The 111,436-nt window shown below is 66.8% G+C and carries 111 protein-coding genes; 58 read left to right on the top strand and 53 right to left on the bottom strand.

What is annotated here, in order from left to right; translation table 11 throughout:
- Positions 1 to 5: 5 nt before the first annotated feature.
- Positions 6 to 521, bottom strand: a complete 516-nt coding sequence (locus CVO77_RS10190; RefSeq protein ID WP_192878815.1) for a flagella basal body P-ring formation protein FlgA — start codon at positions 519 to 521, stop codon at positions 6 to 8.
- A 277-nt stretch (positions 522 to 798) separates the two neighbouring features.
- On the opposite strand from CVO77_RS10190, the gene flgB reads away from it, so the two are divergent.
- The 15 genes from flgB to CVO77_RS10115 all read left to right on the top strand — a co-directional run bounded on the left by flgB (position 799) and on the right by CVO77_RS10115 (position 11,872).
- Positions 799 to 1,149, top strand: a complete 351-nt coding sequence (gene flgB / locus CVO77_RS10185; protein WP_420822510.1) for a flagellar basal body rod protein FlgB — start codon at positions 799 to 801, stop codon at positions 1,147 to 1,149.
- Positions 1,146 to 1,556 (top strand): flagellar basal body rod protein FlgC, encoded by a 411-nt coding sequence (gene flgC, locus CVO77_RS10180; protein ID WP_192878814.1) that lies wholly within the window; start codon positions 1,146 to 1,148, stop codon positions 1,554 to 1,556. The genes flgB and flgC overlap by 4 nt, the downstream gene beginning before the upstream one ends.
- Before the next feature lie 2 nt (positions 1,557 to 1,558).
- A complete protein-coding gene (locus CVO77_RS10175; RefSeq protein ID WP_105998948.1) occupies positions 1,559 to 1,867 on the top strand; it encodes a flagellar hook assembly protein FlgD in 309 nt (102 codons plus the stop codon).
- A gap of 4 nt (positions 1,868 to 1,871) precedes the next feature.
- Positions 1,872 to 2,702 (top strand): flagellar hook-basal body complex protein, encoded by an 831-nt coding sequence (locus tag CVO77_RS10170; RefSeq protein ID WP_105998947.1) that lies wholly within the window; start codon positions 1,872 to 1,874, stop codon positions 2,700 to 2,702.
- Positions 2,703 to 2,736: 34 nt separating this feature from the next.
- The gene (locus tag CVO77_RS10165; RefSeq protein ID WP_105998946.1) at positions 2,737 to 3,480 is read left to right on the top strand and encodes a flagellar basal body rod protein FlgF; all 744 of its coding nucleotides are present in this window, start codon (positions 2,737 to 2,739) and stop codon (positions 3,478 to 3,480) included.
- An 11-nt stretch (positions 3,481 to 3,491) separates the two neighbouring features.
- On the top strand, positions 3,492 to 3,764 hold the full coding sequence (locus CVO77_RS21840; protein WP_105998945.1) for a hypothetical protein: 273 nt from the start codon (positions 3,492 to 3,494) through the stop codon (positions 3,762 to 3,764).
- Positions 3,761 to 4,546 carry a flagellar basal-body rod protein FlgG gene (gene flgG / locus CVO77_RS10155; protein WP_105998944.1) on the top strand — a complete coding sequence of 262 codons (786 nt, stop codon included), beginning with the start codon at positions 3,761 to 3,763 and terminating at the stop codon, positions 4,544 to 4,546. Before CVO77_RS21840 ends, flgG begins: the two co-directional genes overlap by 4 nt.
- Positions 4,527 to 5,192: a flagellar basal body L-ring protein FlgH gene (locus CVO77_RS10150; RefSeq protein WP_105998943.1), complete on the top strand. Its 666-nt coding sequence runs from the start codon at positions 4,527 to 4,529 to the stop codon at positions 5,190 to 5,192. Before flgG ends, CVO77_RS10150 begins: the two co-directional genes overlap by 20 nt.
- Before the next feature lie 15 nt (positions 5,193 to 5,207).
- Entirely contained in the window at positions 5,208 to 6,317 is a 1,110-nt protein-coding gene (locus CVO77_RS10145) for a flagellar basal body P-ring protein FlgI (RefSeq protein WP_105998942.1), read from the top strand.
- A complete protein-coding gene (locus CVO77_RS10140) occupies positions 6,314 to 6,637 on the top strand; it encodes a rod-binding protein (RefSeq protein WP_105998941.1) in 324 nt (107 codons plus the stop codon). The genes CVO77_RS10145 and CVO77_RS10140 overlap by 4 nt, the downstream gene beginning before the upstream one ends.
- Complete coding sequence (flgK, locus tag CVO77_RS10135; protein ID WP_105998940.1) at positions 6,634 to 7,959, top strand: flagellar hook-associated protein FlgK; 1,326 nt, start codon at positions 6,634 to 6,636, stop codon at positions 7,957 to 7,959. The genes CVO77_RS10140 and flgK overlap by 4 nt, the downstream gene beginning before the upstream one ends.
- Before the next feature lie 13 nt (positions 7,960 to 7,972).
- The gene (locus CVO77_RS10130; RefSeq protein WP_105998939.1) at positions 7,973 to 8,803 is read left to right on the top strand and encodes a flagellin; all 831 of its coding nucleotides are present in this window, start codon (positions 7,973 to 7,975) and stop codon (positions 8,801 to 8,803) included.
- Between the two features lie 101 nt (positions 8,804 to 8,904).
- On the top strand, positions 8,905 to 9,768 hold the full coding sequence (gene motA / locus CVO77_RS10125; protein ID WP_105998938.1) for a flagellar motor stator protein MotA: 864 nt from the start codon (positions 8,905 to 8,907) through the stop codon (positions 9,766 to 9,768).
- A complete protein-coding gene (locus CVO77_RS10120) occupies positions 9,768 to 10,625 on the top strand; it encodes a flagellar motor protein MotB (RefSeq protein WP_105998937.1) in 858 nt (285 codons plus the stop codon). The genes motA and CVO77_RS10120 overlap by 1 nt, the downstream gene beginning before the upstream one ends.
- Before the next feature lie 179 nt (positions 10,626 to 10,804).
- Positions 10,805 to 11,872, top strand: a complete 1,068-nt coding sequence (locus CVO77_RS10115; RefSeq protein ID WP_106000769.1) for a sigma-54 interaction domain-containing protein — start codon at positions 10,805 to 10,807, stop codon at positions 11,870 to 11,872.
- A 125-nt stretch (positions 11,873 to 11,997) separates the two neighbouring features.
- On the opposite strand, the gene CVO77_RS10110 is transcribed toward CVO77_RS10115, so the two are convergent.
- The 17 genes from CVO77_RS10110 to fliE all read right to left on the bottom strand — a co-directional run bounded on the left by CVO77_RS10110 (position 11,998) and on the right by fliE (position 25,947).
- The gene (locus CVO77_RS10110) at positions 11,998 to 12,387 is read right to left on the bottom strand and encodes a flagellar export chaperone FliS (protein WP_106000768.1); all 390 of its coding nucleotides are present in this window, start codon (positions 12,385 to 12,387) and stop codon (positions 11,998 to 12,000) included.
- An 8-nt stretch (positions 12,388 to 12,395) separates the two neighbouring features.
- Complete coding sequence (gene fliD, locus CVO77_RS10105; protein WP_105998936.1) at positions 12,396 to 13,772, bottom strand: flagellar filament capping protein FliD; 1,377 nt, start codon at positions 13,770 to 13,772, stop codon at positions 12,396 to 12,398.
- 88 nt (positions 13,773 to 13,860) lie between these two features.
- Positions 13,861 to 15,000: a flagellar type III secretion system protein FlhB gene (gene flhB / locus CVO77_RS10100; protein WP_105998935.1), complete on the bottom strand. Its 1,140-nt coding sequence runs from the start codon at positions 14,998 to 15,000 to the stop codon at positions 13,861 to 13,863.
- 3 nt (positions 15,001 to 15,003) lie between these two features.
- Entirely contained in the window at positions 15,004 to 15,786 is a 783-nt protein-coding gene (gene fliR / locus CVO77_RS10095) for a flagellar biosynthetic protein FliR (protein WP_105998934.1), read from the bottom strand.
- Between the two features lie 7 nt (positions 15,787 to 15,793).
- Complete coding sequence (locus CVO77_RS10090; protein WP_105998933.1) at positions 15,794 to 16,063, bottom strand: flagellar biosynthetic protein FliQ; 270 nt, start codon at positions 16,061 to 16,063, stop codon at positions 15,794 to 15,796.
- 4 nt (positions 16,064 to 16,067) lie between these two features.
- Positions 16,068 to 16,856, bottom strand: coding sequence for a flagellar type III secretion system pore protein FliP (gene fliP, locus CVO77_RS10085; protein ID WP_105998932.1), 789 nt, complete (start codon positions 16,854 to 16,856; stop codon positions 16,068 to 16,070).
- The gene (locus CVO77_RS10080; protein WP_105998931.1) at positions 16,846 to 17,124 is read right to left on the bottom strand and encodes a flagellar biosynthetic protein FliO; all 279 of its coding nucleotides are present in this window, start codon (positions 17,122 to 17,124) and stop codon (positions 16,846 to 16,848) included. Before CVO77_RS10080 ends, fliP begins: the two co-directional genes overlap by 11 nt.
- Complete coding sequence (gene fliN, locus CVO77_RS10075) at positions 17,124 to 17,453, bottom strand: flagellar motor switch protein FliN (protein WP_105998930.1); 330 nt, start codon at positions 17,451 to 17,453, stop codon at positions 17,124 to 17,126. Before fliN ends, CVO77_RS10080 begins: the two co-directional genes overlap by 1 nt.
- Positions 17,446 to 18,360: a FliM/FliN family flagellar motor switch protein gene (locus tag CVO77_RS10070; protein WP_105998929.1), complete on the bottom strand. Its 915-nt coding sequence runs from the start codon at positions 18,358 to 18,360 to the stop codon at positions 17,446 to 17,448. The genes fliN and CVO77_RS10070 overlap by 8 nt, the downstream gene beginning before the upstream one ends.
- On the bottom strand, positions 18,357 to 18,971 hold the full coding sequence (locus tag CVO77_RS10065) for a flagellar basal body-associated FliL family protein (protein ID WP_105998928.1): 615 nt from the start codon (positions 18,969 to 18,971) through the stop codon (positions 18,357 to 18,359). The genes CVO77_RS10070 and CVO77_RS10065 overlap by 4 nt, the downstream gene beginning before the upstream one ends.
- A 17-nt stretch (positions 18,972 to 18,988) precedes the next feature.
- Complete coding sequence (locus CVO77_RS10060) at positions 18,989 to 20,518, bottom strand: flagellar hook-length control protein FliK (protein WP_105998927.1); 1,530 nt, start codon at positions 20,516 to 20,518, stop codon at positions 18,989 to 18,991.
- Positions 20,515 to 20,958 carry a hypothetical protein gene (locus CVO77_RS10055; protein WP_105998926.1) on the bottom strand — a complete coding sequence of 148 codons (444 nt, stop codon included), beginning with the start codon at positions 20,956 to 20,958 and terminating at the stop codon, positions 20,515 to 20,517. The genes CVO77_RS10060 and CVO77_RS10055 overlap by 4 nt, the downstream gene beginning before the upstream one ends.
- Complete coding sequence (locus CVO77_RS10050) at positions 20,955 to 22,286, bottom strand: FliI/YscN family ATPase (RefSeq protein WP_105998925.1); 1,332 nt, start codon at positions 22,284 to 22,286, stop codon at positions 20,955 to 20,957. The genes CVO77_RS10055 and CVO77_RS10050 overlap by 4 nt, the downstream gene beginning before the upstream one ends.
- Positions 22,283 to 22,885 (bottom strand): FliH/SctL family protein, encoded by a 603-nt coding sequence (locus tag CVO77_RS10045; RefSeq protein WP_105998924.1) that lies wholly within the window; start codon positions 22,883 to 22,885, stop codon positions 22,283 to 22,285. The genes CVO77_RS10050 and CVO77_RS10045 overlap by 4 nt, the downstream gene beginning before the upstream one ends.
- Positions 22,878 to 23,927, bottom strand: coding sequence for a flagellar motor switch protein FliG (fliG, locus tag CVO77_RS10040; protein ID WP_242445885.1), 1,050 nt, complete (start codon positions 23,925 to 23,927; stop codon positions 22,878 to 22,880). The genes CVO77_RS10045 and fliG overlap by 8 nt, the downstream gene beginning before the upstream one ends.
- Positions 23,920 to 25,578: a flagellar basal-body MS-ring/collar protein FliF gene (gene fliF, locus CVO77_RS10035; protein ID WP_105998923.1), complete on the bottom strand. Its 1,659-nt coding sequence runs from the start codon at positions 25,576 to 25,578 to the stop codon at positions 23,920 to 23,922. Before fliF ends, fliG begins: the two co-directional genes overlap by 8 nt.
- A 3-nt stretch (positions 25,579 to 25,581) precedes the next feature.
- Complete coding sequence (fliE, locus tag CVO77_RS10030) at positions 25,582 to 25,947, bottom strand: flagellar hook-basal body complex protein FliE (protein WP_106000766.1); 366 nt, start codon at positions 25,945 to 25,947, stop codon at positions 25,582 to 25,584.
- A 255-nt stretch (positions 25,948 to 26,202) separates the two neighbouring features.
- On the opposite strand from fliE, the gene CVO77_RS10025 reads away from it, so the two are divergent.
- The gene (locus CVO77_RS10025; protein WP_105998922.1) at positions 26,203 to 27,024 is read left to right on the top strand and encodes a flagellin N-terminal helical domain-containing protein; all 822 of its coding nucleotides are present in this window, start codon (positions 26,203 to 26,205) and stop codon (positions 27,022 to 27,024) included.
- 273 nt (positions 27,025 to 27,297) lie between these two features.
- On the opposite strand, the gene CVO77_RS10020 is transcribed toward CVO77_RS10025, so the two are convergent.
- The 8 genes from CVO77_RS10020 to CVO77_RS09985 all read right to left on the bottom strand — a co-directional run bounded on the left by CVO77_RS10020 (position 27,298) and on the right by CVO77_RS09985 (position 41,092).
- Complete coding sequence (locus CVO77_RS10020; RefSeq protein ID WP_105998921.1) at positions 27,298 to 30,528, bottom strand: error-prone DNA polymerase; 3,231 nt, start codon at positions 30,526 to 30,528, stop codon at positions 27,298 to 27,300.
- Positions 30,525 to 32,075 carry a Y-family DNA polymerase gene (locus CVO77_RS10015; RefSeq protein WP_105998920.1) on the bottom strand — a complete coding sequence of 517 codons (1,551 nt, stop codon included), beginning with the start codon at positions 32,073 to 32,075 and terminating at the stop codon, positions 30,525 to 30,527. Before CVO77_RS10015 ends, CVO77_RS10020 begins: the two co-directional genes overlap by 4 nt.
- The gene (locus tag CVO77_RS10010) at positions 31,978 to 32,766 is read right to left on the bottom strand and encodes an ImuA family protein (protein ID WP_105998919.1); all 789 of its coding nucleotides are present in this window, start codon (positions 32,764 to 32,766) and stop codon (positions 31,978 to 31,980) included. The genes CVO77_RS10015 and CVO77_RS10010 overlap by 98 nt, the downstream gene beginning before the upstream one ends.
- 100 nt (positions 32,767 to 32,866) lie before the next feature.
- Positions 32,867 to 34,279 carry an efflux transporter outer membrane subunit gene (locus CVO77_RS10005; protein ID WP_105998918.1) on the bottom strand — a complete coding sequence of 471 codons (1,413 nt, stop codon included), beginning with the start codon at positions 34,277 to 34,279 and terminating at the stop codon, positions 32,867 to 32,869.
- Positions 34,276 to 37,485 (bottom strand): efflux RND transporter permease subunit, encoded by a 3,210-nt coding sequence (locus CVO77_RS10000; RefSeq protein ID WP_105998917.1) that lies wholly within the window; start codon positions 37,483 to 37,485, stop codon positions 34,276 to 34,278. The genes CVO77_RS10005 and CVO77_RS10000 overlap by 4 nt, the downstream gene beginning before the upstream one ends.
- Positions 37,486 to 37,491: 6 nt before the next feature.
- Positions 37,492 to 38,670 carry an efflux RND transporter periplasmic adaptor subunit gene (locus CVO77_RS09995; protein WP_242445884.1) on the bottom strand — a complete coding sequence of 393 codons (1,179 nt, stop codon included), beginning with the start codon at positions 38,668 to 38,670 and terminating at the stop codon, positions 37,492 to 37,494.
- Positions 38,671 to 38,840: 170 nt separating this feature from the next.
- Positions 38,841 to 40,769: a 1-deoxy-D-xylulose-5-phosphate synthase gene (gene dxs / locus CVO77_RS09990; protein WP_106000764.1), complete on the bottom strand. Its 1,929-nt coding sequence runs from the start codon at positions 40,767 to 40,769 to the stop codon at positions 38,841 to 38,843.
- A 77-nt stretch (positions 40,770 to 40,846) separates the two neighbouring features.
- Positions 40,847 to 41,092, bottom strand: coding sequence for a hypothetical protein (locus CVO77_RS09985; protein ID WP_105998916.1), 246 nt, complete (start codon positions 41,090 to 41,092; stop codon positions 40,847 to 40,849).
- Between the two features lie 161 nt (positions 41,093 to 41,253).
- On the opposite strand from CVO77_RS09985, the gene CVO77_RS09980 reads away from it, so the two are divergent.
- Positions 41,254 to 42,264, top strand: coding sequence for a MipA/OmpV family protein (locus tag CVO77_RS09980; protein ID WP_158258033.1), 1,011 nt, complete (start codon positions 41,254 to 41,256; stop codon positions 42,262 to 42,264).
- A gap of 13 nt (positions 42,265 to 42,277) precedes the next feature.
- On the opposite strand, the gene CVO77_RS09975 is transcribed toward CVO77_RS09980, so the two are convergent.
- Entirely contained in the window at positions 42,278 to 43,162 is an 885-nt protein-coding gene (locus tag CVO77_RS09975) for a LysR family transcriptional regulator (protein ID WP_105998914.1), read from the bottom strand.
- Positions 43,163 to 43,260: 98 nt separating this feature from the next.
- Between CVO77_RS09975 and CVO77_RS09970 the strand changes: the two genes are divergently transcribed.
- From CVO77_RS09970 to mmsB, 9 genes are all read left to right on the top strand, one after another.
- Positions 43,261 to 44,754: a CoA-acylating methylmalonate-semialdehyde dehydrogenase gene (locus CVO77_RS09970; RefSeq protein WP_105998913.1), complete on the top strand. Its 1,494-nt coding sequence runs from the start codon at positions 43,261 to 43,263 to the stop codon at positions 44,752 to 44,754.
- Positions 44,755 to 44,940: 186 nt separating this feature from the next.
- Entirely contained in the window at positions 44,941 to 45,453 is a 513-nt protein-coding gene (locus CVO77_RS09965; RefSeq protein ID WP_192878898.1) for a hypothetical protein, read from the top strand.
- Between the two features lie 20 nt (positions 45,454 to 45,473).
- Complete coding sequence (locus tag CVO77_RS09960; protein ID WP_105998912.1) at positions 45,474 to 45,779, top strand: I78 family peptidase inhibitor; 306 nt, start codon at positions 45,474 to 45,476, stop codon at positions 45,777 to 45,779.
- A complete protein-coding gene (locus tag CVO77_RS09955) occupies positions 45,772 to 46,188 on the top strand; it encodes a RidA family protein (RefSeq protein ID WP_242446167.1) in 417 nt (138 codons plus the stop codon). The genes CVO77_RS09960 and CVO77_RS09955 overlap by 8 nt, the downstream gene beginning before the upstream one ends.
- Positions 46,185 to 47,330, top strand: coding sequence for an acyl-CoA dehydrogenase family protein (locus tag CVO77_RS09950; protein ID WP_105998910.1), 1,146 nt, complete (start codon positions 46,185 to 46,187; stop codon positions 47,328 to 47,330). Before CVO77_RS09955 ends, CVO77_RS09950 begins: the two co-directional genes overlap by 4 nt.
- Entirely contained in the window at positions 47,327 to 48,373 is a 1,047-nt protein-coding gene (locus tag CVO77_RS09945; protein WP_105998909.1) for an enoyl-CoA hydratase/isomerase family protein, read from the top strand. Before CVO77_RS09950 ends, CVO77_RS09945 begins: the two co-directional genes overlap by 4 nt.
- 76 nt (positions 48,374 to 48,449) lie before the next feature.
- Positions 48,450 to 49,232 (top strand): enoyl-CoA hydratase-related protein, encoded by a 783-nt coding sequence (locus CVO77_RS09940; RefSeq protein WP_105998908.1) that lies wholly within the window; start codon positions 48,450 to 48,452, stop codon positions 49,230 to 49,232.
- On the top strand, positions 49,229 to 49,486 hold the full coding sequence (locus CVO77_RS09935) for a hypothetical protein (RefSeq protein ID WP_146130847.1): 258 nt from the start codon (positions 49,229 to 49,231) through the stop codon (positions 49,484 to 49,486). Before CVO77_RS09940 ends, CVO77_RS09935 begins: the two co-directional genes overlap by 4 nt.
- Positions 49,483 to 50,358: a 3-hydroxyisobutyrate dehydrogenase gene (mmsB, locus tag CVO77_RS09930; protein WP_105998906.1), complete on the top strand. Its 876-nt coding sequence runs from the start codon at positions 49,483 to 49,485 to the stop codon at positions 50,356 to 50,358. Before CVO77_RS09935 ends, mmsB begins: the two co-directional genes overlap by 4 nt.
- Before the next feature lie 106 nt (positions 50,359 to 50,464).
- On the opposite strand, the gene CVO77_RS09925 is transcribed toward mmsB, so the two are convergent.
- From CVO77_RS09925 to CVO77_RS09875, 11 genes are all read right to left on the bottom strand, one after another.
- Positions 50,465 to 50,722: a hypothetical protein gene (locus tag CVO77_RS09925; RefSeq protein WP_242446166.1), complete on the bottom strand. Its 258-nt coding sequence runs from the start codon at positions 50,720 to 50,722 to the stop codon at positions 50,465 to 50,467.
- A 221-nt stretch (positions 50,723 to 50,943) separates the two neighbouring features.
- Entirely contained in the window at positions 50,944 to 52,977 is a 2,034-nt protein-coding gene (locus CVO77_RS09920; RefSeq protein WP_105998905.1) for a 3-hydroxyacyl-CoA dehydrogenase NAD-binding domain-containing protein, read from the bottom strand.
- A gap of 24 nt (positions 52,978 to 53,001) precedes the next feature.
- Positions 53,002 to 54,204: a serine hydrolase domain-containing protein gene (locus tag CVO77_RS09915; RefSeq protein WP_105998904.1), complete on the bottom strand. Its 1,203-nt coding sequence runs from the start codon at positions 54,202 to 54,204 to the stop codon at positions 53,002 to 53,004.
- Between the two features lie 12 nt (positions 54,205 to 54,216).
- Positions 54,217 to 55,020 carry an SDR family NAD(P)-dependent oxidoreductase gene (locus CVO77_RS09910; RefSeq protein ID WP_105998903.1) on the bottom strand — a complete coding sequence of 268 codons (804 nt, stop codon included), beginning with the start codon at positions 55,018 to 55,020 and terminating at the stop codon, positions 54,217 to 54,219.
- On the bottom strand, positions 55,020 to 55,796 hold the full coding sequence (locus CVO77_RS09905) for an SDR family NAD(P)-dependent oxidoreductase (protein ID WP_105998902.1): 777 nt from the start codon (positions 55,794 to 55,796) through the stop codon (positions 55,020 to 55,022). Before CVO77_RS09905 ends, CVO77_RS09910 begins: the two co-directional genes overlap by 1 nt.
- A complete protein-coding gene (locus tag CVO77_RS09900) occupies positions 55,793 to 56,860 on the bottom strand; it encodes a phosphotransferase family protein (RefSeq protein ID WP_105998901.1) in 1,068 nt (355 codons plus the stop codon). Before CVO77_RS09900 ends, CVO77_RS09905 begins: the two co-directional genes overlap by 4 nt.
- Entirely contained in the window at positions 56,857 to 57,948 is a 1,092-nt protein-coding gene (locus tag CVO77_RS09895) for a Zn-dependent alcohol dehydrogenase (RefSeq protein ID WP_106000762.1), read from the bottom strand. The genes CVO77_RS09900 and CVO77_RS09895 overlap by 4 nt, the downstream gene beginning before the upstream one ends.
- 48 nt (positions 57,949 to 57,996) lie before the next feature.
- The gene (locus CVO77_RS09890) at positions 57,997 to 59,286 is read right to left on the bottom strand and encodes an acyl-CoA dehydrogenase family protein (protein WP_105998900.1); all 1,290 of its coding nucleotides are present in this window, start codon (positions 59,284 to 59,286) and stop codon (positions 57,997 to 57,999) included.
- A gap of 111 nt (positions 59,287 to 59,397) precedes the next feature.
- Complete coding sequence (locus CVO77_RS09885; protein ID WP_105998899.1) at positions 59,398 to 60,840, bottom strand: MFS transporter; 1,443 nt, start codon at positions 60,838 to 60,840, stop codon at positions 59,398 to 59,400.
- Positions 60,837 to 62,276, bottom strand: a complete 1,440-nt coding sequence (locus CVO77_RS09880) for an MFS transporter (protein ID WP_158258032.1) — start codon at positions 62,274 to 62,276, stop codon at positions 60,837 to 60,839. Before CVO77_RS09880 ends, CVO77_RS09885 begins: the two co-directional genes overlap by 4 nt.
- Positions 62,273 to 63,142, bottom strand: coding sequence for an SDR family NAD(P)-dependent oxidoreductase (locus tag CVO77_RS09875; RefSeq protein WP_105998897.1), 870 nt, complete (start codon positions 63,140 to 63,142; stop codon positions 62,273 to 62,275). The genes CVO77_RS09880 and CVO77_RS09875 overlap by 4 nt, the downstream gene beginning before the upstream one ends.
- A gap of 173 nt (positions 63,143 to 63,315) precedes the next feature.
- Between CVO77_RS09875 and CVO77_RS09870 the strand changes: the two genes are divergently transcribed.
- From CVO77_RS09870 to CVO77_RS09855, 4 genes are all read left to right on the top strand, one after another.
- A complete protein-coding gene (locus CVO77_RS09870; protein WP_105998896.1) occupies positions 63,316 to 64,497 on the top strand; it encodes an acyl-CoA dehydrogenase family protein in 1,182 nt (393 codons plus the stop codon).
- A gap of 4 nt (positions 64,498 to 64,501) precedes the next feature.
- Complete coding sequence (locus CVO77_RS09865; RefSeq protein WP_105998895.1) at positions 64,502 to 65,620, top strand: acyl-CoA dehydrogenase family protein; 1,119 nt, start codon at positions 64,502 to 64,504, stop codon at positions 65,618 to 65,620.
- A gap of 133 nt (positions 65,621 to 65,753) precedes the next feature.
- Positions 65,754 to 66,557 (top strand): SDR family oxidoreductase, encoded by an 804-nt coding sequence (locus CVO77_RS09860; RefSeq protein WP_105998894.1) that lies wholly within the window; start codon positions 65,754 to 65,756, stop codon positions 66,555 to 66,557.
- 192 nt (positions 66,558 to 66,749) lie between these two features.
- Entirely contained in the window at positions 66,750 to 67,265 is a 516-nt protein-coding gene (locus CVO77_RS09855) for a hypothetical protein (RefSeq protein WP_105998893.1), read from the top strand.
- A 28-nt stretch (positions 67,266 to 67,293) separates the two neighbouring features.
- Here CVO77_RS09855 and ppc read toward each other — a convergent pair whose 3' ends face one another.
- From ppc to CVO77_RS09835, 4 genes are all read right to left on the bottom strand, one after another.
- A complete protein-coding gene (ppc, locus tag CVO77_RS09850; protein WP_105998892.1) occupies positions 67,294 to 69,972 on the bottom strand; it encodes a phosphoenolpyruvate carboxylase in 2,679 nt (892 codons plus the stop codon).
- Between the two features lie 73 nt (positions 69,973 to 70,045).
- On the bottom strand, positions 70,046 to 70,492 hold the full coding sequence (locus CVO77_RS09845) for a hypothetical protein (RefSeq protein WP_105998891.1): 447 nt from the start codon (positions 70,490 to 70,492) through the stop codon (positions 70,046 to 70,048).
- A gap of 97 nt (positions 70,493 to 70,589) precedes the next feature.
- Entirely contained in the window at positions 70,590 to 71,012 is a 423-nt protein-coding gene (locus CVO77_RS09840; RefSeq protein ID WP_105998890.1) for a YbaY family lipoprotein, read from the bottom strand.
- Positions 71,013 to 71,094: 82 nt separating this feature from the next.
- Positions 71,095 to 71,661 carry an HNH endonuclease gene (locus tag CVO77_RS09835; protein WP_105998889.1) on the bottom strand — a complete coding sequence of 189 codons (567 nt, stop codon included), beginning with the start codon at positions 71,659 to 71,661 and terminating at the stop codon, positions 71,095 to 71,097.
- 173 nt (positions 71,662 to 71,834) lie between these two features.
- Between CVO77_RS09835 and gluQRS the strand changes: the two genes are divergently transcribed.
- The 8 genes from gluQRS (at position 71,835) to CVO77_RS09795 (ending at position 78,706) form a co-directional block, all read left to right on the top strand.
- Positions 71,835 to 72,698, top strand: a complete 864-nt coding sequence (gene gluQRS / locus CVO77_RS09830) for a tRNA glutamyl-Q(34) synthetase GluQRS (RefSeq protein ID WP_105998888.1) — start codon at positions 71,835 to 71,837, stop codon at positions 72,696 to 72,698.
- 10 nt (positions 72,699 to 72,708) lie between these two features.
- Entirely contained in the window at positions 72,709 to 72,933 is a 225-nt protein-coding gene (locus CVO77_RS09825) for an HIG1 domain-containing protein (RefSeq protein ID WP_105998887.1), read from the top strand.
- 4 nt (positions 72,934 to 72,937) lie between these two features.
- Positions 72,938 to 73,519 carry a cob(I)yrinic acid a,c-diamide adenosyltransferase gene (locus CVO77_RS09820; RefSeq protein ID WP_105998886.1) on the top strand — a complete coding sequence of 194 codons (582 nt, stop codon included), beginning with the start codon at positions 72,938 to 72,940 and terminating at the stop codon, positions 73,517 to 73,519.
- A gap of 236 nt (positions 73,520 to 73,755) precedes the next feature.
- Entirely contained in the window at positions 73,756 to 75,057 is a 1,302-nt protein-coding gene (egtB, locus tag CVO77_RS09815) for an ergothioneine biosynthesis protein EgtB (protein WP_105998885.1), read from the top strand.
- A gap of 1 nt (position 75,058) precedes the next feature.
- Entirely contained in the window at positions 75,059 to 76,045 is a 987-nt protein-coding gene (gene egtD / locus CVO77_RS09810) for an L-histidine N(alpha)-methyltransferase (protein WP_105998884.1), read from the top strand.
- Between the two features lie 69 nt (positions 76,046 to 76,114).
- On the top strand, positions 76,115 to 76,981 hold the full coding sequence (locus tag CVO77_RS09805; RefSeq protein WP_105998883.1) for a 3-hydroxyacyl-CoA dehydrogenase NAD-binding domain-containing protein: 867 nt from the start codon (positions 76,115 to 76,117) through the stop codon (positions 76,979 to 76,981).
- Between the two features lie 85 nt (positions 76,982 to 77,066).
- Positions 77,067 to 77,549, top strand: a complete 483-nt coding sequence (locus CVO77_RS09800) for a hypothetical protein (protein WP_242446164.1) — start codon at positions 77,067 to 77,069, stop codon at positions 77,547 to 77,549.
- A 14-nt stretch (positions 77,550 to 77,563) separates the two neighbouring features.
- Positions 77,564 to 78,706, top strand: coding sequence for an epoxide hydrolase family protein (locus CVO77_RS09795; protein ID WP_197709679.1), 1,143 nt, complete (start codon positions 77,564 to 77,566; stop codon positions 78,704 to 78,706).
- A 58-nt stretch (positions 78,707 to 78,764) separates the two neighbouring features.
- On the opposite strand, the gene CVO77_RS09790 is transcribed toward CVO77_RS09795, so the two are convergent.
- The 3 genes from CVO77_RS09790 to CVO77_RS09780 all read right to left on the bottom strand — a co-directional run bounded on the left by CVO77_RS09790 (position 78,765) and on the right by CVO77_RS09780 (position 81,149).
- Positions 78,765 to 79,085: an MliC family protein gene (locus tag CVO77_RS09790; protein WP_105998881.1), complete on the bottom strand. Its 321-nt coding sequence runs from the start codon at positions 79,083 to 79,085 to the stop codon at positions 78,765 to 78,767.
- 13 nt (positions 79,086 to 79,098) lie between these two features.
- A complete protein-coding gene (locus tag CVO77_RS09785) occupies positions 79,099 to 79,713 on the bottom strand; it encodes a beta/gamma crystallin-related protein (RefSeq protein WP_105998880.1) in 615 nt (204 codons plus the stop codon).
- A gap of 110 nt (positions 79,714 to 79,823) precedes the next feature.
- Complete coding sequence (locus tag CVO77_RS09780) at positions 79,824 to 81,149, bottom strand: NupC/NupG family nucleoside CNT transporter (protein ID WP_242446163.1); 1,326 nt, start codon at positions 81,147 to 81,149, stop codon at positions 79,824 to 79,826.
- Positions 81,150 to 81,268: 119 nt separating this feature from the next.
- On the opposite strand from CVO77_RS09780, the gene CVO77_RS09775 reads away from it, so the two are divergent.
- From CVO77_RS09775 to CVO77_RS09750, 6 genes are read left to right on the top strand one after another with little or no spacing between them, the layout of a single operon-like run.
- Positions 81,269 to 81,916 (top strand): queuosine precursor transporter, encoded by a 648-nt coding sequence (locus CVO77_RS09775; protein WP_105998879.1) that lies wholly within the window; start codon positions 81,269 to 81,271, stop codon positions 81,914 to 81,916.
- Positions 81,913 to 82,821: an acetylglutamate kinase gene (argB, locus tag CVO77_RS09770; RefSeq protein WP_105998878.1), complete on the top strand. Its 909-nt coding sequence runs from the start codon at positions 81,913 to 81,915 to the stop codon at positions 82,819 to 82,821. Before CVO77_RS09775 ends, argB begins: the two co-directional genes overlap by 4 nt.
- Positions 82,822 to 82,866: 45 nt before the next feature.
- Entirely contained in the window at positions 82,867 to 83,166 is a 300-nt protein-coding gene (locus tag CVO77_RS09765) for a YggT family protein (protein ID WP_106000760.1), read from the top strand.
- Complete coding sequence (gene folD / locus CVO77_RS09760) at positions 83,166 to 84,071, top strand: bifunctional methylenetetrahydrofolate dehydrogenase/methenyltetrahydrofolate cyclohydrolase FolD (RefSeq protein ID WP_105998877.1); 906 nt, start codon at positions 83,166 to 83,168, stop codon at positions 84,069 to 84,071. Before CVO77_RS09765 ends, folD begins: the two co-directional genes overlap by 1 nt.
- On the top strand, positions 84,071 to 84,736 hold the full coding sequence (locus CVO77_RS09755) for a hypothetical protein (RefSeq protein ID WP_105998876.1): 666 nt from the start codon (positions 84,071 to 84,073) through the stop codon (positions 84,734 to 84,736). Before folD ends, CVO77_RS09755 begins: the two co-directional genes overlap by 1 nt.
- Positions 84,733 to 85,362 (top strand): MarC family protein, encoded by a 630-nt coding sequence (locus CVO77_RS09750; protein WP_105998875.1) that lies wholly within the window; start codon positions 84,733 to 84,735, stop codon positions 85,360 to 85,362. The genes CVO77_RS09755 and CVO77_RS09750 overlap by 4 nt, the downstream gene beginning before the upstream one ends.
- Positions 85,363 to 85,489: 127 nt before the next feature.
- Here CVO77_RS09750 and CVO77_RS09745 read toward each other — a convergent pair whose 3' ends face one another.
- Complete coding sequence (locus tag CVO77_RS09745) at positions 85,490 to 86,179, bottom strand: YiaD family glycine zipper/OmpA-like lipoprotein (RefSeq protein ID WP_105998874.1); 690 nt, start codon at positions 86,177 to 86,179, stop codon at positions 85,490 to 85,492.
- A 208-nt stretch (positions 86,180 to 86,387) separates the two neighbouring features.
- Between CVO77_RS09745 and CVO77_RS09740 the strand changes: the two genes are divergently transcribed.
- Positions 86,388 to 87,710: a hemolysin family protein gene (locus CVO77_RS09740; protein ID WP_105998873.1), complete on the top strand. Its 1,323-nt coding sequence runs from the start codon at positions 86,388 to 86,390 to the stop codon at positions 87,708 to 87,710.
- A 50-nt stretch (positions 87,711 to 87,760) separates the two neighbouring features.
- Here CVO77_RS09740 and CVO77_RS09735 read toward each other — a convergent pair whose 3' ends face one another.
- The 3 genes from CVO77_RS09735 to purD all read right to left on the bottom strand — a co-directional run bounded on the left by CVO77_RS09735 (position 87,761) and on the right by purD (position 90,403).
- A complete protein-coding gene (locus CVO77_RS09735; RefSeq protein WP_105998872.1) occupies positions 87,761 to 88,195 on the bottom strand; it encodes a hypothetical protein in 435 nt (144 codons plus the stop codon).
- A 248-nt stretch (positions 88,196 to 88,443) separates the two neighbouring features.
- Positions 88,444 to 89,019, bottom strand: a complete 576-nt coding sequence (locus tag CVO77_RS09730) for a hypothetical protein (protein ID WP_106000759.1) — start codon at positions 89,017 to 89,019, stop codon at positions 88,444 to 88,446.
- Positions 89,020 to 89,125: 106 nt separating this feature from the next.
- Positions 89,126 to 90,403, bottom strand: a complete 1,278-nt coding sequence (gene purD, locus CVO77_RS09725) for a phosphoribosylamine--glycine ligase (protein ID WP_105998871.1) — start codon at positions 90,401 to 90,403, stop codon at positions 89,126 to 89,128.
- Here purD and xseA point away from each other — a divergent pair.
- The 4 genes from xseA to CVO77_RS09705 all read left to right on the top strand — a co-directional run bounded on the left by xseA (position 90,402) and on the right by CVO77_RS09705 (position 96,510).
- Entirely contained in the window at positions 90,402 to 91,844 is a 1,443-nt protein-coding gene (xseA, locus tag CVO77_RS09720) for an exodeoxyribonuclease VII large subunit (protein WP_105998870.1), read from the top strand. The two genes, purD and xseA, sit on opposite strands and share 2 nt — an antisense overlap.
- 75 nt (positions 91,845 to 91,919) lie before the next feature.
- A complete protein-coding gene (locus tag CVO77_RS09715; RefSeq protein ID WP_105998869.1) occupies positions 91,920 to 92,126 on the top strand; it encodes a DUF2093 domain-containing protein in 207 nt (68 codons plus the stop codon).
- Positions 92,123 to 93,073 (top strand): M23 family metallopeptidase, encoded by a 951-nt coding sequence (locus tag CVO77_RS09710; protein ID WP_105998868.1) that lies wholly within the window; start codon positions 92,123 to 92,125, stop codon positions 93,071 to 93,073. Before CVO77_RS09715 ends, CVO77_RS09710 begins: the two co-directional genes overlap by 4 nt.
- A 293-nt stretch (positions 93,074 to 93,366) precedes the next feature.
- A complete protein-coding gene (locus CVO77_RS09705; protein ID WP_242446184.1) occupies positions 93,367 to 96,510 on the top strand; it encodes a TonB-dependent receptor domain-containing protein in 3,144 nt (1,047 codons plus the stop codon).
- 146 nt (positions 96,511 to 96,656) lie between these two features.
- On the opposite strand, the gene CVO77_RS09700 is transcribed toward CVO77_RS09705, so the two are convergent.
- Positions 96,657 to 97,682, bottom strand: a complete 1,026-nt coding sequence (locus tag CVO77_RS09700; RefSeq protein WP_192878897.1) for a hypothetical protein — start codon at positions 97,680 to 97,682, stop codon at positions 96,657 to 96,659.
- Between the two features lie 44 nt (positions 97,683 to 97,726).
- Between CVO77_RS09700 and CVO77_RS09695 the strand changes: the two genes are divergently transcribed.
- Together CVO77_RS09695 and CVO77_RS09690 are read left to right on the top strand one after the other, a co-directional pair.
- Positions 97,727 to 98,911, top strand: a complete 1,185-nt coding sequence (locus tag CVO77_RS09695; RefSeq protein ID WP_105998866.1) for an aspartyl/asparaginyl beta-hydroxylase domain-containing protein — start codon at positions 97,727 to 97,729, stop codon at positions 98,909 to 98,911.
- Between the two features lie 108 nt (positions 98,912 to 99,019).
- Positions 99,020 to 99,355 carry a hypothetical protein gene (locus CVO77_RS09690; protein WP_105998865.1) on the top strand — a complete coding sequence of 112 codons (336 nt, stop codon included), beginning with the start codon at positions 99,020 to 99,022 and terminating at the stop codon, positions 99,353 to 99,355.
- A 57-nt stretch (positions 99,356 to 99,412) separates the two neighbouring features.
- On the opposite strand, the gene clpB is transcribed toward CVO77_RS09690, so the two are convergent.
- The gene (gene clpB, locus CVO77_RS09685) at positions 99,413 to 101,992 is read right to left on the bottom strand and encodes an ATP-dependent chaperone ClpB (RefSeq protein WP_105998864.1); all 2,580 of its coding nucleotides are present in this window, start codon (positions 101,990 to 101,992) and stop codon (positions 99,413 to 99,415) included.
- A 236-nt stretch (positions 101,993 to 102,228) separates the two neighbouring features.
- Between clpB and CVO77_RS09680 the strand changes: the two genes are divergently transcribed.
- The 3 genes from CVO77_RS09680 (at position 102,229) to CVO77_RS09670 (ending at position 107,692) form a co-directional block, all read left to right on the top strand.
- Complete coding sequence (locus tag CVO77_RS09680) at positions 102,229 to 104,385, top strand: acylase (RefSeq protein WP_105998863.1); 2,157 nt, start codon at positions 102,229 to 102,231, stop codon at positions 104,383 to 104,385.
- A 97-nt stretch (positions 104,386 to 104,482) separates the two neighbouring features.
- Entirely contained in the window at positions 104,483 to 107,365 is a 2,883-nt protein-coding gene (locus CVO77_RS09675; protein WP_105998862.1) for a M16 family metallopeptidase, read from the top strand.
- A 24-nt stretch (positions 107,366 to 107,389) separates the two neighbouring features.
- A complete protein-coding gene (locus CVO77_RS09670) occupies positions 107,390 to 107,692 on the top strand; it encodes a hypothetical protein (protein ID WP_105998861.1) in 303 nt (100 codons plus the stop codon).
- A gap of 126 nt (positions 107,693 to 107,818) precedes the next feature.
- Here the strand turns inward: CVO77_RS09670 and CVO77_RS09665 are convergent, their stop codons facing one another.
- Both CVO77_RS09665 and CVO77_RS09660 read right to left on the bottom strand, forming a co-directional pair.
- On the bottom strand, positions 107,819 to 108,196 hold the full coding sequence (locus tag CVO77_RS09665; RefSeq protein WP_105998860.1) for a histidine triad nucleotide-binding protein: 378 nt from the start codon (positions 108,194 to 108,196) through the stop codon (positions 107,819 to 107,821).
- A 23-nt stretch (positions 108,197 to 108,219) separates the two neighbouring features.
- Positions 108,220 to 108,540, bottom strand: coding sequence for a phosphoribosyl-ATP diphosphatase (locus CVO77_RS09660; protein WP_476712790.1), 321 nt, complete (start codon positions 108,538 to 108,540; stop codon positions 108,220 to 108,222).
- 89 nt (positions 108,541 to 108,629) lie between these two features.
- Here CVO77_RS09660 and ung point away from each other — a divergent pair, with 89 nt between their 5' ends.
- From ung to CVO77_RS09645, 4 genes are all read left to right on the top strand, one after another.
- On the top strand, positions 108,630 to 109,343 hold the full coding sequence (ung, locus tag CVO77_RS09655; protein ID WP_105998858.1) for a uracil-DNA glycosylase: 714 nt from the start codon (positions 108,630 to 108,632) through the stop codon (positions 109,341 to 109,343).
- A gap of 10 nt (positions 109,344 to 109,353) precedes the next feature.
- Positions 109,354 to 110,112, top strand: coding sequence for a sulfite exporter TauE/SafE family protein (locus CVO77_RS09650; RefSeq protein ID WP_105998857.1), 759 nt, complete (start codon positions 109,354 to 109,356; stop codon positions 110,110 to 110,112).
- Between the two features lie 92 nt (positions 110,113 to 110,204).
- On the top strand, positions 110,205 to 110,336 hold the full coding sequence (locus tag CVO77_RS21810) for a hypothetical protein (protein ID WP_275541967.1): 132 nt from the start codon (positions 110,205 to 110,207) through the stop codon (positions 110,334 to 110,336).
- 13 nt (positions 110,337 to 110,349) lie between these two features.
- Positions 110,350 to 110,811, top strand: a complete 462-nt coding sequence (locus CVO77_RS09645) for a YaiI/YqxD family protein (RefSeq protein ID WP_105998856.1) — start codon at positions 110,350 to 110,352, stop codon at positions 110,809 to 110,811.
- Positions 110,812 to 111,436 lie beyond the last annotated feature (625 nt).

Here is a 111,436-nt window from a genome sequence, read left to right as displayed (position 1 = left end):
CTGTCTCAGTCCATCAGCCGCGCGCGGCCGGGGCCGGTGACGATGGCGCTGATCATCGCCTTGGGACCATTGCCGCGCAGCGCGATCGTTTCGCCGACGCGCCCATCCTCGGCGGCGGTCGCCGAATAGCTGACCGAGAAAGTCGCGGTCTCGATCGAAACGCGGACGGTATCGCCGCGGCGGATCACCGGCGCCGATGCCGACGCGCTAAAGCCGGCGGCGACCGGGGCGGCGCCCGCCGGGCCGCTCATCGCGACGCGCAGGCGCCAGCCGAGCGAATCGCAGCGGACCGCGAGCGTCCGGGCATCGACCGTCGTCACCGACGCCTGTTCGGGACAGCGCGCCAGCTTGATGCGGCGGTCGATCGGGGTCGCGGTGCGGCCGATCGCTTTCGCCACTGCCTGAGTCAGCATGTCGATCGTCTGCCAGTCCTCGCTCGCCTGCTGCGCGCCCGCGGAAGGGGCGGCGGCAAGAGCGACGGCAAAGGCAGCGGCGAGAGAAGGGGCAATCTTGCGGGTCATGACGGACTCCATGGCTGGTCCAGGGATTTGCCCGATCAATCTGCACGATGCGTGCCAGTCGCGCTTTGCCGCGGCTTGTCGCGGGGTCGGACGGATCGCCGTCAATCTTTTGACGAGACGGCGGCGCTTCGCCGGGGCCGCTGCGGGACGTTGCTCATATAGACCTGAATATCAACGGAAAATTGATTTTGGCACGGCCATTGCATCATGCCTTGGTGTTTTTCCGCGCGTCCGTGCCGGCTGATCGGCCCGGGCCCCGTGAAAAAGGAAGTTGATGATGGCATCCGAGAAACTCTTTGGCCTGCACGCGACGGCGCTTCAGCTGCGCAGCCAGCGCATGATGATGCTCGCGTCGAACATCGCCAACGCCGCGACCCCCGGTTACAAGGCACGCGACCTCGACTTTTCGAAGGCGCTCGACCTTGCAAGCCAGGGCGCCTCGACGGGCAATGCGATCGAGGGCGCGATGGCCTATCGCGTCCCGGTGCAGCCTTCACTCGACGGCAACACCGTCGAAATGGCGACCGAGCAGACCGCCTTCGCCGAAAACGCGCTCGCCTATCGGTCGAGCCTTTCCTTCCTCCAGGGGCGCATCGGCACGCTGACGCGCGCGCTCAAGGGAGAATGACGATGGCCAGCAATTTTTCGGTCTTCGATATCAGCGGCCGCGCCATGTCGGCGCAGCTCGTGCGGCTCAACACCACCGCGTCGAACCTCGCCAACGCGGGAACCGTCGCGGGTAGCGAGAAGGAAGCCTTCCGCTCGCTCAAACCCGTCTTTCGTACCGTGATGGACGACCATGGCCGCGCGACGGTCCAGGTCGATCAGGTCACGACGAGCAGGATGGCGCCCTCGAAACGCCACGACCCGTCGAACCCGCTCGCCGACAAGGACGGCAATGTGTGGGAAGCCGCGGTCGATAGCGCCGCCGAGCTGGTCGAGATGGTCGAGACCGCGCGCCAGTATCAGAATAATGTTCAGGTTCTTGAGACCGCAAAGGGCCTGATCAACGAAACGCTGCGGTTGGGACAATGAACATGGCCGTCGATTCCATCTCTTCGCAATATCAGAGCTATGCGCCGACCCAGATCAAGGGGCAGCAGCTCGACCAGAAGGATTTTCTGCGCCTGATGACGGCGCAGCTGTCGTCGCAGGATCCGTTCAACCCGGTCGATAACCAGCAGATGGTTGCGCAGATGGCGCAATTCTCGAGCCTCGCCGGGGTCAGCGAGACCAACTCGACGCTTCAGAAGATTTCCGACCAGCTCACCGCGCAGACCGCGCTGCTCAAGGATATCAAGGCCGCGACGCCGGCCGCCACCCCGATCACCACCCAGGAAGGATAAGTCCATGTCGTTCTATACTTCGCTTTCGGGCCTCAAGGGCGCCCAGACCGACATGTCGGTCATCTCGAACAATATCGCCAACGCCAATTCGATCGGCTTCAAGCGCAGCAAGGCGAGCTTCGGCGACATTTTCGCCTCGTCGCCGACGCAGTCGTCGAAGACCGTCGCGGGCCAGGGCCAGCGGCTGATCGGCATCGCACAGCAGTTCACGCAAGGATCGTATGAGACGAGCGAAAAGACGCTCGATCTCGCGGTCGTCGGCGAGGGGCTGTTCGTCGTCAAGGGCGAGCCGCCGCGCAACCAGGTCACCTATACCCGCAATGGCGCCTTTTCGCCGCTGCCCGACGGCACGGTGGTCGATTCGACCGGCCAGAAGCTCCAACTGCTTCCCGTCGACGCCAACGGCAATGTCACCGACCGCACGCTCGGCGGCATGTCGGACTTCGTGCTTCCCGACGGCGCGCCGACGGACCCGACCTCGGCGCTGATCAATGTGTCGGTCGATCTCGACGGCCTCGTCACCGCGACTTACGCCAATGGCGAAGACCAGGTGCTCGGCAAGGTCGCGATGGCGACCTTCCCCGCGATGGAGGGGCTGCGTCCGATCGGCGACGCGCATTGGCAGTCGACCGGCGAAAGCGGCGACCCGACGATCGACGCCGCGACCAACGGCCCGATGGGGACGATCCGTTCGGGCACGCTCGAACGCTCGAACGTCGACATCACCGAGGAGCTGGTGATGCTGATCGGCGCCCAGCGCAATTTCCAGGCCAATGCCAAGGCGATCGAGGGCGCGTCGACGCTGACCCAGACGATCATCAACATGCGCACCTAAGACGCGCGATTAGCCGCCTGCCGGGAGTTTCCAGATGGACCGCCTCATCTACACCAGCCTCACCGCGATGCGGGGCAGCATGGCCCGGCAGACGGCGATCGCGAACAATCTCGCCAACGCGCAGACGCCCGGCTTTCGCGCCGACATGGCGGAGGCGCAGTCGCTCTGGCTTCAGGGCAGCGGCTACGACAGCCGCGCGCTGGCGTCGGAGGAAGTGCTCGGCGCCGACATGAAGGCGGGCACCGTCATCGAAACCGGCCGCGACCTCGACGTCGCGGTGCAGGGCGATGCGCTGCTCGTCGTCCAGGCGAAGGACGGCGGCGAGGCCTATACACGGCGCGGCGACCTGCAATTGTCGCCGAGCGGGCTTTTGACCACCGGCGATGGCAGTCCCGTCCAGGGCGGCCAGGGTCCGGTCACCATACCCCCCGCCGATTCGATCAGCATCGACGCCGAAGGGCGGGTGTGGGTCGTGCCGGCCGGCGGCGATCCGCAGACCCCGCAGGAGGTCGACCGGCTGCGCCTCGCGACCCCGGTGGGGTCGGAGATCGTCAAGGGCATCGACGGCCTGTTCCGCGTGAAGGGCGGCGGGATTCTTCCCGACGACCCCGAGGCGCGCCTCGCCACCCGCTCGATCGAAGGATCGAACGTCGCCGCCACAAGCGCGCTCGTCGAGATGATCGAGGCGAGCCGCAGCTGGGACACGCAATTGAAGATGATCACCGATGCGCGCGACATGGACAGCGCGACGGCCAATCTGATGCAGCTGCCCCGTTAGAGCGTGATGTGATGATATTGACCCACCGTGATTGCCCCCGGAAGTTCGCCGGCAAGAAGCGTCTCGCAGGCCGGGTCGGTGGCCCGGTCCAGAGGCGCGCCGCCGTCCGGCGGGCTTCCGGGGGCGACCCCTACGGGGCGGGCCGATTTTGGCCGATTGCCACGTTGCTCGTCGGGCACGATGTCCCGCATCGCGCCGCTCCTCGCGCCTCGCACTCGGCCAAAATCGGCTCCGTCACGGCGGGTCAATATCATCACATCACGCTCACAGGAGATTTGAAATGAGCTTCGGTGCCCTTCACGTCGCGCGGACTGGTCTGGATGCCCAGAGCTTCCGGATGCAGGTGATCGCGAACAACCTTGCCAACGTCAACACGACGGGCTTCAAGCGCGACCGTGCGAGCTTCGAGACGCTGAGCTATCAGATGATGACCCCGCCGGGGGCACCGTCGACCGCGGAAAACCGCTATGCGACCGGGCTCAACCTCGGCACCGGCGTCGCGCTGGCGGGCACCGCGCGGATCGACACCCAGGGCACCTTCGCGACGACCGGCAACGGCCTCGATGTCGCGATCGACGGTGCCGGCTATTTCCAGATCCAGATGCCCGACGGGCGCATCGGCTATACTCGCGCCGGCAATTTCGGCCGCTCGCCCGAAGGCGTGCTGGTCACCTCGGACGGCAAGCCGGTCCAGCCGCAGATCCAGATCGCCGAGGATGCGACCAACATCTCGATCGGCGCCGATGGCACGGTGGCCGCCACCGGCCCCGACGGCACGCTCACCGACCTCGGCCGCATCGAACTCGCGCGCTTCGCCAACCCGGCGGGCCTGCAGGCGATCGGCAACAACCTGCTCGTCGAAACCCCCGCCTCGGGCGCGCCGCAAGTCGGCGGCGCCGGCGAGGAAGGCCGGGGCAGCCTGCGCGGCGGGATGCTCGAGGGATCGAACGTCAATGTCGTCGAGGAACTCGTCGACATGATCGAGACGCAGCGCGCCTATGAGGTCAACAGCAAGATGATCCAGGCCACCGACGAGATGATGAAAAATGCGTCGCAGACTCTCTGAGCTGGCGCTGATCGCCCTTGGTCTCGCGCTCGCGCCGACTCCGGCCGTCGCGAAGGACAAGGTCGCGCCCGACGCCTTTTCGGTGACGATGCCGGCCCCGCCGCCACCGCCGCCGACCAATGGCGCCATCTTCCAGGGCAGCTATGTGCCGCTGACCTCGGGCGGACGCGCGGGCGCGGTCGGCGACATCATCACGATCCAGCTCGTCGAGCGCACCGCCGCGACCAAAAGCAATGCCGCGGCGACCCAGCGCGACGGCGATATCGGCCTGACGCCGCCGGTGACCGGCCCGCTGTCGCTGTTCAACCCCAGCGACGTCGCGATGGGCGGCGGCCAGGCCTTCAAGGGCAAGGGCGATGCGTCGCAGTCGAACGCGCTGTCGGGCGAGGTCAGCGTGACGATCGCCGAAGTCTATCCGAACGGCACGATGCTGGTGAAGGGCGAGAAATTGCTGACGCTCAATCGCGGCGACGAACGCGTCCAGATTTCGGGATTGGTCCGCGCGATCGATATCGGTCCCGACAACCGAATCCTGTCGACCCGCGTCGCCAACGCCAACATCCGTTACGTCGGCAAGGGCGAGATCGCGCGCGCCAGCAAGCAAGGCTGGCTGCAACGCTTCTTCTCGATCATCAGCCCGTTTTAAAAAGAGGACAGACAAGTGACCCAACGTCCGACCCTCATCACCCTGATCGCCCTGTTCCTGGCGAGCCTCGTCGTCGCCGCACCGGCGCATGCCGAACGGATCAAGGACATGGGCCAGTTCCAGGGCCTGCGCGCGAACCAGCTCACCGGCTATGGTATCGTCGTCGGCCTCGCGGGGACGGGCGACGACAGCCTCGATTATTCGACGCTGGGGATGAAGGGCGCGGTGTCGCGCTTTGGGCTCACGCTCCCGGCGGGGGTCAATCCGGCGCTCAAAAATGCCGCGGCGGTGATGATCACCGCCGAACTGCCGCCCTTTGCCAAGCCCGGCCAGCGCCTTGACGTCACTGTCTCGGCGATCGGCAAAGCGAAAAGCCTGCGCGGCGGCACGCTGGTGCTCGCGCCGCTCTATGGCGCCGACGGACAGATTTACGCGATGGTGCAGGGCAACCTCGTCATCGGCGGTCTGGGCGTCGACGCCGCCGACGGGTCGAAGTTGACGGTCAATGTCCCGTCGAGCGGCCGGATTGCCGGCGGCGCGACGGTCGAACGCGCGGTCGATACCGGCTTTGCCACCAGCGACCAGCTGACCTTCAACCTCCACCAGTTCGATGCGACCAACGCCAAGCGCGTCGCCGACGCGATCAACCAGGCGCTTCCCGGCTCGGCGACGATGATCGACGGCGCCAGCATCGCGATTCGCGCGGGCGGCGGCGGCGACGAACGGATGCGGCTGATGTCGCGGATCGAAAATCTCGCCGTCGTCCGCTCCGAACCGCCGGCGCGGGTCATCGTCAACGCGCGCACCGGCACGGTCGTCATCAACGGCGCGGTCCGCGTCGGCACCGCGGCCGTGTCGCAGGGCAAGCTGACCGTCTCGATCAAGGAATCGCCGATGGTGGTGCAGCCCGCGCCGTTCAGCCGCGGCGAAACCGCGGTCGAACAGTCGAGCGACATCGGCGTCGACCAGGAATATCGCCCGATGATGATGGTGAAACCCACCGCGTCGCTTTCCGAACTCGTCGATGCGATCAATCGCATGGGCGTTCCCCCCGGCGACCTTGTCGCCATCCTCGAAGCGCTGAGCCAGGCCGGCGCGCTGACAGCGGAATTGGTGATCATATGACGACGCCCATCTCCCTTTCTTCGATCCCTCCTGTCCGGGCTTCCACCCCGACGCCCGCAGCCGCCGGCGGCGGCGACGGCGGCCTGCGCAAGGCGGCCGAGGCTTTCGAGGCGGTGATCCTGCGCCAGTTGATGGCCTCGATGCGGCAGGCAAAGCTGGGCGACGATATTTTCGGGTCGAGCGCGACCGACAACTTCCGCGAGATGGCCGACGCCAAGACCGCGGATTCGATGGCCGCGCTCCGCCAGTTCGGCATCGCCGACATGGTCGAGGCGCAGCTGCGCGGCCGCGCCGCGAGCGGAGGGGGAGGGGTTCAGTGAGCGACCTTCTCAGCATCGGCTATACAGGGCTGCGCGCCTATTCGAAGGCGCTGTCGACCGTCGGCGACAATATCGCCAACGCCCAGACGCCGGGCTATGCGCGGCGCCGGCTCGACCTTGCCGAAGTGCCCGCGGGCAGCAACATGGTGCTCTATCGCGGCAGCGTGACGCCGGGCGGGGTCGATGTCAGGGGCGTCGTGCGTTCGGTCGATCAGTGGCTGATCAACGACGCGCGCCTTTCGTCGGGCGATTCGGACCGCGCGGCGGCGAAGCTCGACTGGATGAACCGCGTCGAAGGCGCGCTCAGCGACGATAGCAACGGCCTCAAGACCGCGCTGACCAGGCTCTACACGACCGCCGACCAATTGACCGCCGACCCGTCGAACCCGACGCTGCGCGCGCAGTTCCTGCAAGCCGCGAGCGATATCGCCGCGGGCTTCCAGACCGCCGCGAACCGCCTGTCGAGCCTGTCCGACGGCGTATCGTCCGCGGGCACGGCCGAGGTGTCACAGTTCAACACCAATTTGGACGCGCTCGAACAGATCAACGTCGGGCTGCGCAAGGCGCGCGACGGGTCGACCAACCAGGCGGCGCTGATGGACGAGCGCGACCGCCTGCTCGATCAATTGTCGTCGCAGGCGGGGGTCAGCGCGACTCTCGATGCGCATGGCGCGGCGACGTTGCGCGCGACCGGCAGCGGTGACCTGCTCGTCGGCGGCGGCGTCGTGACGCCGATCGCGATGACCACGGCCGCCGACGGCCGCATCGCCTATACCATCGGCGGCGCGCCTTTTCCCAATGCAACGGGTTCGCTCGCCGGCTTTGCCGAAGCGGCGAACCATATCGCCGACCAGCGCGCCGGGCTCGACACGATGGCGACGCAGTTCGCGGGCCAGCTCAACGCGGCGCATCAGGCGGGCGTCGATGCCGATGGCAATGCCGGCCAGCCGCTCTTCACCGGCACCAGCGCCGCGACGTTGACCGCGACGCCGCTGACGGCGAGTCAGGTCGCCGCCGCCGACGGGGCGAGCACGAACGGCAATATGCTGACGCTCGGCGCGATGCGCGGCGCGAACGATCCCGAGGCGACATGGTCGGGCCATCTGGCGACGCAGGCGCAGGCGACCGCCTCGGCGCGCGCGCAGGATGCCGCCGCGACGACGCGCGCCGATGCCGCCGCCGCCGCGCGCGGTTCGGTGAGCGAGGTGAATCTCGACAATGAAGCCGCCGAATTGCTGCGTTTTCAGCAGGCCTATTCGGCGGCGGCGCGCACGATTCAGGTCGCGCGCGAAACGATGCAGACGCTGCTGAGCTCGCTGTAGGAAGGCCGGAGAGATGATTAACGCCGTAGGCAATCGCATGACGCGCGAGATCGGGCGCCAGTCCAGGCTCGCCGACGCGCTCGAGCGCACGCAGATCCAGATTTCGACCGGGCTTCGCATGCAGCGCATGTCCGACGATCCCGTCGCCGCGCGCCGCATCCTGACGATCGGCACGACGCAGGCGAGCATGGCGAGCTGGCAGACGAATATCAAATCGGCGCAGGCGCAGGTCGCGCAGGCCGACGGCCTGCTCAAATCGACGAGCGACCTGCTCGCGCGCGCCAATGAATTGACGCTGTCGGCGGCGAACGGGACGATGAGCCCGACCGACCGCGCGACGATCGCGGCCGAACTGAGTGCGATCGCCGACGAGATTGACGGTCTCGCGGCGACGCGCGACGCGAATGGCGAACCGCTGTTCGCCGCTGGCGCCGCCCGCGTCACCCGCTTCGATTCGGACGTCAGCTTTGCGCCGGTGCCGTCGGCGGCGACCGCCTTCGTCGTCGGGGGCAATTCGCTATCGACCGGCCTGCGCGACGCGGCGACCGCGATCGCGGCGGGCGACAAGCCCGGCATCGACGCCGCGCTGACCGGCGTCACCGCCGCGATCGCGCATGTCGCCGACCAGAATGCGGCGCTCGGCCTTTCGGCCGGCCGGCTCGAACGGATCGGCGAGGGATTGTCGGCGCGCGGCATCGAGGTCGCCGACGAGCGCCAGTCGATCGAGGAGACCGATCTCGAGACCGCGATCGCGCAGCTCAACGCCCAGGATCTGACGCTCGGGGCGGCGCAAGCGGCCTTTGCCAAGATCAACCGGCAGACTTTGTTCGATCTTTTGACCTGAGGCGCTCAACTTTGGCGGCGTGCTGCCGTTAAGCATGATGACGTCCTTCACGTTTCCGGGGCCCCGATATCGGATTGGCGCCCGAATGGAGTTGCCTGCGCATGTTTCCCGTAATCGGCATCGTCGTTCTGATCCTGCTGGTGTTCGGGGGATTTGCGTTTACCGGCGGCAATCTCACCCCCGTTCTCCACGCCCTGCCGCATGAAATGCTGATCATCGGCGGCGCCGCGATCGGCTCGCTGATCATCGGCAATTCGGGCGCCGACCTAAAGGCGCTCGCGGGCGGCCTGGGCAAGGTGTTCAAGGGGCCGGCCTACAAGAAACAGGATTATCTCGACTGCATCCTGCTCGTCTCGACGCTGATGAAGATGATGCGGACCGAGGGACCGGTCGCGGTTGAACCGCATATCGAGGAGCCGAAAAGCTCGCCGATATTTCAGCAATATCCCACGCTCCTGAAGGACGACACGCTCGTCCACCTGATCTGCGATACGCTGCGGCTCGTCGTCGTCTCGTCGGGAACGCTCGATCCCCACGCCGTCGAGGACGTCATGGACAATGCCCTGAAAAACCACCGCCACCACGCCCTGAAGCCCGCCGAGGGGTTGCAGAGCCTGGCCGACGCGCTTCCCGCGCTCGGCATCGTCGCTGCGGTGCTCGGCGTCGTCAAGACGATGGGCTCGATCGACAAGCCGCCCGAGATTCTGGGGGCGATGATCGGCTCGGCGCTCGTTGGGACCTTCCTTGGCGTGCTGCTCGCCTATGGCCTCGTCGGGCCGTTCGCGACGCGCGCAAAGACGGTGATCGAAAGCGACACCGCCATCTATCACACGGTGAAGCAACTGATCATCGCCTCGCTTCACGGCCATCCGCAGCCGCTGGTGATCGAGGCGGCACGTTCGGGGGTCGACCATGGCAACCAGCCGAGCTTCGCCGAGGTCTTTGACGGGATGCGAGGCCGCTGATGGCTGCGCGTCCCAACCTGGTGCGGCCGATCATCGTCAAGAAGGTGATCGAGCAAGCGCATGGCGGCCACCACGGTGGGGCGTGGAAGGTCGCCTATGCCGACTTCGTGACCGCGATGATGGCCTTCTTCCTTCTGATGTGGCTGCTCGGCGCGACGACCGAAAAGCAGCGCAAGGCGCTCGCCGACTATTTCGCGCCGACGATTGTCCGCACCAAGCAGGAGAGCGCCGGCGGCGCCAGCCTGTTTGGCGGTGATTCGATCGTCGCCGCCGACAATTATCCGCACCGCGCGGGGCAGACCGGGACGCGGTCGCTCACCATTCCCAAGGACGCCGTCGGGGGACCGAAAGAAGCCGCCGGCCGCGAGCGCGAGAAGGAAAAATTCGCGCAGGTCGCGAAATCGATGATGGAGCGCGTTCAGAAGAGGGGCGACCTCAAGCGGCTCGCGCGCAACCTGCGCTTCACCGTCACGACCGAGGGAATGCGGATCGACGTCGTCGACGATGCCGACTATTCGATGTTCGTCCTCGGCACCAGCCAACTGACGCCGGCGGGGGCGAAGCTGTTCAGCGAGATTGCGAAGCCGATCGCCGAAACGCCGAACCGGCTGATGATCCGCGGACATACCGACGCCGCGCCCTGGTCGGCGAAGACCGGGATGAACAATTGGCGCCTGTCGGTCGATCGCGCCGAGGTGGTTCGGAACTTTCTCCAGTATCGGGGCGTTAACGGGGATCGCTATGCGCGGATTGAAGGGGTCGCCGACCGCGAGCCCTACAACCCCGCCGATCGATTCGACCCGCGCAACCGGCGCATCTCGATCACCCTCGGGTGGCGGATCGAGACTGGGAATTAGTGCCAATTTGGCAACGTCCAAAAACGTTAACAGCGTGTTTCTGCTATCATTGCTGCCAATTTGGCAATAACTCTTCGTTTTCAAAGGGTTGTGGCTGATTGGATAATCTTTCGTTTACCATTTTCATCAATCTCTATCGGCATCGGAAGCGCCGAATGGGGGGCGCGGTGGAGACGAAAATGACTGTGGGGCAGAATAAGGGGGCAGCGCCATCGGCGCTCGAGGCGCTGATCATCGGGCACAGCCCGGCGATCCAGCGGCTGCGCGAAATGATTCGACGGGTCGCCCGCTCGAATGCGTCGGTGCTGCTCTGCGGCCCGTCGGGCTCGGGCAAGGAACTGGTCGCCCGCGCCGTCCACGACGAAGGCGTGCGGTCGGACAAGGCCTTTACCGCGATCAACTGCGGCGCCATCCCCAGCGATCTCATCGAATCCGAACTCTTCGGCCATGAAAAGGGCAGCTTCACCGGCGCCCACGCCCGCCGCATCGGCCATTTCGAGGCGAGCAACGGCGGCACTTTGTTTCTCGACGAAATCGGCGACATGCGGTTCGATATGCAGGTCAAGCTGCTCCGCGTGCTCGAGGAACGGACGATCGTTCGCGTCGGCAGCAGCGATGTCCGCTCGGTCGACATCCGCCTGATCTCCGCGACGCACCAGGATCTGGGAGACGCGATCGCCGACGGCAAATTCCGCGAAGACCTGTTCTTCCGCCTCGGCGTCGTCGTCATCCAGGTGCCGAGCCTCGCCGCCCGCGTCGAGGACATTCCGGCACTGATCCGCCATTTCCAGCGCAAGATGCCCGCCGACGCCAAATGTCGCTATGACGAAGGCGCGATCGCCGTCCTGATGCAGCATGCCTGGCCCGGCAACGTCCGCGAACTTCGCAACTTCGTCGAGCGCGCGAGCGTGCTCCATAGCGGCGAAACGCTCGGCGCGGAGGATGTCGCGATCCTGCTGAACCCCACTGCGGTGCTGGCGCCGCGTCCGGCTTTCACGAGCGGCCCGGCCGCGGTGCCCGCCGACGATGACGATCATCTGGCGGCCGCGCATGTCGCGAAAATGCCCGCGCCCGGCCGCCCGATCGACCTCAAGCGCGAGATCGAGACGATCGAGCTCGAACAGATCCACAATGCGCCTGATCTCGCCGACGGGATCATCTCCGAAGCTGCGCGCCTGTTGACGCTCAAGCGGACGACGCTGATCGAAAAGATGCGCAAATATGGAGTTCAGCAGCAGGCCGCCTGACGACTACCCCACCAGTTTTCGGCGCCGCTGAATTCGGCACCGGCTTCCCGTTTCCCGGCCGTCCGTTCCCACATCGGCGGCCTCGAACAGGGGGCCGGTGCCGAACCCTTTTGGAGGAAAGCGGTTTAGCGCAGCTGGCGCCAGGCCGAGCTGATCGTCACAATGCCGTTCAGCAACTCGTCGAGCGATTCGGCGCTGTTCGCCAGGACCGCGTCGTCGAGCTTGCGGCGCATGCTGCGATAGACGCGCGACAGCGCGGTGGCGACATCGCCGCCGGCCTCGTGGTCGAGGTTCGTGTCGAGCCCGATCAATATGGTGCGCGCGCGGCGGGCGGGTTCGGTCGCCGAGATGCGCTGCCCCTGCCGCACCATCGAGGCGAGCACCCCGACCGCCGTCTCAAGCTCGTCATAGAGCATGGTGACGAGTTCGACGGGGTCGGCGGCAAGCGCACGGCTTTCGTGCTGCAGGCGGCGATAGAGGCCCGTCGCGCGGACGGTCGAGGGAGTAGCGGCCATGGAGGTCATCAGTCGTTGTTCTGGTTCGTCCACATCTTGATCTGTTGCTCAAGATAGGCCTGGGTTGCCTTGAATGCGTTCAGCTTGACGTCGAGCGCGCTATATTGTTTTTCGAGCCGCGCCTTGTAGGCGGCCTCGCGTTCCTCGACCTTTTCGAGCTGGTCGGCGAGCGAACTGCTCTTGTCGGCCAGCGATTTCGATACGCGGCCGATCGTGCCATCGCTCGCGACCGCCTTGTCGCGGATCGCGTCGAGGATGCCGGCGATGCCTGGATCGGTGGTTGCGGTGTGTGTTGCGTCGCGGCGCGGGCTGAACAGCGCTTCGACCGCGCCCGCGTCGGCGGCGAGCGCCTTTTCGAGCTTGACCGAATCGACCGCGAGCGTCCCATCCTTGGTCGACGAGATGCCGATGTCCGACAATCGCGAGATGCCGCTGCCACTGGTCAGCACCTTGTTCACCATATCGCTGAGCTCACGTTCGAGCGCGCGTAGCGAACTGGTCATGCCCGACAGGCTGGCGGCCGACGACAGGCTTTTCTTGAGCTGGTTATAGACCGAGACGAAATCGCCGACCGTTTGGCGGATCATGTCGAGCGGGCGGCTGGCCCCGATATCGACCGGCTGTCCGGGGGCGGCCTTCTTGAGTGTCAGCGCCATGCCGGGGATGACGTCGTCTATGTTGTTGGTGGGGCGACTGTAGCCGACACCGTCGATCGTGAAGGTCGCGTTCGTGGCCGACTGGCCGAGCGCCATGCCGCCGCCCGTACCATAGGAAAAGGCCGCGAGCGCCGGGTCGGCGCCGGCGTCGGCGGTCAGGGTGAAGGCGTTGGCTTGGCCCGTCGCGCCCTTCAGCACGATGCGGCTGCCGCCGGTGTCGGAGACGATCGACGCGGTGACGCCGGCGCCGCTCGCGTTGATCGCGGTCGCCAGCCCTTCGAGGCTGTTGGTCGTCGCGTCGATGGTGATCGTCTTGTTCGTGCCGCCGACGGTCAGCGTCATCGTGCCAAGACCGATCGCGGCGCTCTTGTCGGCGACGATGCCCGAATAGGCGGTCTGTGCGCGCGCCAGGCTGTCGACGACGATCGAGGCGGAAAAACTGTCGGCGCTAAGCCCCGCGCGCGCCGTCGCCGCGAGCACGCTGTCGTCGGAAACGGTCGGCGTGCTGCGCAGCGATCCGTCGGAGATCATCTGCTCGAGCGAATCGGCAAAGCCTTCGAGGTCCGACCGCGCCTGCGCAACGGCACTGACCCGCGCCTGGTTCTGCTGCGTCAGCGCCGCGATCCGCGACACTTTGGGATCGCGCGAAGCGCTCGCAAGGTCGCTCACCAGCTTGGGAATGTCGATCCCCGATCCGGCGCCGAGGGCATTGGCAATTGAGGTGACCATGGCAGATATCCTTCGAACCTCTTAACGGCGGCCCCGGCGGGAGATTAAGGCCAAGTCATCGCCTCCTTTTGCAGAGGCGCGGCGGGGATCAGCCGTGCCGCCGCCCCTCGGCATCGAAGCGATGCGTGTCCGGCACGTCGACCATCGGCTGCCCCTGCCCCTCGGCCACCGCACGCTCGAGTTGGAAGACGAAGGCGAGCACTGTCGCGACCGCGATGAACAGTTCCTCGGGGATCGTCCGCCCGGCGCGTGCGGTGAAATAGATGGCGCGGGCGAGCTGCGGATATTCGAGGATCGGCACATTTGCGGTGCGCGCAAGCTCGCGGATCGACAGCGCGACGTCGCCGCGCCCGCGCGCGACGACGACGGGCGCCGCGTCCTGGCCGGGACGATAGCGAAGCGCGACCGAAAAATGGGTCGGGTTGGTGAGGATGACGGTCGCGTCGGACACCGCCTTGCGCGCCGAGCCGCTGAGGATGTCGTGCGCGCGCTGGCGCTGCGCCTGCTTGAGTTCGGGGGCGCCGTCCGATTCGCGCATCTCGTCCTTCACCTCCTGCTTGCTCATCATCAGGCGACGGGTGCGCTGATACCATTGCGCGGGGACGTCGATCAGCGCGATGAGGAGAAGGCCGCCCGCCATCGCGAGCATCGAATGGCCGACGGCGCGACCGGCGAGGCCGATCGCGGCGTTGAGATCGGCCTGCGCCATCGACATGATGGCGGGCAGACTGTTCGCGATGAGCCCATAGCCGATGGCGCCGAGCAGCAGCACCTTGGCGAGCGACTTGACCAGTTCGATGAGGCCCTGCGGCCCGAAGATGCGCTTGAGGCCGGTCAGCGGATTGATCCGGTTGCCCTTGAAGCCCAGCGCCTTGCCGCGCCAGCCGAGCGAGCCGAGCATCGCGGGAGCTGCGATGCTCGCGCCGATCGCGAGCGCAAACAGGCTGGCGAGCGGCAACAGGATTTCGACGCCGTTGCGCATCACCGCCTCGCCAGGCGCGAAATGGGCGATATCGTCGGCGTCGAGGGTCAGCCCGCGTTTCACCAACTCGCTCGCCGACTGGACGAGCCAGCCGCCGGCGGCGAACAGCCAGCCCGCGCCGGCGAGCATCATCAGCGCGGTCGTCAGCTCCTTCGACAGCAGCACGTCGCCCTCGCGGGCCGAGTCCATAAGCTTCTTGTGGGTTGGAAGCTCGGTCTTCTGGTCCTTTTCGGTCGTCCCCGCCATCGCTCAGCGTCCCGCGGCGATCGTCTGCGCCATGTCGAGCGCGGCGGCCAGGAAGCGGGCGATCGTCTCTGCCATCGCCGGGGTTGCCATGCCGAGCAGGACGACGCCCGCCAGCAGCGTTGCGGGCAGGCCGACCGCGAACAGATTCATCGCCGGGGCCGAACGGCCGATGACGCCCATGATCATCTGGACGAGGACCAGCACGAAACCGACCGGCAGCGCGATCGTCAGCCCTGCCGCGAACATCAGGCTCGCGAAGCGGAGCAGACCGCCGATCGCAGCGAAGGAAGGAAAGGCATGACCCGGCGGCAGCGCCTGATAGCTGTCGACGATGATCTGGATCAGCAGCAGATGGCCGTTGGCGGCGAGGAAGAGCGCGGTCGCAAGCATCGACAGGAACTGGCCGACGACGGTGCTCGACGCGCCGCTCAGCGGATCGACCATCGACGCGAAACCCAGGCCCATCGTGTTGCTGATCGCCTCGCCCGCGAGCAAGGCGGCGGCGAGCCCCATCTGGAGGACGAAGCCGATCGCGAGACCGATCACCGCCTCGCCGATGATGAAGAAGAGGCCGGGGACCGAGACGATGCCGTCGGCAGGCAGCGCCATCCCCGACGCCGCGACCGCGGGCACGCCGACCGCAAGCGCGATGACGAGGCGAAGCTGTACCGGCACGTTCGCGGCGCCGAACACCGGCGCGGCGAGAAAGGCGGCGCCGGGACGGATCATCCCCAGCATCCAGAGCTGGAGGATCGCCTCGATATTCGGGACGTCGGCGGGGTTCATCGCGCCGCTAGCGGACCAGATTCGGGATTTGCGCGAAAATGTCCTTCGTGAAATCGGTGAGCAGCACCAGGATGCTGCTGCCGAAGATCGCCAGGCAGACGGCGGTGACGATCAGCTTGGGCACGAAGCTCAGTGTCTGTTCGTTGATCGAGGTCGCCGCCTGCACCATGCCGAGAAGGACGCCGACCACGAGTATGGGGATCAGGATCGGTGCCGAGGCGAGCGCGAGCACCCACAAGGACTGCTGGGCGATTCCGACGAAATAATCGGCTTCCATGACGCTATGTCCCGAAGGAGGAGGCGAGCGAGCCCATCGTCAGCGCCCAACCGTCGACGAGGACGAAGAGCAGCAGCTTGAAGGGCATCGATATCACCGTCGGCGACAACATCATCATGCCGAGCGACATCAGCGCCGATGCGACGATCAGGTCGATGACGAGGAAGGGCAGGAAGATCAGGAAGCCGATCTGGAAAGCGGTCTTGAGCTCGCTGGTGACGAAGGCGGGAAGCACGATCGCGAAAGGCACGTCCTTCGGGCTCGCATAGGCCGGGGCTTTCGCGATCCGGGCGAACATCATCAGGTCGGTCTTGCGCGTCTGCGTCATCATGAAGCCGTGCAGCGCGTCGCCCGAGCGGCTGATCGCGGTGCCGATGTCGATCTGTTCCTGACCATAGGGTTCGATCGCGACGCGGTTCACCTCGCTGATCACCGGCTGCATCACGAACAGCGACAGAAAGAGGCTGAGGCCCACGAGAACCTGGTTCGGCGGCGTCTGCTGCAAGCCCAGCGCGTGGCGCAGGATCGACAGCACGATGATGATGCGCGTGAAGCTGGTCATCATCAGGAGCAGCGACGGCAGCACCGTCAGCAAGCTCATCAGGATGAGGATTTGCAGCGACAGCGTCAGCGGACGGCCGTCGCCGCCGATTTCCGCGACCGCGCGCGTCAGCCCGCTTCCCTCCGCATCCTGCGCGAGCGCGGGCACCGCGACGGCGATCAGCGCAAAGCCGCCCACCAGGGCGGCGCGGCGGAACCAGCGCGAGCGCCCCGAAAGGCTCTTAGCCGACATGGAAGTCGCCCTGGCTGTTGTCGGCGAGGCGCGTCACCTGGCCACGCGAAACCGAGAGCAATATCTGCTGGCCCGCGAATTCGACGACCGCGAGCTTGGTGCCCGGGCCGAGCGGCAGCACGCCGACCATTTCGATCGCGCGCGCCTGTTTGGCGCCGCCGGTGAGCGGCACGCCCATCTGGACGCGCTTCCACAACCATATACTGCCCCACGCCATGCCGCCGACGAGCGGCAGCAGGATCAGCAGACGGAGGATATATTCGAGCATCAGCCCCTCCGCTCGAAGCCCGCGAACCCCTGGGCGGGCGCGACGACTTCGGCGATCTGGATGCCGTAGCGGCCTTCGACGCTGACGATCTCGCCCTTGGCGATCAGCGTGCCGTTGGCGTAGATGTCGAGCAGTTCGTTCGCGGCGCGGTCGAGTTCGACGACGCTGCCTTCGGACAGCGACAGCAGCTCGGCGAGCGTCATCGACGTCGATCCGACCTCGACCGACACGCGCAGCGAGACGCCGGCGAGCAGGTCGAAATTGGGCGCGCCGGCGATGCTCCTGTCGCGCCGGTCGGGCCGGGCGGGGGCTTCGCTCATGTCAGTCATCGTCGGATCCCTTTTCGATAGTCTCAATCAAGATGGCGGCGTTGCCATTCGATTCGCCGATCCCGCCCGACGCAAAACTGCGCCCGGCGACGGTTACCGGAACATTGCGTGGAATGGTTAACGGAATGATATCACCGACCTCCAAAGAGAGGAGTTTGACCAAAGAAATTTCCGGGCGGGCGAGAACCGAGCGGACCGGCAGGCGCACCGTCTTGAGCGCGCCGTTCAGCGTCGCGGTCCAGACGGGGTCGATCGCGGGCGCGTCGCGCAGTTCGGGAACGGGTTCGGCGCCCGCGATTCCGCGCAGCGCCGCCTGCGGATAGGCGCACAGGATCGTCCGCCCCTCGAACACGCCGCCGCGCAATGTGAAGCGCTGGACGAGCAGTTCGTCGTCGGCGCGCACCGCGGCGAGTTTGGCCGGGTCGCTGGTCACGCAGTCGAGTTCGGGCTCGATCCCCATCTTCCACGCGGCGGCGAGCTGCTGGCCCATGTCGCGGCCGAACCGCGCGGCAAAGCGCTCCTCGGCGTCGGTCAGATCCTCGCGCTCGGCGGCGAGCTGGCCCTTGCCGCCATAGAAGATGTCGACGAGCTGGAGCAGCAGCGGGCGCGCGGCCGCGAGCAGCACCGGCCCCTTGAGCGGCGGCGCGTGATAGCGCCAGAACAGGCCGGGCGTCACCGCCTGGCACCAGTCGGCGAAACGCATCTGCACCGCGGCCTCGCGCTCGATCTGCACCGTCGGCGCGCCGAGCGCGCGGATCAGGTCGCGCAAGCTGCGCGCGAACTGGTTGCCGACGCTGTCGAGCACCGGGAAGGCATAGCCGGTCTCGGCCTTGCGCAGCAGCAGCGACGCTTTCGCGTCGGCCGCCTGCTTGGCCGACGCATCGACGGGTTTCGGCTCGAGGCTCACTGGATCACCAGGCTGGTGAAATAGACATTGTCGACGCCGCCGAAGCCTTCCTTGTCGCGCAGCACGTCGTTGATCGCGGCGGTGAGCTGGCGTTGCAGAAGCTGCTTGCCCTGCGAGGTCGAGAGCAGCGCCGGATCCTGTTCGGCGAGCACCATCAGCACTGCCGAGCGGATCGGCACGAGCTGATGCTTGATGTTGGTGATCACCTTGCCGTCATAATAGGTCGACAGGCTGATCCCGACCTGCAGAAAGCCCGACCCGTCGGCGAGGTTGGTCGTGAAGGCGTCGGGAATCGGAAAATAGGTGATCTCATATTTGCGCGGATCGATCTTGAAATGATCGTTCGGCACCGACACCGTTCCGACCTTCAGTGCCGGTTCGCCGCTCTCGCCACCCTCGGCCGCCGGTTCGGCATCGCCGAAACTGCGCACGACGAGCTTGGGATAATGATCCTCGGGCTTCGCCTGGTGGCTGGAAAGACCGCCGCCCAGATAGATGCCGGCGCCCGCGCCGGCGCTGATCAGCGCGGTCCCGCCGATACCCACTATCAGCATCTTCTTCATCTTGCTCCCTTTCGCGGGGGCGGTTTCGGTCGTCTTGTCCTTGCTCATGGTCAGGCCTTTCCTGGTCAGGCAAAGCGGCCGCGGCGGTCCGCGGCGCGTTGGTTGCTATGGGCGCCGGGGCGCTCGGCGGCGGTTTCGATCAGATGGCTGGCGTTGTTCGGGGCGGTGCCCCGGCCGCCCTGGCCCTGTTGCTGTTGCTGGCGCCCGGTCTCGGCGGGGGTATGCGCGACCTCGGTGCCGACGACGCGCACGCCCTGCTGGCGCAGATCCTCGACAAGCCGCGGCTGTGCGGCGGTGACGATCGTCGCGGTCGCTTCATGCTGGGTGTCGAGCTTCAACGAGACGCCGCCGCTGTCGTCCATCCGCATCGCGACGTCGAGCCGGCCAAGATGGCGCGGCATCAGGCGAAAGCTGAGGTCGCCGGTTTCCGATTTGGTCGCGGCGATGTCGGCCGCGAGCTGGCCGATCCACTGGTCGTCGCTGCCCATGTCGAGCAGGCGCTCGGCGACCGGTGCGGCCGCCTGGGCGAAAGCGGGGGCGACGGCGCCGGGCGCGGCGGGTGGACCGAAGAGGACGGCCATCGATGCGCCGCCATCGGCCGCGGGCCGGAGCGGGGCAGACCGAAGCGGCGCGGGATCGGCGGCCGGTTTCGCGGCGACCGGCGGCAAAGCGGGGCCCTCCGCCTTCGCCGGGCGCGGCGCGGCGGCGGCAAGAGCGTCTTCGCGAGCCGGCTTGGCGGCGGCGACCTTGACCGGCGTGTCGGTGGGGGGTGCCGGGTCGGGCAGGATCGTGACGGTGGCCGCCGATCGCGGCGCCGCGCCTTCGGGTTCGACAGGCTTGGCGGCGCGGCCGGTGGGGGCCGGGGTCGCGGCCGCGACGATGGCGGCGACGGCGGGCGCAGCGACGGGGGCCGATTGCGCGGGGTCGGCGATCACGACCGCCACGACGGACGGCGCCGCGGCGTTGGCATCGGGCGCGGTGGGTGCGTCGGGTGAAGCCGGAGCATCGGGTGCGACAGCGGCGTCATCGCCGGTGCCGTCTGTCTTGGTCCCGACCTTTGCGGGTTTTTTTTCGGAGCCAGCGGCCGCGGCGGGAGCGGCGGGACGTGGGGTGGCGACGGCGATCAACAGGCTCGCGGCGGCGGCAGCGTCGGGTGTCGGCGCGGCCTCGGTCGGCTTCGCGGCAGGCACGGCGGGCAGCTCGGCGGCGGCATCGGGCAGGGTCGCGGCGGCCACCACCTTCGGCTGGGCCGACGCGGGGCCGGGCTGCGAGAGAAGCGGGATGATGGCGGGAACCGGCGATGCGGCCGGGGGGATCGCTATCGTCGGGACCACCATGTCCACCGCCTCCGCGCCGACCGCGATCGGCGCGACCGGGGCGATCGGGGCGACTGCGGTGGGGGTGTTCGAGGGCGGGGTGACGGTGATCGGGCCGGTCGGCAGCGCCTCGACAGCGGCTGTGACGCCACCGGGCAGCGCCGCGAACAGCTGTTCGAAGCCGCCGCCATCGGGGCCGGCCGGCGCCGCCGGACCCAGCGCGGCGAGGATCGTCGCGAGGCCGGTCTGCGCCTGGGGAAGGGCGGGGGCGGTCATCATGCCGCGCCGCCTTCGATCAGGCGCAGGCTCATCGCGCGGCGGCGGTGCGGACGATTGGCGTCGCTGCGGCGTTCCATTTCGGCCTCGGCCGACTTGCGGCTGCGCTCATAGAGGCGAACCGCCGATTCTTCCTTCACCATCGCGCTCTGGGCGAGCATTCCGGCTTCGTCGCGGCGCACGCTGGCGTTGACCAGCGGCGCGGCGAGATTTTCCTTCGCCATGTCGAGCCGCATGCCGAGCTCGCCGATGGTGTTGAGTCCGCGGCCGGCGACCGCCCCCTTTGCCATCGCAAGGTCGACGCGCAGCGTTTCGAGCCGTTTCGACAGCTCGACGAGGCTCGCCAGTTCGCCATTGGCGCGCGCGAGATTGGCTTCGGCCATCTGATGTTCGACGGAGCGCACGCGGATGATGCGTTTGCGGCGTGCGGTGCGGGGGGTCATGCGGAATATCCTTCGATCAGGGCGTTGCGGGAGGTAGTGAAATCGACCTGGGTGCCGGCGACCTGCGACACGAAGGCGAGCTGGTCGGCGTGGCGGGCGATGGCGGTGTCGAGCACGGGATCGCCGCCCGCGACATAGGCGCCCATCAGCATCAGGTCGCGATTCTCTTCATAGGCGGACCAGAGCTGGCGAAAGCGCGCGGCGGCGGCGGCATGGTCGGGATCGACCGAATCGGCCATCGTGCGCGACAGCGAGCGCGCGACGTCGATCGCCGGATAGACGCCCTGTTCGGCGAGCGTGCGCGACAGGATGATATGGCCGTCGACGATCGCGCGCGCCGAATCGACGACCGGGTCGTCGATGTCGCCGCCGTCGGCGAGCACGGTATAGAGCGCGGTGATCGATCCGCCGGTCAGATTGTCGTTGCCCGCGCGCTCGACGAGCGAGGGGATCAGCGCGAAAGTCGAGGGCGGATAGCCCTTCATCGTCGGCGGTTCGCCCAGCGTCAGTCCGATCTCGCGCTGCGCATGGGCGACGCGGGTCAGGCTGTCGATCAGCAGCAGCACTTTCTTGCCCTCGGCGCGAAAGGCTTCGGCGATCGCGGTCGCGCGCATCGCGGCGCGCAGGCGGAGCAGCGGCGGATGGTCGGCGGGGACCGCGACGACGACCGATTTCTTGCGGACGGCGGGGGGCAGCTTGGTCTCGACGAAGTCGGTGACTTCGCGGCTGCGTTCGCCGATCAGCCCGACGACGATGACGTCGCATTCGGTGCCCGCGATCATCTGGCCCATCAGCACCGACTTGCCGACGCCCGAACCCGCGATGATCGCGACGCGCTGGCCCTCGCCAATGGTGAGCAGGCCGTTGATCGCGCGCACCCCCATGTTGAGCGGCTTGGTCACCCGGCCGCGGCGCAGCGGATTGACCTTGCGCCCGGCGAGCGGCCACTGGAACTGCGACTTGACCGGCGGGCGGCCGTCGAGCGGATGGCCCTGCGCGTCGATGATGCGGCCGAGCAGCGTCCTGCCGACGGCGACCATCGAGCTGGCGCCATGCGGCTCGACCGGCGCGCCGGTGACGAGCGGCATGTTGGTGTCGAAGGGGAGGACGAGGCTGCGGTGACCGCGAAAGCCGACGACCTCGCCATAAACATAATCATTGTTTGCCGACTTGATGCGGACATTGCTGCCGAGCGGCTGCGGAAAACCCGACACTTCGAGCATGATCCCCTCGTGCGCGACGAGCGTGCCGATGCGGCGCGGGCTTGCGTCGCGAAGCGCGACGGGCGCGAGCAATTGCTGCGCGGTCATGGTGAGGCGGCGCGTCATGCGGCGATATCCTCTCCGCCGAGCGCGGCGCGCAATTCCCCCAGATAGACGGCGCGGCCATGCTCGATCCAGCCGGCCGAGGTTTCGATGCGCACCGTGCCGCGCATCATCGACGGGTCGGCCTCGATCGGCAGCGTGATCGGCGCGCCCATCAGCAGCGCGGCGTCGGCGGGGTTCACCCACAGGGTGCGCGCCTTGTCGGCTTCGGCGACCATCGTCGCGGCGATGTCGGCCTGCGCCTGGAGCCATTCGGCGTCGATCGGCGCCTGGCCGACGATCTGGCGGACCAGTCGTTCCACCGTTTCGGCGATGAGCTGCGCGAGTTCCTCGCTCGGTTCGTCCTGCAGCGCCTCGGCGCCCGCGACGAGCGCCAGCAGCTGGTCGCGTTCGATCGCGAAGGCGGCTTCGGCCAGGCGCTGTCCTTCGGCCAGGCCGCGCGCGAACGGATCCTCGGCGGGCTCGGCGGCGGTGGCGGCGGGTTCGATCGGCACCATCGCGGCCGCCGTCGGCGCGCCGAAATGCAGCGGGCGAAAGCCGCGCCCCTCCGCCATGAGCGCGGTGAGCGAGACGATGGTCGCTTCGGCGGCGGGATCAGACATAATCGTCCCCCGCGCCCGCGATCATGATCTCGCCGCTGGCGGCCATCTGGCGGACGATCTGCATGATCGCCTTTTGCGCGTCGTCGACGTCGGTACGCTTGACCATCGTCATTTCGGCCATTTCGTCGCGGATCGTTTCCGACGCGCGCTTCGACATGGTGGCAAGGCAGCGGTCGGCCATATCGGCGTCGGTGCCCTTGAGCGCGACCGCAAGCTGTGCGGCATCGACCGAACGCAGCACGGTGCCGAGGCTCTTGGCATCGAGATCGCGCAGATTTTCAAAGATGAACATTTCTTCTTCGATGATCTGGGCGAGCAGCTTGTCCTGTTTCTTGAGCGCGCGGATCGTGCGCTCCGAAAGCTGTTTCGGCATTTTCTTCATGATCTTGGCGACGTCGCCGGGGCCGCCGATCGGGCGCTTGGCGACGCGCTGGCCGCCGATATTGGCCGAGGCGAGCACCGATTCGAGATCCTCGATCGCGGCGGCGGGGACGGCGGTGAGCTGCGCGGCGCGCAGCACCAGTTCGGCCTGCAAGGCCTCGTCGAGCGTTTCGACCGCGCGCGCAGCGACGTCGGGGACGAGCACCGACAGGATCAGCGCGCCGACCTGCGGATGTTCGTTCGCGAGCAGCGCGCTGATCGCGTCGATGTCCATCCAGCGCAGCATCTCGAGCGACGCGGCGCTCGACTGCGGCGCGACGGCGGCGAGGATATTGTCGGCGCGGACATTGCCGACCGCATCGTGGATTACGGTGCGGATGCGCGCGTCGGCGCCGACCGCGAGCGCGCTGACGTTGCGGCTTTCGGAGACGAACTGGTCGAGCGCCTGCCCGATCTGGCCTTCGCTCGCATTGGCGGTGTCGAACATCGACTTGGCGAGCTGGCGCACCTCTTCGGGGCCGAGATGCTTGAGGATCGTCGCAGCTTCGCTTTCGTCGAGCAGCATCAGCAGGATGGCGGCCGCCGACGATCCCTCGATCGCGGGCCGGGCGCGCGGGGTTTCGATTTCGGTGTCGATGTCGGCATCGATCAGATCAGGCACGGGCGCCCTCCTGCATCAGCTGGCGGACGACCAGGGCGGCACGCGCCGAATCCTGGCGGACGAATTCGCGGACCAGATTGGCGCGCGCCTCATAGCTGGGGGCGGCCTCGATCATGTCGAGCGTGATCGCGTTGCTGGCGCGCGGGCTGGCGAGCGCGGCGGGATTTTCGGTCACCGCGAGCAAGGTCTCCTCGATCTGCGCCTCGCGCTCGGCGCGCTGGGTCGCGCGTTGCTTGGCGGCGCGGATCAGCGGGCGGCCGATGAAGAAGAAAGCGAGGATCGCGGCGAGGATCGCGCCGACCTGCTTGACCAGCGGCAGGAACCACGGCTGGTCGTAAAAGGCGGGGGCCGCTTCCTCGACCTTGACGAAGGGGCGCTGGTTGATCGCGACCATGTCGCCGCGCGCGGCGTCGAAGCCGATCGCGCCCTTCACCAGGCTGTCGATCTTGGCGATGTCGGTTTGGGTCAGCGCCTTCTTGCCCTGGTTGAGCGCGACCGCGACCGAGACGCGGCGAAGCTGGCCCTGCGGCTGGTGCGTGACCGAAATCTCGCGGCCAACCTCATAGGCGCGGGTCGCATTTTCGTTGCTGTTGGTCTGCGCCGTGGGCGGCGCGCCGGGCGCCGTGGGAACGGGCGCGGTGCCGGTGACGGTCGAGGCCTGCGGCGGCTGGTTCGACAGCGCGCCGGGGATGCCGACGGCGGGGGGAGCACCCTCGCCGCTGACGGTGCGGGTGACCTGTTCGCTGGTCAGCGCGCGGTCGTCCTTGGGGAAGCTTTCGCGGGTCGCCTGGCTTTCGGACATGTCGACATCGGCGTGGACCTCGACCGTATAATTGCCGGCGCCGAGCATCGGGCCGAGCAACGTGTCGAGCGCGCGACGGAAGCGATCCTCGACCTGCGTCTGAAGCTGGAAGGCCTTCATGTCGCCGCTCGCCGCGCCGTCGGAGAGCAGCGCGCCGCGCTGGTCGATCACCTGCACCTGGTCGGCGTTCATGCCGGGAACCGAGGAGGCGACGAGAAAGCGGATCGCCTGAACCTGGCCGTCGGAGAGCGAGCGGCCGTTCTGTAGCGTCAGCATGACCGACGCGGTCGAGGGCTTGTCCTCGCGGACGAACAGACTGGGTTCGGCGGCGGCGATGTGGACGCGCGCGCTTTTAACCGCGTCGATCGTCTCGATCGTGCGCGACAGGTCGGCTTCGCGCGCCGAGCGCAGCGTTTCGCCCTCGATCGCGCGGCTCGATCCCATCGGCAGCGAAGCGATCAGGCTGTCGCCGCTCGGCTGCGCCCTGGGCAGGCCCTGCCCGGCAAGCGCGATGCGCGCCTGGTAGAGCTTGTCGGCATCGACGGTCAGCGCGCCGGTCGCCGGATCGATCGTATGACCGATCCCCTGCGTCTGGAGCGCGTCGGCGACCGCCGCCTTGTCGGTGTCGTCGAGCCCGGCGAAAAGCTGGGCCTGCGGCGCCGACTGGGTCATGAAATAGGCGAGCGCGGCGATGCCGATCGCGGTGGTGGTGGCGATCATCGGCAGCGCGCGCTGGACGGCGGGCTGGCGGACGAACTGCTGAACGGGCGCGAAGCGGCCGCCCATCGCGGGGACGGGCAGACGGTTCGGGCTTTCGTCGACGGGGGTCAGGATCTGGGCTTCGGCCATGGGTTATACCGGCATGTTCATGATGTCGCGATAGGCGGAGAGCAGCTTGTTGCGCACCTGCAGCGTGGTCTCGAAGCCGAGCGAAGCCTTCTGCCGCTCGATCATCACGCTGACGATGTCGTGCGTGTCGCCGCGTTCATAGGATTCGCTGAGGTCGCTCGCCCGATGCTGCTGGGCATTGACCTGTTGCAGCGCGTTGCTGATCGCGGCGCCGAAATCGGGAGTGCCTGCCGCATCGCCGCCAGGGCCGCCGACACCGCCGTCGATGCCGCCCGCGGCGCCGCGCCCCGCGGCGCGCTGCAACGCCTGGTTCTGATTGAGGATCGAACTGCGCATCTGCAACAGCCGGCTCGGGTCGATCGTGCTCATCGTGCTCATAAAGCTCTCATCCGTCCTGGGCGCGGCGGTCTGCCGCACGCCCAAACAGTAATGCAAAGCGCGTGCCAAAAATTTTAAACCCTGTTTTTCAGGGATTTGGATCGATAGCGGAAAGGCTTAACGGCGGCTTCGGCATTTTTTTGACGGCCACGCTTAAACCCCGCGCGCCGCCGCCGTTATTGCATCCGTGACCGCTCGCCGAGCCCTCACGATACGGGAATGGCCAACGGGCCGGAAAGGAACAACATGACTGTCATCAACACCAATGTGAGCGCGCTTCGCGCCCAGAACAGCTCGCGTGTTGCCAACAAGATGCAGGCCACCGCAATGGAACGCCTGTCGAGCGGCAAGCGCATCAACAGCGCCAAGGACGACGCCGCCGGCCTCGCCGTCGCGACTCGCATGCAGGCCGCGTCGCGCGGTTTCACCCAGGCGATCCGCAACGCCAACGACGGCATTTCGCTGGCGCAGACCGCCGACAGCGGCGCGGGCAGCATCTCGGACATCCTGATCCGCATGCGCGACCTCGCGATGCAGGCCTCGACCGGCACGCTCAGCGATCCCGACCGTGTGCTGGTGCAGAAGGAAGTCACCGCGCTGATCGCACAGATCGGCGACATCACGACGCAGACGACCTTCAACGGCAACAAGCTGCTCGACGGCAGCGTGACGGCCGGCTTCGACATCCAGACCGGTATCGACAGCGGCAACAAAGTGACCATCACGATCGGTAAGCTCGATGCGACGACGCTCGGCGTCGCCGCGCTTTCGGTCGCGACCGCAGCCGGCGCCACCACCGCGCTGGGGACGCTCGACACCGCGATCACCACGGTCGCCGGCGAACGCGCCAACCTCGGTGCGCAGCAGAACCGCCTCGAAGCGGCTGTCGACAATTTGACGGCGCGTGTCACCAATCTGGACGAATCGCGCTCGCGCATCGAAGACACCGATTTCTCGGCCGAATCGACGAAGCTCGCCGCGGCCGGCATCCTGTCGCAGGCATCGACCGCGATGCTCGCCCAGGCGAACCAGAGCGCGCAGGGCGTGATGAACCTGCTCCGCGGCTAAACGATAAGCCAACAAGGCTTCAGGCCAGTTTTGGTTGGTCCCTTATTGGCCTGATCCGACGCCCCGGTCCCCCACGACCGGGGCGTCTTTTATTGGAGCCCGCGGTCAATGGGTTCGCGCGGAGGCGCGGAGGCGCGGAGAGGCTGGGCTTGCCGCAAAGCGGCTTTTTCATTTCCAACGATCACTCGGGCCGCGCCGTTCGATTGGAAAAAGGCCTATCGGCCCGGCCAATATCTCCGCGCCTCCGCGCCTCCGCGCGAACCATTCAACCCTTCAATGAAAATCGCGCGACTTGGGCAGGATGCGGACGTCGCGCGGATGGCCGTGGCGCGGCGTCGGCCCGCCCGGCCCGGCCCCGTCACCCAGTCCGTCGAGCATCGCGGTGCGATCGACGATGCGCGTCGCCATCAGGTGGATCACCCCTTCCTTGCTGCGCTGCACTTCGCCCTCGGCGAGCATCAGCCGCGACGCCATGACGGCGCGGCGCTGGCGTTCGAAAAGCCGCGCCCACAGCAATATGTTGACGATCCCGCTCTCGTCCTCGATCGTGATGAAGATCGCATTGCCCTTGCCCGGCCGCTGGCGAATCAGCACGACGCCCGCGGTGCGTATAATCGACCCGTTTTTCGCCGCCGCGACCGCGCTTGCGCTCAGCACGCCTTCGGCGGCGAAACGCGGACGCAGGAACGCCATCGGGTGCCCCTTCAGCGACAGCCGCGTCGTCTGATAGTCGGTGAGCACATGCTCGGCCATCGGCGTCGGCGGCAGTTTTGCGTCTTCCTCGAACCCCAGCTCATTCGCTTCGGCGGCGCCGAACAGGGGCAGCACCCCCTGCCGCACCCGCCGCGCATCCCATAGCGCCGGACGCCGGTCGAGCCCCATCGACCGGCACGCATCGGCGTCGGCGAGCAGCCGCAGCGCGCGCGACGGCAGGTCGGCGCGGCGCGCAAGCTCCTCGACCCGCGCGAAGGGCGCCGTCCGCGCGGCGACGATCGCGTCCGCCCACGCCTCGCGAAACCCGTCGACCTGCCGGAACCCGAGCCGGAGCGCGAGACCGCCGTCGCCCGCGCGTTCGAGGCTGTTGTCCCAATGGCTGGCGTTGACGTCGATCGCGCGCACCTCGACCCCATGGTCCTGCGCATCGCGCACGAGCTGCGCGGGGGCGTAAAAGCCCATCGGCTGCGAATTGAGCAGGCCGCAGGCGAAGACCGCGGGGTGGTAATGCTTGATCCACGAAGAGACATAGACGAGCCGCGCGAAGGATTGGGCGTGGCTTTCGGGAAAGCCATAGCTGCCGAACCCCTCGATCTGCTTGAAGCAGCGGGCTGCGAAATCGGCTTCGTAACCGCGCCGTACCATCCCCCCGATCATTTTTTCCTTATATTGATGGATCGTGCCAACATTCCGGAAGGTCGCCATCGCCCGCCGAAGACCATTGGCTTCATCAGGCGTGAAGCCGGCGGCGACGATGGCGAGCTTCATCGCCTGCTCCTGAAATAAGGGCACGCCTTCGGTCTTCCCCAGCACCTCTTCCAATTCATTTGCTTCGGATCCGGCTCGTAGCGGAAGCTCGGGCTTTTCTTCCTTGTTGCGCCGGCGAAGGTAGGGGTGCACCATATCCCCCTCGATCGGCCCCGGTCGAACGATCGCGACCTGAATGACCAGATCATAAAATTTTTTCGGACGCAGCCTCGGCAGCATGTTGATCTGTGCACGGCTCTCGACCTGAAATACGCCGATGCTGTCGCCTTTGCAGAGCATGCCATAGACGTCCGGATCCTCTTCCGGGAGCGATTTGAGATTGTGATCGCCCAGATCGTACAGTCGCATCAGATCGAAACATTTGCGGATGCAGGTCAGCATCCCGAGCGCAAGCACATCGACCTTCATCAAAGCCAGTTCGTCGATGTCGTCCTTGTCCCATTCGATGAAGGTGCGGTCCTCCATTGCGGCATTGTGGATTGGTACCGTCTCATCGAGCCGGTCCTCGGTCAGCACATAGCCGCCGACATGCTGCGACAGGTGGCGCGGGAAAGTGAGTAGCTGCGCGACGATCCATTGCAGTCGCGCAATATCGCCCTGCGCAGGGTCCAGCCCCGCTTCGACGAACCGTTCTATGGGCATCTCGCTGCCCCAGCTGCCCCAGGTCGTGTCGGCGAGTCGCTGCGTGATATCCTCGCTGAGTCCCAGCGCCTTGCCGACCTCGCGTACCGCGCTGCGCGGGCGGTAATGGATCACCGTCGCGGCAATGCCCGCACGTCGCCGTGTGTAACGACGATAGACATATTGCATCACCTCTTCGCGCCGCTCATGCTCGAAATCGACGTCGATATCGGGTGGCTCGCGCCGTTCCTCGGACAGGAAGCGCGTGAAGAGGAGGTTATTGGCAATGGGGTCGATCGAGGTGATTTCGAGCAGATAACAGACGAGCGAATTCGCCGCCGAACCGCGTCCCTGACAAAGGATGGGCGGGTCTTGCGTGCGGGCGAAATTTACGATGTCGTGGACGGTCAGGAAGTAGCAGGCGAATTTGCATTTACTGATAAGGCCGAGCTCTTCATCGAGCGCCGCCTGCCAACGGTCGGGCAACCCGCCCGGATGAAGTTTGTTCGCGGCTTCCATCACCATATGTTCGAGCCAGCTTTGGGGTTCCCAGTCTTCGGGGACCGGCTCGTGCGGATATTCATACTCCAGGTCTCTCAGCGAAAAATCGATGCGATCGAGTATTTTCGCGCTTTCGTCGACCGCCTCGGGGCATGTGCGGAAGAGTCGTCGCATTTCCTGCGGCGACTTCAGGTGACGCTCGCCATTGGCTCGGAGCAGGCGGCCGGCATCGCCTAAGTTCGTGCCCTCGCGGATGCAGGTGATGACATCGTGGAGCGGCCGCTGTTCGCGCGTGGCGTAAAGCGCGTCGTTCGTCGCGAGCATCGGAATGCCGACACGGTCTGCCAAGGCGCTTAACCGCGAGAGGCGTCGGCGATCGCTGCCGCCTCTTGGCATTGTAGCCCCAAGCCACAGCGAGTCCGGTGCGACCGCGGCCAGGCGGAGCAACACGGCCTCATCCTTTTCGGCCGCCATCGCGATCAGGATCATATCCTCGCAATGGATCAGCAGATTTTCGAGCTTCATAACGCAATCGCCCTTTGTGGTGCGGCGATTGCCGATCGTGAGCATCCGCGTCAGCCGGCCCCAACCATGGCGCGTGGTCGGATAGGCGATGATGTCGGGCGTGCCGTCGTCGAAGACCAGTCGGGCACCGACGACGAGTTTTATGTCGGGAAGGTCTATTCCTTCCTCTGCGGCACCTTCGCGCAGCTTGCGCAGCCCGGTCAGCGCCCGCACCACCCCCGCGACGCTGTTGCGGTCGGCGATGCCGATGCCGCTCAGGCCAAGGGCGATCGCTTCCGCCACCATTTCGGCGGGGTGCGAGGCGCCGCGCAGGAAACTGTAATTGGTCGCGGCGACCAGTTCGGCGAAACCGGGTTCGACAGCTTGCTCGCTCATGCGAACAGTCCGTGGATATACCAGCGCGGATCGGCCTTTTCGTCATAGAGGCCGTGGCGGAAGAGCCAGTAGCGGCGGCCCTGGACATCCTCGACGCGGTAATAATCGCGCGTCAGCCCGGCGTTGTCGCGGCGGCGCCACCATTCGGCGGCGATGCGTTCGGGGCCTTCGTAGCGGCGCACGGCGTGCGCGCGCTGGCGCCAGCGGAACTGGTGCGGCGGGCCGTCGGGAACTTCGGCGATCACCTCGATCGGCTGCGGCGGATCGAAGAGGTGGAAGGGGCGCAGCGGCGGCTCGCCGGGTTCGGGTGTGGGCCATGGCGAGGGTGTGGGGGCGTCGATCGCGGGGAGCGCGAGTTGCGCCTGTTCGGGAATATGCGTGTCGGCGGCGCGCAACGTTCTGACCCGCTCGCGGCCGAGCCGCGTCGTCAGCCGGTCGACCAGCGCGTCGATCGCCGCCCCCTGATCCGAAGCCCGCACCGCGCCGCCTTCGAGTTTCAACTGGTGGGCGCCGAGCGCTTCGAGCCGCGGCACCGCAAGGCGGATCATGTCGAAGCCGAAGCCGGGGTCGAGCGGGTCGGCGAGCCCGTCCATCCGTTCGGCGAACAGGCGCATGACAAGGCGGGTGTCGCGCGTCGCCTGGCCGGTCTCGACCGCGATGCTGCGCGCCAGCCCGTCGCTGCGAAAGAAGGTTGCGCGAAAATGCCGCCCGCCCTTGCCGCGTTCGCCCAGCATCGCGATCGCTTCGTCGGCGAGTTCGGCCAGCACCTTGGCCGCGTGCGCGCTGCTGCCGAGCGGTTCGGCGAAGCGGCGATCGACGGCGATGGGCGGCGGCGCGATGCGCGGGTCGAGCGGGCTCGGCGCGTCGCCGAGGATGCGGCGGAGCGCGGTCGCGGCGCCGGCGCCGAAACGCGCGGCGATCGCCGCCATCGGGCGGCTCGCAAGGTCGCCGATCGTCTTCAGCCCGGCGCGGACGAGCGCGGTCGTCGCTTCGGCCCCGAGCTCGAGCGCGGCGACGGGCAGGCGGCGGATCGCCTGCGCCTCATCGGGCGCGGGGCGGGTCTGGTAGCGCGCGAGCGCGCGGGCGGCGTCGGCGGTCGGGCCAAGCGCAGGCCGCACGGTCATGCCGAGCCGTGACAGGCGCATTTCGGCATCGGCGATCAGCCCGGCCTCGCCGCCGAACAGATGCGCGGCGCCCGCGATGTCGAGGATCAGCCCGCCCGGAGCATCGAGCGCGACGAGCGGCGTATAGCGATTGCACCCGAGCGCGAGCCGGTCGAGCCAGTCATGGTCGGCGGCCGGATCGTGCGGAACGACGATCAGATCGGGCACCCGCGCGCGCGCGTCGGCGAGCGGCCTGCCGGGCGTGAGGCCCGCGCCGCGCGCCGCCGGGTCGACGTCCGCGATGCAAAGCGCGCCGCGCCGCTTTTCGGCGAAGACGAGGGGCGCGTCAGGCAGCCGCGGCGCCGTGCGGCAGAGCCGCTCGGCGGGCAGCCAGGGGAAGAACAGCGCCAGATAGCGCCGCTTCCCCGAAGCAATTTTGGTCATGGTTCCAGTCCAGCCGCCAGCGCATCCCGGCGGGTCCGGCGCGCCAGCGCAATAGTTCGAGGTCGAAGGCGGGGGCGCCGGGGGCGTCGGCTTCGAGGGCGCGCGACGGGGCGGCGGCGACGCTCCAGCGCGTTTCGGCAACGCTCGGCACAGGCGCGGCGTTGAGGCGGAGCATCAACAAACTGGTGCCCGCATCGCGTGCGCCGAGCGCGAGGCGGCGTCCGGCGGTGAGGTCGAGCAACGGAAACCTGCCCCAGCTTTCGACGATCACCGCCGCCGATCCGGCGCAGCGGATCGCATCATTCGCGCAGGCGAGCAGCATTTTGGGGTCGGGGGTCTCGACGAGCAGCAGCCGGTCGGGATCGCCGCCGAGTTCGGCGATGCCCGGCGCATGGATAGAGCCGGTGCGGCGCGCGGCGTCGATGGTGCGCAGCCAGACCAGCGGCGCCTTGCCCGGCGTGCGCAGCGCGAGCAGCGCCGCGAAGGCAGCGGCGTTCGTCCCGTCGAGCGCGTCGGCGGCGAAAAATTCATGCACCCGCCCGACGGCGAGCCCGCCGCCGAGCGCCGCGTCGAAGGCGGCACAGCCGGACGCCAGCCCGCCGCCCGCCGGACGGCTTGCCACGCCGCCATCGGCGGCGAGCCGCGCGACGCGACGGCGCAGCGCGGCGAGTTGGGGGGACGACTCGCGCATTATATGTTCCTGATTTGTTCCAATAGCGCTTTTGGAACTGGGATTGTCAAGCCAGGAACAGCTTCGTCATTCCCGCGCCAGCGGGAATGACGAAGGGGGATTAGGGGGTTTTGTTTCCCGCGCCGCTGTCGCCGCCCAGCGCCCGGAACAGCGCGATTCGCGTTTGCACGAGCAGCAACCCGGTGCCGATCTCGCTGCGCCGCGCCGCATAGAGGCTGCGCTGCGCGTCGAGGCTGGCGAGGAAGCTGTCGACCCCGCCCTTGTAGCGCGCATCGGTGAGCATCGCGGTGTCGGCCGCTGCCGCCGTATTCGCCGCCGCGGCGCGGACGCGCTCCGCAATCGTGCCCTGCACCGCGAGCGCATCGGCTACCTCGCGAAAGGCGGTTTGGATCGCGCCCTCATAGCTTGCGAGCGCTGCGTCGCGCTGCGCCTTGGTCACGTCGACCCCGGCGCCGCGGCCGCCGAAGTCGAAGATCGTCGCGCTCGCGTCGCCGCCCGCCGACCAATTGAATGATCCGCCGTCGAACAGGCTCGACAGCGCGTCGCTCGCAAAGCCGAGCAGTCCGGTCAGCGAGATCGTCGGGAACAATCGTGCGCGCGCGACGCCGATATCGGCGTTGGCGGCGCGCAGGCGATATTCGCCCTCGATCACGTCGGGGCGGCGCAGCAGGATTTGCGAATTGACCCCGGCGGGGAGCGATACGACGCCCGGCGTCACCTCGGCGAGCCCCGCGGGAAGCTGCGCGCGGTCGATATCGGAACCGACGAGCAGCCGGATCAGATTTTCGTCCTGCGCGAGCGCGGTTTTCTGCTGCGCGATCGAAGCCTCGGCGGTCGCGAGAATCTGTTCGGCCTGGCGCAGGTCGGTGCGCGGCGCGACGCCGCCGTCGAGCCGCGCCTGGGTCAGCCGGACGCTTTCGCGCGCATTGGCGGCGGTATCCTCGGCGATCTTGAGCAGGTCGCGGTCGGCGCCATAGGCCGCCCAGGCGTTGGCGAGGTCGGCGATCAGCGCCAGCCGCACCGTGCGCGACGCCGCTTCGGTCGCGAGCGCGCTGTTGCGATCGGCCTCGGCGGCATTGGCGAGGCGGCCGAACAGGTCGAGTTCGAACGCGGTGACCCCGCCGCGCAGCGAGAAATCGCCGCTGCCCCCACCACTTCCAGCGCCATTGCCGCCCGAGTCCGAATAGCCCGCGCCCGCGCTGACGCCGAGCGCGGGAAATTGCCCGGCGCGGCTGACCCGCGCCTGCGCCCGCGCCGCGGCGACATTGGCATAAGCGACGCGCAGGTCGCGATTGTTCGCCAGCGCCTGATCGACAAGACCTTGCAGCCGCGCGTCGGTGAAGATCGTCTTGTACGACAGGATCGGCAGCGCTTCCTCGCTTTGGAGGAGATAGGCGTCGCCGACCGGCCAGCTTTGCGGCACCGGCGGCGCGGGGAGCGCCGTTTTCGGCGCGAGCGAGCAGCCCGCAAGGAGCAGCGGGGCCGCGATCAGCAGGAACGGCGTTCGCGTCATGCTTCCTCTCCCGCCAGCGTTTCCGCGCCGTCGCCCTTCTTGCCGAAGCGCTGGCGCAAGGCCGCAAGCCCGTCGCGCACGCCGCGGCGGACGAGAACGAAGAACAGCGGGATGAAGAAGATCGCGAGCAAGGCCGCGGTCAGCATGCCGCCGATCACCGCGGTGCCGATCGCGACGCGGCTGTTCGCCCCGGCGCCGGTCGCGATCGCGAGCGGCATCACGCCGAAGATGAAGGCGAAGCTGGTCATCAGGATCGGGCGCAGGCGGATGCGCGCCGCCGCGATCGCCGCCTCGATGACGCGCTTGCCCTTGCGTTCCTCCTGCTCGGCGAACTCGATCATCAGGATCGCATTCTTCGCCGCGAGCCCCATCGTCGTCAGCAGGCCGATCTGGAGATAGACGTCATTCTCCAGCCCGCGCAGCGTCACCGCGAACACTGATCCGACGAGGCCGAGCGGAATGATCAGCAGCACCGCGAGCGGGATCGACCAGCTTTCGTAAAGCGCGGCGAGGCAGAGGAAGACGACGAGTAGCGACAGGCCATAGAGCAAGGGCGCCTGCCCCGACGACAGCCGCTCCTGATAGGAAGAGCCCGCCCAGGCGACGCTGGTGCCGGGGATTTCGGCGGCCATCCGCTCCATCTCGTCCATCGCCTCGCCCGAACTGGTGCCCGCCGCGGGCTGGCCCGAGATTTCGAAGGCGGGGACGCCCTGAAAGCGCGAGGTGCTGGCCGGCGTCGTCGACCAGCCGATGTCGGCGAAGGCCGAAAAGGGCGACATCTGGCCGCTCGACGAGCGGACATACCATTGGCCGAGATCCTCAGGGCTGGCGCGATATTGCGAATCGCCCTGGACATAGACGCGCTTGACGCGGCCCTTGTCGATGAAGTCGTTGACGTAGCGCCCACCCCAGGCGGTCGCCAGCGTGCTGTTCACGTCGCTGTTGCTCAGGCCGTACGCGGTCAGCCGCTGGGTATCGACATCGATCTTCAGCGTCGCGACGTCGGGAAGGTCGGACAGGCGGACCGAGGTCAGTTTCGGATTGGCGTTCGCCATGTCGAGCAGCCGGTCGCGCGCCGCGGCGAATTGCTCGCGGCTCATCCCGCTGCGGTTCTGGAACTCCATCGTAAAGCCCGAGGTGTCGCCAAGGCCGCGCACCGCGCCGGGGACGAGCGCAAAGACCTGCGCGTCGCGAAGGCCCGACAGCGCCTTGCGCGCGCGGTCGGCGATCGCGTCGGCGCTATTCTCCTTGCCCGGCCGCGAATCCCAATCGACGAGGTTGATGAAACCCTGGCCGGTGTTCTGCCCGGCCGCCGCGCCGCCGCCGCCGCCGGTGACGAGGAACAGCGCATCGACATTCGCCTTTTCCTGCGTGAGCAGATATTTTTCGACCTGGTCGCGCACCGCGAGCGTGCGTTCCTGCGTCGCGCCCGCGGGCAGGCGGAACTGGACCGAGACGCGGCCCTGATCCTCGTTCGGCAGGAAGCCGCCCGGCAACCGCACGAACATCACCGCGAGCAGCGCCACGATGAGGACATAGATGCCCAGGAAACGCCATTTGCGATCGACGACCTTGGTCACGCTGCCGACATAGCGTTTCACCGCCTGGTCGAAGCGCGTGTTGAAGCCGTCCCGTGCGCGCTTTATCATGGCGTGGGTGCGCGGGAAACGATGCGGGCGCTCGCGTTCTTCGCCATGCGCCGCGCGCGCTTTCAGGAGGGTCGAGGTCAACGCGGGGCTGAGGATCAGGGCGACGAGCACCGACAGCGCCATCGCCGAGACCATGGTGACCGAGAATTGGCGATAGATGACCCCCGTCGATCCGCCGAAAAAGGCCATCGGCAGGAACACCGCCGACAGCACGAGCGCGATCGCGACCAGCGCGACCTGCAATTCCTTCATCGATTCGATCGTCGCATCGCGCGCCGACATGCCCGGATTTTCTTCCATCAGTCGCTCGACATTCTCGACGACGACGATCGCGTCGTCGACGAGCAGGCCGATCGCGAGCGTCAGCCCGAACAGAGTCAGCGTGTTGATCGTGAAGCCCGCGATATAGAAGATGCCGAAGGTGCCGAGCAGCACGACCGGCACCGCGATCGCCGGGATCAGCACCGCCCGCCAGCTTTGCAGGAAGACGAACATGACGAGGACGACGAGGATGATCGCCTCGAGCAAGGATTTTCGCACCTCGCTGACCGACAATTTGATGAAGGCGGTCGTGTCGTTGGCATAGCTATAGGAGAGGCCGTCGGGGAAATCGGCGGACAATTCCTCCATCCGCGCCTTGACGCGGTCGGCGGTTTCGAGTGCGTCGGACCCGGGCGACAGCGAAATCGACATGCCCGCGCCGGGGTGGCCGTTGATGCGGATGATCGTCGCGTAATTTTCGGCGCCGATCTCGACCCGCGCGACATCCCTGATCCGCACGCTCGACCCGTCGGGCAGCGTCTTGAGCACGATATTCTCGAACTGCTCGGCGGTCTGCAACCGCGATTGCGCGGTCACCGTCGCGTTGAGCATCTGGCCTTTCGGCGCCGGGGTGCCGCCGACCTCGCCCGCGGCGACCTCGGCATTCTGCGCCGTGATCGCGCTGACGACGTCGCCGGGCATCAGCGACACGGCGGCGAGGCGCTGCGGGTTGAGCCAGATGCGCATCGCGTGCGGCGATCCGAAGACATTGACGTCGCCGACCCCCTCGACACGCGACAGCGGATCCTGGATGTTCGACGACAGATAATCGGATACGTCCGGGAACGACCGCGTGTCGGTGGTGTCATAGACGCCGACGAGCAGCAGCGTGTCCGAATTGGCCTTGTTGACGCGGATGCCCTGGCTTTGCACCTGTTGCGGCAGGCGCGAGATTGCCGAGGCGATCTTGTTCTGCACCTGCACCTGCGCGATGTCGGGGTCGGTGCCCTTGGCGAAGATGGCGGTGATGCTCGCCTGGCCGCGCGAACTCGACTGCGAACTGAAATAGAGCAGGCCGTCGATGCCGGTGAGCTGCTGTTCGAGCACCTGGGTGACGCTGTTCTCGATCGCTTCGGCCGACGCGCCCGGATAGCTTGCGCGGATGTTGACCTGCGCCGGCGCGATGTCGGGATATTGTTCGATCGGCAGCGAAAAGAGCGCGCCGAGCCCGCCGAGCATGACGACGATTGCCAGCACCCAGGCGAAGATCGGCCGATCGATGAAAACGCGCGACATCGGGGGTTATTGACCTTTCGCCGCGGCGCCTTTGTCAGCGGGTGCCCCCAAACGCTGCGGACTGCTCGCCGGAACCGGCTTGATCGGCGCGCCCTGCTTGAGGTTGCCGACCCCCTGGCTGATGACCTTGTCGCCGGGTTTCAGCCCGTCGGTGACGACCCAGTTCGCCCCGACCGTGCGCTCGGCGACGATCTTGCGCCGCGCGGCCTTATTGTCCTTGCCGACCAGATAGACGAAGGCCGACCCGTCGAAATCGCGCTGCACCGCCGCCTGCGGCACGAGGATCGCGGCCGGGTTGATCGCCTGGTCGAACAGCGCGGTCACGAACATGCCGGGAAGCAGCAGCCCGTCGGGATTGGGAAAGCGCGCGCGCAGCGTCACGGTGCCGGTTGCCTCGCTGACCGTCACTTCCGAAAATTGCACCGTGCCGGGAAGGGCATAGTCGCTGCCATCCTCCAGCTTCAGCCGCACCGACGTGCTGCCCGGCAGCACCCCGCCGCTTGCGAGCGCCTGGCGCAGCCGGGTGAGGTCGGCGCTCGACTGCTGCATGTCGACATAGATGGGATCGGCCTGCTGGATCACCGCGAGCGGGGTCGCCTGGCTGGCGCTGACCAGCCCGCCCGGCGTGACGAGGCTGCGGCCGATGCGCCCGCTGATCGGCGCCGACACATGGGTATAGCGCAGGTTGATCCGTGCGGTTTCGAGCGCGGCGGCATTTTGCGCCACCGCGGCGCGCGCGCTGCGTGCCTGCGCCAGCGCGTCGCTATAATCCTGCTCGGCGACCGCCTGGATCCTGGCGAGCGGCGCGAAGCGCTTCGCTTTCTCCTCGGCCGCCTGCGCGCTGGCCCGTGCGCTGGCGAGGTTCGCTTCGGCCTGGTCGACCGCCGCCTGATAAAGGCTCGCGTCGATCTGATAGAGCGGCTGGCCGGCGCGCACGAAGCCGCCCTCGGTGAACAGGCGGCGGCGGATGACGCCATTCACCTGCGGCCGCACTTCGCTCGTCTCGAAAGCGACGGTGCGTCCGCCGAGCGAGGTCGATACCGGCACCGCCTCCTGGCTGACGACCACATAGCCGACCTCGGGGGTGCGGTTGCCCCCCTTCGCATCCTTGTCCGAACAGGCGCCGAGCGAAAGCGTCGCGATGCACAGGGCCCCGATCAGGAGCATCGGCCTTTTCATCGTCATCAGAATATCCGGTCTTGGGTTGTGCCGGGCGGCTGGGGAGTTGGCGCTATTCAGCCGAACGCCCGAACCCATGCAAGCGGTTTCGGGGTTTTGCGACAAAGTGCGACAATTTGGTTGCCCGCGATACCATCGCTTCGACGGCCGATCGCGATTCGGTTGCCATCGGCGCGTTACGCCCGCGCCCCGGCCTCTTCGACCCCGGCGCTGTTGTGGCGCAGCGCCTTCAGGACGGTATCGACGATCTGCGGCGCGTTGAGCCCGGCTTCGTCATATTGCGCCTCGGGCTTGTCCTGGTCCTGGAACATATCGGGAAGCCGCATCGTGCGCAGTTTCAGCCCGGTGTCGATCAGTCCTTCGTCGCTCGCCAGCGTCAGCACATGCGCGCCAAGCCCGCCGATGCTGCCTTCCTCGATCGTCACGCAGACCTCATGCGCGGCAAGCGTCTTGCGGATCAGTTCCTCGTCGAGCGGCTTGGCGAAGCGCAGATCGATGACGCTGGTCGACAGCCCGCGCGCTTCGAGCGTGTCGGCTGCCTTCAGCGCCTCGGCGAGCCGGGTGCCGAGCGACAGGATCGCGACCGTCTTGCCCGCCCGCACGACGCGGCCCTTGCCGATCGCCAGCTTCTGCGGCACCGCGGGCAGCGCCACGCCGGTGCCACCGCCGCGCGGATAGCGAAAGGCGATCGGGCCATCGTCATATTCGGCGGCGGTATAGGTCATGTGGACCAGCTCCGCCTCGTCGGCCGCCGCCATCACGACGAAATTGGGCAGCGTCGCCAGATAGGTGACGTCGAACGAACCCGCGTGGGTCGATCCGTCGGCGCCGACGAGCCCGGCGCGGTCGATCGCGAAGCGCACCGGCAGATTCTGGATCGCGACATCGTGGACGACCTGGTCATAGGCGCGTTGGAGGAAGGTCGAATAGATCGCCGCGAACGGCCGCATCCCCTGCGCCGCGAGCCCGGCCGCGAAGGTCACCGCATGCTGTTCGGCGATGCCGACGTCGAAGCTGCGGTCGGGGTGCGCGGCCGCGAATTTATCGACCCCGGTTCCCGACGGCATCGCCGCGGTGATCGCGACGATCCTTTTGTCGGTGTCGGCGAGCTTCGCCAGCGTCTCGCCGAACACATTCTGATAGGCGGGCGGCCCCGGCGGCGCTTTCGCCTGCACCCCGGTGATGACGTCGAATTTCTGGACGCCATGATATTTGTCGGCCGCCGCCTCGGCGGGGGCATAGCCCTTGCCCTTCATCGTCACCGCATGGATCAGTACCGGGCCGTGGTCGCTGTCGCGGACATTTTCGAGCACCGGGATCAGATGGTCGAGATTATGCCCGTCGATCGGCCCGACATAATAAAAGCCGAGTTCCTCGAACAAGGTGCCGCCCATCGCCATGCCGCGCGCGAATTCGTCGGTCTTTTTCGCCGCCTTGTGGAGCGGCTGCGGCAGCTTGCGCGCGAAACGCCGCGCGATCTCGCGCAGCTCGACGAACGGCCGCGACGAGACGAGCTTGGCGAGATAGGCCGACAGCCCGCCCACCGGCGGCGCGATCGACATGTCATTGTCGTTGAGGATGACGATCAGCCGGTTGCCCGCGGCGGCAGCGTTGTTCATCGCCTCATAGGCCATGCCCGCCGACATCGACCCGTCGCCGATCACCGCGATCGCGCGGCCGGGCTCGTCCTTGAGCTTGTTCGCGATCGCGAAACCGAGCGCGGCGCTGATCGAGGTCGACGAATGCGCGGCGCCGAACGGGTCATATTCGCTCTCGCTGCGCTTGGTGAAGCCCGACAAGCCGCCGCCGGTGCGCAGGGTGCGGATGCGGTCGCGGCGGCCGGTGATGATCTTGTGCGGATAGCATTGGTGCCCGACGTCCCAGACGATCTTGTCGCGCGGCGTGTCGAACACATAATGGAGCGCGGTCGTCAGCTCGACGACACCCAGCCCCGAACCCAGATGGCCGCCGGTCGTCCCGACCGCCGAAATCATCTCGGCGCGCAGCTCGTCGGCGAACTGGCGGAGGTCTTCGGGCTTCAGCTTGCGGAGGTCGGCGGGGACATCCACCGTGTCGAGCAGCGGTGTTGACGGACGATCGGTCATCGCGCCGTCATACTGGTAACCGCAGAAACTGTCGAACAAAAAGGGCCGGGGCGGCCAGCCTGCCCATCGGCCAGCCTTCACGGAAAGCGGGAGTCATTCTCCTCCCCTTCCTTCTCTTCCCCGGCCGCTTTTGCCGTGCCGATCTGCGCATAAAGCCCGCGGACCATCAGATCGGTGATCACCAGCATGGCCCCGACCATGCCGAGCAGCAGCACGACCGCGATCACCGGAAACGGTCCGATCGCCCCGCGCCGCACCAGCACCGCGATCAGCGCCGCGCTCGCGATCAGCGCATAGCCGATGAAGCGCCCAGCGCGGCTCATCGGGACCCGATGCCGGTTCGTGCGGACAGGGCGAAAGGAAAGGCAGGCGGATGCATGAAAGCCACGATGGAGCGAAAAGCCGTCCCCGGCAAGACGAAGCCTTTGCATTGCCCCGACAATCCCATACACCGCAGCGAGAGGGGCAAGAACATAGGATGGATATGCCCGATTTGACGTCGCTCTTCCGCTTCTTCCGCATGGCGCCGGTCCTGACCGCCCTCGCCATATTCGCGGCGCCGGCCGCCGCCGAAGACGCGGCGCGCCCCCCCGAACCGCCGATCACCATCGACCCGTCGCCGGTCGATGCGCGCGTCGATGCGCCGGTGCGTTTCGCGCAGGACACGGGCGACATCGACGAGAATATCCTGCTTCCCGCCGCGCGACCGGAGGACGATCATCAGGACCGCCGCTATGCGCGTGACTATTTCGCGCTGGCCGCGGGGGTGGTCACCGTGCCGAGCTACAATGGCTCGGACGAGCGCAGCCTGCTTCCCGCCGTCTATTTTCGCGGGCGCTACAAGGGCTATAGTTTTTCGACCCGGGGCACCAATTTCCAGGTCGATCTGGTGCGCCAGAAGCGCGGGCAACGGACCGACATCAAATTCGGCCCGATCATCAATCTTCGCGGCGACCGCACCGGGCGCATCAAGGACGCGCAGGTCGAAGCGCTCGGCGAGCGCAAGATGGCGGTCGAACTCGGCCTTTCGGCGGGTATCACCCAGTCGGGCGTCTTCACCAGCCGCTATGACCAGATCGGTTTCCGCGTCGTCGGGCTCAAGGACATCAGCGGCCGGCACGGCAGTTGGGTCGTCTCGCCGACGATCGATTATGGCACGCCGCTGTCGAAGCGCGCCTATCTCGGCGTTTCGGCGTCTTTCAACGTCTATGGCAAGGGCTTCGGCCGCTATTATTTCGACATCGATCCCGTCGGCAGCGCCGCGAGCGGGCTGCCCGTCTATACCGGGGCGGGCCGCAAGGCGACGCTCGGCAAATATACGATCGGCATGGCCGGCGCCTATGCGCTGTCGGGCGATCTTCGCAAGGGCTTCGTGCTGCTCGGCGGCGCGCAATATGGCCGGATGACGAGCCGCTTTGCGACCTCGCCGATCGTCGATGTCGCCGGCGCCCGCGACCAGTGGCTCGCGGGCGCCGGGCTCGCCTATCAGTTCTGACCGGCGCGCGACATCAACCGGGCACCAGCAGTCCCCGGCTGTCGCGCACCTCGGCATCGAGCCAGTCGATGAAGGCGCGGATGCGCGGTTGCGGCGCGACGTCGCGGTGGAGCGCGAGCCAGAAGGCGCGCGCGATCAGCTGATCGGGCCGGACGCGCACCAGCGCGGGGTCGTCCGCCGCCAGAAAGCAGGGGAGGACGCCGACCCCGGCGCCGCCCGCGATCATCCGCCGCTGCGCGAGGATCGACGAGGACCGGACGCCCGCGCGCAGCCCCGGCTCGATCTCGCCCAGATAATCGAGTTCGGGCGCATAGAGGATGTCGGGCATATAGCCGATCACCGGGATATTGGCGCGCGATAGCGGCCCCGCGGCCGCGGTCGCCTGCCAGTCGGGCCGGGCGGCGGGCGCGTAGAGGCCAAGGCTGTAATCCGACAGCTTGCGCGTGATCAGCGGGCCTTTTCGGGGCCGCGCCAGCAGCACCGCCATGTCGGCCTCGCGCCGCGACGGGTCGAGGAAGCCCGACGAGGCGACAAGGTCGATCTCAAGCTCGGGATGCGCCGCGACGAAGCCTGCCAGCCGCGGCGCGATGAAGCTGTTGCCGAACCCTTCGGAGACGCTGACCCGGAGCTGCCCCGACAATCCCGATTCGCCTTCGCGCGAATGGATGCGCGCCGCCGCCGCCGCCATCGCCTCGGCGTGCGGGACGAGCGCGCGGCCCGCCGCGGTCAGGACGAAGCCGGTGGGTGCGCGCTCGAACAAAGTTTGGCCGAGCGCGGTTTCGAGCGCGCTGACGCGGCGGCTGACCGTCGTCGCATCGACGTGCAGCGCGCTGCCGGCGCGTGCGAGGGTGCCGTGGCGCGCGACGAACAGGAAATATTGCAGCTTGTCCCAGTCCATATCCTGCAAATATGCAGGTTTATGCTGCAAGTCTATCCCTTGCAAAAGCGCGCGCATTGGTCTCATTCGGCGCCAACGCTTCATGGGAGACTCGGGACATGCGACAGATTGATCATCATATCGTCGGCGGCGCCGGCGGCAGCGCGCGCCAGAGCGATATTTTCGACCCCAATAATGGCGGCGTCCAGGCGCGCGTCGCGCTCGGCGACGCCGCGCTGCTCGATCGCGCGGTCGCGGCGGCCAAAGAGGCGCAGCCCGCATGGGCGGCGGTCAACCCGCAGCGCCGTGCGCGCGTGATGTTCGACTATAAGCGGATCGTCGAGGCGCATCTGGGCGAACTCGCCGAACTGCTGGCGAGCGAGCATGGCAAGGTCGTCGCCGACGCGCGCGGCGACGTTCAGCGTGGGCTCGACGTCATCGAATTCTGCTGCGGCATCCCGCATGTGCTGAAGGGCGAATATACGCAAGGGGCGGGTCCGGGCATCGACGTCTATTCGATGCGCCAGCCGATCGGCATCGGTGTCGGCATCACCCCGTTCAACTTCCCGGCGATGATCCCGATGTGGATGTTCGGCCCGGCGATCGCGACCGGTAATGCCTTCATCCTGAAACCCAGCGAGCGCGACCCGAGCGTGCCGGTACGGCTGGGCGAACTGATGCTCGAAGCCGGGCTGCCCGAGGGGATTTTACAGGTCGTCCACGGCGACAAGGAAATGGTCGACGCGATCCTCGACCATCCCGACATCGGCGCGGTCAGCTTCGTCGGCTCGTCCGACATCGCGCATTATGTCTATAACCGCGGCGTCGCCAACGGAAAGCGCGTCCAGGCGATGGGCGGCGCCAAGAACCACGGCATCGTCATGCCCGACGCCGATCTCGACCAGGTCGTCAACGACCTCACCGGGGCAGCCTTCGGTTCGGCGGGCGAGCGCTGCATGGCGCTGCCGGTCGTCGTGCCGGTCGGCGAGGATACGGCGAATCGCCTGCGCGCCAAGCTGATCCCCGCGATCGAGGCGCTGCGAATCGGCGTATCGACCGATGCCGAGGCGCATTACGGCCCCGTCGTGTCGCAGGCGCACAAGGAAAAGGTCGAGGGTTGGATCCAGAAATGCGCCGACGAAGGCGCCGAACTGGTGGTCGATGGCCGCGGCTTCACCTTGCAGGGGCATGAAAAGGGCTTTTTCGTCGGCCCGACCCTGTTCGACCATGTCACCCCCGACATGGAAAGCTATAAGGAAGAAATCTTCGGTCCGGTGCTGCAGATCGTCCGCGCCGCCGATTTCGAAGCCGCGCTCGAGCTGCCGTCGAAGCATCAATATGGCAATGGAGTTGCGATCTTCACCCGCAATGGCCACGCCGCGCGCGAATTCGCCGCGCGCGTCAATGTCGGCATGGTCGGCATCAACGTCCCGATCCCGGTGCCGGTCGCTTATCACACGTTCGGCGGCTGGAAGCGCTCGGCGTTCGGCGATACCAACCAGCACGGCATGGAAGGCGTCAAATTCTGGACCAAGGTCAAGACCGTCACCGCGCGCTGGCCCGACGGCGGTGGCGACGGATCGAATGCCTTCGTCATCCCGACGATGGGGTGATCGGGCGCGACGAATGAAACCGGGGGCGAGCATCGGGCATTCTCTTGGCGAAGGAGAAAGACGATGAGACTTCAGACCGACGCCGCGTCGCCAAAGCCTCTCCCCTTCAGGGGAGGGGGTAGGGGCCATCGGCCTTGCGCCAGGTTTCCAACCCCCACCCCAACCCCTCCCCGGAAGGGGAAAGGCTTGATTGTCGCCACCGCATTTCTTCTCGCCGCGTGCAGCGGCGGCGACGACAAGCAGGCCGCGCCCGAACCCGACGCGCCGTCGACTGCCGAGCCCGTGAGGCCTGCGGAGGAGGCGGGCGCCGTCGACCTCGCCTATACGCCCGACCCGGCCGTCGAGCCGCCCGCGGCACCCGATCCGGGCATCGGCACCGGCGACAAGGCGATTCCGGCGGCGATTCAGGGTCACTGGGCGCTGAACCCCGCCGATTGCCGGGCGACGCCGGGCGCCGACCTCACCGCGTTCAGGATCGATGCCAAGACGCTGCGCTTCTTTGAATCGGCGGGCGATCTCGCGCGGGTGCGCGAACGCAGTCCGGATCGCCTCGTCGCCGATTACAAGTTCAGCGGCGAAGGCGAGGAGTGGGACCGGCTGATGCAGCTGACCGTCGAGGACGGCGGCAAGACGCTCGTCCGCCGCGATTATGGCGAGGGTGCCGCGCCCGAGCCGATGCGCTATAGCCGCTGTGCCTGATGGCAAGGAAAGGGACACTCATGATGGATTTTCGCCTGCTCGCAATCGCCGCCACCTTGCCGCTCGCCGCCTGCGCGGCCAGCGAAGCCCCCGCCGAATCGACCCCCCCGCCGCCCGCCGAGATGGCGTGCAACGCCGATGCCGGGGCGAGCTTCGTCGGCCAGACCGCGACTCCGGATTTGGGCGGCGCGATCGTCAAGGCGACCGGCGCGCGCACGCTGCGCTGGGGCCCGCCGCGTTCGGCGATGACGATGGATTATCGGCAGGACCGGGTGAACGTCATGTATGACGACGCCTACAAGATCACGCAGGTCACCTGTGGCTGACGGCCATTTGGATTCAGGGGCGCGCCGTCATCACAGCTCGGCGTCGCCGTTCGAGCCGGTCTATGGCTATAGCCGCGCGGTTCGGGTGGGGAACCGGATCGACGTCGCCGGCTGCGCGCCGATCGAGCCCGACGGTGCGTCGACCCCCGGCGATGCCGGGGTGCAGGCGGCGCGCTGTCTGGCGATCATCGGCGAGGCGCTCGAAGCCCTCGGCGGCAGCGTCGCCGACGTCGTGCGCACCCGCATGTATATCACCGACGCGGCCGACGCCGATCTGGTCGGCCAGGCGCACGGTGCGGTGTTCGGGGATATCCGCCCCGCCGCGACGATGCTCGTCGTCTCCGCGCTGATCCGCCCCGAATGGAAGGTCGAGATCGAAGCCGAAGCCCTTATCGAGAAAGACGTATGACCGACCAGTTCCAACTCACCGACGACCAGCTTGCGATCCAGGACATGGCGCGCAAATTCACCGCCGACGCGATCACCCCGCACGCGGCCGAATGGGACGAGAAACAGATTTTCCCGCGCGAGACGATCAAGGCGGCGGCCGAACTCGGCTTCGCATCCATCTATGTCAGCGAGGAATCGGGCGGCATCGGCCTCGGCCGGCTCGAAGCCGCGCTGATCATGGAGGCGATGGCCTATGGCTGTCCCGCGACCAGCGCCTTCATCTCGATCCACAATATGTCGAGCTGGATGATCGATACCTTCGGCAGCGCCGAGGTGAAGGCGAAATTCCTGCCCGGCCTCGTCACCATGGACCAGATCGCGAGCTATTGCCTGACCGAACCCGGATCGGGGTCCGACGCCGCGGCGCTCAAGACCAGCGCGAAGCTGGAAGGCGACCATTATGTCGTCAACGGCACCAAGCAGTTCATTTCGGGCGCCGGGGTCAACGACATCTATGTGACGATGGTGCGTACCGGCCAGCCGGGTCCGAAGGGGATCAGTTGCCTCGTCATCGACAAGGACATGCCCGGCGTCAGCTTTGGCGCCAAGGAGCGCAAGCTGGGCTGGAACGCGTCGCCGACCGCGCAGGTGATCTTCGACAATGTCAAAGTGCCGGTCGAAAACCGCGTCGGGGCCGAGGGCGACGGCTTCCGCTTCGCGATGGCGGGGCTCGACGGCGGCCGCCTCAATATCGGCGCCTGCTCGCTGGGCGGCGCGCAACGCTGCCTCGACGAGGCGGTCGCCTACACCAGGGACCGCCAGCAGTTCGGGCAGCCGATCGCTGATTTCCAGAACACCCAGTTCATGCTCGCCGACATGGCGACCGACCTCGAGGCGGCGCGCGCGCTGCTTTACATGGCGGCGGCAAAGGTCACCGCGAACGCGCCCGACAAGTCGCGCTTTTCGGCGATGGCGAAGCGGCTCGCGACCGACAATGGCAGCAAGATCGTCAACGACGCGCTGCAATTGTTCGGTGGTTACGGCTATTTGAAGGATTATCCGATCGAGCGTTTCTGGCGCGACCTGCGCGTCCATTCGATCCTTGAGGGCACCAACCAGGTGATGCGGATGATCGTGGGAAGGGATTTGCTGCGCCAATGACGGACGATGTCATCATTGCGAAAGAAGGCCGCATCGGCCGCATTTCGTTGAACCGCCCCAAGGCGATCCACGCGCTGAACCTCGCCATGTGCGAAGCGATGATCGCCGCGCTCGTCCAATGGCAGGACGACGACGCGGTCGAGGCCGTCATCATCGACCATAGCGAGGGCCGCGGCTTCTGCGCCGGCGGCGACATCCGCATGCTCGCGGAAAGCGGCGCGAAGGACGGCAAGGAGGCGCGCGCCTTCTTCCACACCGAATATCGCCTCAACCATCTGCTCTTCACTTATGCGAAGCCCGTTGCCGCCTTCATGGACGGCATCACCATGGGCGGCGGGGTCGGGATTTCGCAGCCGGCGAAATATCGCGTCGCGACCGACCATACGCGCTTCGCGATGCCCGAAACCGGGATTGGCCTGTTCCCCGACGTCGGCGGCGGCTGGTATCTGCCGCGCCTCGAGGGCCGCGTCGGCGCCTTCCTTGCGCTCACCGGGGCGCGGCTCGACGGGGCGGAGTGTTTGGCGCTCGGGCTCGCGACGCATTACCTTCCGTCCGAACGCCTCGCCGAAGCGAAGGCGCGCATCGCCGCGCACCCCGACCGCATCGGCGGCATATTGGGCGAATTGTCGGTGACCGCACCGCCGGCCGCGATCACGAGCCGCATCGACAAGATCAACCGACTGTTCGCGAGCGACACCTATGAGGACATCCTCGCCGCGCTCGAGGCCGATGGCGGCGAATGGGCGGGGAAGGAGCTTGATGCGCTGCGCACCAAAAGCCCGCAAACCTGCAAGGTCGCACTCCGCCAACTCAAGGAAGGCGGCGCGATGACCGACTTTGCGGAGCAGATGCGCCAGGAATATGCGATCGGTGCCCGCGTCGTCCAGATGCACGACTTCCTCGAAGGCGTCCGCGCGCTGATCATCGACAAGGACAACAGCCCGCAATGGGATCCGCCGACGCCCGAAGCCGTCACCGACGCCTGGATCGACGCGATCTTCGTGCCGCTGCCTGATGATGAGCAATGGACCCCTCTAACCTAAACCGTCACCCCGGCGAAGGCCGGGGTCTCACCGTCGAGATTCCGGCCTTCGCCGGAATGACGAAGGAGACTAGCGAATGACCTACGAAACCCTCCTCGTCGAAACGCGCGGCGCCGTCACGTTGGTGACATTGAACCGCCCGCAGGCGCTCAACGCGCTGAACTCGGGCGTGCTGGACGATTTGATCGCGGCCTTCGCCGCCTTCGAGGCCGACCCCGGCCAGCGCTGCGCCGTCCTCACCGGATCGGGCGACAAGGCGTTCGCCGCGGGCGCCGACATCAAGGAAATGGCCGACAAACCCGCCGCCGATTTCTACCTTGAGGATTTCTTCTCGAAATGGACGAGCGACTTCGTGAAGAAGGTCCGCAAGCCGTGGATCGCCGCGGTCAACGGTTTCGCGCTCGGCGGCGGCTGCGAACTCGCGATGATGGCCGATTTCATCATCGCGTCGGAGAAGGCGAAATTCGGCCAGCCCGAAATCAAGCTTGGCGTCGCGCCGGGCATGGGCGGCTCGCAGCGGCTGACCCGCGCGGTCGGCAAGGCGAAGGCGATGGAAATGTGCCTGACCGGCCGGATGATGGACGGCGCCGAAGCCGAACGCTCGGGTCTCGTCGCGCGGGTCGTGGCGCACGAGACGCTGGTTGACGAAGCGGTGAAGACCGCGACCCTCATCGCATCGATGCCCCCCATGGCTGCGATGGTGAACAAGGATATGATCAACGCCGCGTTCGAAACATCGCTCGACCAGGGACTGATCTACGAACGCCGCCTGTTCCAGATTCTCGCCGCGACCGAGGACAAGGCCGAAGGCATGGCCGCCTTCATCGAAAAACGTGAAGGTGTGTGGAAAGGGCGGTGATAACCGGGCTGCTCGCCTTGGCGATGGGCGTCCTGCTCTTTTGGGTCGGATGGAATCATTGGCGATACCGGCGACAGGAAACGATCAATATTCTGGAAGGGGTGGTCCTGAACTTTACAGGTGAAGAACCATTGCCTCCGACAAAGCTCGATTGGTTCCTCAAATATCTTCAAGCCCTTCTTGGCTTCGTCTTCGGCTCTTTTTTCACGCTTCTGGGCGCCGTTATAATTCTCAACGAATTGGAAATGCTATGATAATCGCTTTCATCGGACTCGGCAACATGGGCGGCGGGATGGCCGCGAACCTTGCGAAGGCGGGGCACGAGGTGCGTGCCTTCGATCTTAGCGAAGAGGCGCTGGCGCGCGCGGTCGAGGCGGGCTGCGCGCGCGCCACGTCGGCGGCCGAAGCCGTGGCGGGCGCCGAAGCCGTCGTGACGATGCTCCCCGCAGGCAAGCATGTCGCGGGCGTTTATGAAAGCGATGTCTTCCCCAACGCCGCGCCGGGCACTTTGCTTCTCGACTGTTCGACGATCGACGTCGCCACCGCGCGCGCGAACATCGAGGCGGCGACCGCCAAGGGTCTCGTCGCGGTCGATGCGCCGGTCTCGGGCGGCATCGCCGCCGCCAATGCGGGCACGCTGACCTTCATGGTCGGCGGCACCGATGATGGTTTCGCACGCGGGCAGCCGATTCTGGCCGTCATGGGCAAGGCGGTGATCCACGCGGGCGGCGCGGGCGCCGGGCAGGCGGCGAAGATCTGCAACAACATGCTGCTCGGCGCGTCGATGATCGCGACGTGCGAAAGCCTCGCGCTCGCGCAGAAGCTCGGGCTCGACCCGCAGACCTTCTTCGACATCGCCAGCGTGTCGTCGGGCCAATGCTGGTCGCTGACCAGCTACGCGCCGCTGCCCGGTGTCGGGCCGACGACCCCCGCCGACAATGATTATAAGGGCGGGTTCGCCGCGGCGCTGATGCTCAAGGATCTGCGCCTCGCGATGGAGGCGGCGGCGAGCGTCGCTGCCGATGTCCCGATGGGGACGAAAGCGCGCGAATTGTACGAGGCGTTCGTCGAGGCCGACAAGGACGGGCACGACTTTTCGGCGATCATCAAGACATTGCAGGGCTGACGCATCCCATCATTCCGTTCGTGTCGAGCGAAGTCGAGACACCCATCGGTATAGCGCAAGGCCGAGGGGCATCTCGACTTCGCTCGATGCGAACGGGAATTGACGGTCAGTAAAAGTCCGCGGTCTCGCCGCCATCGCGGCGCTTAGCCTGATGCACCTGCGTCGGCGCCGTGCGCTCGCCGGTCGTGATCTCCAGCCGGTCGCCCACGCGACGCACCTCGGCGGGCGCGAGGATACGCGCCCGCGCGACAGCGACGGCGGTCGCCTGCGGCGGCATCGTGGTGGGCGGCGACACAGCGCTTCCGGCAAGCAGCAGGGCGATGATCGGGTGCATGGCGAGCATGATCGCCGTAACGGCGGCCATGGCCACCGCTTTAACCCTGAATCGCAAGATTTCCCTCACGGGTGCGGCGCGCGAAGGGCAAGAGAAAGGCCGTCTGCCCCGGGGTGGGACAGACGGCCTCCTGTCTCATAAGCTGCCGTGCCCCTGCGAAGGCAGGGGCCCATCTCCTGCTGCTGCCATTTTGAACCGGCAGGAGATGGATCCCCGCCTTCGCGGGGACATGCGTGTGGCAGGTTAGCGGATCAGAACCCTGCCTTCGCCGCGGCCTTTTCCTTGAGCAGCGGCGCCACCTCGAAGCCATGGCTTTCCAGCGCAGCGGCGATCTTGTCGGTGCCTTCGATGCCGGCCCAGAACATCGGACCGCCGCGATAGATCGGCCAGCCATAGCCATAGATCCACACGACATCGATGTCGCTCGCGCGCTGCGCCTTGCCTTCGGCGAGGATCAGCGCGCCTTCGTTGACCATCGGATAAAGGGTGCGCTCGATGATCTCCTGATCGGTGATCTCGCGCTTTTCGATCCCGGCCTTCTTGCGGAATTCGGCGATGATCTCCTCGACCCGCGCGCTCGGCGTGGGGGTGCGCTTCTCGTCATAGTCATAGAAGCCCGCCTGCTTCTTTTGCCCCCAGCGGCCCTCGGCGCACAGCGCGTCGCGGATGCTTTCGATGCGATTGGGGTCGCGGTGCCAGCCGATATCGACGCCCGCAAGGTCGCTCATCTGGAACGGCCCCATCGGCATGCCGAAATCGGTGTGGACCTTATCGACCTGCTGCGGGGTCGCGCCTTCGAGCAGCAGCTTCTGCGCCTCGATCTGGCGCGGCGCGAGCATGCGGTTGCCGATGAAGCCATGGCAAACGCCCGCGACGACCGCGACCTTGCCGATCTTCTTGCCGATCGCCATCGCGGTCGCCAGTACATCGTCGGCGGTCTTGTCGCCGCGCACGACTTCGAGCAGCTTCATCACATTGGCGGGCGAGAAGAAGTGCATGCCGAGCACGTCGCCCGGACGGCTGGTCGACGCCGCAATCTCGTTGACGTCGAGATAGGAGGTGTTCGACGCGAGGATCGCGCCGGGCTTGGCGATCTGGTCGAGCTTGCCGAAAATCTGCTTCTTGACCGCCATATCTTCATAGACCGCCTCGATGATCAGGTCGCAGTCGGCGAGCGCGTCGAGGCTTAGCGATGGGGTGATCAGGCCCATCATCGCGTCGACCTGCTCGGGCTTGAAGCGGCCTTTCGCGGCCGAGGCGTCATAATTCTTGCGCACCACGCCGAGCCCGCGGTCGAGCGCATCCTGCTGCGTCTCGACGATCGTGCAGCGAAAGCCCTTCTGGAGGAAGTTCATCATGATGCCGCCGCCCATCGTGCCGGCGCCGATGATGCCGACATGCTTGACGTCGCGCAGCTTGATATCCTTAGGCAGGCCGTCGATCTTCGCCGCCTGACGTTCGGCGAAGAAGATGTGGCGCTGCGCCGCCGACTGGCTGCCCATCATCAGCTTCATGAATTCCTGGCGCTCGAAGGCAAGGCCTTCCTCGAACGGCAGCCGCGTCGCCGCCTCGACGCAGGCGAGATTGGCATAGGGCGCCTCGAAACCGCGCCAGCGCTTGGCGTTGGCGGTCTTGAGCTGTTCGATCACCGCGACATCGCCGAACACCGCGCGTTCGCGCGTCGGGCGCGGGCCGTCGGCGATCTTGGCGCGCGCAAAGGCGATCGCATCGGCGGCGAGGCTGTCCTCGCCCGCCAGGGCATCGACGAGGCCGAGTTCCTTTGCCTTGGCGGCGGGAAGCGGCTCGCCGAGCGAGGTCATCGTCGCTGCCGCTTCGACCCCGACGACGCGCGGCAGGCGCTGGGTGCCGCCCGCGCCGGGCAGCAGGCCGAGCTTCACTTCGGGCACCCCGAGCTTGGCCGAGGGCACCGCGACGCGATAGTGACAGACGAGCGCGGTCTCGAGCCCGCCGCCGAGCGCGGTGCCGTGGATCGCGGCGACCACCGGCTTAGACGCCGCCTCGATCGTGTTGAGCACCGCGTTGAAATCGGGACCGCGCGGGGCCTTGCCGAATTCGCTGATGTCGGCGCCGGCGATGAAGGTGGTGCCGTCGCAGCGCAGTACGATCGCCTTGACGCCGTCATCGGCGAGCGCGGCGGCGAAATGGTCGGCGAGGCCCTGGCGGACGTGCCAGCTCAGCGCGTTGACCGGGGGATTGTTGACGATGATGACGGCGACATCGCCGTCCTTCTGCATCGTCACGCTGACGGGGGTATCTTCGGACATGGGAGAACTCCTTGGTCTAATGGGTCAATCGTCGATCGCGGCGTGGACAAGCGTCTTGACCTCGCGCCGCACGGGATAGGTGGAGGAGGGCATGAGCTGGGTCATGAACACCATGCAAATCTCTTCGACCGGATCGACGAAGAAGCCGGTCGAGAACATGCCGCCCCAATAAAAATCGCCCGCCGAGCCCGGAATGCCCGCCGCCGCCGGGTCGAGCGTCACCGCGAAGCCGAGGCCGAAGCCGACTCCGGCATTTTCGTCTTCCGAAAAGATGCCGACGCTGTGCTGGGTCAGGTCGCCGCCGCCGACGAGATGGTTCGACGTCATCAGATCGAGCGTCTTGCGGCTGATGATCCGCGTGTCACCATATTTGCCGCCGCCGAGCAGCATCAGGCAGAAACGGTGATAGTCGCTCAGCGTCGAGGCGAGCCCGCCGCCGCCCGAATGGAAGCTCCTGTCCTTCGCCCAGCGGCTGCGGTCGCCGCCGTCGAACGGCTGCATCTTGTCCTTCGGGTGAAAGGCATAGGCATCGGTCAGCCGGTGCTGCTGGTCGGCGGGCACCTTGAAGCCGGTATCGACCATGCCGAGCGGGCCGAAGACGCGTTCGTGCAAGACGTGGGCAAAGGGCTTGCTCTCGATCCGTTCGATCACCGCGCCGAGCACGTCGGTCGCCATCGAATAATTCCAGTGCGCGCCGGGATCGAACTGGAGCGGAATCTTCGCCAGCCCTTCGATGAAGCTATCCATCGTGAAAGCGGCGTCGAAATCGTCGATCTTGGTCTTGCGATAGGCGGCGTCGACCGGCGTGCGTTCCTGAAAGCCATAGGAGAGCCCCGACGTATGGCGAAGCAGGTCGACCATCAGGATCGGCCGCACCGGCGGCCGCGTCAGGAAGGGCATATGGCCGCCGCCCGCGACGAAGACGCCGGTGTCCTCGAATTCGGGGCAATATTTCACCAGCGGATCGGATAGCGCGACCTTACCCTCCTCGACCAGCATCATGAAGGCGATGCTGGTGATCGGCTTGGTCATGCTGGCGATGCGGAAAATCGCATCCTCTTTCAGCGCCGCGCCCGGCCGCGCCTCGCCGATGCACGACAGATGCGCGATCTCGCCGCGCCGCGACACGAGCGTCGCGGCGTGCGGCAGACGGCCGCTATCGACATATTTGGCGCCGAGAAAAGCGGGAATGCGGTCCAGCCGCGCCGTATCGAAACCGTGACCCATATCGTCTCCGTTCTAGTGCGACGTCTGGCCGAGCAACTGGCGCGTCACGGGGTGCGAGCTGGTAAGCCCGCCATCGACCGCGATCGCCTGTCCGTTGACATAGCTTGCCTGATCGCTCGCGAGGAAGAGCGCGACGTTCGCCAGTTCCTCGGGCTGCGCGGCGCGGCGCAAGGGGTTGAGCTGGCCGAGCTTGTGGGTGACCTCCTTGGCCTTGGCATAGTCGAAGGTCGGCTTGGTCATCCCGGTTTCGGTGAGGCCGGGGCAGACCGCGTTGACGCGCACGCCGCTGGTCGAAAGCTGCTGCGCCGCGACCTTGGCGAGGTTGATCACCCCCGCCTTCGAAGCCGAATAGGCGCCCGGCCCGGCGCCCGAATTGATCCCCGCGACGCTCGCGGTCAGCACGATGGCGCCGCCGCGGCCCTGATCGACCATCGCTTTGCCCGCATGTTTCACCATCAGCGCCGGGCCGATCAGATTGACGCGCAGCGTCTCGGCCCAGGCAGCGGGATCGAAATCGAAGATGCCGCCCATGTCGCCGATGATGCCGGCGTTGGCGAAGGCGACGTCGAGCCCGCCATAGCTTTCCTTCGCGGTCGCGACGAGCTTCGCGACATCGGCCTCGACCCCCGCGTCGATCTCGAGCGCGACGGCCTCGCCGCCCGCATCCTTCACCAGCTTTGCGGTTTCATGCACCGCGGCTGTCTTGTCGCCGATGACCAGCCTTGCCCCTTCGGCGGCGAAGCGCAGCGCGCTGGCGCGGCCGATTCCCGAACCGGCGCCGGTGATGATCGCGATCTTGCCGTCCAATGCGCCCATCATGCGCCTCCCGAAATCGTGGCGCCGCCATCGCAGACGATGGTCTGGCCGGTGGTGAAAGCCCCCGCCTTGCTGGCGAGGAAGACCGCGGCGCCCGCGATCTCGTGCGGCTCGCCGATGCGCTTCAGCGTCGAGGCGGCGGTCGAGCGTTTCAGATTTTCGGGATTTTCCCACAAAGCGCGCGCCATGTCGGTGCGGATCAGGCCGGGTGCGACGCAATTGACGCGCACGCCGCTGGTCCCGAGCTCGACCGCATAGTTGCGCGCCATCTGCATGTCGGCGGCCTTTGAGATGCAATAGGCGCCGATGATCGGCGATCCCTTGAGCCCGCCGATCGAGCTGATGATCGTGATCGATCCTTCGCCACGCTCGACCATTTCGGGCGCGACCATCGTGATCAGCCAGTGGTTGGACAGGATATTATTGTCCATGATCTTGCGAAACTGTTCGTCGGCGATGCCGAGACCGGGGCCGTAATAGGGGTTCGACGCGGCGTTGCAGACGAGTGCGGTGATCTTGCCGAAGGCGCGGCGCGTTGCGTTGACGAGGTTCTGGAGGTCGTCCTTCGACGAGATGTTCGCGGCGACCGCGATCGCGGTGCCCTCGCCGAACCGGGCGTTGATCTCGGCGGCGGTCGCGGCGCAGGCGTCGGCCTTGCGGCTGGAAATCACGACCTTGGCGCCCTGTTCGGCCATCGCCTCGGCGGTCGCCTTGCCGATTCCGCGCGACGATCCGGTGATCAGCGCGACCTGGCCGCTCATGTCGAACAGGCTCATGCTCCGGCTTTCCTGGCAAAGTCCCACGCCTTTTCGGCGAGCGGACGGACGCGTTCGGACATATCCCTGGCGTGCTGCGACGAAGCGGTGCCCTCGATCACGCGCTTCTTGATGCCCTGGATGATGCCGGCGAGGCGGAAGAAATTATAGGCGAAATACCAGTTCATGTCGGGCACGCCGTCGCGGCCCGTCGCCTGGCAATAACGCTCGATCATCTCGTCGAGTTCGGGAATGCCGAGCCCCGCGCGGTCGATATCGGCGACCCCCGAGCGCCCGCCATTATCGGTCACCCACGCCATCGCGACATAGGTGAAGTCGGCCAGCGGATCGCCAAGCGTCGACAGCTCCCAGTCGAGCACCGCGAGCACTTCGGGCCGGTCCCTGGCATAGATCATATTGTCGATGCGATAGTCGCCATGGACGATGCTGGTGCGCGTCTGTTCGGGCAGGGTCGCGGGCAACCATGCGATCAGCCGCTCCATTTCGTCCATCGTCTCGGTTTCGGAGAGCCGATACTGCTTGGTCCAGCGATCGACCTGGCGGCCGAAATAATTGCCGGGCTTGCCGAAATCCGACAGCCCCGCCGCCTCGACGTCGACAGCGTGCAGCGCGGCGAGCGTGTCGATCATCGCATAGTAGGTCGCGCGGCGGTTTTCGGGGGTCGACCCCGGCATCGCGCCGTCCCAGATCGTCTGGCCGTCGACCATGCCCATCACATAGAACCAGCTGCCGACGACGGTCTCGTCGGTGCACAGCCCATATTGGCGCGCGACCGGGAAACCGGTCTTATGGAGCCCCGCCTGCACCTTATATTCGCGGTCGACCGCGTGCGCCGAGGGAAGCAGCGGGCCATAGGGCTTGCGGCGCAGGACATAATTGCCCGACGGCGCGGAGATTTTATAGGTCGGGTTCGACTGGCCGCCGGCGAACTTGCTCTGCGTCAGCGGGCCCTCGAAGCCTTCGACATGGGCCTCCATCCACGCCGTCAGCTTCGCCTCGTCGAGGATGTCGGCGCCCTCGGGCGCGACGGTGCCGCTGAAGGCCTTTTGCGCGTCGAGAGTCATTGGTCGAACACGATCACCGACCGCGCGGCATCGCCCTTCTTCATCTTGTCGAACCCTTCGTTGATCTGCGTGAGCGGGATCGTCTCGGCGACGATGCTGTCGAGGTCGAGCAGCCCGCGCAGGTAGAAATCGACGAGGCGCGGGATATCGACGGGGAAGCGATTGCCGCCCATGATCGCGCCCTGCAATTTCTTGCCCGAGAGCAGGTCCATCGCCGAAAGCCCGACTTTCTCCGAAAGCGGCATCATGCCGAGGATCGTCGCGGTGCCGCCGCGGCGCAGCGACGCGACCGCAAGGCTCGCCGAAGCGGGGCGCCCGACGGCTTCGATCGCATGATCGACCCCGCCCTTGCTGAGTTCGAGGATCTGCTTGGCGGCATCGCCGTCCATCGCATCGACGACGTCGGTTGCGCCGAGCTTCATCGCCAGCGCGCGCTTCTCGGGAACCGGGTCGGCGGCGATGATGCGCCCCGCGCCCGCGATCTTCGCGGCGTTGATCGTCGCGAGCCCGACGCCGCCGCAACCGACGACCGCGACCGTCTCGCCCGGCGTTACCTTGCATGCGTTGAAGATCGTGCCCGCGCCGGTGGTTACCGCGCAGCCGATCACCGCGGCGCGGTCGAGCGGCATCGCGGGGTCGATCGCGACGCACGCATGTTCGTGGACGAGCATCGCTTCCGAAAAGGCGGACAGGTTCAGCATCTGGTTTACCGGCGATCCGTCGGGCCGGGTGATGCGCGGCGCCGATCCCGCCGCGCGGCGCGTGTCGCCGCCCATGCACAGCGACATGCGCCCGCTGACGCAATATTCGCAATGGCCGCAAAAGGCCGACAGGCAGGTGACGACCGCGTCGCCGACCTTCACCGTGCGAACCTCGCTGCCGACCGCTTCGACGATCCCCGCCGCTTCATGGCCGGGAATCGCGGGCAGCGGATGCGGATAGGCGCCATCGATGAAATGCAGGTCCGAATGGCAGAGGCCGCAGGCGACGGTGCGGATGCGCACTTCGTGCGGGCCGGGCTTGTCGACGACGATGTCTTCGATCTGCAGCGGCTTGCCCGGTTCGATCAGGATCGCGGCTTTGGTCAATATCATCTCCATTTTGTTCCCCTCCCGCGAGCGGGAGGGGAGTTTTACTTAACGCGACACCCCGATGTCGCCCGACGAGAAGCCGGGCTCACTCGCTTCGCTGTGCTTGGCGAATTCGATGCGGGCGATCGCGCGTTCATGGACCTCGTCGGGGCCGTCGGCGAGTCGCAGGGTGCGCTGATGCGCATAGGCCTTGGCGAGGCCGAAATCCTCGGACACGCCGCCGCCGCCATGCGCCTGGATCGCGTCGTCGATGATCTGCAGCGCCATGTTCGGCGCCTGCACCTTGATCATCGCGATCTCGGCCGCGGCGGCCTTGTTGCCGACCTTGTCCATCATGTCGGCGGCCTTGAGGCACAAGAGGCGCGTCATTTCGATGTCGATGCGCGCGCGGGCGAGGCGATGTTCCCAGATGCTATATTCGGCGACCTTCTTGCCAAAGGCGACGCGCGACTGCAGCCGCTTCGCCATCTTGGCGATCGCCTCTTCGGCGACGCCGATCGTGCGCATGCAATGGTGGATGCGGCCGGGGCCAAGGCGCCCCTGCGCGATCTCGAAACCGCGTCCCTCGCCGAGCAGCATCGCGTCCTCGACGTTGACGCGCACGTCCTTGAGCTCGATTTCCATATGGCCGTGCGGCGCGTCGTCATAACCGAAGACGGGCAGGTGGCGCAGGATGTTCACCCCCGGTGCGTCGAGCGGCATCAGCACCATCGACTGCTGCGCGTGACGCTTGGCGGCGAAATCGGTCTTGCCCATCACGATCGCGACCTTGCAGCGCGGATCGCCCGCCCCCGACGACCACCATTTGCGGCCGTTGATCACATAATCGTCGCCGTCGCGTTCGATCCGCGTTTCGATGTTCGTCGCGTCGGATGAGGCGACCTGCGGTTCGGTCATCAGGAACGCCGACCGGATTTCGCCGTTCATCAGCGGCCCGAGATATTTTTCCTTCTGCGCGCGGGTGCCATAGCGATGGAACACTTCCATATTGCCGGTATCGGGCGCCGAGCAGTTGAACACCTCACTCGCGAAACCGACGCGGCCCATCTCCTCGGCGCACAGCGCATATTCGAGGTTGGTGAGGCCAGGGCCCTCGAACTCGAACGTCTCGTCGACATGGTGATGCGCGCCCGACTTCGGCGGCATGAACAGGTTCCAGATCCCCGCCGCCTTCGCCTCGGCCTTCAGATCCTCGACGACCTGGATCACCTTCCAGCGGTCGCCCGCCTCATCCTGTTCCTTGTAGACGGGAACTGCCGGGCGAACCTTGCGCTCGATGAACTCGCGCACCCGGCCCTGCCAATGCTGTTGCCGGTCGGTGAGATCGAAATCCATCTGTGTTCCTTTCCCTTTACGTTTACGTAAACCCTTGGACCGATTCGCCCGCCTTGCCAAGTCCCGCGGCGTAGAAAATTGCGCTCGCGCCGCCGGTCCTGCAATCCTCCGCTACGGCATCGCCGCGTCGTGATCGGCGGCGGCTCCGGCAAGCGCGGTGAGCCGCGCCTCGTGGCTCGCCCGGTCGATCGCATAGCGGCGCAGGCCGATGGCCGCGACGATCGCGATCAGGATCATCAGCCCGCCAAGAATCCATCCCATCGTCGCCGCGGCGCTCGCGGGCCAGTCCTCGGGCCGGATGCGCTCGCTGAGCCCGACATAGGCGACGAGCTGGCCGACGATGAAGAGACCGAGCGCCTGGCCGAATTTCTGCGTCATCAGATAGCCGGCAAAAAAGACGCCTTCGATGCGTGTGCCATGATCGACCTCATGCGCTTCGACGATCTCGGCGACCATCGACGAGCAGGAGATATGGCCGACGACCAGCCCGAACAGCGACACGGTCATGAACGTCAGCAGCAGCGCCATCGACGGCCAGCCGCCGAGCTCGGGCCACCAGCCGAGGTTGCGCGCCGCATAGGGAAGGAAGGCGACGGCGCTGCTGAACAGCACCGCGGCGATCGCCGTGTCGCGCTTGCCGAAGCGACGATGCGCGCGCCCGACCGCGACGAAGGCGCCGAACACGGCGATCGCGAGGCCGAGTGGATAGAGGGCGAGCTGGTCGTCGGTCAGCCGCCAGATGTACAGCATCGCATAATTGATCGCGGCGATCGTCGTCGCATAGCCGGTGACGACGAACAGCGCCCCGCTCGCCAGCGCGACGAAGGACGGATTGCGAAAGGCGAGTGCGATCTCGGTCAGCATCGACGGCCCCTGCGCCTTTGCAGGCTGCGACGGCAGCGACAGAATGCGGCGGTGCTGGCCGACCGCCGAGCCGAGCGTGGCGATAATGATCAGCGCCGCGCCGAATAGGCCGAAGGCGGCATAGCCCGATGGGTCGAGCAGGCCGTTCTGCGCCGGATCGTCCGATTTCAGGAAATAGCCATAGGCGAGCGCGGTCGTCGCCAGCCCGCCGAGCCAGCCGAACAGAAAGCGAAAGCGCATCAGCGTGGTGCGCTCGTCATAATCGCGCGTCAGTTCGGCGACGAGCGAGACCGACGGAATCTCGCACGCCGAAACGAGGATGCGCACCGCGATGACGTTGAGGAAGAGGCCGAGGGTCGAATGGGCGGCGATGTCGGGCGACACCCACAGCAAGGTCCAGGCGATCGCCATCGGCAGCGCCGCGCCATAGAGCCACGGCAGCCGCCGCCCGATCCGCGTCCGCGTCGCGTCGGACAGCCGGCCGATCAGCGGATCGACCATGGCGTCGACGATCATCGCGCCGATCAGCACGAGCGACACGGTGCGCGGATCGAAGCCTAGCACCTGGTTGTAATAGATCATGAAGAAGGTGGTGAGCCCCACCTCCTTCACGCCGAGCGCGACGCTGCCAAGCCCGTGCGCGAGCTTGAGCCGCATCGGCAGCGCGCCGGAAGAAACGACAGCGGTCATTGCAGGCCGGCGGCTTCCGACGCGGCGAGCGCGGCGAGGCGCGCCTCATGGTCGGCGCGGTTGATCGGGAAGCGCGAGAAGGCCCAGGCCGAGAGGATTGTCGCGACGATGACGATCAGGCTGTAGCTGATGACGAGCCGATCGACGATTTGCGGCGCGACCTCGCCCGGAACCGCCTTGGCGGGCAGTCCCGAGAGGCTGATGAGCAGGCCGGTCAGCCCGATGCCGACCGCCGTCGCGCATTTCTGGACGAACATCCAGCCGGCGGCGAAAATCCCCTCGGTGCGGCGTCCGGTCTCGACCTGCGATGCCTCGACGACATCGGCGAGCATCGACTGGCCCGAGATCATCACCATCACCGCGTTGACGTTCGACACGAGGATGAAGGCCATCAGCAAATTGCTCGAAAAACTCGATCCGGTCGCCGGCCAGTGCCCCGACAGGAACAACGCGAAGGGCACGGTCCAGAAGATCGTGCTGATCACCCCGCACACCACCGCGACCTTCTTCTTGCCGAACCGGTGATGGAGCGGCTGCACCATCACGAAGGACATCACCACGCTGATCATCAGCAGCCAGGGCAGCGCCGCAAAAGCCCCTTCCGAAAAGCGCCAGACGTAAAGATAGAGGAAATTCGAGATGGTGAAGGTCATCTGAGTGCTCGAAATCGCGATCAGCGACGCGCCGAGCAGGATCAGCGCGGCGGGGTGACGCAGCGATTCCCATATCTCGGCAAAGGCCTGTTTCGGCGACGAGCGCGGCGGCTTGGTCGCCGGCAGATGCGCGACGCGGCGATGCTGGCCGAGCGCCGAGACGATCACCGTCACCCCCATGATCAGCGCGCCGCACAGGCCATAGAGCCAATAGCCGGACGGATTGAGCTGGCCGAACTTGTGCGTCGCGTCGGCGCGCAGGAAGACGGTGTTGGCGAGGAAGAAGACGAGCAGGCCGCCGCCCCAGGCGAAGAGGAAGCGGAAGCGGACCAGCGCGGTGCGTTCGTCATAATCGCTCGTCAGCTCGGCGACGAGCGACTGCGACGGCACTTCGCAGCACGAGACAAGCGTCCGCACCAGCACCGCGACGACGACCAGATAGGCAAAGATATGCGTATGATCGTCGGGCGGCGACCAGAGCAGCATCCACGCAAGCCCGAGCGGCAGCGGGGCAAGATAAAGCCACGGGTGGCGCCGTCCCCAGCGCGTATAGGTGCGGTCCGAAAAATAGCCGATCAGCGGATCGACGAACGCGTCGGCGAGCAGCGCGAACATCAGCGCGAGCGAAACCAGGCTCGCGTCGAGCCCGACCACCTGACTGTAGAAGATCAGCAGGAAGGTCGAAAAGCCGTTGTCCTTGACGCCGTAAGCGACGCTGCCGAGCCCGTGGAACAGCTTGAGGCCCAGCGGCAGCCGCGTCTGCGGCGGCGTGTCGGCACTCACGCGGCGGTCCCGGCCCCAACGCCCCCTTTCGCCGCGTCCTCCATCGCGGTCAGCGCGTCGAACATCCCCGGCGCCTCGGGATCCCAGGCGTGGCGCTGACCGATCGTCAGCCCGCCGTCGACCAGCATATGGGTGCCGGTCATGAACGAGCTGTCCTCGCTCGCAAGATAGGCGACGGCATTGGCGATGTCCTCGGGCTGGCCGCCGCGCGCGACCGGCTGGGCGTGCGCGCTCATGTCGGCGATGATCGCCTTTGCCGCATCCTTGCTGTCGTCGGGCACGTCGAGCGAGGAGGTGAAGATATTGGTGTTGATGAAGCCGGGGCAGATCGCGTTCACGCGGATGCCATATTGGGCGAGGTCGGTCGCCGCGACCTTGGTCAGGTGCAGCACGCCCGCCTTGGCCACCGCATAAGCGGTCGGCGAATAGCCCGCGCCGAGCGCCGCGACGCTCGCGGTGTTGACGATGCTCGCGCCATTGCGTCCCTTCATATGCGGGCTTGCGTAACGGATTCCCATCGCGACCGATTTCAGGATCAGGTCCATCGAGCGGTCCCAGCCCTCGGGCGTGATCTCGTCGATCGGCGCGCGGTCCCCGCCGGCGGCGGCATTGTTGAAGACGATGTCGATCCCGCCGGCCTTTTCGGCGGCGGCGTTCATCAGCGCCTCGATATCGCTCGGCACGGTGACGTCGCAGCGGATGAAGCTGATCTTGCCGTTCGAGGCCGCGGCAAGCGCCTGCCCGCCCGCTTCATCGATGTCGGCGGCAAAGACATGCGCGCCTTCGCCCGCGAGTTTCAGCACCGCGGCCTTGCCGATGCCCGATGCCGCGCCGGTGACGACGGCGACCTTGCCTGCGAATCGCATATCCTGGAGCTCCCGTTTTATTTTGCCACCTAGCTTAGGCGCGCGTGAAGCCGCGTCAACGGCGTGCAATCCGACGCTACGGCGCCGTAACGGCAGCTTGGTGCGCTCAAGTTGACGCTTGCGTAAAGTAGCGAACCGGACGTAGATTTGGCCGCAGAAGAGGAACCGATAGGATGAGCGAAGAGGACGCTTTCCGCGCCGAGGTGCGCGAATGGCTGGAGGCGAATTGCCCTGCCGAAATGCGTGAGCCCGTGCGGGACGAAGGCGATGTCTGCTGGGGCGGCCGCAACTGGGTGTTCAAGAACGACGCGCAGAAGCAATGGCTCGAAGCCTGTGCCGGCAAGGGCTACACCGTCCCCGACTGGCCCAAGGCCTATGGCGGCGCCGGGCTGACGCCTGAGCAGACCAAGATTTTCAAACAGGAAATGAAGCGCATCCACGCGCGCTCGCCGCTCGACAGCTTCGGCATCTGGATGCTCGGCCCCGCGCTGCTGCAATTCGGGACCGAGGAACAGAAGGTCCAGTATCTGAACCCGATCGCGCGCGGCGAAATCCGCTGGTGTCAGGGCTATTCGGAGCCCGGCTCGGGCAGCGACCTCGTGTCCTTGCAGACCTTTGGTGAGGACAAGGGCGATCATTGGGTCGTCAACGGCAGCAAGATCTGGACGAGCTACGCCGACAAGGCCGACTGGATCTTCTGCCTTGTCCGCACCGACAAGGCGAACAAGTACCAGGGCATCACCTTCATGCTCTTCGACATGGCGAGCAAGGGGGTCACGACCAAGCCGATCCTGCTGATCAGCGGCAACAGCCCGTTCTGCGAAACCTTCTTCGACGATGTCGAAGTGCCCAAGACGCAGTTCATCGGCGAAATCAATCGCGGCTGGGACGTCGCCAAATATCTGCTCGGCCACGAACGCGAGATGATCTCGGGCGGCGGTGCGGGCGGCGACATGGTCAGCATCGGCGGCGCTTTCGCCAAGGCGTTCGGCAAGAACGCCGCAGGCGAACTCGACGACCCGATATTGCGCGCCGAAATGGCGGCGTTCGACGTCGATGTCTTCGCCTATCGCGCGATGGGCGAGCGTTTCATGGACATGTGGAAGACCGGGCGAGCGCATCCGGCGTCGTCGAATATGATGAAATATGTTGGCACCGAGCTCAACAAGCGCCGCCACGAACTGGTGATGTCGGGCGGCGGCAGCGAGGCGCTCGAATGGGACAGCGAAGAAACCAATGGCGGCGCCCGCGCGCGCGGCTGGCTGCGCACCAAGGCCAATTCGATCGAAGGCGGGACGAGCGAAGTGATGCTCAACGTCATCGCCAAGCGTATCCTCGACCTGCCCGGAGCCTGACCCCATGCCTTTGTATCACAATGACGACCAGGCGATGCTCAAGGACAGCGTCGCGCCTTTCGTGGCCGAACAGGCGCCGGTTTCGCACCTTCGCAGCCTGCGCGACTCTGCCGACGCCACCGGCTTCTCGCGCGACCTGTGGGCGCAGTTCACCGAAATGGGCCTGCCCGGCATGCTGGTGCCCGAGGCGCATGGCGGGCTCGGCATGGGGCATATGGAAGCGGGCATCGTGCTCGAGGAAATCGGCCGCAACCTGACCCCGTCGCCGTTCCTGTCGACCGGCGTTGGCGCGGTCGCCGCGCTGGCGAAGGCGGGCGGGACGCAGGCCGGCCGCTGGCTCCCCGCGATCGCGGGCGGCGAAGCGATCGTCGCGCTCGCGATCGACGAAGGCGCCAAGCACCGCCCCGACCGCATCGCGACCACCGCGACGCGCGCCGGCAACGGCTTCCGCCTCGACGGCAAGAAGAGCTTTGTCCTCCACGGCCATGTCGCCGACATGAGCATCGTCGCGGCGAAAACCGACGGCGGCCTCACTTTGTTCGCGGTGCCCAGGGACGCGAAGGGCCTGACCGCCGACCCGCGCCGCCTCGTCGACTCCTCACTCGCCAGCCATGTCACCCTCGACGGGGTCGAAGTCGATGCCGACGCGGTGATCGGTGAGATCGACGCGGGCGGCGACATCCTCGACGCGCTGCTCGCCGCGACGCGCACCGGCGCCGCGGCCGAAATGGTCGGCGTCGGGCAGGGCGCGATGGACAGGACCGTCGCCTACCTCAAGGAACGCAAGCAGTTTGGGCGTCTGATCGGCGAATTCCAGGGGCTCCAGCACCGCGCCGCGCATCTCTATGGCGAAATGGAGGTCGCGCGCGCCACGGTGATGAAGGCGCAGCAATTGCTCGACGAGGGCAGCGAGGGCGCGAAGCTGATGGTCTCGGTCGCCAAGGCGAAAGCGGGGCGCGCCGCCAACCTCGCGGTGCGCGAGGGCGTGCAGATGCACGGCGGTATCGGCATGACCGACGAATATGACATCGGCCTCTATATGAAACGCGACCGTGCGCTCGCCGAATATATGGGCGATGTGCATTATCATATCGACCAGGTCGCGCGTATGAACGGCTACTGATCTCACCCCTCCCGCAAGCGGGAGGGGCAGCGAGACTTGCGAGCTTGCTCGCTAGTCACAGCGGGGAGGGCATAGCGCCCAGAGGCCCCACCCCAACCCTCCCCTGAAGGGGAGGGAGCAAAAGGATGAGACAATGAACCTCCAGGATATGTTCGGCCTCGACGGCCGCATTGCGCTCGTCACCGGCGGCTCGCGCGGAATCGGCAAGATGATCGTCGAGGGCTATCTCGCCGCGGGTGCCGCGCGCGTCTATATCTCGGCGCGCAAGAGTGCGCAGATCGAGGACGCCGTCGCCGATTTCGAAACCCGCTATCCGGGCAAGGTCATCGGCCTGCCGGTCGATCTCGCGACGGTCGAGGGCTGCCGCGCGCTCGCCAAGGAACTCGAGGCGCGCGAGGAACGGCTCGACATCCTCGTCAACAATGCCGGCGCCGCGTGGGGCGAACCGTTCGAGGGTTTCCCCGAGGCGGGCTGGGACAAGGTGATGGACATCAACGTCAAGTCGCCCTTCTTCCTGACTCAGGCGCTGCACGGGCTGCTCAAGGCCGGCGGATCGCACGAGCGTCCCGCGAAGGTCATCAACATCGGCTCGATCGACGGTATGCGTTTGAATCCGTGGGAGACCTACAGTTATCATGCGTCGAAGGCCGCGATTCTCTATCTGACCAAGCGCCTCGCGGCGCGGCTGGTGGCCGATCATATCCTCGTCACCGCCATCGCGCCGGGGGCTTTCCAGTCGGACATGAACAAGGCGGCGCGCGATCATGGCGACGCGGTCGCGCAGAGCATCCCGACGAAGCGGATCGGCGCGCCCGAGGATATGGCCGGCGCCGCGATCTTCCTCGCGTCGAAGGCGGGGGATTATGTCGTCGGCGACACGATCACCGTCGACGGCGGCCTCGTCCATGGCGATGTCAGGACCAGCATCGACGCGTAACAGCCTCCCTCCTTCATCGTCATGCCGAACTTGTTTCAGAGTCCATGGCCTGCGCTCTCGGCTGATGCTGCGCTTGCCGCAACGTCCGACCATGGATGCTGAAACAAGTTCGGCATGACGAGAGGATTGGGATTCTTGACTCGTTTGCGATCCTTGGTGTATTATTCACATAATGCACCAAGGAGAGGCTCCATGCGTTTCGCTGCCCTGATTCCTCCGCTCCTTCTCCTCGCCGCCTGCGGGCAGGGCGCGGACAAGAAGGACCAGCCCGAAATCTCGATCAACGCGGGCGACGCAAAGGGCGGCGTGCATATCTCGGCCGGGGACGGTGGCGGCCGGGTCCAGATTGGCGGCGAAGGCGGCGGTATCGACGTCAAGATCCCCGATTTCGTCGATCTCGATGTCGAGAGCGATTTCGACATCGACGGGGTCAAGCTCTATCCGGGCAGCAAGGTCACGGCGGTCAATGTCGACGCGAACGTCAAGGACGACGGTGACAAAGCGCGGGTCGAACTCGGCTTCACTTCGCCCGTCGCGCCGACCAGGGCGGCCGACTGGATGGCGAGCGAATTCGCCAAAAAGGGCGTCACGGTCACGCGCACCGGCAACACGCTGGCGGGCAAGAGCAAGGACGGCGACGATTTCACGATCGACCTCGGCCCCGACGGCGCCACCGCCAAGGGCAAGGTGAAGATCACCAAGGGGTAAGCAACCGTCGCTCCCGCGAAGGCGAGGGTTACCCGCTGTTCCGGAGCGCGGTCGCGATCGCGTTGATCGTGAGCTGGATGCCCTCGGCGATGCGCGGGTCGGTTTCGCCGGCGCGGTGGCGCTTCATCAGCTCGATCTGGAGCAGGTTGAGCGGTTCGATATAGGGCAGGCGCAGCCGGATCGACGCTTCGAGCGCCGGATTCTTCTCGAGCAGCCGCGTCTGGCCGGTGATGGTGAGCAGCCCGTCGTGCGCGCGGTTCCAGCCGTCGCGGACGCGCATGAAAATTGCGTCATGCCCGTCGATATGATCCGCCAGTTCGGCATAGCGCGCCGCGATCCCCATGTCGGATTTCGCCAGCACCATCTCCATATTGTCGAGTAGCGCGGCGAAGAAGGGCCAGCTTTGCGCCATGTCGGCAAGCAGCGCCTGGTCGCCGAACGCCGCGAACGCCTCGCCCGTCCCGTACCAGCCGGGCAGCATCGCGCGCGCCTGCGCCCAGCTGAACACCCACGGGATGGCGCGCAGATCCTCGATCGCGCTGCTTTTCGTCCGGCTCGACGGACGCGACCCGATCTTCAGCGTCGCGATCTCGGCGATCGGGGTCATCGCGCGGAAGAAATCCTTGAACGTCGGCGTGTCATAGACGAGCCCGCGATACGCCGTGAAAGCGGTGCCGGACAGCGCGTCCATCGCCGCGGTGAAGCGGCCGCAATTTGCCGCGTTCAGCCCCGCCGGCTCGATGCTCGCGAGCAGGCTTGCCGACACCATCGCCTCCAGATTGGTCGCGGCGCCGTCGGCGGTGCCATATTTCGCCGCGATCACCTCGCCCTGTTCGGTGATGCGGATGCGGCCCTGCACCGTGCCTGCGGGCTGCGCGCGGATCGCGGCAAAGGCGCTGCCGCCGCCGCGCCCGACCGCGCCGCCTCGGCCGTGGAACAATTGCATCGCGCTGCCCGCCGCCGCGAACACCGGGGTCAGCGCATCCGACGCCTGGTGCAGCCCCCAGGTCGAGGTCAGATAGCCGCCGTCCTTGTTCGAATCCGAATAGCCGATCATCACTTCCTGATGCCCGCGGGCGGTCACCTGCGGGCCGATTTCGGGCATCGCGAAATAGCGCGCCATGATCGCGGGGGCGCGATCGAGATCGGCGATCGTCTCGAACAGGGGCACGACCATCAGGTTCGATTCGCCCGCCGCCTCGCCGCTCCGCCACAACCCCGCCTCGCGCGCGAGGACATGGACTTCGAGCAGGTCGGACAGATCCTGCGCCATGCTGATGATCCACTGGCAGATCGCCTGCCCGCCCAGCCGCGCCTGTACGTCGGCGGCGGCCTGGACGATCGCGAGTTCGCCCGCGGTCTCGTCGCTCCACTGGTGCCACGGCGCGGCGAGCGGGCGGTTGACGGCGAGTTCGCGGCACAGCAGCGCGACGCGCGCCTCCTCGTCGAGCGCCAGATAGTCGGCCTCGACCCCCGATACCCGCAGCAGTTCGGCGAGCACGCGCTCGTGCACCGCGCTGTTCTGCCGCATGTCGAGCGTGGCGAGGTGGAAACCGAACACCTCGACCGCGCGGATCAGCCGCCCGAGCGCGCCGATCCCCGCGAGTTGGCCTTCGCCGCTCGCCGACAGGCCATCGGCGATGGTGACGAGGTCGTGGCGGAAATCGGCAGGGGCTCGATAGGCGTCACCCGCCAGCGCCGACGGGCGCGGCGGCGGCCTGCCGACGATGTCGGCATAGGTCGCGCAAATCCGCGCATAAATGCCCGACAGCGCGCGGCGATAGGGCTCGTCGCTCCGGCTCGGCGCGGTATCGCCGCTCGCCTCGGCCAGCGCCGTGACTGCATCGGCGACCGGCGCCAGGCTCGCCGACACCGACAGTTCGGCGCCGAGCGCATGCACCGCGTCGGCATAATGGCTGAGCACCGCCGCCGCGTTGCGCGTCGTTGCCATGTGCAGCGTCTCGGCTGTGACGAAGGGGTTGCCGTCGCGGTCGCCGCCGATCCAGCTTCCGACGCGCAGGAAGCTTGCGGGGCGCTGGCCCAGTTCCTTTTCCCACCGTGCATAAAGCTTGGGGATCACCGGCAGGAAGACACCCTGCAAATAGGTCAGCGCATTGTCGATTTCGTCGGCGACGAACAATTTTTCGGTGCGCAGCGGCCGCGTTTGCCACAGCAGCACGACCTGGCGGCGGATCGCATCCTCGATGATGTCGCCCTCGGGCGTCTCATCGTGCCCGGCGTCGCGCAGCGCCATCAGGTCGGCGACGCGGTTCTTGTGGTCGAGCACCGACTTGCGCCGCACTTCGGTCGGGTGCGCGGTCAGCACCGGCGCGACGAGCGCGGCGTTCAGCAGCGCGGCCACCGCATCGCTGCCGATCCCGTCGCCCTTCAGCTTTTCGAGCGCCGCCGCGACCGTCGCCTCGGGCTCGGCGGCGACGCCCTGCCGGTCCTCGGCCAGGTTGGCGAGCATCGAGAAGAGCATGAAGCCGCGAACGAAGGCGATCGTGTCGTCGAGGCTCAGCGCGTCGAGCCCCGGATCGATCGCCTCGGCCCCCGCGATGCCGCGATGCCGGTCGACGCTCGCCGAGCGGATATATTCGGTCTGCCGGAATAATTTCTCGCCGCCATGGGCGCGAATGACGTCGCCGAGGATCCGCCCGAGATAGCGGATGTCGGGGTTCTGGCTGATCTGGATCGGCGGGCCCATGGACGCAGGGTGCTGCACGGCAGCGGACGCTACGTCAAGCGGCGCATAGCTATGCGCGCCCCGATGTCACGTCTCAGGCAAAAACGTCATGGGTGTCGTCGGAAAAACCCACGCCGCGTTGCAGAGCGAGGGCGCCGCGGAGACCTCCCACCATCGCGCCGAGCAGCACCGCGCCGACAATCCACGAAGTGGGACTCCCATTGAGCAGCGCAAAGACGAGATAGAGCAACATCGCCAGCGTTCCGACGATCAGGCCGCGGCCTCGACGAAGCAGCATCCCCGCCGCCAGCATCACGACAACCAGCCCCACGGTGATCAAGGTGCCGAGTTCGCCTTCGCCGACAAGGCGGATCAGATTGTCCGTGCCGACCGAAAGCCAAAGCCGCAATGCACTTAATGCCGCGACGATGAACAACGCCGTCGATGCCGTCTGCGCTGCGTTCAACGCACCGGCGCGCGTCGTCAGATCGGGCGACCAGAGAGTCTTGAACGTGCCGCCGATGCCGCCTTCATAAGCCATGATATGCCCCCTCCGGCCGGCCTCAGACACCCCCGCGTCGCGATCACCGGTGGAGTTGGGTATCAAGCTCTGAAATGGCGGTCCAGCTCTATGACGATCAGCGCGTCCGCACCATCACCAGCGTTCCCATGTCGATGTGCGGCTGTCCGTCGAAAGTCACGCCATTGTGCGTGTCGGTGATGAACATCAGCTTCCCCGACCCGTCGGTGATCCGCGCCGAGACCGAATAGCGGCCCCGCGGGTCGAGCTTGCGATGATCGACCGTCAGCGAAAAGGCGAAGGGCACCTGGCGGCCGTCGGCGGTGAAGGATTGCCGCGCGATCGTGCGCGACGGCGCGTCCATCAGGCTGACGTCGGCGAGCTGGATCTCGACCTGTGCGGTGGGCGGCAAGGCTATGCGCTCGCGATAGGTGACGCTGCCGGTGACGCTCACCGGCTGTTCTGAGGGCATCAGCGTCGCGCAGGCTGCGAGCGGCAGGGTTGCGAGGCTGAGCGCAAGGGCGCGGGCGGTACGGACCATGATAGTCTCCTGTTCTGAAGGGCTGGCGGCCCGTTAGAAGCGTTCAGGTGAACTTACGCTGTCCGCCCTGTTCGGGTTCCCGTCAGCCTTCCAGCTCGACATCCCAATAGAGCCAGTCGATCCAGCTTTCGTGCAGATAGCCCGGCGGAAAGGCGCGGCCATTGTCCTGGAGCTGCCAGCTCGTCGGGCGCCACGGCTGGCGATGGAGCGGCATATGCGCCTGCCGCGGGGTGCGGCCGCCCTTTTTCAGGTTGCACGGCGCACAGGCGGTGGCGACATTCTCCCACGTCGTCCGCCCGCCGAGCCGGCGCGGCACGACATGGTCGAAGGTCAGATCCTTTCCCGACCCGCAATATTGGCACGCGAAACGATCGCGCAGGAACAGGTTGAAGCGGGTGAAGGCCGGGTGCTGCGACGGTTTCACATATTGGCGCAGCGCGATCACGCTGGGGATTGGCATCGTCCGCGTCGGCGAATGAATCTCGCGCTCGTAATTCTCGACGATGGTGACGCGGTCGAGGAAAACCGCCTTGACCGCGGTCTGCCACGGCCACAGGCTCAAGGGGTAATAGCTGAGCGGCGTATAGTCGGCGTTCAGCACCAGCGCGGGGCAATTGTCGGGATGGCGGGCGAGATCGGGATGGAACATGGCTCTGCGACGCTACCCCCTATGCTGCTGCGCGGGATGGCGCGTCACTGCCGTTCCCAAGTGACAGCGCCATTACATCACGCATATGATTCTGGCGTCAAGGGGGCATCTGCCGCAAGATATGGAAGGAACCTTGCGGGCGCGGCACAGCTTATGGTCCCGCGACGCCGCCCGTGCTGACCCGCTTTGCGCCCAGCCCGACGGGCGAGCTTCACCTCGGCCATGCCTATAGCGCGGCGCTCGCGCACGCGGCGGCGCGCGCTGCGGGCGGGCGCTTCCATCTCCGCATCGACGATATCGACGGCAGCCGGTCGCGCGAGAGCCATGTCGCGGCGGCGCTCGCCGATCTTGCCTGGCTCGGGCTCGACTGGGACGGCGATCCGGTGCGCCAGTCGCACCATCTCGAGGCCTATGCCGCGGCGCTCGGCGATCTGCGCGCGCGCGGTCTGGTCTATCCCTGCTTCTGCACCCGCGCCGATATCGCGGCGAGCCTCGCCGCGCCGCACGGGCCGCCCAATGCTTCGGGCGCCGCCGTCTATCCGGGCATCTGCCGCCATCTGAGCGCCGCTGAACGCGCGCGGCGGCTGGCGGCCGAGGCGCATTGCTGGCGGCTCGACATGGCGCGCGCCGCGGCGCTTGCCGGCGACCTCGGCTGGGAAGAGGCGGGGCAGGGGATGCGCGCCGCCGATCCCGCCGCGCATGGCGATATCGTCCTCGCGCGCAAGGACGCGCCCGCCAGCTATCATCTCGCCAGTACGATCGACGACGCCGAAATGGGGGTGACGCAGGTGATTCGCGGCGCCGACCTGATCGCCTCGACCGACGTCCACCGTTTGCTCCAGGCGCTGCTCGGGCTGGCGACGCCCGTCTATCGCCACCATGGCCTCATCTGCGGTCCCGATGGCCGTCGCCTCGCGAAGCGCGATGCTGCCGCTTCGCTCGCCGCGCTGCGCCGGGTGGGGGTCGACGGACCGGCGCTCGCCAAAGATTTGCGCGAAGGGCGGCTTCCGGCTGGATATTCGCTGCAAACTCCCTAAATAGGGTTTCATGCAGATCTTGCTCGTTCTTGCCGTCGTCGTGGCGGCTGGCCTCGTCCTCTTCTCGCTCGCCCGCGGGCTCATCTATTTCGCGCAGGGACACCGCGCGGCGATGGACGGCACCGTCCATGAGAATCAGGTGATGCAGAACAAGATGATGATGGCCCGCGTCAAGTGGCAGGCGATCACCATCATCCTGCTCATCATCATCGGCGTGACAGCCGGCAGCAGCTAAGTCTTTGGTAAAGCTTAATAAGATTTACACCCGCACCGGCGACGGCGGCACCACCGGGCTCGTCGACGGTTCGCGCATCGCCAAGTCGGCGCCGCTGATGGCGGCGGTCGGCGACGTCGATGAAACGAACAGCGCGATCGGCCTCGCCGCCGCCGCGCTCGATCCGGCGAGCGACGAGGCGGCGATGCTGTCGCGCATCCAGAATGAATTGTTCGACCTCGGCGCCGACCTGGCGACGCCGCCCGACATCGAGTTCGGCTTCGGCCCGCACGACATGGCGCTGCGCATCGTCCCCAGCCAGATCGCGCGGCTGGAAAATGAGATCGACGCCATGAACGCCGCGCTCGAATCCTTGCGGAGCTTCATCCTGCCCGGCGGGACCGAAGCGGCGGCGCGGCTCCATCTGGCGCGCGCGGTAACCCGCCGAGCCGAACGCGCGGCCGTCGCGGCCGGTGCCGAGCGCGACCTCAACCCGCTCGCGCTCAGCTATCTCAACCGCCTGTCGGATCATCTCTTCGTCCTGACCCGGCACATCAACGCCGCGGCGGGCGGCGACATCCTTTGGAAACCCGGCGCGACGCGCTGACCGAATTGTAAGGGCCGCCCTTACTTTCTTCGCCACCCCGGACTTGATCCGGGGGCCCGCTTGTCACCGTCGCCGAGCGGGGCCCCGGATCAAATCCGGGGTGACGGGGAGGCGCAGCACGTTCGAGCGCCGCGTCCCATCTTCTTGTTCCCTTAATGTTCTAGACATTCCTCGGCGCTGTAACCATATTCGTCACCTCGGGGAAACCGAATCACCGTCGGGGGGATTGTCTCATCATGGCCAGCCGCACCGACACATCGACCCGCATCGACCCGCTCGATGAACTGGCCCGCCGGTTCGCCGCGACCCGGCGCCTGTCGCTCGATCTCGTGGCAACGCTGTCCGACGCCGACGCGAGCGCGCAGTCGATGCCCGACGCTTCGCCCGCCAAATGGCATCTGGCGCACACGAGCTGGTTTTTCGAGAGTTTCGTGCTGCGCGATCATCTACCCGGCTACCGCGCGTTCGATGATCGCTTCGCCTTCCTCTTCAACAGCTATTACGAGGCCGAGGGGCCGCGCCACGCGCGCCCGCGCCGCGGCCTGCTGACGCGGCCGTCGCTCGACGAAATCCGGGTCTGGCGCGCGCATGTCGATGTCGCGGTGCAGAGCGCGCTGCCTGCCCTGCCGCCCGCCGCGCTCGCTCTCGTCGAACTCGGCATCCATCACGAGCAGCAGCATCAGGAATTGCTGCTCACCGACATCAAGCATCTCTTCGCGCAAAATCCGCTCGGACCCGCGGTGTGGCCGCGTGAAACGACAATCGCGAGTGAAGTTGCGCAGTTTTCCGTGGCTTTGGCGCCCGACGCCGACCCGGCGGAGGCGTTCCAGTGGATTCGGGGGGCGGAGGGTGTCGTCGCGATCGGCCACGACGGCGACGGCTTCGCGTTCGACTGTGAAGGTCCGCGCTTTTCCGCGCTTCTGACTCCGCATGCTCTCGCCAGTCGGCCGGTCAGCAATGGCGAATGGCGGCAGTTCGTCGACGACGGCGGCTATCACACGCCGTCGCTCTGGCTCAGCGACGGCTGGGCGTGGGTCCAGGCCGAGGGGGTCGAGGCGCCCGCCTATTGGCGGGAGGGGCATATTTTCACCCTGTCGGGCTGGCGCGAGATCGACCCCGCGGCGCCGGTGACGCACATCAGCCTTTATGAGGCCGACGCTTTCGCGAGCTGGGCCGGCGCGCGCCTGCCGACCGAACAGGAATGGGAGGCGGCGGCCGCCGCCTGCGATCCGCACGGCGGCCAGCAGCTCGATGCGGCCGGGCCGGTGCAGCCCGCCGCCGCGGCCGGTCCGGGGCTGGAGCAGATGTTCGGCGGCGTGTGGGAATGGACCGGCAGCGCCTACCGCCCCTATCCCGGCTTTCGCGCGGCGTCGGGCGCGGTCGGCGAATATAATGGCAAGTTCATGAGCGGGCAGTTCGTGCTGCGCGGCGGTAGCTGCGCGACCCCGCGTGGCCATATGCGCGCCAGCTACCGCAATTTCTTTTATCCCCATCAGCGCTGGCAATTCACCGGCCTGCGCCTCGCCAAGGATCTCTGACATGGGCGTTGTGCGTCAACTTCGGCAGATTTCCGCCGACGATACAGGCATCGACATCGGCTTTCGGGCCGACGTCCGCGCCGGTCTTTCGCAGCGGCAAAAGGCGATCCCCGCGCGCTGGTTCTACGACGCGACCGGGTCGGCGCTGTTCGAGGATATCACCGCGCTGCCCGAATATTATCCGACGCGCAGCGAGACCGACCTTCTGACGCGCCACGCCGCCGACATGGCGGCGGCGATCGGCGCCGGCCGGGCCGTCGTCGAACTGGGCTCGGGCAGCTCGACCAAGACGCCGCTGCTGCTCCAGGCGATCGCCCCCGCGGCCTATGTGCCGGTCGATATCTCGGGCGATTTCCTGCGCGCCAGCGCCGACGCGCTCGCGGCGCGCTTTCCGGGACTGCCCATCTATCCGGTCGAGGCCGATTTCACCCAGGCGGTCGATTTGCCGCGCGAGATTGGCGCGCTGCCCAAGCTCGGCTTCTTTCCCGGCTCGACGATCGGCAACATGGTCGCGCGCACCGCGGTCGACCTTTTGCGGGGCTGGCGCGCGACGCTCGGCGACGGATCTTTGCTCTTGATCGGGGTCGATCGGATCAAGGATGTCGCGGTACTGACACGCGCCTATGACGATCCGGCGGGGGTCACGGCGGCGTTCAACCTGAACCTGCTCGAACGCATCAACCGCGAGCTTGGCGGCACGATCCCGGTCGAGAATTTCACCCACCGCGCGGTGTGGGACGACACCCATGCGCGAATCGAAATGCACCTCGTCGCCGCGTGCGACATGGACTTCACGGTCGACGGGCGCGGCTATGCGATGGCGAAGGGCGAAACGATCCACAGCGAGAACAGCCATAAATATGGTCCGCGCGACGCGAACCTGCTGCTCCGCGCTGGGGGCTGGACGCCGGTCCGGACGTGGGACGACGTCGATCCCGCCTTCGCGCTGATCCTCGCGCAGGCGACGGAGTTCCGCTCGGCCCCCTGAGTGCGCCCCTTGACGCGCGGGTCCGAAGCCGTAGGGGCACGGACACGGATTTCAGCGAAAGGAACAGGCATGATCGTCGGCGTCATCGGGGCAGGACAAATGGGCGCGGGGATAGCGCAGGTGTCGGCGGGCGCCGGTCACGACGTGCTTCTCTCCGACATCGACATCGCGCGCGCCGAGGTGGGCAAGGCCGGTATCGCCAAGGCGCTCGGGCGCCTCGTCGCCAAGGAAAAAATGGCCCAGGCCGACGCCGATGCGCTGCTCGGGCGCATCACCCCCGTCGCCGATCACGCGGCCTTTGCACCCGCCGACCTCGTCATCGAGGCGGCGACCGAGCGCGAAGAGATCAAGCGCGCGATCTTCGCGAGCGTCGGCGCGCATCTCTCCGCCACCGCGATCCTGGCGTCGAACACCAGCTCGATCCCGATCACCCGCCTCGCGCAGGCGGCGCCCGACCCGGCGCGCTTCATCGGCGTCCATTTCTTCAACCCGGTACCGGTGATGGGCCTGATCGAGCTGATCCGCGGCCTTGCGACCAGTGACGCGACGCTGGCGACGGTCGAGGCTTTTGGCCGCGGGCTGGGCAAACAGATCGTCCACGCCAACGACGCGCCGGGCTTCATCGTCAACCGCGTGCTGATGCCGCTGATCAACGAAGCGATCTTCGCGCTCGGCGAAGGCGTCGCGACGATGCAGGACATCGACGCGGGGTGCCGCCTCGGCCTCAACCATCCGATGGGACCGATCACGCTCGCCGACTTCATCGGCCTCGACACCTGTCTCGAGATCATCCGCGTGCTGCAATCGGGCACCGGCGACCCGAAATTCCGCCCCGCGCCTTTGCTCGTCCAATATGTCGAGGCGGGCTGGGTCGGCCGCAAGGCGGGGCGCGGCTTCTACGACTGGACCGGACCCGAACCGGTGCCGACGCGATGAATAGGCCGGGCCCCGGAATTTAGGGCTGGACCGCAGGCGCGTCCTTGCGCAGCATGTGGGCCGGAAATCCATGGGGGAGGACATCATGCGTTCGATCATCGCGGCCGCCGCGGCAGCCCTTCTCGCATCGGCCCCCGCGCACGCCCAGGAGGGCGCGCCCAAGGATTCGACGGTGAAGGACACCGCGAACACCGTGGCCGAACCCTTCGACGGCAAGGAGGTGCCGCCCAAGCTGCTGGCGATCGTCGGCGCGCCCTATTCGCTGGCCGGGCTCGGCAAATGCGCGGCGATCATCCGCGAAATCAACGAACTCGACGCCGTGCTCGGCCCCGACGTCAATGAGACGGTCGACAAGAGCCGGGCGCAGAAGCGCGAGGAAACCGCCGGCCGCGTCGCGGGCAGCGTCGCGGGATCGATCATCCCCTTTCGCGGCCTGATCGGCGAAGTGACCGGCGCCAATGCCGAACGCCGCCGCTATGCCGAGGCCGTCTATGCCGGGACGGTGCGGCGCGGCTTTTTGAAAGGCGTCGGACTCGAACGCGGCTGCAAGGCCCCGGCGCGCCCCTGAATGGAGAGAGATTGATGCAGGTTGCCGACATTCGTCCCTTCACCATCGACGTGCCGCAGGCGGCGCTCGACGATCTTCAGGCGCGGCTCGCGAACACGCGCTGGCCCGAGCAGGAGACGGTCGGCGACTGGGACCAGGGTGTCCCGCTCGCCTATGCGCAGGAACTCGCCGCATACTGGCAACGCGATTACGACTGGCGCAAGGTCGAGGCGCGGCTGAACGCGCTGCCCCAGTATCTCGCGGCGATCGACGGGCTCGATATCCATTTCCTCCACATCCGTTCGCCCAATCCCGCTGCGCGACCGCTGATCCTGACGCACGGTTGGCCGGGGTCGGTGCTCGAATTTCTCGATGTGATCGAACCGCTCTCCGCCGACTATCATCTCGTGATCCCGTCGCTTCCCGGCTATGGTTTTTCGGGTAAGCCGGCCGAAGCCAAGTGGAGCGTCGAGCATATCGCGGCGGCGTGGGACGCCTTGATGCTCGCGCTCGGCTATCCGCGCTATTTCGCGCAGGGCGGCGACTGGGGCAGCGCCGTGACCTCGGCGATCGGCGGCCATCATGCCGAGCATTGCGCGGGAATCCACATCAACATGATCGTCGGTCAGCCCGACCCGACGACGATGGCCGACCTGACCGAGGACGAACAGGCCTATCTCGCGCGCTTTGGCTGGTATCGCGCCAAGGACAATGGCTATTCGACCCAGCAGGCGACGCGCCCACAGACCCTGGGCTATGGGCTCGCCGATTCGCCGGTCGGGCAGATGTGCTGGATCGTCGAGAAATGCCACGGTTGGACCGATTGCGGGCACGAACCCGGCGGCCAGTCGGTCGGCGGACATCCCGAAAAGGCGCTGACCAAGGACGCGATGCTCGATGCCGTCAGCCTCTATTGGCTGACCAACAGCGCCGCCTCCTCGGCGCGGCTTTACTGGCACAGCTTTGCGACCTTCGGCTTCGGTGAAATCCATGTGCCGACCGGGTGCAGCCTGTTCCCGAACGAAATCATGCGCCTGTCGCGTCGCTGGGCCGGGCAGCGTTACAAGAATATCGTCCACTGGAACGCGCTGCCCCGCGGCGGCCATTTCGCGGCGTGGGAGCAGCCCAACCTGTTCGTCGGCGAAGTGCGCGCGGCGCTGTCGCAGATGACCCTATAGCGAAATAGCGGGCCGCCAGCCTCAAGGCCGGCGGCCCGCCCCCTTTTTTCCTTTCGGATCAGAGCGGCGTCATCACCGGACGGCAGGTTTCGGGCGCCGACCGCTGTGCGGTATTCCACGTCACCATATTGCCGTTGCGCGCAAGCCGCGCCCCGGTCCGGTTTTCATAAATCTGGCCGCGGTTCGCCGGCGTTGCTTGCAGGGTCATCGTGCGGCCGCGGTTGACGCGGACGATCGCGGCGTTGGGAAGATAGTTGACGGTCAATTTCGTACCGCGGTCGCACTGATAGCTGCTGCCGGTGCGGGGCGGGGTCGAAGCGCAGGCCGTGAGGGCCAGGGCCAGGAGGGACGCCGCGCCTATTTTCATGGCTTCCTGCATTGTTCTTCTCCCCTCAATAGCCCGAACGCACGCACAGCACGTCGGCCAGATAGACGCGGCCCGACACGGTCTCCATATGCTCGCGCGCCGATCCGTTCCATCCGATCGAGCGGCACCACGTGTCGGCGGTGCGCGCGGCGCAGTTCGCGGTCGCCGATCCATTGGCACAGGCGAGGACGCGGGTGCTGCCCTGCGCTGGCTGAGTGTGGAATTCGGCGAAATTGCCGCGCGCGACCTGGTCGTTCGCGGGCGGGCTCGGGTTCCAGCCGCCCCCGCCGCTTCCGACCGGGCGGATCGACTGGATGGTGATGCCGCGCAGGATATTGTTCAGCATCGGTGTGTCGCGGTCGATGGTGCGGCAATTGCCGCGATAGCGGGTCTTTTCGCACAGTTCCCACCGGCCGCTCTTCACGCGGACCGAATTGACCGGCCAGGCCAGGCCGAGATTGGGTTTGGCTTCGCCGATGAAGACCGCAGGCCCCTTATAGGCGGCATCGCGATAGATGGTCGCCTCGGCGGGGCGATAAAGCCGTTCGTCGGGCGTTTGGGCGCTTGAGGCGGCGAAAAATCCCGCCCCCATCGACAGCGCCGCGGCAGCAAGGATCGATACGCGATAAGCGGTTCTCATGGGCGACCTCCCCGATTGCAAATGCGCGCTTGGGATTTCTTATGTTCCCATGAGCTTACGCTATGTTCGACCGGCTTGCAAATCATCCTGGGCACCGGCTTCGCGGTAGGTCAGGGCGCCTTCGCTGGCGCCGCAGGAACGGCGGGCGGCGCGGTTGTCGTGGCGGCTATCGTCGGCGGTGGCGGCGCGACGGGCGGCGCGATGCCGAGCATCAGCCCGGCAAGCGCCGCCGACATCAGGTTCGACAGGCTGCCCGCGAGCAATGCCTTGAGACCCAGTTTCGCGATCATCGGGCGCTGGTTCGGCGCGAGGCCGCCGGTCACCGCCATCTGGATCGCGATCGAGCTGAAATTGGCGAAACCGCACAGCGCGAAGGTCGCGATCGCGATCGACGCGGGCGACAGCGTCGCCTGGATTTTGCCGAGGTCGATGAAGGCGACGAATTCGTTGAGGACGATCTTGGTGCCGAACAGCCCGCCGACCGCGGCGCTTTCATGCCACGGCACCCCCATCAGCCACATCACCGGGCGAAAGATCGTGCCGATGATCGCCTGGAACGACAGGTCGGGATAGCCGAACCAGCCGCCGATGCCTCCGAGCAGCCCGTTAGCGAGCGCGACGAGCGCGACGAAGGCGAGCACCATCGCGCCGACCGCGACCGCGAGCCGGACGCCGGTCTGCGCGCCCTGCGCCGCCGCCATGATGATGTTCGCGGGCTTTTCCTCGTCGTGGCTCGCCTCGGGCATGATTACGGGTTCGATGCCCAGATCCTTGGGATCGTCGGGCATCATGATCTTGGCCATCAAAATGCCGCCGGGCGCCGACATGAAGCTCGCGGCGAGCAGATAGGGCAGCAGATGTTCGCCGATCATGCTGGCATAGGCGCCGAGGATCGTCCCCGCGACCCCCGCCATGCCCACCGTCATGATGGTGAAGAGCTGCGACGGGGTCAGGCTGGCGAGATAGGGACGGATGACGAGCGGGCTTTCGCTCTGCCCGACGAAGATGTTCGCCGCGGCGCCCAGGCTTTCGACCTTGGTGATGCCGGTGATCTTCTGGATCGCGCCGCCGACCCATTTGATCACGAGTTGCATAATGCCGAGATAATAGAGGATCGAGATCATCGAGGCGAAGAAGATGATCACCGGCAGCGCCGCGATCGCGAAGCTGTGGCCGCCCATCTCGGGGCTTGCGAGCGGGCCGAAGATGAAATCGGTCCCCGCCTTCGCATAGCCGAGCAGGTTCGACACGCCGCCTGACATTGTCTGGATGATGCTACGGCCCCACGGGGTGCCGAGCACGAGCAGCGCGAAGCCCGCTTGCAGCAGGAAGGCGGGCAGGACGACGCGAAGGCGAATCCAGCGCCGGTTGGATGAAAAGAGCACGGCGATCGCAAGCAATGCGACGATGCCGAGCAGACCGATCAGGCGTTCCATGATAAAGAGTGCGTCCCCCGCAAGTTTGTTGCGCCCTGTCTAACGGGCTTTGGCGGCGGGGCAAGCCTGTGCGGATGCGGCATCTTTCCAGCCGCCGCAAAAGCGATTAAGCGGCGCCGATGGAAACTAGCTCTTCGCGCGTCATCGCGCCCTCGTTGCTGCTGTTCGCGATCCTTTATGGCGGGATGGTTCCGCTCGGCGGCTTCCTGGGCGCGAAGCAGGTCGCGCTGGGGCCGCTGGCGGTCGAGGCCGGGATTTTCCCCTTTCTGACGCTGATCGCCATCTCGAGCGGCATCGCCGAATTGCACGGGCGCGCGGTGGCCGACCGGCTTGTCCGGCTGGGTTTCATTCCGCTCGTGCTGGCGATCCTGCTGACCCTGTTCGTGCTGCAACTGCCGACCGATCCCGGCATGTACGAGCCCGCAAAAGCGGCGTTCCCCGTCATCGTCGGGCAGAGCTGGCGGATGATGGCGGCGGGGATTCTCGCCTATGGCGTGTCGGTCAGCCTCAACGTCTGGCTCTTTTCGCGGATGACCGCGAACAACGGGCGGCTGCTGCCGTTGCGCGGCTTCGTCGCCGCGGCGCTCAGCCAGATCATCGATACATTGATCTTCATCACCGTCAGCTTCTATGGCGTCCGTCCGATCGGCGATCTGATGCTCGGCCAGATGATCGCCAAGATCGTGCTGTCGGCGGTGATGGTGCCGCTGCTCGTGATGGCGGTGGTTGCGATCGGCCGCAAGCTCGACGCGAACAACGCTGGATGATGCCCGTGACCGATCCTTCGACAATGCCCGACCTGCTCGCCAAGGCCGAAACGCTCGTCGAGGCGCTGCCCTATCTGCAGCGCTATGCCGGCGAGACGTTCGTGATCAAATATGGCGGCCACGCGATGGGCGACCCCGAGGCGCAGCGCGACTTCGCCGAGGATGTCGTCTTGCTGAAAGCGGTCGGCATCAACCCGGTCGTCGTCCATGGCGGCGGGCCGCAGATCGGCGCGATGCTGAAACAGCTCGGGATCGAATCGACCTTTGTCGGCGGGCTTCGCGTCACCGACGCCGCGACCGCCGAGGTCGCCGAGATGGTGCTCGCGGGCAAGATCAACAAGGAAATCGTCAGTTGGATCGCCGGTCTCGGCGGTCGCGCGGTTGGCATTTCGGGCAAGGACGCCAATCTGGTGCTCGCCGAAAAGGTGACACGCACCGAGCCCGACCCCAATTCGGGGATCGAGCGCCACGTCGATCTCGGCTTTGTCGGCGAGCCCGTCGCGGTCGATCCGACGATCCTCACCAACCTGACCAAAGACAATTTCATCCCGGTCATTGCGCCCGTCGCGCTCGGTGCCGATGGCGCGACCTATAATATCAACGCCGACACGATGGCGGGCGCGATCGCCGGTGCGCTCGGCGCCAAGCGCTTCTTCCTGCTCACCGACGTCGCGGGCGTGCTCGACAAGTCGGGGGCGCTGCTCACCGATCTCGACCGCGCCGCGATCGATGCGCTCAAGGCTGACGCGACGATCACCGGCGGCATGATCCCCAAGGTCGAGACCTGCGTCGCCGCGGTCGATGCTGGGGTCGAGGCGGCGGTCATCCTCGACGGACGCATCCCGCATGCGATGCTGCTCGAAATTTTCACCGCACGGGGTGCGGGCACGCTCATTCACCGCTAAGACAGCCATCGAGACCCCCTTTACGGAGACGCCACCTTGTTCCTCATGTTTCTCCAGATCGTCCACATCCTGCTGACGGTCCTGTGGTGGTTCATCATCGCGCAGGCGGTGATGTCGTGGCTGATCGCCTTCAACGTCATCAACACCCACAATGATTTCGTCCGCCAGCTCTGGCTGATGCTCGATCGCATCACCGAACCGCTTTACCGGCCGTTCCGCCGCATCATGCCTGATTTCGGCGGGCTCGACCTGACCCCGATGGTCGTGCTGATCCTGATCATCATCCTCGACGGCCCGGTGCTGAACTATCTGGCGCGCTTCGCCTACGCCAACGGGATGGCGTGATGGCGACGCTGACGCACGCCGACGTCATCGACGGCAAGGCGTTCGCCGCGAGCCTGCGCGCCCGTATTGCCGACGTCGTCCCGGCCTTCGTCACCGCGACGGGCCGTGCGCCCGGCCTTGCGGTCGTCCTCGTCGGCGACGATCCGGCGAGCGCGGTCTATGTCGGGTCGAAGGGCAAGGCGACGCTCGCCGCCGGCATGGCGAGCTTCGAGCATCGCCTGCCCGCCACCGCGACGCAGGACGAGGTCGAAGCACTGCTTGCTCGGCTCAACGCCGATGCGGCGGTCGATGGCATATTGCTCCAACTGCCGCTTCCGGGCCATCTCGACGAGCAGCGCGCGGTGGCGACTATCGACCCCGGCAAGGATGTCGACGGGCTGACCCCGGTCAGCGCGGGACGCCTCGCGCTCGGCATCGCGGGGATGGTGCCTTGCACGCCTTATGGCTGTTTGCTGCTGCTGCAGGACCGGCTCGGCGACCTGTCGGGCAAGGATGCGGTGGTGATCGGCCGCTCGATCCTCGTCGGCAAGCCGATGGCGGCGCTGCTGCTCGGCGCCAACGCGACCGTCACCATCGCCCACAGTCGCACGAAGGATCTGCCCGATCTGGTCCGCCGCGCCGACATCGTCGTCGCCGCGGTCGGCCGGCCCGAAATGGTGAAGGGCGACTGGATCAAGCCCAGCGCGGTGGTGATCGACGTCGGCATCAATCGCCTGCCGCCAGCCGATGGCGCGGCGAAAGGCCGACTGGTCGGCGACGTCGACTTTGCCGAGGTATCGGCAGTTGCCAGTGCGATCACCCCGGTACCGGGCGGGGTCGGCCCGATGACGATCGCCTGTCTGCTTCGCAACACGCTGGTCGCCGCGCACCGCCGCGCTGGCCTCGCCGATCCGGAGGGCTTCTGATGCGCAACCTGCTCGCCGCCGCGACGGCGCTTGCCATGCTTGCGGGTGGCGCGGTGGCGGCACGCGAACGCAACCGCCCGCTCGCCGCGAACCCCAGCGGCTTCATCGCCGCCGAAATCGCCTTTGCACGGCTCGCGCAGGACAAGGGGCAGTGGACGGCCTTCCGCGAGACGGCGGCGCCCGACGCGGTGATGTTCGTGCCGCAGCGGGTGAAGGCGCAGGACTGGCTGAAGTCGCAGAAGAATCCGGCCGAGGCGGTGAAGTGGCAGCCACACGCGGTCTATGTCAGCTGCGACGGCAATGTCGGGGTGACCACAGGAGCGTGGCAAAAGGGGCCGGCGAATGGCTATTTCACCACCGTCTGGCTCCGGGATCCTAAAAAGGGCAAGATGACGTGGGTGCTCGACCATGGCGACGATCTGACGACCCCGCTCGTCGCGCCCGACTTCATCGAATCGAAGCAGGCGAAATGCGGGTCGCGACCCGGCGTGCCGATCGAGGCTGGCGCAGAGGGTGACGATAGGACGGTCGGCCTGTCGCCCGACCAGACATTGAGCTGGACCTCGACCGTCCACCCCGACCGGTCGCGCCGCGTCACCATACGGCTATGGGATGGCAAGGAGATGGCGACCGTCATCGATAATCAGGTTGCCGCGCCGAAATGATCGACCTCTTCATTTCGGCCTTCGTGACGCTGTTCGTCGTCATCGACCCGCCGGGCTGCGCGCCGATCTATGCCAGTTTGACGACGGGTGCGAGCACCGCGCAGCGGCGGTCGATGGCACTGCGCGCGACGGTCATCGCGGGGGGCATCCTGATATTCTTCGCGATGTTCGGCGAGGAACTGCTGTCCTTTCTTCACATCGACCTCGACAGTTTCCGCATCGCGGGCGGGATCATGCTGTTCATCATCGCGATCGACATGGTGTTCGAAAAGCGCACCGAGCGCCGCGAACAGCGCGCCGAAAAGGTCAAGGCGACCCCCGAGGTCGAGGATGTCTCGGTCTTTCCGATGGCGATGCCGATGCTCGCGGGGCCGGGATCGATCGCGTCGGTCATGCTGCTCGTCTCGCAGAACAGCGGGCTCGACCGCGCGCTGGTGATTTTCGGCGCGCTGCTGCTCGTGCTGCTGATCACGCTCGCGGCGCTGTTGCTCGCGGGGCCGTTCATGCGGCTGATCGGCAACAAGGGCGAAGCGGTGATCACCCGCCTGCTCGGCGTCCTGCTCGCCGCGCTCGCGGCGCAGTTCGTGATCGACGGGCTGAAGGCAAGCTTTTCGTCGCTGGCTTGAAGTGCCAATATAACAGCATGTTCCCCCACAAAGGCGGGCCCCCATCTCCGGCGGGTGCCATTTTGAACCGGCCGGAGATGGATTGCCGCCTTCGCGGGGATACACGGCTTCTCTTTGATGGCCTCGTTTACCTCGCGTTGTTCACGTCGTTCTGCGTCACCGGGGCGATACGGATTTCGACGCGGCGATTGCACTGATAATCGGCCTCGCTGCGTTCGGGCGCGCATTTAAGCTGCGATTCGCCATAGCCCAGGGTCGCCATGCGCGCGCGGTTGACCCCGCGGCTGGACAGATAGTCGGCGACCGACGCGGCGCGGCGCTCCGACAGGCCCTGATTATAGCTGTCGCTGCCCTGCGAATCGGTGTGGCCGTAAACGTCGATATAGGTGCTCGGATATTCCGACAGGGTCGAGGCGACGCTGTCGAGCGCGCCGCGGAACTGCGATTTCACCACCGCGCTGTTGAGGTCGAAGGTCACGTCGCCGGGCATGTTGAGCACGAGCTGGTCGCCCTGGCGCTCGACGTCGATGCCGGTGCCCGCGGTGCGTTCGCGCAGCTTCTTTTCCTGCTGATCCATATAATAGCCGACGCCGGCGCCGCCGACCGCGCCGATCCCGGCGCCGAGAATCTTTTCGGTGCGGTCGTGACGGCCGCCGACCAGATCGCCGAGCAGATAGCCGCCGAGCGCGCCGCCGATGCCGCCGATCGCCGCCTTCGAAATCGTTTGCTTGCCCGTTTCGGGGTCGGTCACGCAGCCGGTGAGCGCGAGTGCGCCGATGCCGGCGAGGGCGGCGAGCTTGATCGTCTTGCTGTTCATGTCTTTGGCTCCCTTTGTAAGTGGCGGCCGCCTGCTGGTCGTGCGAACCGCCGTCCGTGTCGATAACATATGCCGCGCCAACTGGTTCCAGAATCTGGCTGAACCCCGGCTGAGCGGAGCCATTGTGCTTTGCCGCCACCATCGCCTATAGGGTGGCGATGACCGAAGCTGACAGGGGCTGGGCGACGATGCGCCGTTGGGCTGCCCGATGACCCCCTTTCCCTGGTCCGATGTCGCGATCATCGCGGTGCTGATCCTTCTCAACGGCCTGTTTGCCCTGTCCGAGCTCGCGATCGTCTCGGCGCGCGGGCCGCGTTTGCAGGCGGCCGAAAAGCGCGGTAGCCGCGGCGCGAAGATCGCGCGCCAGCTCGCCGCCGATCCGGGGCGCTTCCTGTCGACGGTGCAGGTCGGCATCACGCTGATCGGCATCCTTGCCGGCGCCTATTCGGGCGCAAGTCTGGGGCAGCCGGTCGCCGACCGGCTCGCGGTGTGGTTCGGGCTCGACGCCGAACATGCCGCCAGGGCGGGCTTCGTGGTCGTCATCGGCGTTACTACCTATTTCTCGCTGATCGCGGGCGAACTGGTTCCCAAGCAATTCGCGCTGCGCGCGCCGGAACCGATCGCGATCGCGATGGCGGTGCCGATGGTCTGGCTGTCGCGCGTCGCGGCGCCGCTCGTCTGGCTGCTCGACAACAGCTCGGCGCTCGTCTTTCGCCTGCTCGGGCTCAACCGCGAGTCCGAGGACCGAGTGACCGCCGAGGAACTGCACCTGATCGTCGCCGAGGCGTCGAAATCGGGGGTGATCGAGGAAAGCGAGCGCGCGATCATCTCGGGCGTCGTCCGCCTCGCCGACCGGCCGGTGCGCGAGGTGATGACCCCGCGCATCGACGTCGATTGGATCGACATCGCGTCGGATGCCGACGCGGTGCGCGCCAAGCTGCTCGAAAGCCCGCACACGCGGTTGCCCGTCGCGCGCGGCTCGGTCGACGACATCGTCGGCATCGTCCAGGCGCGCGACATCGCGGGGGCGCTGTTTCGCGGGCAGGTGCTCGACCTCGAGAAACTGACGCGCCCCGCCAAGGTCATCCACGACCAGATCGACGCGATGGATGCGCTCGAAAGCCTGCGCGCGGCCGAGGTGCCGATGCTGCTCGTCCACGACGAATATGGGCATTTCGAGGGGCTGGTAACGCCGGCCGATCTGCTCTCGGCGATCGCGGGCGAATTCGCGTCGGACCAGGACATCGGCAACGAACCCTTCGTCACCGAACGCGACGACGGCAGCTTGCTGATCGCGGGGTCGATGCCCGCCGATCAGATGGCCGAACGGCTGGGGATCGAGCTTGGCGACGACCGCGACTATGCGACCGCGGCGGGCCATGCGCTGGCGATCCTGAAGCACCTGCCCGCCGAAGGCGAAAGCTTTACCGACCGCGGATGGAAGTTCGAGATCGTCGACATGGACGGCCGCAAGATCGACAAGCTGCTGGTCAGCGAAATTCGAAGACCAAAGGGCGACGAGGCCGAGTGATGCGGGGCGCTTATCGTCCTTAAAGCCACAAAGGCCCCGCATCGACGCCTTCAAAATGTGTCCTTTGTGGCTTTAAGCGGCGCGGCATCTTCGCGAATGGCGGCGCGGACGACGTCCATGTCGGGACCGCCCGTGACGTCGATCGCGCCGCCGCGCAGGATGCGAACCGTGGTGACGCCGTTGAGCGCGCGGTCCATCGCATAGTCGAACTGCCGCATACGGCCCATCGAGAGCGCGCTATCCCACGCCGCCGCAAAGCTGTCGGAACCGGGACGCTCGCGCAGGCGATAGGCCGAGCGGCGGCCCATCCCGACCACTTTCGCCGCCTGTCCGACCGAACCCATCGCCTCGAGCGCGCGGATGAAACAGGCCTGCGTTTCCGGCGTCCAACCGTCAGCGCGCTGGCGCTGCCCGGGCACGGGGTTGAAGGCGAGGCAGCTATCGGCGAGCAGCAGCGATGGCGAAGACGGGTTGGTGCGTTCCATCCGCCAGTTTGAAGCATGGCGGTATAATGTAGGAAAGGGTTATTTGGGGGGTGGCTTTGCGGTGGGGCGTAGCCTCACCTCCAGCCCGTTATCCCGGGCTCCGCCTTTTCCTTCAAGACAGCCTGCCCCCCGGGTCAAGCCCGGGGTGACGATACAGGAAAGCTTGGGCAGGAAAGCTTGGGCAGGAAAAAAGGGGAATGACGAGGTTATAAGATACCTAACATCGCCCTAGCGGTTGCATCCGGCCCCTAAAGCTCCCCGCCGAGCGCGCCATATTTCGCTTCGAACCCCGCCTTGTCGCCGCGCGCGAGATAGGTCGCCTGGTCGACGATATTGTCGCGCGCGATGCGGCCCTGGAAGGCGCCGAGCTGGGCGTCGATCGTGGCGATATCGGCCGCGGTCCAGGCCGCGACCTGCTGGAAGCTGGTGACGCCGAGGCCGTTCAGGAGACCGGCCAGCTTGGGTCCGATGCCTTTCAGCAATTGCAGATTATCGGCCTTGGCGGGTTTCGCTGCGGGCGGGGGAGCGGCGGGCTCTGCGGGGATCGCGGCGGTGGGTTCGGGTTCCGGCGCTGCGGCGGCCGGCGGCGGCGCAGGGGCCGGCACGGCGGGCGCCGGCGCGGGATCGCGCGGCTTGAAGCGCGCCGGTTCGGCGGCGACGATCTCGGGCTTCGCTGCTTCGAGCGGCTTCTTCGGTTCGGCGGCCGGTGCGACCGGCGGCGCGATCTCTTCGGGCCTGTTGCGGCCGAACAGCCACCACAGCAGCACGATCGCGACGACGAGGCCGACGACCGCGATGACCCAATTTTCCTGCAACCATGCCATGACCATCTCCCTATTTTCGCCTCAGCCTATTCGGCCTTTGGAGCGGGGTCGACTCCTAATTCCCTCGTCATTCCCGCTTTCGCGGGTAGGCTATAGCCGATCCTGATTACTCCGCTTCGCGCTTTACCTCGCGCCAGCCGATATCGCGGCGGCAGAAGCCGCCGGGGAAGTCGAGCCTGTCGACCGCGGCATAGGCGCGCGCCTGGGCTTCGGTGACGCTCTTGCCCGTCGCGGTGACGCTCAGCACGCGCCCGCCCGCGGCGACGAGGGTGCGGTCGTTGCGGGCGGTGCCGGCGTGGAAGACGCGCACGCCGCCCGCCTCGGCTTCGGCGATGTTGTGAATCGCGCCGCCCTTTTCGGGGATGCCGGGATATCCCTTCGCCGCCAGGACGACGGTCAGCGCATAATCGTGCGAAAAGGCGGGTGGCTCGGCGGTGGCGAGAGCACCGGTCGCCGCGGCATGGAGCAGCGCGGCGAAATCCCCCTTGAGGCGCATCATCAGCACCTGGCATTCGGGGTCGCCGAAGCGGCAATTATATTCGATCAGCTTCGGTCCCTGATCGGTGAGCATCAGCCCGGCGAAGAGGACACCGACATAGGGCGTGCCTTCGGCCGCGAGCGCCCGCACCGTCGGGCGGAGGATGCGGTCCATGACCTGCGCTTCGAGGTCGGGGGTCAGGACCGGCGCGGGGCTGTAGGCGCCCATGCCGCCGGTATTGGGGCCGGTGTCGCCGTCGCCGACGCGCTTGTGGTCCTGCGCGCTGCCGAAAGCCATGACGTTGGTGCCGTCGGAGAGCGCGAAGAAGCTCGCTTCCTCGCCGGACATATACTCCTCGATCACCACCTCGGCCCCCGCGCCGCCGAACGCGCCATCGAACATCTCTTCGATCGCCGTCTCGGCCTCGCCGCGCGTTTCGGCGATGATCACGCCCTTGCCCGCGGCAAGACCGTCGGCCTTGATGACGACGGGAATCACAAAACCGTCGAGGACGGCCAGCGCTTCCTCGGCGCTCGTGCAGCGGGCATAGGCGGCGGTCGGGATGCCGGCGCGCGCGCAAAGATCCTTGGTGAAGCCCTTCGATCCTTCGAGCCGCGCCGCGGCGGCGGAGGGGCCGAACACCGGCACCCCGATCGCGCGCAGCCGATCGGCAAGCCCGGCGACCAGCGGTGCCTCCGGCCCGACGACGACGAAATCGATCATATGGGCGCGGACGAAGGCGATCAGGCCGTCGAGGTCGTCGGCGGGAACGGCCGAGCATTCGGCGTGAAGTTCGATCCCCGGGTTGCCCGGAGCGGCATAGAGCTTGGCGCAGCTTGGCGATTGTGCCAGTTGCCAGGCCAGCGCATGTTCGCGGCCCCCCGACCCGATGAGCAGGATATTCATGGCAGTCCCTTTTCCCGATATGGCGTCCGGCGACGACGGTGCAGCGCGGCTGTTAGCCGAGGCCGCGCCGGGCGACAATGTCGATCGGTCGCCGCCCGGCGACGGGGCGCCTCCCCTGTCGGTGAGCCAATTGTCGGCGGCGATCAAGCGCATCGTCGAGGACGGCTTCGCGCGCGTTCGCGTGCGCGGCGAACTGTCGGGGGCAAAGCGCGCCGCGTCGGGGCATTTCTATGCGGCGCTCAAGGACGACAACGCCCTGATCGACATGGTGATGTGGAAGGGGCAGGCGGGCCGCCTCGCGTTCCGGCCCGAGGACGGGATCGAGGTGATCGCGACCGGCAAGCTCACCACCTATCCGGGGCGCTCCAAATATCAGCTCGTCGTCGACAGCCTCGAGATCGCGGGCGAAGGCGCGCTGATGCTGCTGTTCGAGAAATTGAAGGCGCGGCTGGGCGGCGAGGGCCTATTCGACCGCGAGCGCAAGCAGCCCCTGCCGCGCCTGCCGCGGATCATCGGCGTCGTCACCTCGCCGACCGGCGCGGTGATACGTGACATCCTTCACCGCCTCGCCGACCGCTTTCCCACCCACGTCATCGTCTGGCCGGTACTGGTGCAGGGCGAGGGCGCGGCGGCGCAGGTCGCCAAGGCGATCCGCGGCTTCGACGCGCTTGTGCCCGGCGGGCCGGTGCCGCGTCCCGACCTGGTGATCGTCGCGCGCGGCGGCGGGTCGATCGAGGATCTGTGGGCGTTCAACGAAGAGGTGGTGGTGCGCGCGATCGCCGATTGCCGCATCCCGACGATCAGCGCGGTGGGGCACGAGACCGACGTGACGCTCGCCGATTATGCCGCCGACATGCGCGCGCCGACCCCGACCGCGGCCGCCGAACTGGCGGTGCCGGTGCGCGCCGAACTGGCCGCCGAACTCGCGGCGCGCGGCGGGCGGATGATCGGTGCGGCGAGCCGCCATGCGGCGCTGGCACGCGAACGGCTGGTCGCGCTGGCGCGTCATCTGCCGAAGCGCGAGGCGCTCTATGCGCCGCAGCGCCAGCGGCTCGACGATGCCGAGGGGCGGATCGACCGGGCGCAGCGTCACCGGCTCACCGTGGTCGCCGAGCGGCTCGCGTCGCGCGCCGGGGCGCTGCGGCCGTCGCTGCTCGCACGAAGGCTCGACCGCGACCGGGCGCGGCTGGAGGGGCTGGAGCGATTGTTCGCGTCGCTCGACCCGCGCGCGCTGCTGTCGCGCGGCTATGCGATGGTGCGCGATGCCGGGGGCGCGATCGTCACGAGCGCGGCGAAGGCGCGCGCCGCGCGGCGTCTGCGGCTCCAGTTCGCCGATGGCGACGTCCCCGCCGAGGTCGCGGATGGCGAGGCGCCGCCGCCCGCGCCCCGACCGGCGCGCAAGGCGCCGCCGCCGAAACGGGGGCAGGGTGAGCTGTTCTGACCGGCCGGGGGTGGCCGCGCGCGGCATAGCTGCTATAGTCGGCGTCCTGCTTCGCCCTCGAACGGACCTTGAATCATGCTGATCGCCAGCCGCAACCGCCTCGCTCGCCTGCACTATGGCCCCAATGGTTTCCGGGTGCTGTCGCCGGGCGACCATGTGCTGTGCGCGGTGACGGGCGTGCCGATCGGGCTTGACGAGCTTCGCTATTGGTCGGTCGCGCGGCAGGAGCCCTATGCGACCGCCGCGCTTTCGGTGCAGGCCGCGCTCGACAGCAAGGCATGAAGCGGTCGATACGGGCGCCGCACCTGCTCGCCGCGCTGGCGCTGCTGACGGTTGCGGCCGGATGCGTGCCGGCTTCGGACGCGCCGGCGAAGCCCGCGCCATCACCCGAGCCTTCGCCCTTCACCGACCCCGGGCCGCCGTTGCCGCCGCCCGCCGCGCCGCCGGTGCGCGCCGATTTCCTGCTGCGCGGGACGCCCGAGCAGGGCGCGGTGATGCTGGGGCAGGCGCCGGGCGGAACGCGGACGCTGACGCTCGACGGCCAGCCGGTGCCGCTGGCGAGCGACGAGAGCTTCCTGATCGCTTTCGACCGCGACGCTGCGCCCCTGGCGCGGCTCGTCGCGACGCTGGCGTCGGGGCAGCGGGTCGAGCGGGCGCTGACGGTCGCCGCCGGAAGCTGGCGGATCGAGCATATCAATGCACCTTATAGAGGCGGCGCGTCGAGCGACGCCGAGTTCGCGCGGCGGCGGCCGGCCGAACTGGCCGAGATCGCCGCGGCGCGTGCGACCCCGGTCGAATCGGACGGCTGGCGGCAAAAATTCCGCTGGCCGGTGACCGGGCGTTTCTCGGGCTTCTTCGGCTCGCAGCGCGTCTACCAGGGCAAGCCCGGCAGCTATCATAGCGGCACCGACGTTGCGGTCCCCGCGGGAACGCCCTTCTTCGCACCCGCCGACGGGGTGGTGACGCTCGCGGCGTCGGCGCCCTTCACGCTCGAGGGCAATCTGCTCATCGTCGATCATGGCATGGGGCTGTCGAGCGCCTTTCTCCATTGCCAGCGGCTCGACGTGAAGGTCGGCGACCGGGTGACGCAGGGCCAGCAGCTCGGGCTCGTCGGCCGCACCGGGCGCGCGACCGGCCCGCATCTTCACTGGGGCCTCAAATGGCAGGGCGCGCGCCTCGACCCCGGAAAACTGGCGGGGCCGATGGGCGAGCAGGCGTCCGGGCGATAATATCAATTGATATTATATTTCGTGGTTGAGGCCTGGCGGACGCCTTCTATTTCGCCGCGATTCCGGTCTGTTGCAAATACGTCACAATCGGCGACGAAACGGCCGTCCTCCCCGCAAATCACCTTTACTCCACATGAATGAAAGACCATCCCGCACGCTATCGGGGCATCTTCAGGGGCGGCATTGCGCCGTTTTGCGATAGGGGTCCGGGTGTATCATCAACAGTAGCAAGGGACTGCACTGTGAAAACCACGCATTATTTGAAGCTTGGCGCTGCGCCGTTCGTACTCGGCATGGGTCTGCTTGCCGGCGCCTCGCCCGCCTTGGCGCAGGACGCCCAGGCCAGCGACACGGCCGCCACGAACAACTCCGAAATCGTCGTTACGGGTACGTTGATCCGTAACCCGAACCTCGAACAGTCGACCCCGGTCAACGTGACCACGGCGGACGTCATCGAACTCAAGCAGTCGAACGTCGCCGAAGAAGTGCTGCGCGAAATGCCCGGCGTGGTCGCGAACATCGGTTCGGCCGTGAACAACGGCAACGGTGGCGCCTCCTACGTCGATCTTCGCGGTCTCGGCTCGACCCGCAATATCGTGTTGCTGAACGGCAACCGCGTTGCGCCGTCGGACGTCAACGGCCGCGTCGATCTTAACAATATTCCGCTCGCGCTCATCGAGCGCGTCGATGCGCTGACCGGCGCTGCGGTGACCACCTATGGTGCCGACGCGATCACCGGCGTCGTCAACTTCATCACCAAGCGCGATTTCGCCGGCCTCGAAGTGAATGCTTCGGAACAGCTGACCGAACAGGGCGACGGCAACGTCTTCCGCGTCGACGCCACCATCGGCGCCAATTTCGACGACGGTCGCGGCAATGCGGTGCTGAGCATCGGTTACCAGCAGGCCGATCCGGTCTATCAGGGCCAGCGTTCCTACTCGGCCGACACGCTCGACAGCTATTCGAACACCTTTGTCGGTTCGGGCACGGGCGTTCCGTCGCGTCTCTCGGGTACCCGCGGCCTGACGGGCGGCTTGCCGAACACGATCGCGCAATATGCCCAGACCGGTACGGTTCCGAACCCCAATTTCGACCCGACCATGCCTCCGAGCGCCACGAATCCCGCGACGATTCCGGTGCTTGCGCTGCAGGCTGGCGGCGCCGCAAACGGCGGCGTGCGTCAGGTCAATGCGGACGGTCAGGCGGTCGGCACCTTCGCGACCTACAACTTCAACCCGTTCAACATCTACCAGACGCCGTTCGAGCGCTTCAACATCTATGGCCAGGCCAATTATGAGGTCTCGGACGCGGTTGAAGTCTATACGCGCGGCATGTTCTCGAAGAACACCGTGTCGACGATCATCGCGCCGTCGGGTTCGTTCGGCGGCACCGTGACGGTCAACCTGAATAACCCCTTCCTGCCTGCGGCGCTGCGCAACCAGTTCTGCGCGCTCAACGTCGCTCCGGTGGTCAGCGGCGTTGATGCCGACGGCAACGCGGTTTCGGGGCAGACGGTGTATAAGGCACAGATTGAGCAGGACGATTGCGACGCGGCGGCAACGGCAACCGGTCGTGATGATCCAAACTATCGCGAAGTCACGACCGCGCTTTCGCGCCGCACGCCGGAAGTCGGTCCCCGCATCAGCGACTATCAGACGACCTTCTTCGACTATCGTCTGGGTCTGCGCGGCGGCATCACCGATTCGATCGACTGGAGCGTCGAGGGCGCTTATGGCGAATCCGAGAATATCCAGACGATCAAGGGCTATACGCTGCAGTCGCGGTTCCGCGAGGCGTCGCTGTCGGATGACGGCGTGACTTGCCAGAGCGGCAATGCGGACTGCGTCCCGGTCAACATCTTCGGCCCCGAAGGTTCGATCACGCCCAACATGGCGCGCTTCCTGTCGGAACGGAGCACCTCGACCAACCGCACCTCGCTTGCGCAGGCTCGCGGTATCATCTCGGGTGACCTCGGTTTCGCTTCGCCGGGTGCGGTGCAGCCGATCGGTTTCGCGATCGGCGCCGAATACCGCAAGTATAAGGCGCAGCAGTCGTCCGACCTGCTCGCCAAGACGGCGGGTGAACTCGGTGGCGCCGGTGGTGCGGCTCCCGACATCGATGGCGGCTACGACGTCTATGAAGCCTATGCCGAAGTCGTCGCGCCGCTGATCGAGGACAAGCCCTTCTTCGAGAGCCTGACTCTTGAAGCCGGCATCCGCTATTCGGATTACAGCATCAAGGGCGCCGGTGGCTACAACACCACGACCTGGAAGGCTGGCGGTAGCTGGGAACCGGGCGCGGGCGTCAAGTTCCGCGGCAACTACAGCCGTGCGGTTCGTGCGCCGAACATCGGTGAATTGTTCACGCCGGCGACGGTTGGCCTGACCAACCTGGGTATCGACCCCTGCGCCGGTGGGGCGCCGGTGGGCGACGCCAATCTGACCGCCGTTTGTATCGCGCAGGGCGCTCCGGCCGGCACGATCGGTTCGATCGAAAACCCGAGTGCGGCCCAGGCTAACATCACCGCGGGCGGCAATTTGAACCTGCAGCCCGAAAAGGCCGATACCTGGACGCTCGGCGTGGTCTTCCAGCCCGACTTCCTGCCGCGCTTCAACCTGTCGCTCGACTATTACAACATCAAGGTCAACGACGTGCTCGGCACGCCGCTGCCGGGTGACATCATCGGTGCTTGCTTCAATGGCTTGTCGGCGGCGAGCGCGACCGATCCGGCTTGTACGTCGATCCGTCGTAACCCGATCACCGGCGGTCTCGACGGCGATGCGTCGACCACTCCGGGTCTGTTCGGTCTGACGAACAATCTGGGCCGGTTGTACACCGACGGTTTCGACCTGCTGATGAACTGGAACACCGACCTCGGCTTCGCCAATCTGAATTGGTCGTTCGTCGGCAACTGGACGCGTCATTCGAAGTTCAACGCGAATGTGGCCGATCCCGATTCGCTGAACCGCGAATGCGTCGGCTTCTACAGCGTGAACTGCTCGTTCACGGGTTCGATCCAGCCCGAGTTCCAGTTCTCGAACCGCTTCACGCTCGGCTTCGACAAGGTCGATCTGTCGCTGCTGTGGCGCTGGCAGGACGGCGTGTCGTTTGAGCCCGCGCAGTTGCAGGCCGACATCGACGCGGCTCTGGGCGCTCCCGACGACTGCCCCGATCCGACGGGCACCGATGCTGGCGGTTGCGTCGTCGATCCGCAGTTCCGCCACATCAAGGCGAAGAACTATTTCGACCTGACCGCGCGCTTCAACGTGAGCGAGAATCTGACCTTCACTGCGACGGTTCAGAACATGCTCAACCAGAAGCCGCCGATCGTCGGCAACACGATCGGTTCGACCACCTACAACAGCGGCAACACCTTCCCGTCGACCTACGACGCGCTGGGCCGCCGCTATGCGGTGTCGGCGAAGCTGAAGTTCTAGTCGCTTCATCAACGCAAAAAATTGGGGCGGACAGCAATGTCCGCCCCTTTTTTGTGCTTATGTCGTTTGCGAGCGGCAGGTCCGGCGTTGGTGTCGAACGGGTGGTGGCGCCGGGCGGCCGACGGGTGAGCTGCGGCTCGGCGGGATCAGCGCGGCAGCAGTGCGTGCGGAAGCGTGAGGGGAATGCCTGCGCCATCGGCGACGGCCGCCGCCCAGCCGACGATTTTCTCGACTTCGTCACCATAGGCTGCCTCGGCGGCGGCCAGATCGTCCTGCCGCTCGCCCGGCGCGAAAGGTTCGCCCGATTTGCTGTTGCGCGTCAGCGCCGGATGGGCGGGAATCGCCGCCCGGTCGCCGGCGATCGCATAATGATCCATCGCCGCCGCCACCGCGGCCGCCGGGTCGCGCGTCAGCGTCTCGCTGTCGAGCGCGGCGATGCGGTCCGGGGCCCAGGCGAGCAGCGCGGCAAACGCCTGTTGCTGCGCAAGCCAGCCGACGGCTGCGACCTGCAGGTCCGACTGGCGAAAATAATCGCGCGGTTCGAAACCGAGCTGGACGAAACCGTCGGCCAGATAGCCCTCGAGAAGCTCGCGGCACCACAGGCGGCACCACAGCCCCTTGCGCGCCACCGACAGCAGGAAATCGCGTAGCGGCGCATAGAGGAGGATCGCCCGGGCATCGGGCCGCAGCATCAGCGCGCCCCGCGCCAGCGGGTTGAAGATGTTCGACGGCTTGATCACCACCGCTTCATCGGGGCCGAAGCCACGGCCGAGCAGGGCAAGCGCGTCGCTCATCACCCGGCCGTGGTCGCGCGGATCGGCGCCGCGCCGCCGCCAGCCGACCATGTCGTTGAGCAGCACGGGTTCGGACAGGCTCGTCGCCGCGCCCGGCTGGTCGAGCGCCTGCACCAGCATCGTCGAGGCGCAATAGGCCGAGTGGAACAGGAAATGGAGCGGCGCGTCCGCGCCCGTCCGCGCGGCGGCGCAATCGCCGCGGCTGACGATCGTCGGCGCCTTCTCCTCCCCCAGATGGCCGTCGGTCAGAAACGCCACGCTGGTCCGCTGCGCGCGCGCCACGCGGCGGAAGTGAAAGGCGTCGTGCCCGGGGTCGTAGCGGTGGGCGAGCCATTCGGCATCGCGCACGATCGGGGTCACGGAAGGCGTGGCGGTCATCGATCGACCTTGCCCATCGGCCCCGCCGATGGCAAGCACCGGACATGGTCAACCCGTCTCCGCCCGCCTCCGCCGTCGAAGCCAACCGCCTGGGATTGGCGGCGCTGCAAGCCGGCGATGCCGAACGGGCGGCCGCCCATTTCGGCGCCGCGGTCGCGGCCGATCCGCAGTCGGGGGCGTTGCAGCGCAACCTCGCTTCGGCGTGGCGCGCGGTCGGTGACGATGCGCGCGAGCTGGGGGCGCTCGACGCGGCGCTTGCCATCGATCGCCGCGACATCATCGCGTGGATCCGCAAGGCCGAACGGCACGAGGCAAGGGACGAAAAGGGCGCGGCGCTCGGCGCCTGGAGCGCCGCCATCGCGCTGGGCGGACAGCTCCGGCCGGTTCCGCCGCCGCTCGAACCGCTGCTGGCGCACGGCCGGGGATTTGTGGCGGGTGCCACCGACACGCTGTTCGCCGCCGCAACCGCCGCGATCGCGCCAATGCGCGATGCAATGACCGAGGCCGAACGACGCCGCGGTGAGGCCTTTGTCGTCGGCGCGCTGGGCCGGCGCCGTTTCTATCATAACGAATGCACGGGGGTTTATTATCCCTTCCTTCCCGCCGACGAATTTTTCGACCGCGACCATTTCCCCTGGCTTGCCGACATCGAGGCCCAGACGGATGCGATCCGGGCCGAACTGCTCGCGCTGCTCGACGATCCGGGCGAGGCGCTGCGCCCCTATGTCCGCATGGAGGCTGGAACGCCCGATTCGATCTGGTCGCCGCTCGACAATCGACTCGATTGGGGCGCCTGCTTCCTGTGGGAATATGGCGAAGCAAACCAGCCGGTTCTCGATCGCTGCCCGGTCACCGCGGCGGCGCTCGCGGCGGTACCCGGCGCGCGCATTCCGGGCCGGGCGCCGAGCGCCTTCTTTTCGATGTTGCGGCCGCACACGCGCATCCCGCCGCACACCGGGGTCACCAACAGTCGCAGCATCGTCCACCTGCCGCTGATCGTGCCGCAGGGGTGCGGTTTCCGCGTCGGCGGCGAAACCCGATCGTGGGAAGAGGGCCAGGCGTTCGTCTTTGACGACACGATCGAACATGAGGCGTGGAACGACAGCGATGCGTTGCGTGCCGTGCTGATCTTCGACGTCTGGAATCCCCATCTGAGCGCGGGGGAGCGCGACCTGCTGGTCCGTTATTTCGCCGCCGCCGATGCGTCGGGTTTCGCGATTCCGCGCTGAGTTTTCCGCGCCGACCCGCGCCCAAATTCCGCTTGGCGAAGCGCGCGCGCTGCTCTTATGATGGCCTTTGTGGAGCCGACGGCCCGGCCGGCGGCGAGGAGAATCGACATGACCAGATATTTGCCCGTCCTGATGGCCGCTGCGCTGTTCGCCGCGCCGGGCGCTGCCGCCGCCGATCCGGCTGCTGCGGTCGATCGGGCGCCGCCGTCGAAGACGCCGTCGCTGATGACGCCGACCGAGATCAAGGCCTATAACGAGGGGCTGCCGCAAACCCACCCCTATTATATCAAGTGCCGCAAAACGCTCGAAATCGGCTCGCTCGTCAAGAAGAACCGCGTCTGCCACACCAATGAACAATGGAAGGTCGTGATCGCGCAGGGCAGCCAGGATGCGCGCGATACCGCCGAGGCGATGACCGCCAAGGGGCTGAACAGCTCGAACTGACCACCGGTGACGGCAGCGTCGCGATGCGCCGTAGCCTCGCGACGCTGCTGGTCGTGATCAGGCGGGCGTCAGCTTCAGCGCGCCGTCGCCTTCGTCGACCTTGATCGTCGATCCGTCCTTGACCTCGCCCCTGAGGATGAGGTCGGCGAGCGGATCCTGCAGATATTTCTGCACCGCGCGCTTGAGCGGCCGCGCGCCATAGACCGGGTCGTAGCCGACGCGACCGAGCCATGCGCGCGCGGCATCGGTCAGGTCGAGCGTCACCTTGCGATCGGTGAGCAGTTTCTGGACGCGCGCGACCTGGATGTCGACGATGCCGCCCATATGCTGCTGGCCGAGGCGGTGGAACAGCACGATTTCGTCAAGCCGGTTCAGGAACTCGGGCCGGAAATGCGCGCGCACCACCTCCATCACCGCGGGCTCGGCCTGCTCGACCGGCGCGTCGTCGGGAAGCGCGGCGATCGCCTGGCTACCGAGGTTCGAGGTCAGGATGATCAGCGTGTTGGTGAAGTCGACCGTGCGGCCCTGCCCGTCGGTGAGCCGACCGTCGTCGAGCACCTGGAGCAGGATGTTGAAGACGTCGGGGTGGGCCTTTTCGACCTCGTCGAACAGCACGACCTGATAGGGCCTACGGCGCACCGCTTCGGTGAGCGTGCCGCCCTCTTCATAGCCGACATAGCCCGGGGGCGCGCCGACGAGCCGCGCGACGCTGTGCTTTTCCATAAATTCGGACATGTCGATGCGGACCATCGCATTGTCGTCATCGAACAGGAAGCGCGCGAGCGCCTTGGTCAGTTCGGTCTTGCCGACACCGGTCGGGCCGAGGAACAGGAAGCTGCCGAGCGGGCGGTTCGGATCCTGCAAGCCCGCGCGCGCGCGGCGGACCGCGGTCGAGACCGCGCGGACGGCTTCGTCCTGGCCGATGACGCGCTTGCCCAGCGTATCTTCCATGCCGAGCAGCTTTTCGCGCTCGCCCTCCAGCATCCGGTCGACCGGGATGCCGGTCCATTTGCTGACCACCGCGGCGATATCGTCGGCGGTGACTTCCTCGCGCAGCATCGCGTTGCCCGCCGCGGCTTCGGCGTCGGCGAGCTGCTTTTCGAGGCCGGGGATGGTGCCGTAACTCAGCTCACCCGCCTTGGCGAGGTCGCCCGCGCGCTGCGCCTGGTCGAGCGCCGAGCGCGCGGCGTCGAGCGCTTCCTTGATCTTCGCCTCGGCGTGGATCTTGTCCTTTTCGGCCTGCCATTTCTGGGTCAGCTCCGCCGACTGTTGTTCGAGATTGGCAAGCTCGGCCTGAAGGTTGGTGAGCCGGTCCTTCGACGCGGTATCGCTTTCCTTGGACAGCGCCGATTCCTCGATCTTCATCTGGATGATGCGGCGGTCGAGGCTCTCGATCGCCTCGGGCTTCGATTCGACCTCCATGCGAATGCGGCTCGCCGCCTCGTCCATCAGGTCGATCGCCTTGTCGGGCAGAAAGCGGTCGGAGATATAGCGGTTCGACAGCGTCGCCGCGGCGACGATCGCGGCGTCGGTGATCCGCACCCCGTGGTGCAGTTCGTATTTCTCCTTGAGCCCGCGCAGGATCGAGATCGAATCCTCGACCGTCGGTTCGCCGACGAACACCGGCTGGAAACGCCGCTGGAGCGCGGGATCCTTTTCGACATGCTTGCGATATTCGTCGAGCGTCGTCGCGCCGATGCAATGGAGTTCGCCGCGCGCGAGCGCGGGCTTGAGCAGGTTCGAGGCGTCCATCGCGCCCTCGCCCTTGCCCGCGCCGACGAGCGTGTGCATCTCGTCGATGAACAGGATGATTTCGCCCTCGGCCGATTTCACCTCATCGAGCACGCCCTTCAGCCGTTCCTCGAACTCGCCGCGATATTTGGCGCCGGCGATCAGCGCGCCCATATCGAGCGCGAGCAGGCGGCGGTCCTTCAAACTGTCGGGGACGTCGCCGTTGGCGATGCGCAGCGCGAGCCCCTCGGCGATCGCGGTCTTGCCGACGCCGGGTTCGCCGATGAGGACGGGGTTGTTCTTGGTGCGGCGCGCGAGGATCTGCACGGTGCGGCGGATTTCCTCGTCGCGGCCGATGACCGGGTCGAGCTTGCCCGAGCGCGCGACTTCGGTGAGGTCGCGGGCATATTTCCTGAGTGCTTCGAAACTGTCCTCGGCGCCCGCGCTGTCGGCGGTGCGGCCGCGGCGCAATTCGTTGACGACGGCGTTCAGTGCGTCGGCTTTCACCCCGGCGTCGGCGAACGCCCTGCCGACCGGGGTCGTGGTCGCGAGGGTCATCGCGAGCAGCAGTCGCTCGACGGTGACGAAACCGTCGCCGGCTTTCGTCGCGACCTGTTCGGCCTGGTCGAGCAGGCGCACCGCGTCATTGTCGAGGCCGGGCGTGGCCTGCGCGCCCGAACCCGACACCGCGGGAACCTTGGCGAGCAGCGCGTCGATGGCCAGGGTGGCGCGCGCCGCGTCGCCGCCCGCGCGCTGGATCAGGCCCGCGGCCATGCCTTCCTTATCCTCGAGCAGCGCTTTCGCGATATGCTCGGGACTGATCCGCTGATGGTTCATGCGGATCGCAATCGTCTGCGCCGACTGGAGGAAGCCCTTGGCGCGGTCGGTAAATTTTTCGAGGTTCATTCTGGATAAGCCCCTTTCTTATCCGGCAAGATAGTGTTGCTGTTATGCAACACAAGGGTGTGTTTCGAGATTCACGCGGAGACGCGGAGGTGCGAATCATCCTGCAACCGGCCGGGCCAACGCACTTCTTTTTCTCCGCGCCTCCGCGTCTCCGCGTGAACTGGAAATCACAGCCGCTTGCCTTTGCACCATTCGCTCGCCACACATCGCAGCAGAAGACAGGAAGGAAGGCGGATATGCTGCGTCGGGCGATATTGGGATTGGTCTTGCTGATCGCCGCCATCCTGATCGGCCTCGCCATATGGGAGCCGCTGACCGCCGAGGCGCCCGCCGCGCCCGCTTTCAAGCCGAGCGACGTGCAGATCGCGCGCGACACATTCGGGGTGCCGCATATCTTTGGCAAGACCGACGCCGACGTCGCCTATGGTGTCGCCTACGCCCATGCCGAGGATGATTTTTCGACCCTGCAGGAAGTGGTCGCGATGACGCGCGGGCGCGCGGGGGCGATGCTGGGCGAAGACGGGGCCAAGGTCGACTATGCCGAGGCGCTGCTCGGTGTCCGTGCGACGACCGCGCGCGACTGGCCGCGGCTGCCCGAGGATGTGAAGAAACTCTTCACCGCTTATGCCGCGGGGCTCAACCATTATGCCGACAAGCATGCCGATGAGGTGCGCTTGTCGGGGCTGTTCCCGGTGACCGGCGAGGATGTCGTCGCCGGCTTCGTGCTGCGCTCGCCTTTCTTCTTCGGGCTCGATTCGGTGCTTGGCGGGCTGACCGAGGACAAGATGCTCGGCCGCGAAGGCGGGCCGTCGCTCGACGCCAGGGGCAAGCTGGTGCCGCGCGAACTGACCCCGGTCGGGCGCGACCCCGAAGCCAATGGATCGAACGGTTTCGCGGTCGCGCCGTCGCGCTCGACCGACGGCGCGACGCGGCTCGTCTCCAACTCGCACCAGCCGTGGACGGGCGGGGTCGCGTGGTACGAACTCGTCGTCCATTCGGGCGAGGGGTGGGATTTCGCGGGAGCGACCTTTCCCGGTTCGCCTTACCCCTTCCTCGGCCATAATAAATATCTTGGCTGGACCAACACGGTGAACCGGCCCGACCTGATCGACATCTACAAGCTGGTGCTCGACGAAAGCGGCAAGAAGTATCGCTTCGACGGTAAATGGCTGCCGCTCGAGGAAAAGCGCATCTGGCTGCGGGTCAAATATGGGCCGCTGGTGATCCCGGTGCCGCGCACCCTCTATCGTTCGGTGCAGGGGCCGGTGATCAAGAATGCGAAGGGCGCCTTCGCGATCCGCTATGCGGGGATGGACCAGGCAAAGATGGTCACCGAATATTATCGGCTGAACAAGGCGAAAAATTTCGCCGAATGGCGCGCGGCGATGGCGGGGCAGGGCGTGCCCGCGACCAATTTCATCTATGCCGATGCCAAGGGTAATATCGGGATGTTCTATAACGCGATGTTCCCCGATCGCCCCGCGGGCTTCAACTGGCGCGGCGTCCTGCCGGGCGACACCTCGGCCGATGTCTGGACCAAGACCTTGCCGTTCGAGCGGGTTCCGGCGCTGGTCAATCCGCGCTCGGGCTATGTGATGAACGCCAACAACACGCCGTGGGTCGCGGCGGGACCGGGCGACGAACTCGACGCGGCGGCCTTTTCGCCCTTGCTCGGGATCGAGGACGACATGACCAACCGCGCGACGCGGCTGATCGACCTGTTCGAGGCGTCAGGGCAGATCGACGACGCGCGATTGAAGGCGATCAAATATGACACCGCCTATGCGAAGACCGGCTATGCCAAGGCGTGGATCGCCCGGCTGCTCGCGCTCGATACCAAGGGCGACCCGGCGCTGGCCGAGGCGCAGGCGCTGCTGCGCAAATGGGACTGGAACCTCGACGGCAAGGGCAAGGGCGATGCGCTTGCGCTGATGGTGCTGCGCCCCGCGAACGGCAGCCATTACCAGCGCCGGCCCGACCCCGATCCGCGCCAGGTGCTGAGCGAGACGGTGAACCATCTGCAGCAATATTTCGCCGGGCTCGACCCCAAGCTCGGCACCGTGCTGCGGCTGCGCCACGGCGAGGGCGCGCATCGCGTCGACCTGCCGCTCGACGGCGGCAACGACACCATCCGTGCCTCGACCCTGTGGGATGTCGAGCCCGACGGGCGGCTGAAGGTCCGTCACGGCGACAGCTTCATCATGTTCGTGACCTGGGACAGAGCGGGGCAGGTGCATTCGGAATCGATCCAGCCCTTTGGCGCCGCGACGACGCGGCCCGCCAGCCCGCACTATAACGACCAGGCGCCGCTGTTCGTCGCGCATCGGCTGAAGCCGGTGCTGTTCGATCCGGCGATGCTGCGGGCGAGCGGGGCGCGTTTCTATCGGCCTTGATCGCGGCGGGGGACTGTCCTAAACCGCTGATACAGTGTCGTCCGGCACAGGTCGCCCGCGGGCCGTTCGCGCCTGCTCGCCATCCAAGAGGAACTCCATGCCCCGCTTTCACCGCTTCGCCATCGCCCTTGTCCTGTCGACTTCGCTCGTCGCCGCCGGTCCGGCACTCGCCAAGGCGAAGGAGGCGAAGCCCGCCCCGATCGCCGACCTCGTGAAGGCGGTCGACATTCCCTATCAGAGCTTCACCCTCGACAACGGCCTGCGCGTGATCGTGCACGAAGATCGCAAGGCGCCGGTCGTCGCGGTGTCGGTCTGGTACCGCGTCGGATCGAAGAACGAACCCGCGGGCAAGACGGGCTTTGCGCATCTGTTCGAGCATCTGATGTTCAACGGATCGGAAAATGCGCCCGGCGATTTCTTCGAACCGCTGCAACAGGTCGGCGCCACCGATTTCAACGGCACCACCAACGTCGACCGCACCAATTATTTCGAGACGGTGCCGACCGGCGCGCTCGACCGCGCGCTGTTCCTCGAAAGCGACCGCATGGGGCATTTGCTCGGCGGCATCACGCAGGAAAAGCTCGATAACCAGCGCGGCGTCGTCCAGAATGAAAAGCGTCAGGGCGACAACAACCCCTTCGGCCTGCTGCGCTACGAGATTTTCGAGAATCTCTTTCCCAAGGGGCACCCCTATCATCACAGCACGATCGGCTCGATGGCCGACCTCAATACGGCGAGCCTTGCCGACGTGAAGACGTGGTTCACCGACAATTACGGCCCGAACAATGCCGTGCTCGTGCTCGCCGGCGATGTCGATCTGGCCACCGCGAAAGCGAAGGTGACCGAATGGTTCGGCGACATCCCGCGCGGGCCCGAGGTCAAGGCGCCGCAAACCTCGGTCCCGACGCTGCCCGCGCCGCTCGCGAAGGAGGTCAAGGATCTGGTCCCGACCACGCGCCTCTATCGCATGTGGGCGATCCCGGGGCTCAACGACGCCGATTCGGTGCCGCTGCAGATGGCGGTCGCCGTGCTCGGCGGCCTGTCGTCGTCGCGGCTCGACAATGCGATGGTGCGCAAGGATCCGGTCGCGGTCAGCGTCGCCGCGGGCGCGCAGACGATGGAGGATGCGGGTTTCCTGATCGTCCAGGCCGATGTGAAGCCGGGGGTCGATCCAAAGGTCGTCGGCGACAAGCTCGACTCCGAAATCGCGAACTTTCTTGCCACCGGCCCGACCGCCGACGAATTGCAGCGCGCGGCGGCGAGCTATCTCGGCGGCACGATCGCGGGGCTCGAATCGGTCGGCGGTTTCGGCGGCAAGGCGGTGACCCTCGCCGAGGGCGCGCTCTATTCGAACAATCCGGCTTATTACAAGGTCGAGCTCGACCGGCTCGCCAAGGTGACTCCCGAGCAGGCAAAGGCGGTCGCGAACAAATGGATGTCGCGTCCGGCCTTTTCGCTGACCTATACGCCGGGCGAGCGCACCGAAGGCGGTGAGAATCGCGGCGGCGCGGTGACGGACGCCAAGGCCGTCGGTGTCGCGCCCGACCGTTACTGGAACCCGGCGCTCGGCGATGTCGGCCCCGATAGCAGTGGCGTGGGCGCGACCTCGATCGCCGATCGGTCGCATATGCCGACGGTTGCCGGCCTCAAGGCCCTCGATTTCCCCGCGATCGAACGGGCGAAGCTCAAGAACGGGATCGAAGTCGTCTTCGCGCGCCGCGCGACGGTGCCGACGGTGCAGGTCGCGGTCAGCTTCGACGCCGGCTATGCCGCCGATCCGCATAACGCGCTCGGCACCCAGTCGCTGATGCTGAGCCTGATGGACGAAGGCACGACGAGCCGCGATTCGATCGCCTTCGCCGAAGCGAAGGAACGCCTTGGTGCGCAGATCGACGGATCGGCGAGCGCCGACGAGACGGTGTTCGAGCTTTTCGCGCTGAAACCGAACCTCAGCGCCTCGCTCGGGCTGCTCGCCGACTATATCCGCAACCCCGCCTTCGACGGCAAGGAACTGGACCGCGTGCGCGCGCAGCAGCTCAACCGGCTGAAATCGGAACTCAACAACCCCAATGCGATCGCAGGCCGCGTGCTGATGCCCGTACTCTATGGCGCCGACCATCCCTATGGCATTCCGCCGTCGGGGCTGGGCGACGCCGCGGCGGTGACCGCCGCGACGCGCGATCAACTCGCGGCGTTTCACGATGCGTGGATCCGCCCCGACAATGCGCGCATCTTCGTCGTCGGCGACACCACGCTGAAAGATGTCACCAAAGAGCTCGATGCCGCATTCGGCGACTGGAAGGCCCCGGCGGGCGCGAAACCCGAAAAGCATTTCGAGATCGCGATCCCCAAGCCGCAGCCGCGCATCCTGCTCGTCGATCGGCCGAAATCGCCGCAGTCGGTGATCCTCGCCGGCAAGGTGCTGGATGCGAAAGGCGGCGACAGGCTGGAGGTTCTTCGTTCGGCGAACGACATCTTCGGCGGCGATTTCCTGTCGCGCTTCAACATGGACCTGCGCGAGACCAAGGGCTGGTCCTATGGCGTGCGCTCGCGCATCACCTCCGACCAGGACCGGGTGAGCTGGATCGTCGCGGCGCCGGTCCAGGCCGACCGCACCGGCGATTCGATCAAGGCGTTCCAGAGCGACCTCAAGGAGTTCCTCGGCGACAAAGGCGTCACCAAGGAAGAGCTGGAGCGCACGGTGAACGGCAGTGTCCGCGAACTGCCGGGCAGCTTCGAGACGTCGGGCGACGTCCTGGGCGGGATGCGCCAGATCGTGAAGTTCAGCCGCCCCGACAATTATTATGAAACGCTGCCCGCAACCTATGAGGCGATGACGGCCGCCGAGGTCGATGCCGCGGCGCGCGGCGCGCTGAGCAGCGGCGACCTCGTCTATGTCGTGGTCGGCGATGCCGCGGTGGTGAAACCGCAGCTTGACGGACTGGGCCTGCCGGTGGAAATAGCGAAACCCACTAACTAACATTGGTTTCAGTAGGAGAGTTTTATGTCTGGAGTCGACGGCAGCTATGATTGCGTAACCAAGTCGCCGATGGGCGACCAGAAGTCGGTCTTCACGGTGAAGAGCGACGGCGGCAGCTTCACCGGCCAGAATGCTGGCGCGATGGGTGCGCTCGACGTCGAAAATGGCAAGGTCGACGGCAACAAGCTGAGCTGGACCATGAACATGAAGGTGCCGATGCCGATGACGCTCGAGGCCGAAGCGACGATCGACGGCGACGCGCTGACCGGCACGATCAAGGCCGGCCCGTTCGGATCGATGGCGATGACCGGCACGCGCCAGGCCTGATTGTTCGGGCCACCGAAACAGGAAAGGGCCGTCCCGTCGGGGCGGCCCTTTTTCGTGGCCGGATGAGTCCGGGATAGCCGTGAAAGGGAAGCAAGCGCGATTCCCTTCCCGCCTGTCGGAGGCTGATTAGCGGACCAGCATCGGCCCCAGCGGCTTGCCCGCGAAGATGTGGACGTGGAGGTGCGGGACTTCCTGGTGGCTGTCGGGGCCGACATTGGCGAGCAGGCGATAGCCCGGCGCGACGAGGCCCGCGTCGCGCGCGACCTTGCCGACCGCGCGGACGAAACCCGCGATTTCGGCGTCGCTGCCGCGCTCCGAAAAATCGTCCCAGCTCACATAGGCGGCCTTGGGGATCACGAGGATGTGCAGCGGCGCCTGCGGGTTGATGTCGTGGAAGGCGAGCGCATAGTCATCCTCAAAGACGGTCTTCGACGGCAGCTCGCCGCGCAGGATGCGCGCGAAGATATTGCTGTCGTCATAGGGAAGGGTCGCGTCGATCGGCATCGGGAAGCTCCTATGCGTTTTGGTTATTGGGGGCGGGCGGCTTTTTCGGCGTGGCCCGAAGTGCCGTGGCGCCGCGCGAGTTCGGCGGCGACCGCGTCCCAGCCGAGACCGCGCTCGGCGAGCAGGACGGTGAGGTGAAAGACCAGGTCGGCGGCTTCGCCGGTCAGCGCGGCGTCGTCCTCGGTCAGCGCGGCGATGATCGTCTCGGTCGCTTCCTCGCCGAGCTTCTGCGCGATCTTGCCGCGGCCTTTGGCGGCGAGACTCGCGACATAGGAGGCGGTGCCGTCGCCCGCGGCGAGGCGATCGTTCACCACCGCTTCGAGCGCGGTCAGCGTATCGCCGATGTCATCTGCCATCGCTTGTCCTTCCGCCGCCGTGCCTAGCGGCGGGAAAGGCGCTGGACAAGGGCGGGCGGCTCCGGCCAAAGGACGGAATGGCCGAGGTCCAATTGCATCCCGACTGGCTTGCCCGCATCGGCGGCGAGTTCGAGCAGCCCTATATGGCGCAGCTCAAGGCGTTTCTGGCGGGCGAGCGCGCGAAGGGGAAGGCGATCTATCCGCGCCCGCGCGACTGGTTCGCCGCGCTCGACGCGACCCCGCCGCAGGATGTGCGCGTCGTGATCCTGGGGCAGGATCCGTATCACGGGCCGGGGCAGGCGCACGGGCTGTGCTTTTCGGTGCAGCCGGGGGTGCGGACGCCGCCGAGCCTCGTCAACATCTATAAGGAAATGCAGGCCGACCTCGGCATTCCGCGCGCCTCGCACGGCTATTTGAAGCATTGGGCCGAACAGGGCGTGCTCCTCCTCAACAATTGCCTGACCGTCGAGGCGGGACAGGCGGCGTCGCACCAGGGCAAGGGGTGGGAGCGTTTCACCGACGCCGCGGTCGCCACGATCGCCGCCGACCCGGCGCCGAAAGTCTTCATCCTGTGGGGCAGCCATGCGCAGCGCAAGGCGGCGAATGTGCCGGGGCTGGGGCCGGAGAGCCCGCACCTGATCCTGCGCGCGCCGCACCCGTCGCCGCTGTCGGCGCATAACGGCTTTTTCGGGTCGAAACCGTTCAGCCAGGCGAACGCCTTTCTGGACGCGCACGGGCGCGGGACGATCGACTGGCAGCTTCCCGACAACCCGGCGCCCGCGACCGCATGAGCGAGGCGCGGTGACTATCCTGGCCGATCCGCTGACTTTGGTCGTGCTGGTCGTCGCGGTGATCCTGCTCGGGATGGCGAAGGGCGGGCTTGCCGGGGTCGGCTCGCTGGCGACGCCGCTCGCCGCGCTGGTGCTGCCGCCCGCGACCGCGGCGGCGCTGCTGCTGCCGATCCTGATCGTGCAGGACGTGATCAGCGTCTGGTCGTTTCGCCACACATGGGATGGCTGGATCGTCGGCTGGATGCTCCCCGGCGCCGCGATCGGCGTCGCGGCGGGCTGGTATTATGCCGAGCGGGTGGACGAAGCGCAGTTGATGGCGGCGCTCGGCGCGATCACGCTGGCGTTCGGCCTCTATCGCTTGTGGGTCGAGCGCGGCGGGCGCGTTGCCGCCGCCTCGCGCTCGCCGGGCTGGGTCGGCACGATCTTTGGCGGGGTCATGGGTTTCACCAGCCAGATCGCGCACGCCGGCGGGCCGCCGTTCCAGATGTGGGTGACGCCGCGCAGGCTGCCGCATCTGAGCTTCATCGGGACGAGCGCGATCCTGTTCGCCATCGTCAACTGGATGAAGGTGCCCGCCTATCTCGCGCTCGGCGCCTTTCCGCACGAGGTGGTGGTCGCGGCGCTGCTGCTGATGCCGCTCGCGATCGTCGCGACGCTGGTCACGGTGCGCTGGCTCAAGCGGATGGACCCGGCGCGTTTTTACGTCATCGTCTATGCGCTGATGGTCCTGCTCGGCGCCAAGCTTTTGTGGGACGGGGTGCGCGGATGAGCGCCGCTGGCGGAATGAGGCGACGGCAGGGGCGATTGCGCCTAGGGTCGGCATGACGGGCAACGGCGTTCGTCGCAGCCAAGGAAGAGATGATGGCAAAGGGCCAGAAGAAATCGAGCCGCGAAGCCCGCAAGCCGAAGGCCGAAAAGCCCAAGAAGCCGAATGCGAGCAACCCATCGACCAAGCAGGGCGTGGTCGCGGGGCTCGACAATATGAAGAAATGACCCGAGGGGCCGGATGAGCGCGCCGGTCGTCCTCGTCGATGCCGACGCCTGCCCCGTGAAGGACGAGATTTATCGCGTCGCGTGGCGGCACGAGGTGCCGGTGAAAATCGTCAGCAACAGCCGGCTGCGCGTGCCCGACCATGCGTTGGTCGAACGGATCGTCGTGTCGGACGGTTTCGACGCCGCCGACGACTGGATCGCCGAGGCGGCGACTGCCCGGAGCATCGTGATCACCGCCGACATATTGCTCGCCGACCGCGCGCTGAAGGCAGGGGCGACGGTGCTCGCGCCGACCGGCAAGCCCTTCACCCCGGCCTCGATCGGCCCCGCGATCGCGACGCGCGCGATCATGGCCGACCTGCGTGCCGGCATGGGGGACGGGATGGGCGGGCCGCCGCCTTTCTCGAAAGCCGAGCGCTCGCAATTCCTGCAAGCGCTCGATACCGCGATCGTCCGGCTGAAGCGCGGGGCATGAAAATGGCGCGCCAGTGACGCCGATCACGGCGGCGTGCGCACCTTGGTATTAGGGACGATCGCGAAGACGATCCGTTCCGCCCGGCCCACCACGCCGACGTGGGACCAGCCCTCCCGCCGGACGCGACCCCTGGCGGGAGGGCACTAGAGCATCGAGCCTTAAATCTGGCTCACTATCCCGTTCGTGTCGAGCGAAGTCGAGACACCCATCGGTGTAGCACCAACCCGATGGGTGTCTCGACTTCGCTCGACACGAACGGATAAAGGGCGGTGCAGATTAAACGCACGCCGCTCTAATCACGGCCGTTAGCGACAGTCCGGTTTGTCGGATTGGGGGTGGGGAACTGCCATCGCCGATCCTCCCCGGAACGGGGAGGGGGACCAGCGAAGCTGGTGGAGGGGCACAGTCGGCTTGCCTTGCCGTCGGCATCATGTGCGCGACCCCGCGTTGGAAATGCGCGGCTCTTTCGGCCGAGCGCGGCGCAAACATCCCGTGCCCCTCCACCACCCTTCGGGTGGTCCCCCTCCCCCGGTGGGGGAGGATCGCTTTTTGGCGGCTTCCGGTCGCTCTCCGACGTGACGGCCGGATCCGGTCGCCGACCTTCGACGAAAAGGCGTGGAAGCGG

The sequence above is a fragment of the Sphingopyxis lindanitolerans genome (genome assembly GCF_002993885.1).
GTDB lineage: Bacteria > Pseudomonadota > Alphaproteobacteria > Sphingomonadales > Sphingomonadaceae > Sphingopyxis > Sphingopyxis lindanitolerans.
This window is presented reverse-complemented; position numbering and strand designations above follow the sequence as displayed.

What these genes read in the sequence shown, in the direction of transcription:
- xseA (WP_105998870.1), top strand. Translation starts at nt 90,402, where the DNA reads ATGGCAGTCCCTTTTCCCGATATGGCGTCCGGCGACGACGGTGCAGCG.
- motA (WP_105998938.1), top strand. Translation starts at nt 8,905, where the DNA reads ATGTTTCCCGTAATCGGCATCGTCGTTCTGATCCTGCTGGTGTTCGGG.
- CVO77_RS09890 (WP_105998900.1), bottom strand. Translation starts at nt 59,286, where the DNA reads ATGGATTTCGATCTCACCGACCGGCAACAGCATTGGCAGGGCCGGGTG.
- CVO77_RS09785 (WP_105998880.1), bottom strand. Translation starts at nt 79,713, where the DNA reads ATGAGAACCGCTTATCGCGTATCGATCCTTGCTGCCGCGGCGCTGTCG.
- CVO77_RS10090 (WP_105998933.1), bottom strand. Translation starts at nt 16,063, where the DNA reads ATGGAAGCCGATTATTTCGTCGGAATCGCCCAGCAGTCCTTGTGGGTG.
- CVO77_RS09790 (WP_105998881.1), bottom strand. Translation starts at nt 79,085, where the DNA reads ATGCAGGAAGCCATGAAAATAGGCGCGGCGTCCCTCCTGGCCCTGGCC.
- CVO77_RS09855 (WP_105998893.1), top strand. Translation starts at nt 66,750, where the DNA reads ATGCGTTTCGCTGCCCTGATTCCTCCGCTCCTTCTCCTCGCCGCCTGC.
- CVO77_RS09910 (WP_105998903.1), bottom strand. Translation starts at nt 55,020, where the DNA reads ATGGGCGCATTGGACGGCAAGATCGCGATCATCACCGGCGCCGGTTCG.
- CVO77_RS10045 (WP_105998924.1), bottom strand. Translation starts at nt 22,885, where the DNA reads ATGTCTGATCCCGCCGCCGAAGCGACCATCGTCTCGCTCACCGCGCTC.
- CVO77_RS09865 (WP_105998895.1), top strand. Translation starts at nt 64,502, where the DNA reads ATGCCTTTGTATCACAATGACGACCAGGCGATGCTCAAGGACAGCGTC.
- CVO77_RS09975 (WP_105998914.1), bottom strand. Translation starts at nt 43,162, where the DNA reads ATGGACTGGGACAAGCTGCAATATTTCCTGTTCGTCGCGCGCCACGGC.
- CVO77_RS09745 (WP_105998874.1), bottom strand. Translation starts at nt 86,179, where the DNA reads ATGAACAGCAAGACGATCAAGCTCGCCGCCCTCGCCGGCATCGGCGCA.
- CVO77_RS10150 (WP_105998943.1), top strand. Translation starts at nt 4,527, where the DNA reads ATGCGTCGCAGACTCTCTGAGCTGGCGCTGATCGCCCTTGGTCTCGCG.
- fliF (WP_105998923.1), bottom strand. Translation starts at nt 25,578, where the DNA reads ATGGCCGAAGCCCAGATCCTGACCCCCGTCGACGAAAGCCCGAACCGT.
- CVO77_RS09715 (WP_105998869.1), top strand. Translation starts at nt 91,920, where the DNA reads ATGCTGATCGCCAGCCGCAACCGCCTCGCTCGCCTGCACTATGGCCCC.
- CVO77_RS09940 (WP_105998908.1), top strand. Translation starts at nt 48,450, where the DNA reads ATGACCTACGAAACCCTCCTCGTCGAAACGCGCGGCGCCGTCACGTTG.
- CVO77_RS09860 (WP_105998894.1), top strand. Translation starts at nt 65,754, where the DNA reads ATGAACCTCCAGGATATGTTCGGCCTCGACGGCCGCATTGCGCTCGTC.
- fliE (WP_106000766.1), bottom strand. Translation starts at nt 25,947, where the DNA reads ATGAGCACGATCGACCCGAGCCGGCTGTTGCAGATGCGCAGTTCGATC.
- flgC (WP_192878814.1), top strand. Translation starts at nt 1,146, where the DNA reads ATGACGATGGCCAGCAATTTTTCGGTCTTCGATATCAGCGGCCGCGCC.
- ung (WP_105998858.1), top strand. Translation starts at nt 108,630, where the DNA reads ATGGCCGAGGTCCAATTGCATCCCGACTGGCTTGCCCGCATCGGCGGC.
- CVO77_RS09985 (WP_105998916.1), bottom strand. Translation starts at nt 41,092, where the DNA reads ATGAGCCGCGCTGGGCGCTTCATCGGCTATGCGCTGATCGCGAGCGCG.
- clpB (WP_105998864.1), bottom strand. Translation starts at nt 101,992, where the DNA reads ATGAACCTCGAAAAATTTACCGACCGCGCCAAGGGCTTCCTCCAGTCG.
- CVO77_RS10005 (WP_105998918.1), bottom strand. Translation starts at nt 34,279, where the DNA reads ATGACGCGAACGCCGTTCCTGCTGATCGCGGCCCCGCTGCTCCTTGCG.
- folD (WP_105998877.1), top strand. Translation starts at nt 83,166, where the DNA reads ATGGCGACGCTGACGCACGCCGACGTCATCGACGGCAAGGCGTTCGCC.
- CVO77_RS09800 (WP_242446164.1), top strand. Translation starts at nt 77,067, where the DNA reads ATGCGTTCGATCATCGCGGCCGCCGCGGCAGCCCTTCTCGCATCGGCC.
- CVO77_RS21810 (WP_275541967.1), top strand. Translation starts at nt 110,205, where the DNA reads ATGGCAAAGGGCCAGAAGAAATCGAGCCGCGAAGCCCGCAAGCCGAAG.
- CVO77_RS09680 (WP_105998863.1), top strand. Translation starts at nt 102,229, where the DNA reads ATGCTGCGTCGGGCGATATTGGGATTGGTCTTGCTGATCGCCGCCATC.
- CVO77_RS10025 (WP_105998922.1), top strand. Translation starts at nt 26,203, where the DNA reads ATGACTGTCATCAACACCAATGTGAGCGCGCTTCGCGCCCAGAACAGC.
- CVO77_RS10170 (WP_105998947.1), top strand. Translation starts at nt 1,872, where the DNA reads ATGTCGTTCTATACTTCGCTTTCGGGCCTCAAGGGCGCCCAGACCGAC.
- CVO77_RS10115 (WP_106000769.1), top strand. Translation starts at nt 10,805, where the DNA reads ATGACTGTGGGGCAGAATAAGGGGGCAGCGCCATCGGCGCTCGAGGCG.
- CVO77_RS09960 (WP_105998912.1), top strand. Translation starts at nt 45,474, where the DNA reads ATGATGGATTTTCGCCTGCTCGCAATCGCCGCCACCTTGCCGCTCGCC.
- flgB (WP_420822510.1), top strand. Translation starts at nt 799, where the DNA reads ATGGCATCCGAGAAACTCTTTGGCCTGCACGCGACGGCGCTTCAGCTG.
- CVO77_RS09675 (WP_105998862.1), top strand. Translation starts at nt 104,483, where the DNA reads ATGCCCCGCTTTCACCGCTTCGCCATCGCCCTTGTCCTGTCGACTTCG.
- CVO77_RS09835 (WP_105998889.1), bottom strand. Translation starts at nt 71,661, where the DNA reads ATGTTCCATCCCGATCTCGCCCGCCATCCCGACAATTGCCCCGCGCTG.
- CVO77_RS09665 (WP_105998860.1), bottom strand. Translation starts at nt 108,196, where the DNA reads ATGCCGATCGACGCGACCCTTCCCTATGACGACAGCAATATCTTCGCG.
- CVO77_RS09750 (WP_105998875.1), top strand. Translation starts at nt 84,733, where the DNA reads ATGATCGACCTCTTCATTTCGGCCTTCGTGACGCTGTTCGTCGTCATC.
- CVO77_RS09765 (WP_106000760.1), top strand. Translation starts at nt 82,867, where the DNA reads ATGTTTCTCCAGATCGTCCACATCCTGCTGACGGTCCTGTGGTGGTTC.
- CVO77_RS09735 (WP_105998872.1), bottom strand. Translation starts at nt 88,195, where the DNA reads ATGGAACGCACCAACCCGTCTTCGCCATCGCTGCTGCTCGCCGATAGC.
- CVO77_RS09730 (WP_106000759.1), bottom strand. Translation starts at nt 89,019, where the DNA reads ATGGCATGGTTGCAGGAAAATTGGGTCATCGCGGTCGTCGGCCTCGTC.
- CVO77_RS10010 (WP_105998919.1), bottom strand. Translation starts at nt 32,766, where the DNA reads ATGCGCGAGTCGTCCCCCCAACTCGCCGCGCTGCGCCGTCGCGTCGCG.
- dxs (WP_106000764.1), bottom strand. Translation starts at nt 40,769, where the DNA reads ATGACCGATCGTCCGTCAACACCGCTGCTCGACACGGTGGATGTCCCC.
- fliP (WP_105998932.1), bottom strand. Translation starts at nt 16,856, where the DNA reads ATGTCGGCTAAGAGCCTTTCGGGGCGCTCGCGCTGGTTCCGCCGCGCC.
- CVO77_RS09740 (WP_105998873.1), top strand. Translation starts at nt 86,388, where the DNA reads ATGACCCCCTTTCCCTGGTCCGATGTCGCGATCATCGCGGTGCTGATC.
- CVO77_RS09900 (WP_105998901.1), bottom strand. Translation starts at nt 56,860, where the DNA reads ATGACTCTCGACGCGCAAAAGGCCTTCAGCGGCACCGTCGCGCCCGAG.
- CVO77_RS09755 (WP_105998876.1), top strand. Translation starts at nt 84,071, where the DNA reads ATGCGCAACCTGCTCGCCGCCGCGACGGCGCTTGCCATGCTTGCGGGT.
- CVO77_RS09695 (WP_105998866.1), top strand. Translation starts at nt 97,727, where the DNA reads ATGGTCAACCCGTCTCCGCCCGCCTCCGCCGTCGAAGCCAACCGCCTG.
- CVO77_RS09840 (WP_105998890.1), bottom strand. Translation starts at nt 71,012, where the DNA reads ATGGTCCGTACCGCCCGCGCCCTTGCGCTCAGCCTCGCAACCCTGCCG.
- CVO77_RS09915 (WP_105998904.1), bottom strand. Translation starts at nt 54,204, where the DNA reads ATGGGTCACGGTTTCGATACGGCGCGGCTGGACCGCATTCCCGCTTTT.
- egtB (WP_105998885.1), top strand. Translation starts at nt 73,756, where the DNA reads ATGGCCAGCCGCACCGACACATCGACCCGCATCGACCCGCTCGATGAA.
- CVO77_RS10050 (WP_105998925.1), bottom strand. Translation starts at nt 22,286, where the DNA reads ATGACGCGCCGCCTCACCATGACCGCGCAGCAATTGCTCGCGCCCGTC.
- CVO77_RS10110 (WP_106000768.1), bottom strand. Translation starts at nt 12,387, where the DNA reads ATGGCCGCTACTCCCTCGACCGTCCGCGCGACGGGCCTCTATCGCCGC.
- CVO77_RS09690 (WP_105998865.1), top strand. Translation starts at nt 99,020, where the DNA reads ATGACCAGATATTTGCCCGTCCTGATGGCCGCTGCGCTGTTCGCCGCG.
- CVO77_RS09905 (WP_105998902.1), bottom strand. Translation starts at nt 55,796, where the DNA reads ATGAGCCTGTTCGACATGAGCGGCCAGGTCGCGCTGATCACCGGATCG.
- CVO77_RS09845 (WP_105998891.1), bottom strand. Translation starts at nt 70,492, where the DNA reads ATGGCTTATGAAGGCGGCATCGGCGGCACGTTCAAGACTCTCTGGTCG.
- CVO77_RS09825 (WP_105998887.1), top strand. Translation starts at nt 72,709, where the DNA reads ATGCAGATCTTGCTCGTTCTTGCCGTCGTCGTGGCGGCTGGCCTCGTC.
- purD (WP_105998871.1), bottom strand. Translation starts at nt 90,403, where the DNA reads ATGAATATCCTGCTCATCGGGTCGGGGGGCCGCGAACATGCGCTGGCC.
- mmsB (WP_105998906.1), top strand. Translation starts at nt 49,483, where the DNA reads ATGATAATCGCTTTCATCGGACTCGGCAACATGGGCGGCGGGATGGCC.
- CVO77_RS09885 (WP_105998899.1), bottom strand. Translation starts at nt 60,840, where the DNA reads ATGACCGCTGTCGTTTCTTCCGGCGCGCTGCCGATGCGGCTCAAGCTC.
- CVO77_RS10020 (WP_105998921.1), bottom strand. Translation starts at nt 30,528, where the DNA reads ATGAGCGAGCAAGCTGTCGAACCCGGTTTCGCCGAACTGGTCGCCGCG.
- CVO77_RS10120 (WP_105998937.1), top strand. Translation starts at nt 9,768, where the DNA reads ATGGCTGCGCGTCCCAACCTGGTGCGGCCGATCATCGTCAAGAAGGTG.
- CVO77_RS09925 (WP_242446166.1), bottom strand. Translation starts at nt 50,722, where the DNA reads ATGGCCGCCGTTACGGCGATCATGCTCGCCATGCACCCGATCATCGCC.
- CVO77_RS09875 (WP_105998897.1), bottom strand. Translation starts at nt 63,142, where the DNA reads ATGCGATTCGCAGGCAAGGTCGCCGTCGTCACCGGCGCGGCATCGGGC.
- CVO77_RS09645 (WP_105998856.1), top strand. Translation starts at nt 110,350, where the DNA reads ATGAGCGCGCCGGTCGTCCTCGTCGATGCCGACGCCTGCCCCGTGAAG.
- CVO77_RS21840 (WP_105998945.1), top strand. Translation starts at nt 3,492, where the DNA reads ATGATATTGACCCACCGTGATTGCCCCCGGAAGTTCGCCGGCAAGAAG.
- CVO77_RS10130 (WP_105998939.1), top strand. Translation starts at nt 7,973, where the DNA reads ATGATTAACGCCGTAGGCAATCGCATGACGCGCGAGATCGGGCGCCAG.
- egtD (WP_105998884.1), top strand. Translation starts at nt 75,059, where the DNA reads ATGGGCGTTGTGCGTCAACTTCGGCAGATTTCCGCCGACGATACAGGC.
- CVO77_RS10060 (WP_105998927.1), bottom strand. Translation starts at nt 20,518, where the DNA reads ATGATGACCGCCCCCGCCCTTCCCCAGGCGCAGACCGGCCTCGCGACG.
- CVO77_RS09805 (WP_105998883.1), top strand. Translation starts at nt 76,115, where the DNA reads ATGATCGTCGGCGTCATCGGGGCAGGACAAATGGGCGCGGGGATAGCG.
- CVO77_RS09670 (WP_105998861.1), top strand. Translation starts at nt 107,390, where the DNA reads ATGTCTGGAGTCGACGGCAGCTATGATTGCGTAACCAAGTCGCCGATG.
- flgG (WP_105998944.1), top strand. Translation starts at nt 3,761, where the DNA reads ATGAGCTTCGGTGCCCTTCACGTCGCGCGGACTGGTCTGGATGCCCAG.
- CVO77_RS09795 (WP_197709679.1), top strand. Translation starts at nt 77,564, where the DNA reads ATGCAGGTTGCCGACATTCGTCCCTTCACCATCGACGTGCCGCAGGCG.
- CVO77_RS09700 (WP_192878897.1), bottom strand. Translation starts at nt 97,682, where the DNA reads ATGACCGCCACGCCTTCCGTGACCCCGATCGTGCGCGATGCCGAATGG.
- CVO77_RS10055 (WP_105998926.1), bottom strand. Translation starts at nt 20,958, where the DNA reads ATGACCCCCCGCACCGCACGCCGCAAACGCATCATCCGCGTGCGCTCC.
- CVO77_RS09950 (WP_105998910.1), top strand. Translation starts at nt 46,185, where the DNA reads ATGACCGACCAGTTCCAACTCACCGACGACCAGCTTGCGATCCAGGAC.
- CVO77_RS09995 (WP_242445884.1), bottom strand. Translation starts at nt 38,670, where the DNA reads ATGACGATGAAAAGGCCGATGCTCCTGATCGGGGCCCTGTGCATCGCG.
- CVO77_RS09870 (WP_105998896.1), top strand. Translation starts at nt 63,316, where the DNA reads ATGAGCGAAGAGGACGCTTTCCGCGCCGAGGTGCGCGAATGGCTGGAG.
- CVO77_RS09920 (WP_105998905.1), bottom strand. Translation starts at nt 52,977, where the DNA reads ATGTCCGAAGATACCCCCGTCAGCGTGACGATGCAGAAGGACGGCGAT.
- CVO77_RS10165 (WP_105998946.1), top strand. Translation starts at nt 2,737, where the DNA reads ATGGACCGCCTCATCTACACCAGCCTCACCGCGATGCGGGGCAGCATG.
- CVO77_RS10175 (WP_105998948.1), top strand. Translation starts at nt 1,559, where the DNA reads ATGGCCGTCGATTCCATCTCTTCGCAATATCAGAGCTATGCGCCGACC.
- CVO77_RS09705 (WP_242446184.1), top strand. Translation starts at nt 93,367, where the DNA reads ATGGGTCTGCTTGCCGGCGCCTCGCCCGCCTTGGCGCAGGACGCCCAG.
- fliD (WP_105998936.1), bottom strand. Translation starts at nt 13,772, where the DNA reads ATGGTCACCTCAATTGCCAATGCCCTCGGCGCCGGATCGGGGATCGAC.
- CVO77_RS10080 (WP_105998931.1), bottom strand. Translation starts at nt 17,124, where the DNA reads ATGCTCGAATATATCCTCCGTCTGCTGATCCTGCTGCCGCTCGTCGGC.
- flhB (WP_105998935.1), bottom strand. Translation starts at nt 15,000, where the DNA reads ATGGCGGGGACGACCGAAAAGGACCAGAAGACCGAGCTTCCAACCCAC.
- CVO77_RS09970 (WP_105998913.1), top strand. Translation starts at nt 43,261, where the DNA reads ATGCGACAGATTGATCATCATATCGTCGGCGGCGCCGGCGGCAGCGCG.
- CVO77_RS10140 (WP_105998941.1), top strand. Translation starts at nt 6,314, where the DNA reads ATGACGACGCCCATCTCCCTTTCTTCGATCCCTCCTGTCCGGGCTTCC.
- CVO77_RS10015 (WP_105998920.1), bottom strand. Translation starts at nt 32,075, where the DNA reads ATGACCAAAATTGCTTCGGGGAAGCGGCGCTATCTGGCGCTGTTCTTC.
- CVO77_RS10000 (WP_105998917.1), bottom strand. Translation starts at nt 37,485, where the DNA reads ATGTCGCGCGTTTTCATCGATCGGCCGATCTTCGCCTGGGTGCTGGCA.
- CVO77_RS09710 (WP_105998868.1), top strand. Translation starts at nt 92,123, where the DNA reads ATGAAGCGGTCGATACGGGCGCCGCACCTGCTCGCCGCGCTGGCGCTG.
- CVO77_RS09780 (WP_242446163.1), bottom strand. Translation starts at nt 81,149, where the DNA reads ATGGAACGCCTGATCGGTCTGCTCGGCATCGTCGCATTGCTTGCGATC.
- fliN (WP_105998930.1), bottom strand. Translation starts at nt 17,453, where the DNA reads ATGACTGACATGAGCGAAGCCCCCGCCCGGCCCGACCGGCGCGACAGG.
- CVO77_RS10065 (WP_105998928.1), bottom strand. Translation starts at nt 18,971, where the DNA reads ATGAGCAAGGACAAGACGACCGAAACCGCCCCCGCGAAAGGGAGCAAG.
- CVO77_RS09775 (WP_105998879.1), top strand. Translation starts at nt 81,269, where the DNA reads ATGGAAACTAGCTCTTCGCGCGTCATCGCGCCCTCGTTGCTGCTGTTC.
- CVO77_RS10190 (WP_192878815.1), bottom strand. Translation starts at nt 521, where the DNA reads ATGACCCGCAAGATTGCCCCTTCTCTCGCCGCTGCCTTTGCCGTCGCT.
- CVO77_RS09945 (WP_105998909.1), top strand. Translation starts at nt 47,327, where the DNA reads ATGACGGACGATGTCATCATTGCGAAAGAAGGCCGCATCGGCCGCATT.
- argB (WP_105998878.1), top strand. Translation starts at nt 81,913, where the DNA reads ATGATGCCCGTGACCGATCCTTCGACAATGCCCGACCTGCTCGCCAAG.
- fliR (WP_105998934.1), bottom strand. Translation starts at nt 15,786, where the DNA reads ATGAACCCCGCCGACGTCCCGAATATCGAGGCGATCCTCCAGCTCTGG.
- ppc (WP_105998892.1), bottom strand. Translation starts at nt 69,972, where the DNA reads ATGGGCCCGCCGATCCAGATCAGCCAGAACCCCGACATCCGCTATCTC.
- CVO77_RS09980 (WP_158258033.1), top strand. Translation starts at nt 41,254, where the DNA reads ATGCCCGATTTGACGTCGCTCTTCCGCTTCTTCCGCATGGCGCCGGTC.